This window comes from Pseudomonas sp. GW531-T4 (assembly GCF_017349615.1).
Lineage (GTDB): Bacteria > Pseudomonadota > Gammaproteobacteria > Pseudomonadales > Pseudomonadaceae > Aquipseudomonas > Aquipseudomonas chlororaphis_I.
This window is the reverse complement of the sequence record NZ_JACMZT010000003.1, coordinates 168,978-262,338: the sequence shown is the minus strand read 5'-3', so window position 1 is coordinate 262,338 and position 93,361 is coordinate 168,978. Positions and strand designations below refer to the sequence as shown.

Below are 93,361 nucleotides of genomic sequence, written 5' to 3'. Positions count from 1 at the left end.
GCGACAAAAAATGCCTCATCCCCCGCAACACTCATGTTGGTCCTCTCAGCTGTCACCGCTGCGCGACAGTGCTAAGGTTCGGCCCTAGCTTTTGCATTTTCCAAGGAAGCCCTTATGCCGGACGCCACGTCCCTCAGCGCTGGTTTTATGGTGGTTCACGGTAACCGCCTGGACGAGTTGCGCAGCCTGGTGGTCAGCTGGATGCGGCGTTATCCCTTGGCGCCGCTGGAGAATGAGATCGCCCTGGTCCAGAGCAACGGCATTGCCCAATGGCTGAAGCTGGCATTGGCTGAGGATCCCGAGGAAGACGACATGGGCGGCTGCGGCATCGCCGCCGCCATCGACGTGCAACTTCCCGGCAGTTTCATGTGGCAGCTCTATCGCATGGTGCTGGGACGCGATGAAATCCCGCCCAAATCCCTGCTGGATAAAGCCCCGCTGACCTGGCGCCTGATGCGACTCTTGCCCGAGCTGATCGATCAGCCGCACTTCGAACCGCTACGACGTTTCCTTACTCACGACACGGATCTGCGCAAGCGCTATCAGTTGGCCGAGCGCCTGGCTGACCTGTTCGACCAATATCAGGTTTATCGCGCCGACTGGCTGGAAGACTGGGCAGCAGGACGTCACCAACTACGCAGTGCTCGAGGCGAGCCCAAGGCCCTGACCCCCGCCAATTGCTGGCAGGCCGAACTGTGGCGTGCGTTGTTGCTGGATGTGGGGGAAGAGGGTATGGCGCAGAGTCGCGCCGGCGTTCACCAACGTTTCATCGAACGTATTCTCAACCTGGAAAAGGCGCCACAAGGGTTGCCCTCGCGAGTGATCGTTTTCGGGATTTCCTCCCTGCCGGCACAAGCCCTTGAAGCCCTGGCTGGATTGGCCCGCTTCAGTCAGGTTTTGTTGTGTGTGCACAACCCCTGTCGTCACCATTGGGCAGATATCGTCGCCGACAAGGACCTGTTGCGCCATCAATACAAACGTCAGGCGCGCAAGGCGGGAATGCCCGCGGTGCTAGACCCACAGACCCTGCATCAGCATGCCCATCCGCTGCTCGCCGCCTGGGGTAAACAGGGTCGTGACTACATCAACCTGCTCGACAGCTACGACGATCCCAACAGCTATCGCTCAGCCTTTCGCGACGGTCGTATCGACCTGTTCAGCGAGAGCCAGCCGCAGACCCTGCTGAACCAGCTGCAGGACGATATTCTCGAATTACGCCCGTTGGAGGAGACTCGCCAATTATGGCCGGCGATCGATCTGCAACAGGACAAGTCGATCCGTTTTCACATTGCCCACAGTGCCCAGCGCGAAGTGGAAATTCTCCACGACCAACTGCTCGCGCGCTTCAGTGAGGACCCCGAATTACGTCCGCGAGATGTGATCGTGATGGTCCCGGACATCGACAGTTACGCGCCGCATATTCGCGCGGTCTTCGGTCAGCTGGAGCGTGACGATCGGCGTTTCATTCCATTCACCCTGACAGACCAGGGCCAGCGTGGCCGCGACCCATTGCTGATTGCCGTGGAGCATCTGCTCAAGCTGCCGGACAGCCGTTTCCCCGTCAGCGAAATCCTCGACCTGCTGGATGTCCCGGCATTACGCGCACGCTTTGCTGTGGATGAGGCCGATCTGCCGACCTTGCATCGCTGGATCGAAGGTGCCGGCATCCGCTGGGGCATGAACGCCGAACAACGGGCCGACCTGGGACTGCCGGAAGAACTGGAGCAGAACAGCTGGCGTTTCGGCCTGCGCCGCATGTTGCTGGGCTACGCCGTGGGACGCTCCGATGCCTGTGAGGGAATCGAGCCTTACGATGAAATCGGTGGCCTGGACGCGGCACTGATCGGGCCGCTGGTGGCCTTGCTCGATGCACTGGAGACGGCGTATCAGAACCTCACCTTGCCGGCTTCGCCGCCGCAGTGGGGCGAGCGCCTGCAAGCCCTCACACAGCAGTTCTTCCTGGCCAGTACCGAGCATGACGACTACCTGCTGAGCCAACTCGAAGACTTGCGCGAAACCTGGCTGGAAACCTGCGAGTCGGTCGGCCTGTGCGATGAGCTGCCGCTGACCGTGGTCCGCGAGGCCTGGCTGGCCGGCCTGGACCAGGGGCGTTTGTCCCAGCGCTTCCTGGCCGGTGCGGTGAACTTCTGCACGCTGATGCCGATGCGCGCGATTCCATTCAAGCTGGTATGCCTGCTGGGGATGAACGACGGCGACTACCCACGGGCACAACCGCCGCTGGACTTCGACCTGATGGGCAGCGACTACCGCCCCGGCGACCGTTCGCGGCGTGAAGACGACCGTTACCTGTTGCTGGAGGCGCTGCTTTCGGCGCGGGATCAGCTGTATGTCAGTTGGGTCGGTCGCAGCATTCGCGACAACAGCGAACGCCCGGCTTCGGTGCTGATCGGCCAGTTGCGCGATCACCTGGCCAGTGGCTGGAAGCTGGCGAATGACCAGGACGACCTGCTCCACGCCATGACCCAGGAGCATCCGTTGCAACCTTTCAGTGCCCGCTATTTCCATGAGGGCGATGGACTGTTCAGTTATGCCCGTGAGTGGCAGCTGTTGCACCAGACCCAAGCGTCTCCTCAAGCGCTCGAGCCTCTGGCGCCCTATGTCCAGGAAGAGCCTTTAAGCCTGGGGCAATTGCAGGACTTCCTGCGCAACCCGGTGCGGCACTTCTTCAGCCAGCGCCTCAAGGTGTTCTTCGAGGCGGCCGACGCGCCCTTGGCCGACGAAGAGCCTTTTGTGCTCGACGCGTTGCAACGCTACAGCCTGAGCGACAGCCTGCTGGAGGCGGCGTTGAACAGTGCCGATGATCCGGACCAGGCCTTGCAGGCCCAGGCGCAGCGGCTACAGGCCAGTGGCTTGCTGCCCATGGCCGGTTTTGGCGAGAGCCTGCAAAGAGAACTGATCGAGCCCTTGCCGGATCTGCTGATGCGCTATCGGCAATTGCTGGAGCTATGGCCAACCCCCGTCACCAGCGCCTTGCCGATTACCCTGGAACTCAATGAGGTGAAACTCGAAGGCTGGTTGAGCGGCCTGCACCAACGCAGCGATGGTGGGTTGCTGTCGGTCACCACCATCCCCAACAGCATTGGCTCACTCAAGACCCGCAAGTGGCACCGCTTGACTCGTCCCTGGGTCAATCACCTGGTGGCCTGTGCCAGTGGTTATGTCTTGACCACCGCGCTGGTGGCCAGCGACGACACCTTATTGCTGTCACCTCTGGACCGCGAATCGGCGCTGCAAAGCTTGGGCGATCTGTTGCTGGCCTGGCAGGCGGGCATGTGCCAGCCGCTGCCGGTAGCCGTGAAAACCGCTTTTGCCTGGCTGGGCCAGAGCGACCCGGGCAAGGCCGAAGCCGCGGCGCGCAAAGCTTATGAAGGCGACGGCCAGACCAGCGATGGCGAGCGTCGGGAAAGCCCGGCCCTGGCGCGCCAGTACCCGGACTACAACGCGTTGATCGCCGATGAAACCTTCAGCGGCTGGGTTGAGGCGCTGTACCGCCCACTGTTGCAGGCGCCCTGGCGCTCCGCGGCCAATGGGGAGGCAGACGCATGACCCGGCAAGCACCTTTGGCCCTGGCGTTCCCGCTACGGGGCAGCCAACTGATCGAAGCCAGCGCCGGTACTGGCAAGACTTTTACCATCTCGGCGCTCTACCTGCGCCTGGTGCTGGGACACGGCGGCGAACTGGCCGGGTTCGGTCGTGAGTTGCTGCCACCGCAGATTCTGGTGGTGACCTTCACCGACGCGGCGACCAAGGAGCTGCGTGAACGGATTCGCACCCGCCTGGCTGAAGCTGCGCGCTTCTTCCGCGAGGAAACCACCGCGCCCGACGCGCTGATTGCCGAGTTGCGCGATCAGTTCGCCGCCGAGCAATGGCCGGGTTGCGCCAGCCGCCTGGATATCGCCGCGCAATGGATGGACGAGGCGGCGGTCTCGACCATCCACAGTTGGTGCCAGCGCATGTTGCGCGAGCACGCGTTCGACAGCGGCAGCCTGTTTACCCAGACCCTGGAAACCGACCACGGCGATCTTCTGGGTGAAGTGCTGCGCGATTACTGGCGCCTGTTTTGCTACCCGATGCAGGGCGATGCACTGAACTGGGTACGGGCCAACTGGGGTGGACCCGCGGCCTTGCTGCCAAGGGTGCGTGCGCTGTTTGGCAGCGAGCGTGAAGTGGATCAGGAGCAGACTCCGGCTCAACTGATCGAAGCTTGTCTTTTGGAACGACGCGCCGCCCTGGTGCAGCTCAAGGCACCCTGGCTGCAATGGGCCGCGCAGCTGCGGGAGATCTGCTTGCAGGGCGTCGCCAGCAAGGCGGTCGATGGCCGCAAGATGCAGGCGCGTTACTTCGAGCCCTGGTTCGAAAAGATCACCGCCTGGGCCGAAGACGAGGCCATAGAGCAACTGGATATCGGCACCGGCTTCAGCCGTCTGACCCCCGAAGGCATGGCCGAGGCCTGGAAGGGCGATGCGCCGGATCATCCCGCACTGGAGGCCATGGTCGGGCTCAAGGCCGCGCTCGATGCCTTGCCGAGCCCCGACGCCGCGGTGTTGCAACACGCCGCGCGCTGGGTCGGTGCGCGTTTCGAAGAGGAAAAACGCCGGCGGGCCGAGATGGGCTTCGACGACATGCTGCTGCGCCTCGACGCCGCGTTGCAGGCCGAGGGTGGCGAGCGGCTGGCGACGCTGATTCGCGAGCAGTTCCCGGTAGCCCTGATCGACGAATTCCAGGACACCGACCCGGTGCAGTACCGGATCTTCGAAAGCATCTACCGCATCGAGGACAACAATCCCGAGACCGGTCTGTTCCTGATCGGCGACCCCAAGCAGGCGATCTACGCCTTCCGCGGCGCGGACATTTACACCTACCTGCGCGCTCGCCAGGCCACCAGCGGCCGCTTGCATACCCTGGGCACCAACTTCCGTTCCAGCCATGCCATGGTCAAGGCGGTGAACCACGTATTCGAGCGTGCCGAATCCCGTGAGCAAGGGCGCGGCGCGTTCCTGTTCCGGGAGAAAAACGGAGAGAACCCGGTGCCGTTCCTGTCGGTGGCATCCCAGGGGCGCAAAGAGCAGTTACAGAGAGAAGGGCAGGTGGTGCCGGCGCTGAATATCTGGCACCTGCCCACGGAGCAAGCCATTTCCGGTGCGCTGTACCGGCAGCAACTGGCGGCGGCCTGTGCCAGCGAAATTGTCGCCTTGCTCAACGGCGGACAGCAGGCCAGCGCCGGCTTCGTCCGCGACGGCCAGCCCTTCACGGGACTGCTGCCGGCGGACATTGCCATTCTGGTCCGCGATGGCAAGGAGGCTCAGGCCGTGCGTGGTGAGCTGGCTGCGCGCGGAGTGCGCAGCGTGTACCTGTCGGACAAGGACTCGGTATTCGCCGCCCAGGAAGCCCACGACCTGCTGGCCTGGCTCAAGGCCTGTGCCGAGCCGGATATCGAGCGCCCGCTGCGCGCCGCACTGGCCTCCATCACCCTGAACCTGCCGCTGGTGGAGCTGGAGCGCCTGAACCAGGACGAATTGGCCTGGGAAAGCCGGGTCATGCAGTTCCGCGGTTATCGCCTGATCTGGCGCACCCAGGGCGTGCTGCCGATGCTGCGACGCCTGCTGCATGACTTCCAGTTGCCCCAGGCGTTGATCGCCCGTAGCGATGGCGAACGGGTGCTGACCAACCTGCTGCACTTGTCCGAACTGTTGCAGCAGGCGGCTGCCGAACTGGATGGCGAACAAGCGCTGATCCGCCATCTGGCCGAGCACCTGGCCCTGTCCGGGCAGGCTGGCGAAGAACAGATCCTGCGTCTGGAAAGCGACGAACAGCTGGTCAAGGTGGTGACCATCCACAAGTCCAAGGGCCTGGAGTACCCGCTGGTGTTCCTGCCATTTATCTGTTCGGCCAAGCCGGTGGATGGCAGTCGCCTGCCGCTGCATTACCACGACGAATCGGGCAAGGCCCAGGTGACTCTGCGACCGACCCCGGAGCTGATCGCCCAGGCCGACGACGAGCGTCTGGCCGAGGACCTGCGCCTGCTCTACGTGGCTCTGACCCGTGCCCAGCATGCCTGCTGGCTGGGTGTCGCCGACCTCAAGCGCGGCAACCACAACAGCTCGGTATTGCACCTTTCTGCCTTGGGTTACCTGTTGGGCGGCGGTGCGCTGTTGAACGAGTCCAGTGGCCTGGCGCGCTGGCTGCAAGACCTGCAGCAAGGCTGCGAGGCCATGAGTGTCGGGGAAATGCCCAGCGCCACCGACAGCCGTTTCCATCCGCCACGCAACGACGCCACCCTGTTGGCGCCCCTGGCTCCCAAGCGGCGCGCCGCGGAAAACTGGTGGATCGCTTCCTATAGTGCCCTGCGCATCAGTGACAGCCTGGGCGCCGGCAATACCGAGGCGCCGGAAAGCCCGCAGGCGCAGAAACTCTTCGACGACGAACGCCTCGACCCCGATGCCCCACGTGAAGTCGTGGCCAGCGGCGCGGATATCCATCGTTTCCCCCGTGGACCGAACCCCGGGACCTTCCTCCATGGCCTGCTGGAGTGGGCCGGTGACGAGGGGTTTGTCGCCGACCCCGTTGCCATCGAGGATGCCATCGGCCGGCGCTGTAATCGCCGCGGTTGGGAAGGCTGGATTCGGACCCTGGGCGATTGGTTGCGGCACCTGTTGCAACTGCCTTTGCCTGCCGGGGCGGGGCGGCCACCGGTGGTGCTCGCGCAGTTGAGCCAATACCGGGTCGAGATGGAATTCTGGTTCGCCAGCCACAAGGTCGACGTGCTCAAGCTCGACGAACTGGTGCGCCAGTACACCCATCAAGGCGTGCCGCGGGTGACCGCCGAACCGGTCCTGCTCAACGGCATGTTCAAGGGCTTTATCGACCTGACCTTCGAGCATGAAGGGCGCTATTACGTGGCCGACTACAAATCCAACTGGCTGGGCGTGGATGACGCCGCCTATACCGAGCAGGCCATGGAACAATCGATTCTCGACAACCGTTACGACCTGCAATACGTCCTGTACCTGCTGGCCCTGCATCGCCAGTTGCGCGCACGTCTGGCGGACTACGATTACGACCGGCACATGGGCGGCGCCCTGTATCTGTTCTTGCGCGGCACGGGCTCGGCCAGCCGCGGCGTGTTTTTCACCCGGCCACCCCGTGAGCTGATCGAGCGCCTGGACCGCTTGTTCCAGGGCAAACCTGAGCAGCCCAGGGCCGAGCCGGCGTGGGAACAGGGAGTATTGCTGTGATCGAGGATCTGCTGACGCCGCTGGAACCCCAGCCCCAGTCCGACCTGGCGCCCCTGGTTCGGTCTGCCGATCTGCTGCTGTTGCTCGACCGTTGGGTCGAGCGCGGCTGGCTGCGCGCCCTGGACAAGGCTTTTGTAGGCTTCCTGCATGAACTGGAGCCGCAAGGCGATCCGCTGGTGCTGATGGCCGCTGCCTTGACCAGCCATCAACTGGGCCACGGTCATGTCTGCCTGGATCTGTTCGAAACCCTCAAAGAGCCGGATTTCGCCCTGTCCCTGCCGCCGGAAGGCGATCTGCAAAGCACCGCGGCGGTGCTGCCGTCGCAGGTGCTGGCGACGCTGGACGGGGCGCATTGGTGCAAGGCCCTGGCGGCCAGTCGCCTGGTGGCGCTGGCGGCCGACCAGAGCGAGCAGGCCCGCCAGCGGCCTTTGGTGTTGTCGGGCAAACGCCTGTATCTGCGTCGCTACTGGGCCTATGAGCGGCGCATCGACAATGCCTTGCGCCAGCGCCTGGCGGTGCAGGAGGAAACCCCCGAGGACCTGGCCGAGCGCTTGGGCGGCCTGTTCGGGGCGGCCAGGGCGACGGGGCCGGTCGACTGGCAGAAACTCGCCTGTGCGCTGGCCACCCGTGGCGCTTTCAGCATCATTACCGGCGGGCCGGGAACCGGTAAAACCACGACCGTGGTGCGCCTGCTGGCCTTGCTCCAGGCGCCGGCTGTCGAAGCCGGCAAGCCTTTGCGTATCCGCCTTGCGGCGCCCACCGGCAAGGCGGCGACGCGTCTGACCGAATCCATCAGCCTGCAAGTGCGTTCCCTGTCGGTGGATGACAGCGTGCGCGAGAAGATCCCCAGCGACGTGACCACGGTGCACCGGCTGCTGGGCAATCGTCCGGGCACCCGGCACTTCCGCCATCACGCCGGCAACCGCTTGCCGCTGGATGTGCTGGTGGTCGACGAAGCCTCGATGATCGACCTGGAGATGATGGCCAATCTGCTCGATGCGTTGCCGGTGCACGCGCGCCTGGTGTTGCTCGGCGACAAGGATCAATTGGCCTCGGTGGAAGCCGGTGCGGTGCTTGGCGATCTGTGCCGCGATGCCGAGGCCGGCTGGTACAGCCCGCAGACCCGCAACTGGCTAGAGGCCGTCAGCGGCGAACAATTGGCGGACAGCGGTCTGCAGGAAGATAACGCCGGTACTCACCCGCTGGCCCAACAGGTGGTGATGCTGCGTCACTCCCGGCGTTTCGGCGAAGGCAGCGGTATCGGCCAGTTGGCACGCTGGGTCAACCAGCAGCAGGCCGAGGAAGCGCGCCGCCTGTTGGCCGCCCGCAGCCACGCCGACCTGTATGGCTTGAGCCTCAAGGGCGAACAGGATCGCGCCCTGGAGCGCTTGCTGCTGGAGGGCCACGGTGACGGGCCGCAGGGTTACCGGCATTACCTGAGCCTGCTGCGCGGCCAGCGCCCGCCTGCCGATACCGCGCTGGAAGATCCGCGCTGGACCGCCTGGGCCCGCGATGTGCTGCAGGCCTTCGACCAGTTCCAGTTGCTCTGCGCGGTGCGCAAGGGGCCTTGGGGTGTCGAGGGCTTGAACCAGCGGATCACCGCCGCCCTGTTCAAGGCGCGGCTGATCGAGAGCGATCAGCAGTGGTACGAAGGTCGTCCGGTGCTGATGACCCGCAACGATTACGGCCTGGGCCTGATGAACGGCGATATCGGCATTGCCTTGAAGCTGCCCGAGCACGAAGGCGCGCAGGACGGGCGGCGGGTGCTGCGGGTGGCCTTCCCGCGCAATGACGGCCAGGGAGGCGTGCGTTTCGTGCTGCCGAGCCGGCTCAACGATGTGGAAACCGTGTACGCCATGACCGTGCACAAATCCCAGGGCTCGGAATTCGCCCACACCGCGCTGATCCTGCCCGAGGCGCTGAACCCGGTGCTGACCAAGGAGCTGATCTACACCGGCATCACCCGGGCCAAGGACTGGTTCAGCCTGATCGAGCCGCGGGCCGGGGTGTTCGAGGAGGCGGTGCGGCGCAAGGTCAAGCGCCTGAGCGGGTTGATGCTCGATCTGGGTTGAGCGCCGAGTCGCTGGCGCTCAGCACACGATCAGAGCGCCGCGGCCAGCGTCGTTGCGCTGGGCTGCTCGAGCCCCATGAAGCGCCTGACCCGCTCTCCGGCTTCTTCTTCGCGGATCGCCCGCGGGCTGGCGTCCAGCTGGATATTGCCGCCCTCCATAAAGATCACTCGATCGGAAATCGACAGGGCGAAGTCCATCTCGTGGGTGACGATCAACATGGTCATGCCTTCTCTGGCCAGGTCGCGAATCACATTCAACACATCGCCCACCAGCTCCGGGTCGAGGGCCGAAGTCGGCTCGTCGAAGAGCATGATCTGCGGCTCCATCGCCAGGGCCCGGGCAATCGCCACGCGCTGCTGCTGGCCGCCGGACAGCTGGTGCGGGTACTTGTGGGCGTGGGCCAGCAGGCCGACCTTGTCCAGCAAGGCGTAGGCCTGCTGTTCGCTCAAGGCCTTGCTGCTGCCGTGGTAACGCGGCGCCAGGCAGATGTTGTCGAGGATGCAGCGATGGGGGAACAGATTGAAGTTCTGGAAGACCATGCCAATGTGTCGCACGCCCTCGCGCACCTGTGGGCTGTTGAGGTTGTCGCCGGCGCTGATGAAGCTGTTGCCGAACAGCACGATCTCGCCCTGGTCGATGCGCTCCAGGCCGTTGATGGTACGGATCAGCGAGGTCTTGCCCGAGCCGGACGGACCGATGATGGAAATCACCTGGCCGCTGGCGACGTTCAGGTCGACGCCCTTGAGCACCTGATGATCGCCGTAGCGCTTGTGGATGTTTTGCAGCTGCAGGGCCGGGGCGCTGCCGGCCACCGCTGTTGGACGCGGGCGGGCGTGCAGCGGTTGCGCCTGCTGCCGGAGCCGCTGGGTGCCGGCGTCGTCCAGGGTTTGCGGCGTGCGCAGGTTCAGGTCCAGGTGGCGTTCCAGGCGCTGCAGCAGCCAGGCGAACAGGGTGACGATCAGCACGTAGTACACCGCCACCGCGGCCAGGGTCTCCATCACCAGGAAGTTCTGCGCATACAGGCGCTGGCCGACGGTGAGCAGTTCGGTCAGGGAGATCACCGAGATCAGCGAGGTCAGCTTGACCACGGTGATGTACTCGTTGATCAGGGTCGGCAAGGAAATGCGGAAGGCCTGGGGGATGACGATCAGCCGTTGCAGGCCGACCAGGCCGATCCCCAACGCACGACCGGCTTCCTTCTGCCCCTTGGCCACCGAGATCAGCCCGCCGCGGTGGATTTCCGCCATGTACGCCGCTTCGGTCACCACCAGGGCGAACAGCCCCGAGTAGAAGGGGTTGGACAGCACCGAGCCGGTGGCCGGAAACAGCTGGGGCAGGTTGTAGACGAAGACCACCAGCACCAGCAGCGGGATGCTGCGAAAGAACCAGATGTACAGCGCTGCCGGGGTTCTGAGCCAGGCGGCGCTGGAGAGTTTGGCCGACGCCAGGAGAAAGCCCAGCAGCATGCCGATGAACCAGGCCAGGGCGCTGAGCTGGACCACGGTGACGCAGGCGTGCCAGAAGCTGGGCAGGGAAAACAGGGAGAAGAAGTAGGACCAGTCGAATTGCATAAACACCTCAGGCGGCTTCGGATCGCAGGCATCAGGACGGGCGTCGTGCGCTCGATCAGGGGCCGGTCACGGGCGCATCCATGCGCCGCAGTGGCTTGTCAGTCAGTCACGGGTTCGAGGTTGTATTTGCCGAGGATTGCGGCATATTCGCCGTTCCTGCGGCTCTCGGCGAAGGCTTCCTGCAGCGCCTTGTAGGTGGCGTCGTTGCCTTTCTTGACGAAGATGCCGAGGGTCTGCTGATAGATCAGGTGCTGGCTGGTGACGACCACCCGGCCCTTGGTGCGTTCGGCGATCATCTTCGCCGCCCCGGCGATTTCCACCTGGGCCTGGATGTTCTTCGACAGCAGGGCCTGGGTCACTTCAGGTGCCGAGGGGTATTCGCTGACGCTGATCGCGCCCTTGTTGTTCGGCACGCAGTAGTCGCTGGAGAGCTTCTGCAACTGGCCGACCCAGGTGGTGCCCTGTTCCAGGCCGACTTTCAGGCCGCACAGGTCTTCAGGGGTTTGCGGATTCAGGCCGCTGTCCTTGGACGCCATGATCGCCGCGCCGGTTTTCGCATAGGCGATGGTCATGGCCTGGGTCTGCCGCTCCGGGGTGATGTACATGCCGGAAATGATCGCGTCGTAGCGACCGGCATTGAGGCCAAGAATCAGGCTGGGGAACTTGGTGTCGACGAACTCGGCCTTGGCGTTCAGATGCCTGGCCAGGGCGTGGGCCAGTTCCGGGTCGGAGCCGACCACGTTCTTCTCGCTGTCATAGGACTCGAACGGCGGGTAGGTGATTTCCATGCCGATCTTCAACTGGCCGGGTGTCGCGGTCGAGGCCAGGCCGGCAGTGGCGCACAACAGGCCGGCGGTGAGCAGGGTCAGGCGAGCAACGTTGTTTTTGTTAAGCATCGTGGGTCTCTCCAGGGGATGGAAGCACAGGGCGAAAGGGGTGTCAGGACGCTTGCGACTGATGTTTCAGGTGGCCGAAGCTCGAAGGCTTGCGGGCTTTTTCCGGCAAGCGGATCTCGCCGTTCTCCACGCGTTTGCGCAGGTACTGATAGGTCTGCAGGGCCTGGCCATACATGTGTTCGCCGATGGCGATCTGCTCATAGTCGTCCGAGGCCTTGGCGAACTGCGGCAAAGGCTTGATCAGGGTGTGGAAGTCGCAGGCGTAGAACAGCGGGAACGAGTAGCGCTCCTCGCTGACCGTGCGCACCCGGTGGGCGGTGGCGACAAAGGCGCCGGCGGTCATCACTTCCAGCATGTCGCCGATGTTCACCACGAAGGCGTCGGCAATGGGCGGGGCGTCGATCCACTGGCCCAGGTTGTTCATCACCTCCAGGCCCGGCTTGTCGGCCAGCAGGATGGTGAAGCACTCGTAGTCGGTGTGGGCGCCGATGCCGGGGGCATCCTGGGCCGCGTCATCGAAGGGGTAGTGGATCAGGCGCAGCTTGGAAGGCGGGCGGGTGACCAGGGCGTCGAAGTAGTTTTCTTCCAGGCCCAGGGCCAGGGCAAACCCGCTGAACAGGCGCCTGCCGAGGGCGAAGATGGCCGCGTAATAGGCCTGTACCGCCTCCTTGAAACCGGGCAGCGCCGGCCATTCGTTCGGCCCCAGCAGCGGCGTGTTGGCCAGGACCAGGGGATCGTCGGCCGGTACTTCGAAGCCGATGTCGAAGGCCTCCTTGTGATCCGGCTTGCCCTTGGAATACACCTCCTCGCCTTCGGGGACGAAACCCTTGTGGCTTTTCGAGGTGCCGATGTAGTGCTGCATCTTGGTGTCCAGGGGCTGGGCGAAATAGTCCCTGGCGGCTTGACGCAAATCGGCGATCAACTGCGGGTCGATGCCATGGCTGGTGATATAGAGAAAGCCCACTTCGCTGGCGGCTGCTCCCAGCTGCTCGGCGACGGCCAGCCGGTGTTCCAGCTCGATGCTGAACAGGCCGGCGATGTCCACCACCGGGATGTGCTTGAAGTTGGCCTTGGCCGGGGTGTTGTCGATCTTCTCGGGCATGACGCAAGAACCTCACGGACGGGTTGAGTGGGTGAAGCGGTCGAAGTGTTCGCGCTCGGTCCTGGCCATCCACTGGTTCAGCGACCAGAGGTCGGCCACCGGCACGTTGGTGAAGGGCAGGTGATGCAGGTAGCCGTCGGCGCCGAACTCCGGGGTCAGGGTGCTGACCTGGTAGCCACGGGCCTTTTGCGAATGCCAGACGGCCTCCCAGTGTTGCTGGTGGAACGCCAGTTCACGGGCATATTCCGGGGCGGCGGGGTGCGGGACTTGCGGCCCCTGGTCATAACCGACCCGGGCCTGGATGTGGTGAACGCGCTCGACGAAGGGGGCCAGGTCATCGAAAGGATCGTCCAGCAGGCGTTCGCAGGTGACGACCCAATGGCTGATATCGCTGGTGAAGCGCAGATCGGGCAATTGCCGGATCAGATCCAGGGTGACCCAGGGGTTGAACAGCGAGCGGGCCCGGTGAGTCTCGAGGCTGCAGAACTGGCCATGCTTGCGCGCCAGTTCCATGGCCTGGCCGAAGAACTCGACTTGTTGCGCCAGGGGCCAGCGATCGTTGCCGGCCAGGACATTGACGAAGCGCGGTGCCAGCTCGGCGGCCCAGGCGAGTTTGCGGTCCAGGTCCAGCAGGTGTTCCTGGAACGTGGCCGACTGTTTGGGCAGGACGTCGTAGGCGGTAAAAACGGTGCAGATATAGCCGAGGCGATTGTCCCGCAGGAAAGTGCCGAATTCGCCGCGTTCACGAGCTTGCAAAGGCAGGCGGGCTTCCATACCGTCGAAGCCGGCGGCCAGCAGTTCGTCGAGTGCCTGGGCCTTGCTGGCGGTATAGCCCCAGAGTGTGCGGAATATTTCCAGTTGCATCGGCTAACCTCAAAGATGTCTTGGGCTACTCATGGCACCGCAGCGGCGTGTGGCCGAGGCGGCGATACTGGGCAGTAGCAAAAGACATTCCTTGAGCCGGATCTCTGCGGATCCGATCTCACCGAGGGGGCCTGGATGGCTCACTCTCTGGCGCCGATCTTAAGCAGGCGATGCAGGCATGAAGAATAGGAAGGCTCAAATCGTTACTTCATTTTTTTCTAAACCAATAGCCTGCTACCCATGCCTGGGAGCCTCGCGGGGGGTTCCCCTGCTGTGCTATCGTTGCGGCATCATTGTATGACGATCAAAGAGAATCCCTGCATGAACGTGGCTGTCTCGGCGACAGAGCGCTTTTTGGGCTGGAGGCAGGTATTGCTGTCCACCCTGGTCTGTCTGCTGAGCACTTTTGCCGTCGCGCAACCCGAGCCTGCGGCTGTCAGCCTGGCAGACCAGCGCGCCAAGGCAGTAACTCAGGTGGTGCTGGGCATTCTCAGCTATGCGCGCTGGCCGGTGGAGCCGGCACAGCTGCGCCTGTGCGTGGTGGGGCCGACCGAATACACCGACGATCTGGTCAAGGGCACGACCCAGGCCACCGGCCGCCCGGTCCTGGTGCGGCGCTTGCTGGCCGACAACCCAGCCATCGTCAGCGAGTGCGACTCGGTGTACATCGGTAAGCTGACCGATGACCAGCGTGCCCGCCTGTTCACTTCCCTGGCCGGTCATCCGGTGCTGAGCATCAGCGAAGGCGGCGACCAGTGCACGGTGGGCAGTCTGTTCTGCCTGCGTGTCAGAGACAACCAGGTGTCATTCGAGGTCAACCTGGATTCAGTGGCCCGCAGTGGTGTGCGGATTCATCCGAGCGTGCTGCAACTCTCCCGTCGTCGACCGGCGGCGCCATGAGTCTCTTCAAATCGCCTGTTCGCCCTACCTTGCGTTCGGTCATTGGCCGCGGGCATCTGATTGTCGCCCTGCTGGCCATTTCCATGGCCAGCCTGTCCCTGACCCTGCTCGGGGTGTTGGCATTGCGGGTGTATGCCGATCACAACCTGCACCTGATCGCGCGTTCGATCAACTACACGGTCGAAGCGGCGGTGGTGTTCAACGACAGCGCCGCGGCGACCGAAGCCCTGGCCCTGATCGCCTCCACCGAAGAAGTGGCCGAGGCCCAGGTGCTCGATGCCCGGGGCCGCGTGCTGGCCCACTGGGAGCGTCCGGAAACCGGTTTGCTGAGCGACCTGCAAATGCAGATCGCCCGCGCCTTTCTCGAGAAGCCCATCACGGTGCCGATCATGTATCAGGGCCAGGAGATCGGCAGTGTTGCCTTGACCGGGCACGGCGGCAGCCTGTTGCGTTTTCTGCTCAGTGGGTTGGTGGGGATTGTCCTGTGTATCGCGGTGAGCGCCTGGGTGGCACTGTACCTGGCGCGCCGTCAGTTGCGCGGCATTACCGGGCCGCTGCGCAGCCTGGCCGATGTGGCGCATGCCGCGCGCCGCGAGCGGGCCTTCGACGTGCGGGTACCGCCGGCAAAGATTGCCGAGCTGGATAACCTGGGCAACGACTTCAATGCCTTGCTCGATGAGCTGGAGGCCTGGCAAACCCATTTGCAGAGTGAAAACGAAACCCTGGCCCACCAGGCCAGCCACGACAGCCTGACCGGGTTGCCGAACCGGGCGTTTTTCGAGGGCCGGCTGATCCGCGCGCTGCGCAGCGCCAGCAAGCTCAATGAACGGGTTGCGGTGCTGTTTCTCGACAGCGACCGCTTCAAGGGCATCAACGACAACTTCGGTCACGCCGCCGGCGACGCGGTGCTGATGGCGGTGGCATCGCGGGTGCGGGCGCAGTTGCGCGAGGAAGACCTGGTGGCGCGCCTGGGGGGCGACGAGTTCGCCATTCTGCTGACCCCGCTGCACCGCATCGAGGACGCCGAGCGTATCGCCGAAAAAATCATCGCCAGCATGGAGCTGCCGATCGCCTTGCCAGGCAGTACTTCGGTGCTGACGTCGCTCAGTATCGGGATTGCCGTCTACCCTGATCATGGCACCACCCCGGGTGCTCTGCTCAACGCCGCTGATGCGGCGATGTATCAGGCCAAGCGTGTCTCTCGAGGCGGGCAACACACCGCGGGGTCGGAGCCCCCCGTCGTTCACGTTCAATCCAGGAGCTAATTCTTTGTTTTCATTGACTCGACCTTTCATGCGACTTTTCACCGCCGGCCTGTTGCTGGCGCTGCTTTCATTGACCGGCTGCCAGAGCGTGCCGCCCAAGGGGCTGACCCCGCAACAAGTGGCGGTGCTCAAGCAGGAGGGCTTTGAGCTGACGGATGAAGGTTGGGCCTTCGGCCTGTCCGGCAAGGTGCTGTTCGGCAGTGATATCGAGACTCTGAATGCCACCAGTACCGAGATCGTCGAGCGCATCGGCAAGGCCCTGGTCAGCGTGCACATCGACAAGGTCCGGGTCGATGGCCACACCGATGCCTCCGGCAGGGAAACCTATAACCAGCAACTGTCCCTGCGTCGGGCGAAAAGCGTGAGCAAGGTGCTGGTGGCCACGGGCATGCGTGAAGAAAACATCCAGCTGCGCGGCCTCGGCAGCAGCGAACCGGTAGCCTCCAATAGCACGGTGGCCGGGCGTACCGAAAACCGTCGCGTCTCGATCGTGGTCATCGCCGACTAATAGGCGAACACCATCCTCCGGGTCTGCCCTTTCAGCAGGTTCTGATTTTGTTTGGTCACGTTGCTGATGTAGTCCCACAGTAGGGGACGCTTGAGTTTGCGCAGCTCTTCGCAGCGTTGTTGGCAGCTTAGGGCCGGAAAGGGTCAGACTCGCCCGGACACTTCTTCAACCGAGCAATAACGTCAGGAGCTGTTCTTTCAATATCGACCCTACCGGTCCTATCGAGGTAGATGTCTATCGTTGCCCAGCGCTTAGGTGTGATGTCGATGCATTTCCGTAAACCTCTGTCGGTCCACCAAAAGAACACCATGAAGAAGTTCTCATCAGGGAACACATGACCAAGCTCAGATGTAGCTTCCCCTGGTAGCATCCGCTGCCGCGTAATCTGGTCGTGCGTGTCCCAAATTAAGCGCAGTTCGTCCGTGGCCTCTTTAGGGTAATGGACAATTACGCCGGGAATAGCGAAGTACCAAGCCACCAGCGGAGCTATTAATAGGAAAAGGAACAAGTAACGAGCCTTAAATTTTCTTGCATTTGTGCTCAATGACACCTGCTCCCCATTCCTGTGGCGTAACTGCAAGAACCTCATCCATAACCATTTTTGCTGTTATCCCACCATTGGGATGTTGGTTAAAGAGTTTAATGCCGATACTAATAGATATACGGTCTGGGTCGTCGTCCCAGGCACGGAGTCCGTCAACATTTTCAGCCCGGTGAGGTCCTCGGTGTTTCCGTCTTTCTGGTGGTTTCGTTATATCCGTGACCTTCCCCCAGGAGTCTGAAACTATCTGCTCGGCTCCTGCCCCATCCGCAAGTACGCTCTCGGAAAATCCCGCAACGCGGCCCACATAGCCATAGTGGATGTTCGACCAGATATCATAAAAATAGTCGTACTTTCCTTGTTTATGCCAAAGCCCACCAAATGCCGCACGAATTTTCGGCTTGTGGTCCCAAGGTCGATCCTGGCCCACTCGCTCAGTCCAGATAGCAAAAGCCTTGGCTTTCTTTCCCAGAGCCAAGTTGTAGAAGTCTGGGCCAGGGCCAAGCCTCATGTAGAACGGAAGCTCAGCGTACTTACGTGTTTCCGCTGCCGGATCAAAGCAATTCAAGTCCTGCATCTGTCGCACAGACGGGCTGTTGATATTGCGGTTCATCTCGTCGGCAATGTAGCTCGCCAGTTCTTCCATGCGGTCGGGGTCAGTACAAACCTTCTCCTCTGGCTTCTCCTCAGGTGCCTTAGAGGCCGCATTGGGATCGACCAAAGCATTTGCAGCGGTAGCCTTCTCCATCAGCCTCGGGTCGGCCAGCAAGGTCGTCATCTTTTCATCGTCCACCGAGCCATCCGGGCGAAACACGCCGAGTGCTGCGAAGTTGATGATGGCAGCCCCTGGAGCGGGCCCCATGACAAAACCACCGAAAGTATCACCCGACCCCGTAATGATTGTCCCACCGTGACTGGTGGGGCTCCCTAAGTGGGCCATGGGACGACCATTCAGGATGATCGAGGGAAACCCCGTGGTGATGACCGCGCCACAACCGCAAGTGTCACCGACTCGGGCTGCTCCCATGAAGTTGATGTTGATGTCAGCAGAAGCGCAAGCAATAGGAGTAGTGCCGTGACCGGGAAGAGGACAGACGTGTTTGTCGCCCAGGCGAGCAGAAGAGAGCATTTATCGTCCTTGCATTAGCTGATCCGCGAGGCTCTTTGTCGAGCTTCGCGAACCTAGCAAGTGGCGATGGCTAAGGCTTTAGGACGATTCTGAACTTGGTTGGAGAGTCTGTCGGGCTCCGGCAATTACGATCAAGCCTTGTCACAAAACATTGGCAGGGCCTGCTGATCTTTTTGGAGGACTATGAGTCGGCAAACACCATCGCCCGGCTCTGCCCCATCAGCAGGTCCTGATTCTGCTCGGTCACGTTGCGGATGTAGTCCCACAGCAGGGTGATCCGCTTGAGCTTGCGCAGGTCTTCGCGGCAGTACATCCAGAACTGCCGGGTGATGTCTATTTCCTCCGGCAGCACTGGCAGCAGGCGTGGGTCCTGGGCGGCCAGGAAGCACGGCAGGATCGCCAGCGAGCGCCCTTGCTGCGCCGCCACGTACTGGGCGATCACGCTGGTGCTGCGCAGGTTGGCGCTGGCGCCGGGCAGCACATTGGCCAGGTACAAGAGCTCCGAGCTGAACGCCAGGTCGTCCACGTAGCTGATGAATTGATGCTCGCTCAAGTCCGCCGGGCGGCGGATCGATGGGTGCTGGTCGAGGTATTCCTGGGTCGCATAGAGCTGCAGGCGGTAGTCGCAGAGCTTGCAGCAGACATAGGGGCCGTGCTCCGGGCGCTCCAGGGCGATGACGATGTCGGCTTCGCGCTTGGACAGGCTGATGAAGTGCGGCAGCGGCAGGATGTCCACCGAGATCGCCGGGTAGGCGTCGACGAAATGGCTCAGCTGCGGGGTGATGAAAAAGCTGCCGAAACCCTCGGTGCAGCCCATGCGCACATGGCCGGACAGGGCCACGCCCGAGCCCGAGACCTGTTCGCAGGCCATGTGCAGGGTGCTTTCGATCGACTCGGCATAACCCAGCAGGCGCTGGCCCTCGGCGGTCAGGACAAAGCCGTTGGTCCGGGACTTTTCGAACAGCAGGGTGCCCAGCGCGACTTCCAGCGAGCCGATGCGCCGCGACACCGTGGTGTAGTCCACCGCCAGGCGCTTGGCCGCGCTGCTGGCCTTGCGGGTGCGGGCCACTTCGAGGAAAAACTTCAGGTCGTCCCAGTTCAGCGAGCCGAGGGATGTGATGTTTTTTTGCATGATGGACCGGCTTTTATGTGCGTTCTTATTAGAAGTTTGCACATCTATACTCCAAAAACAGTCCGACAACCAACTCGCGACGCACGCCTCATTTCAAGGCGGTCCCACGCCTTGGCTCCCTGCATAAGAACCTCAAGAAGTCAGGAGACCCGTATGAACGCATCCCTCAAGTCCGACGGCACCACCTTGCAGCAGGTCAAGCTGCTGATCGACGGCCAGTGGGTCGAGTCCAAGACCCGCGAATGGCACGACATCACCAACCCGGCCACCCAGCAGGTGCTGGCCAAGGTGCCTTTTGCCACGGCGGATGAAGTCGACGCCGCCATCGAAGCCGCGCAGCGCGCCTTCCAGACCTGGAAGCTGACCCCGATCGGCGCGCGGATGCGCATCATGCTCAAGCTGCAGGCGCTGATCCGCGAACACTCCAAACGCATTGCCCAGGTGCTCAGCGCCGAACAGGGCAAGACCATCGCCGATGCCGAAGGCGACATCTTCCGTGGCCTGGAAGTGGTCGAGCATGCCTGCTCGATCGGCAGCCTGCAGATGGGCGAGTTCGCCGAGAACGTCGCCGGCGGCGTCGATACCTACACCCTGCGCCAGCCGATCGGCGTTTGCGCCGGGATCACCCCGTTCAACTTCCCGGCGATGATTCCGCTGTGGATGTTCCCGATGGCCATCGCCTGCGGTAACACCTTCGTCCTCAAGCCTTCGGAGCAGGACCCGCTGTCGACCATGCTGCTGGTGGAACTGGCGCTGGAAGCCGGGATTCCGCCGGGCGTGCTCAACGTGGTGCATGGCGGCAAGGACGTGGTGGACAAGCTGTGCACCCACCCGCACATCAAGGCGGTGTCGTTCGTCGGCTCCACTGCGGTGGGCACTCACGTCTACGACCTGGCGGGCAAGCACGGCAAGCGCGTGCAGTCGATGATGGGCGCGAAGAATCACGCCGTAGTGCTGCCTGACGCCAATCGCGAACAGGCGCTCAATGCCCTGGTCGGTGCCGGGTTCGGCGCGGCCGGCCAGCGTTGCATGGCCACCTCGGTGGTGGTCCTGGTGGGCGCGGCGAAACAATGGCTGCCGGACCTCAAGGCGCTGGCGCAGAAGCTCAAGGTGAATGCCGGCAGCGAGCCGGGCACCGATGTCGGGCCGCTGATTTCCAAGCGGGCCAAGGAGCGTGTGCTGAGCCTGATCGAAAGTGGCATCAAGGAAGGCGCCAAGCTGGAGCTGGACGGTCGCGACGTCAAGGTGCCGGGTTTCGAGCAGGGCAACTTCGTCGGCCCGACCCTGTTCTCCGGGGTGACCACCGACATGCAGATCTACACCCAGGAAATCTTCGGCCCGGTGCTGGTGGTGCTGGAAGTGGACACCCTCGACCAGGCCATCGCCCTGGTCAACAGCAACCCCTTCGGCAACGGCACCGGCCTGTTCACCCAGAGCGGCGCGGCGGCCCGCAAGTTCCAGAGCGAAATCGATGTCGGCCAGGTCGGGATCAACATCCCGATCCCGGTGCCGGTACCGTTCTTCAGCTTCACCGGTTCCCGTGGTTCCAAACTGGGCGATCTGGGGCCCTATGGCAAACAAGTGGTGCAGTTCTATACCCAGACCAAGACCGTCACCAGTCGCTGGTTCGACGATGACAGCGTCAACGATGGCGTGAACACCACCATCCATTTGCGTTGAGGAGTCGGCTCATGAAAATCGCATTCATCGGTCTGGGCAACATGGGCGCACCCATGGCGCGCAACCTGCTCAAGGCCGGGCATCAGTTGAACCTGTTCGACCTGAACCAGGCCGTGCTCAACGAACTGGCCGAACTGGGTGGCAGTATCAGCACCTCGCCGCGCGCTGCCGCCGAAGACAGCGAGCTGGTGATCACCATGCTGCCGGCCGCGGCCCATGTGCGCAGCGTCTGGCTGGGCGACGACGGGGTGCTGGCGGGTATCGCCCATGGCACACCGGCGGTGGATTGCAGCACCATCGATCCGCAGACCGCCCGCGACGTGGCCGCTGCCGCCGCCAAGCAAGGCGTGGCCATGGCCGACGCGCCGGTGTCAGGTGGCACCGGTGGCGCGGCGGCGGGCACCCTGACTTTCATGGTCGGCGCCAGTGCCGAACTGTTCGCCACCCTGCAGCCGGTGCTGGCGCAGATGGGCCGCAATATCGTGCACTGCGGTGAAGTGGGGACCGGGCAGATCGCCAAGATCTGCAACAACCTGCTGCTGGGCATTTCGATGATCGGCGTCAGCGAGGCCATGGCCCTGGGCGATGCCCTGGGCATCGACACCAAGGTGCTGGCGGGCATCATCAACAGCTCCACCGGGCGCTGCTGGAGTTCCGACACCTACAACCCCTGGCCCGGTGTGATCGAAACCGCACCGGCCGCTCGCGGCTACACCGGCGGCTTCGGCGCCGAACTGATGCTCAAGGACCTGGGCCTGGCCACCGAGGCCGCCCGCCAGGCGCATCAGCCGGTGGTGCTGGGCGCCGTGGCGCAGCAGCTGTACCAGGCCATGAGCCAGCGCGGGGAAGGGGGCATGGACTTCTCGGCTATCGTCAACAGCTATCGCAAGCCCCAATAGGGGTTTTTCCGGGAGCCCGCGTCGGGCGGGCTCCCGGTTTTTTACCATCTCTCTTACTTCAATGGACCTCGCTCCCCTGTAGCCCGCTGGCACAGGCCGGGATCGAGTGCGCCGTCCTCGGCAATTGCGCTTGTTCAGAAAAATCAATTCATCGGTTCATGACAGTCTTACAGCCGAATATCGTCCGTAATATCTGCACAGTAGGCGATGAAGTATTCGCAAGTGGCTTTATCGCGACAATGTATAAGACATGCCCTGGCAGTATCGGGATTGATAGCTAAGGTGATTTGTGTCGACAGCATCTCTGTCGAATGACGACATGTCATGGATATGGCATGTATATAAGGTTATATCAGGGAGATAGACCATGGCAGATGTTCTGAGATACGGAGACAAAGTTCATATCAAGAATGGTTACAGTAATTGGGATGGCGGTTATCTCGATACTTGTAATCATGCGACCGCCCCGAACAGCCTTTACGGCGTAGTCACCGCAACCACTCCTCATCGCGGCCCGGGTACTGGCACCTGGGTCATCGAGTCCGCGACAGGCAAGGCAGTAGGAACCGAGGTTGAAAGTTGCGATGTGATTCTGCTGTGGAACCTCTACAAGAACGAGGGTGGCTATCTGGACACCAATGGCCACGCGACAAAACCGTCGATCTACAACGTGGTCACAGCCCTCAAGGAGTCGCGGCCGGCGGATACCCTGCACTGGCGAATCTTCGCCGATACCTCAGATCCCAAGGATTTCAAGGTGAGGGAGGGGGATGTCGTGCACTTCCTGAATGGCTACAACGACGTGCGCGGCGGGTTCCTGGATACCTGTGGGCATGCCAGTGGCGAGGGCGTCAAATATGCGGTATCGACGACCCCCTATCTGAATCGGGACGGCAATACCGGCTCATGGAAAATCTCGAAAGCCAAAGACTAAGTGCCCGATACACCACCAGGCACCGGGATGTGCAAAAGGGGACGTTGAGACGTCCCCTTTTTAGTCGTTGGATTAATAGAGTTTCTAAAGTTTTAAGTGTGGGTCGTCTGCTTGGTTTTTTTGTTTAAGCAAGCTTGTTGGAAGTTTAAGTGGGCTGTCTGTATTCGCTGGGCATGAGATGAGTGAACTTCTGGTTGGCCAATATCATTAAGCCGGGAAGTGCATGGCGGGCGTGCGCCTTATTACTGTGTTTTTATAAAAAAGAGGCGCTCTTCAATGATATGAGCGCCTCTTGAAGTTTTGTGGAAAGTCCTTCGCCGGGCCGATCAGTCAGTTTGCAAAACTGCGGCCCGCATTTTCGGGCGTCAGGCGAAAACGAAATACTTGCGCACGGTCTCCACCACTTCCCAGGTGCCTTTCATCCCCGGCTCGACCACGAAGATATCGCCGGCGCGCAAGTGGATCGGGTCCATGCCGTCCGGGGTGATCACGCAGTAACCTTCCTGGAAATGGCAGTACTCCCATTTCACGTAGTCCACGCGCCATTTGCCGGGCGTGCAGATCCAGGTGCCCATGATCTTGCTGCCGTCTTCGCTGGTGTAGGCGTTGAGGTTGACGGTGTGCGGGTCGCCTTCGAGTTTTTCCCATTTGCAGGCATCGAGCACCGGCAGCGGGTGAGTGTCGCGCAGAACGGTGATGGGGGCAGTCGCGGTCATGAGGACTCCGGGGTCTTGGCTGAGAACTGAAGTCGCACCCTATAGCGCCCGGCGCCCCATCAGTTGTCTGTACTCGACATCGGGGTGCCCAGAAACGCAGTAGCCGCCCGCGAAGTGTTGCCGCGGTTTGCATTGAAATTTCCGAGCGTGAATCAGTGATTTCCTTGCAGTTCTTGCGAAAGATTCCGCGGTCGCCGGAGCATTTCGCAAGAATCTTCACGGGCATCGCTCGTATGATTCAGGTCGAAGTGGCCGAGAGCAGCGCTATGAACACAACCCCAAGCTGGTGGGACATCAGCCCGCCCCTGAGTACCGCGACCCCGACCTGGCCTGGCGACACGCCGTTCCAGGAAGAGCGGGTCTGGCAGTACGGACCCGAGTGCCCGGTGAATGTCGGGCGTATCACCCTGTCGCCGCACACCGGGGCTCATGTCGACGCGCCGCTGCATTACAGCGCCGATGGCGCGCCGATCGGCGAGGTGCCGCTGGATGTCTACCTCGGCCCGTGCCGGGTCGTGCATTGCCTGGGCTGCGGCCCGCTGGTATTGCCCCGACACCTGGAAGGTCACCTCGACAACCTGCCCGAGCGGGTGCTGCTGCGCACCTATCGCCAGGCGCCGTTGAGCACCTGGGATCCGGACTTCAGCGCCGTGGCCAAGGAAACCGTCGAGCTGCTGGCCAGCCACGGCGTGCGCCTGATCGGCATCGACACCCCGTCCCTCGATCCGCAGCAATCGAAAACCATGGACGCCCATAACGCCGTGGCCCGCCATGGGCTGGCGATTCTCGAGGGCATAGTGCTCGACGAAGTGGCCGAAGGCGACTACGAACTGATCGCGCTGCCCCTGCGTTTCGCTCATCTGGATGCGAGCCCGGTGCGCGCCATCCTGCGGCCTTTGCCGCGATAATTCCTACAATAGTATTTACAACAACAAAGCTTCGACCCCACGCGCCCTCGATCAAGACTGGCGCCGGGTGATCGATCAGCCGCGACCTGACATGAGGAGCCCACGCGATGAGTCAATGTCCCTATTCGAGCAACCCGCCGCCCGATGGCTGGCATAACGCCGAGCTGAATTTTTCCAATTCCATGAGCTACGGCGACTACCTGGACCTGGGGCGCATCCTCAATGCCCAGCACCCCTTGTCGCCGGATCACAACGAAATGCTCTTCATCATCCAGCACCAGACCTCGGAGTTGTGGATGAAACTGATGCTGCACGAGCTCAAGGCGGCTCGCGAGCACGTGCATCAGGGCCAGTTGCCGCCGGCGTTCAAGATGCTGGCGCGGGTGTCGCGGATCTTCGACCAACTGGTGCACGCCTGGGCGGTGCTGGCGACCATGACCCCGTCCGAGTACAAGTCGATCCGCCCGTACCTGGGGCACTCGTCGGGCTTCCAGTCGTTCCAGTACCGCGAGATCGAGTTCATCCTCGGCAACAAGAGCGCGACCTTGCTGCGCCCCCATGCCCATCGTCCGGAACTGCTCGAGGAACTGGAGCTGGCGATCGCCACGCCATCGCTGTACGACGAAGCCATCGGCCTGATGGCCAAGGCCGGGCTGGCCATCGACCCCGAGCGCCTGGCCCTGAACAGCCAGGTGCCGACCCAGCATGATGCGTCGGTGGAAGCCGCCTGGCGCGAGGTCTACACCGACCCGTCGCGCTACTGGGACCTGTACCAGCTGGCGGAGAAATTCATCGACCTGGAGGATTCCTTCCGCCAGTGGCGCTTCCGCCATGTGACCACGGTGGAGCGCATCATCGGCTTCCAGCCCGGCACCGGCGGCACCGAAGGCGTCGGCTACCTGCGCAAGATGCTCGACACCGTCTTGTTCCCCGAGCTGTGGCGCGTGCGTTCGACGCTGTAAGCGGCAGGCCAGCAAAAAGGCCCGGCATTCATCGAATGCCGGGCCTTTTTGTTGGCTGAATCAGTGGCGTTGTAATCAGGGCCACCGTGTCATCGTTCATCGCGGGCAAGCCTCGCTCCTACGGTAACGATGTTCATCGCGAGCAAGCTCCGTTTCTGTAGGAGCGAGGCTTGCCCGCGATGGGCGCGCCGCCGTTGTCAGGCCACCGCCCGAGTACCAGCCCTGGCCACCCGCAGGCGGTAGAACACCCAGATCAGCGCGACCCACACCGGGATCGCGTAGACCGAAACCCGGATCCCGGGAATCATCAGCATCACGCTGACGATCATCAGCATGAAGGCCAGGCACAGGTAGTTGCTGAACGGGAACCAGAAGGTCTTGAACGACGGCACTATGCCTTGCTGGCCCATGGACTTGCGGAACTTCAGGTGAGTCAGGCTGATCAGCGCCCAGTTGATCATCAGGGAGGCAACGACCAGGGCCATCAGCAGTTCCAGCGCTTCCTGCGGCGCCAGGTAGTTGACCACCACGCAGAGCAGGGTGATCAGCGCCGAGACGCCCAGGGCCAGCAATGGCACCCCCTGTTTGTTCAGCTTCATCATCGCCTTGGGCGCGTCGCCCTGTTCGGCCAGGCCGTAGAGCATGCGGCTGTTGCAGTACACGCCGCTGTTGTAGACCGACAGCGCCGCGGTCAGGACCACGAAGTTAAGGATATGCGCCGCGGTGTCGCTGCCGATCAGGGCAAAGATCTGCACGAACGGGCTGCCGCTATAGGAGTCGCCGGAAGCGTTGAGGGTCTGCAGCAACTGGTCCCAGGGGTACAGCGACAGCAGCACGGTGAGGGCGCCGACGTAGAAGATCAGCACCCGGTACACCACCTGGTTGATCGCCTTGGGGATCACCTTGCGTGGCTCGCTGGCCTCGGCGGCGGTGATGCCCACCAGTTCCAGGCCGCCGAAGGAAAACATGATGAAGGCCATGGCCATCAGCAGGCCGGTGCCGCCATTGGGGAAGAACCCGCCATGGCTCCACAGGTTGCTCACCGCGGCCTGCGGGCCGCCGCTGCCGCTGGCCAGCATGTAGCAGCCCAGGGCGATCATGCCGATGATGGCCACCACCTTGATGATGGCGAACCAGAACTCGGCTTCGCCGAAGAACTTCACGTTCATCATGTTGATCAGGTTGACCAGCACGAAGAACACCGCCGCGCTGACCCAGGAGGGGATTTCCGGCCACCAGAACTGCACGTACTTGCCCACGGCCGTGAGCTCGGCCATGCCCACCAGCACGTAGAGCACCCAGTAGTTCCAGCCGGCGAGAAAGCCGAAGTAACCGCCCCAGTACTTGTGCGCGAAGTGGCTGAAGGACCCGGCCACCGGCTCCTCGACGATCATTTCGCCAAGCTGGCGCATGATCAGGAAGGCGATGAACCCGGCAATCGCATAACCGAGGATCATCGAAGGGCCGGCGGACTTGAGCACGCCAGCGGAGCCAAGGAACAGTCCGGTGCCGATCGCCCCGCCCAGGGCAATCAGCTGGATATGGCGGTTCTTCAAGCCACGCTTGAGTTCGCCGGGTTTCAGGATTTCATCCACTAATCACGCTCTCTTCTCATTGTTATCGGATCTGTCCGTGTTCGCGGCCAGATCGCGCTGACGGCGGACGGATCAGATATTACTCTCGGTGAACTTCTCGTAATACAGCTGAACGCTCTCAAGTTGCTGATCTTGCAGCCAGTTCTTGATCGACTCGACCATCGGTGGCGGTCCGCAGACGTACATGTCCACCGGGCTATCGCGCAGTTCGCTGCAATCGAAATGCTCGGCGATGTAACCGCGCTTGCCCGGCCAGTCCGCCGTCGGCTTGCTGATCACCGCAGTGTAGCGAAAGCCCGGCAGTTGGTCGGCATAAGCCTCGATACGCGCGGTTTCGCACAGGTCGGCGACGTTGCGCACCCCGTAGTACAGGTGCACCGGCTGGGTGCAGCCGTCGGCGACCAGCTGTTCGAGCATCGCCAGCAGCGCCGACAACCCGGTGCCGCCGGCCACCAGCACCAGCGGCCGGACGATATGGCGCAGGTAGAAGGCGCCCAGCGGCGCCTCCAGCTCGATACGGTCGCCGACCTGGCAACGTTCGCGGATGTAGTTGCTCATGGCTCCGTCGGGTAGCAGGCGCACGAGGAATTGCAGCTGCTGGCTGCCCGAGCGGTTGGCGAACGAGTAGGAGCGCTTGCTCGACGTGCCGGGGACCGACAGCCGGGCGTATTGCCCCGGCAGGAAGTCCAGCGCTGTCTGGTCGAGCTGCAGTTGCAGGATCGCCGTGCTGTCGGAGACCTGGCGCACTTCGCTGACTGTAGCGCCCAGCTGTGCGGGGCCTGCGGCGCTGCACAGGCTGGAATCGAAGTCGAAGTAGAAGGTGGCATCGGACTGCACCCGGGTCTGGCAACTGAGCATCTTGCGCTGCTCCAGGTCCGTGCTGGAGAGGGCTTCCTCGTCCACGTAGTCCTGGCTGTAGGTGCCGGATTCGCAGCGGCCCTGGCAGGTGCCGCAGACGCCTTCGCGGCAGTCGAGGGGGATCTTGATGCCGTTGCGCAGGGCGGCGTCGAGCAGTATTTCGTTGGCGTGTACAGGGAAGAACAGCGTCTTGCCATCGGCAAAGCTGAACGCGACCTTGTGGTTCATGCCCGGTCTCCGTCAGAGGTGGTAGAAATCGAGCACCGAGTTGATGGTGTCGTTGAGCAGCAGCACATGCTTGCGGGTGATCAGCCAGCTGTCGCCGTGGGGCTTGAGGTTGTAGGTGGCATGGCCGAAGAACTGCTCGGCGGTGGCCAGGCGATAGAACAGCGTGTGCCAGTTCAGCCGCACTTGCAGGTTGCCATCGGCCTGCTCGGCGATCCGCACGTTGCTGATGTTGTGCAGGGTGCGCGGCATCGGAATGGTCGAGGCGGCCTTGCCGGTGCGGATACGGAACACCCGGTCTTCCAGGCCCGAGCGGTTGGCGTAGTAGATCAGCGACATGCCGCGTTTCGGGTCGGTGGTGTAGACATGCTCGGAATCCCACTGCGGCAGGTGGAACTCACTCTGCGGGTCGAAGAGCTCAAGGTAGGCGTCCCAGTCCTGGGCGTCGCACAGCTCGGACTTGCGGTAGAAAAACTGCTCGATACGGTATTGCAGTTGCGCACTCATGTTCACACCTCACGCAGTTTCAGGGATTGTCTGGCCAGCCCGTCGAGGAGGAATTTCTGCCAGTTGCGGTGCTGGTTGACGTACAGCCCTTCGTGGGTGAATTCGGTGCCGGTCATGGCCGGCTGGATGCCGATGGCCTCGCTGTTGCGGGTCGGCCCGGTTGCCCAGCGGTGGCTGCCGCGGGAGATGTCGCTCCAGCGTTCCAGGCGGCCCTGGAAACCGCGCTGGGCTTCGCGGAATTCCACCAGGTCGTCGGGGGTGCCCATGCCCGAGACGTTGAAGAAGTCCTCGAACTGGCGGATGCGGTTTTCCCGGTCGGCGTCGGACTCGCCCTTGACCCCGATGCACTGGCTGATGATCTCGGTCTTGTTCCAGGCCAGCGGGCGGATGATCCGCAGCTGCGAGCTGATCTGGTCGAGGAAGAACAGGCTCGGGTAGACGTTGAGGTTGCGCAGGCGGTGCATCATCCATTCGGCCTTTTCCTGGCCGTACTCTTCCACCAGCCGCGGCATGATGGTGGCGTAGCCGGAGCGCACCGACGGGTTGGGCATGTCGCTGAACAGCACGCTGTGGCCGTTGTTGAAGGCGAACCAGCCGTCGTCGGTGTTGGCGTCGCCGGCGCCGAGCTTGCTGTAGTCGAGGGTGGCGCTGGCGCCGCCGTTTTCGCTGTTGACCTGCTGGCGGTGCTGCACCGTGGCCACGTAGTTGTAGTGCACGGTGCTCACGTGATAACCGTCGAGGCCGTTCTCGTTCTGCAGTTTCCAGTTGCCGTCGTAGGTGTAGGCGGACTTGCCGGGCAGCACTTCCAGTTCACCGGTGGGCGACTGGGCGACCATCATGTCGAAGAACACCTTGGCGTCGCCGAGGAAGTCCTCCAGGGAGTTGTCGGCGTGGACGTCGAGGCTGATGAAGACAAAGCCCTTGTAGCTGTCGATGCGGGCCTTCTTCAGGCCGCGGGTGGCCTTGTCGAAACCCTCGGGGTATTCCCCCGGCGCCTTGACCTTCACCAGGCGCCCGTCGCTCTTGTAGCACCAGGCGTGGAACGGGCAGGTGAAGGTGGACTGGTTGCCCTTGCCGACCCGGGTCAGGGTGGTGCCGCGGTGCTGGCAGGCGTTGATCAGCGCGTTGAGCCGGCCTTCGCCGTCGCGGGTGATGATCATCGGCTGGCGCCCGGCGCGCAGGGTCACGAAGTCGTGGTTGTTGGCCAGCTCGCTTTCGTGGCAGGCGTAGATCCAGTTCTTCTCGAAGATCAGTTCCATCTCCAGGTCGAACAGCTCGGGCTCGGTGAACATGTCCCGGGCAATGCGGAATACGCCGTCGTCCGGACGAAAGTCCAGGCAGCCATCGATGAAGCTTTTCCATTGTTCTGTGTTTCTTGCACCACTCATGAGTGAGTACCTTTTTTATAGAGGCGGTTTTATTCAGGCCAATCAGTGGGTGCATTAGAGGGAGTGCGGGGCAGGGGTGGCTATCCGCTTAGTCGGCCAAGGCCATCCATAAAATTGAATGGCGCTGAGGGCTTCTGTAGGAGCGAAGCTTGCTCGCGATAAACGATCACGCGGTGCATCTGCCAAAACGCGCCGTACCCATCGCGGGCAAGCCTCGCTCCTACAGGGCGCGGGGGTAACACCTGGGGGCTGAATACCCACGGCCGGCGCCCCAGGTGATCAACGGCTGCACCGCGATGTCGCGATGAGCTACTGTTTGGCGCAGTCTTGCGTGGGTTTTGCGCACCAGGTGGATGGGCTCTATCCACTTAGTTGGCGATTGCTATCCAGCCGGTTGGCAGTGCCGGGCGGTGGCGCAAAACTTGCTCTTGCAGGTCAGTACTTCAAATCAGACGCGCCGTCAGAGCGCGCAAAAAAATATTGCCGTGGGTGCGCCGTGATGAATAGCAAGGCTGATTCGCAGTTTCGCGATATTCGTATCGATCGCTACGACCTCGAGGGGGCGAGAAGCTGGATGTCTGGCATTTGCGGGCCGCACCGGCTCGAAACCAGTACCCCCGAGCGCATCCGCTTTCACCACAGCGCCAACGTGTTCAAGTCGCGGGCCACGACCCTGGGCACCATCGAATACGGCACCGACGTCACCATCGATATCGAAGACGCCGAGCGCTTCAGCAGCTACAGCCTGAGCCTGCCGCTGAGCGGCGATCAGGAGTTGAGCAAGGATGGCCGGCTGCTGCGTTCCAACCGTGACCAGGGGGTGATCATCGCGCCCAACGAAAGCCAGATGCTGGCGATCTCTGGCGACTGCCGCAAAGTCCAGGTGGTGATTACCCGGGCGGCCATGAGCGAAGCGCTGGAGGCCTTGCTGCAACGGCCGCCGGATGCGCCGCTGCGTTTCGAGTCGGTCATGGATGCGGTGGAAGGGGCGTCGGCGTCCTGGTGGCGCATGGCGCGCTATTTCATCGCCGAACTGGAGCGCAGCAGCGAGCTGTACGAACAACTGGCCTTCACCCGCGACCTGGAAAGCTCCTTGATCAAGGGCCTGATCCTGGCCCAGCCGAACAACTACTCGGCGGAGCTGCGCGAGGTGCTGGAGGTCAAGTTGCCCCACTACCTGGTCCGCGCCCGCCAGTACATTCACGCCAACGCCCGAGAGCCGCTGTGCCTGGAGGACCTGGAAGCCGCCGCCGGGGTCTCGCGCTTCAAACTGTTCGAGGCCTTCAAGAAGTATTTCGCCCTGTCGCCGATGGTCTACCTGAAGAAGTACCGGCTCAACGCTGTGCGCCAGGAGATCCTCGAACACGGCTCGGCGCGGACCATTTCCGAAATCGCCCTGGGCTGGGGCTTCAGCCATCTGGGGCGGTTCTCCGCCGAGTACCGCAAGCTGTTCGGCGAGTCGCCCAGCGTCACCCTGCAGCGCCACGATGCGCGGCGCCTGGGCGGTTTCTAGGGCCTGTACCCCACAGGCCAGCCGTTTTACTTGCGCAGCACCAGGTCGAGCAGGCCGTCCTGTTCCTTGATTTTCTGCAGGACGATTTCCGAGCGGATGTCAGTGACCCCGGACGTGCGGTTCAGGTGATTGACGATGAAATCCGAGAAGTGCTTGAGGTTGCGCGCCTGGACCCGCAGCACATAGTTGCTGGCGCCGGTGATCACATAGGCGGTCACTACTTCCGGCCACTGCTGGACCTTCTTGATAAAGGTCTCGTGCCAGTCCGCCACGTCCTGGCGCAGCGACACATGGACGATGGCCTCCAGCTCGATCCCCAGGCGCTCGGCGTTGAGTACCGCGCGATAGCCGCTGATGATGCCTTCGCCCTCCAGCAGGCGCAGGCGCCGCAGGCAGGCCGAGGGCGAGAGGGCGACTTTCTCCGCCAGCTCCTGGTTGCTGATACGGCCGTCCTGTTGCAGGAAGTGCAGGATTCGCAGGTCTGTCGAGTCGAGAATCATGGTTGGCATTTATCCGCGTTTTTTTAAGTTGTAGTCGAATAATCTTCGAGGCTGTGCCGCTCTCATAGCGCATTTTGCACGAAAATTCTCCAGGGCTTCGTTCATTATTTCTTCACCGTGCAGCCGCCGATACCTCCCTCGGCATCGCGTGCGTTGCCGCATGCCATAGTGAAAACAGGACCTCCCATGACAACAAGAAACCACTGCCTGGCCCTCGACGCACAGGACCCGCTGGCGCCGCTGCGCCACCAGTTCGCGCTGCCCGACGGGGTGATCTATCTCGACGGCAACTCCCTCGGCGCGCGCCCGGTGGCGGCCCTGCAACGGGCGCAACAGGTGATTGCCGAGGAATGGGGCAATGGCCTGATCCGCAGCTGGAACACCGCCGGCTGGCGCGATCTGTCGCAGCGCCTCGGCGACCGCCTGGCCCGGTTGATCGGCGCCGATGCCAACGAAGTGGTGATCACCGATACCACCTCGATCAACCTGTTCAAGGTGCTCAGCGCCGCCTTACGCGTGCAGGCGCTCAAGGCGCCGCAGCGGCGGGTGATCGTCAGCGAGAGCAGCAACTTTCCCACTGACCTGTACATCGCCGAAGGCCTGACCGAGATGCTGCAGCAGGGCTTTTCCCTGCGCCTGGTGGACAGCCCCGAGGAGCTGCCCCAGGCCATTGGCGAAGACACCGCGGTGGTCATGCTCACCCACGTCAACTACAAGACCGGCTACATGCACGACATGCAGGCGGTGACCGCGCTGACCCACGAATGCGGTGCGCTGAGCCTGTGGGACCTGGCCCACTCCGCCGGCGCGGTGCCGGTGGACCTGAAGCAGGCCGGCGCCGACTACGCCATCGGCTGCACCTACAAGTACCTCAACGGCGGCCCGGGTTCCCAGGCCTTCGCCTGGGTCTCGCCGGTGCTCTGCGACCTGGTCAAGCAGCCGCTGTCCGGCTGGTTCGGCCATGCGCGGCAGTTCGACATGGAAGCGCAATACCGGCCGAGCAGCGGCATCGCCCGCTACCTGTGCGGCACCCAGCCGATCACCTCGCTGGCCATGGTCGAGTGCGGCCTGGAGATCTTCGAGCAGACCGACATGGCCAGCCTGCGCCGCAAGTCCCTGGCCCTGACCGACCTGTTCATCGAACTGGTGGAGCAACGCTGCGCGGCCCACGGCCTGAAGCTGGTCACCCCGCGCGAACACGACAAGCGCGGCAGCCATGTCAGCTTCGAACACCCCGAAGGTTATGCGGTGATCCAGGCCCTGATCGCCCGGGGCGTGATCGGCGACTACCGCGAACCGCGGATCATGCGCTTCGGTTTCACGCCGCTGTACACCCGCTTCAGCGAAGTCTGGGACGCGGTGCAGATCCTCGGTGAAATCCTCGACGAAAAAACCTGGGCCCAGCCGCAGTTCCAGATTCGCCACAGCGTGACCTGAAGCCCGCTACCTGTAGCCGCTGCCGCAGGCTGCGATCGAGGCCGCAGGACTCGCATTTCCAGGCGCCGCGGTCTGTCAGGCAGACCGTGGACTCCGGGGTTGCGACGGCTGCGCCGCCGAGCGCAGCCTGCGGCAGCGGCTACAGGGCGATACCAGAACCGGCCAGGGACGGCTCGCGACACCGATCAACGCGTGCACACAATAATAAGAGGCTGATGAACGTGACCACGACCAACAAGGGTTTTGCAGCGATTTCCAACCGTGAACAGGGCTTGCGCCGCCAGCTCACGGCCGGGCAGATGAGCATGATCGCCATCGGCGGGGCAATCGGCACCGGGCTGTTCATGGGCAGTGCCTACGCCATCGGTTACGCCGGCCCCAGCGTGCTGCTCAGCTACGCCATCGGCGCGCTGATCACCCTGCTGCTGATGGGCTGCCTGGCGGAAATGACCGTGGCCCATTCCACCTCCGGCTCCTTCGGCGCCTACGCCGAGTTCTACATCAGCCCGCTGGCCGGGTTCCTGGTGCGCTACGCCTACTGGGCGGCCATCGTCCTGGCGGTCGGCGCCGAGGTCACGGCCATCGCCATGTACATGAAGTACTGGTTCGCCCACGTGCCGGAATGGGTGTGGATCGTCTCGTTCTCCAGCGTGCTGATCCTGCTCAACGCCATCAGCGTGAAAACCTTCGGCAACTTCGAGTACTGGTTCTCCACCATCAAGATCGCCGCCATCGTCGGCTTCATCATTCTTGCGGTGTACGTGGTGTTCGGCTCCGGCAATGCCGACTACGGCCTGCACAACTACAGCGCCCACGGCGGCTTTTTCCCCAATGGCGTGCAGGGCATGTGGATCGCGGTGATCGTCTCGATCTTCAGCTACCTGAGCGTGGAGATGATCGCGGTGGCCGCTGGCGAGGCCGAGGACCCGCAGCGGGCGGTGAAAAAGGCCTTCCGCGCGACCATGGTACGGCTGGTGGTGTTCTACCTGCTGACCCTGGCGCTGATGCTGGCCATCGTGCCCTGGGTCCAGGCCGGCAAGGCGCAGAGCCCGTTCGTCACGGTGATGCAGACCATCGGCATTCCCGGCGCCACCGGGGTGATGAACTTCGTGATCCTGATCGCCGCGTTGTCGGCGATGAACAGCCAGCTGTACATCACCACGCGCATGATGTTCAGCCTGTCCCGCGGCGGTTATGCACCGAAGTCCATGGGCGCCCTGAGCAAGTCCGGCATCCCGCTGAACGCCTTGCTGCTGTCCAGTTCCGGCATCGGCCTGGCGACCCTGATCAACGTGCTGTACCCGGAAAGCTCGTTCACCCTGATGATGGCGATCTCGATGTTCGGCGCGATCTTCACTTGGTTCATGATCTTTCTCACCCACTACTGCTTCCGCCGTTACCACCAGCGCCATGGCGAGCAGCCGCTGTCGTTCCGCATGCGCCTGTTCCCCTGGAGCACACTGCTGGGCCTGGTGCTGATGGGCGCGGTGATGATCACCACCTACTTCACCGAGGCCTTCAAGATGACCCTGGTGTTCGGCGTGCCCTTCCTGGCGATCCTGACCCTGGCCTACTGGCTGTTCTTCAGGAAATCCCGGGCGCCGGCAGGGGCGCTGTCCAAGGTCTGACCCAAAACCTGTAGGAGCGAAGCTTGCTCGCGATCCGCGCAGCGGCCATTCACCGCAGTGTCGCGACGAACACTATCGCGAGCAATCGAGCGTCGACCGGCTGCTCCTACAGTTGGCCCAGGGTTTCCAGGAGAGCCTTGGCGTAGGCGGGCAGGGCGTTGAAGTCGCGGGCACAGAGCAGCAACTTGCGTTGCGCCCAGGCCTCCATCAGTGGCAGCACTGTGAGCGAGGCATCCGGCCCCCGGCGTTCGACGGCGGCCCGGGGCACCACCGCCAGCCCGGCGCCCCGGGCGACCATGCGCATCACCCCATCGAAGCCGTCGGCGCGGATGCGGATCGGCATCCGCAGCCCCAGGTGCAGGGCCTGTTCTTCCAGGTACACGGCCAGGGCGCTGTGGGCGGCGAGGCCGACATAGTCGTGGTGCAGGCTGTCGCTGAAACTCACCGCCCGCCCGTCTGCCAGCGGGTGGTGGGCGGGCAGGACCAGCACCAGCGGGTCGTCGCGAAAGGCCAGGGTCTGCAGGCCCTGGGTGTCCACCGCGTCGGACACTATCCCCAGGTCCGCCGCGCCCTGGCGCAGGGCGTGGGTGATGCGCAGGCTGGGCAGTTCCTGCAGGTCGATATCGAGGTTGGGGTGGGCGCAGAGAAAGTCCGCCAGCGGCTCCGGCAGGTATTCGGTGATCGCCGTGGTGTTGCACAACAGGCGTACCTGGCCTTTGACGCCCCGGGCGTATTCGGCCAGGTCCTGGCGCAGGTGTTCGGCCTGTTGCAGCAGGCCGCGCGCATGCTGGGCCAGGGCCTTGCCGGCGGGTGTCGGGCTGACGCCACGGCGGCCGCGCTGGAGAAACTCGGTGCCCAGGGAGGCCTCCATGGCGCGGATCCGCGCACTGGCGGCGGCCAGGGACAAATGGCTGCGGCTGGCGCCGGCGGTGATATTGCCGGCGTCGAGGATGTTCAGGTACAGGCGCAGGTCGGTCAGGTCGAAGTGCATGGGGCGGGTCCCTTGAAAGCGCCGCTGCGCGGCTATCGCGGGCAAGCCTCGCTCCTACAAGGACAGTGCAATACCTGTAGGAGCGAGGCTTGCCCGCGATAGGGCCATCACAGCCACTGAAAATCTCCAGCCTCTCGCCAAGCAAGAGGCTGCCTCAGTATATGGCAGATTTTCAGCCCACCACCGTCGGCGCAGGATAGCGCCATGAACACTTCCCTCGCGTTTTACCAGAACCTCGGTTTGCTCCTGTCCCTGCTGGTGATCGGCACCTTTGTCCTGGCCGGCATGATCAAGGGCGTGATCGGCCTCGGCCTGCCGACCATTGCCATGGGCCTGCTCGGCCTGGCTATGGCGCCGACGCAGGCTGCGGCCTTACTGATCATTCCGGCGACCCTGACCAATGTCTGGCAACTGGCGTTTGGCGGGCATTTGCGAGGCTTGCTCAAGCGCTTGTGGCCGATGCTGCTGGCGATCTTTATCGGCACCGGCCTGGGCAGCCTGTGGTTGGGCATCGACGGCGGGCGCTGGGTAGTACGGGCGCTGGGGGCGGCGTTATTGCTCTATGCCCTGAGCGGACTGCTGCTGCCAACCCTGCGGCTGCGGCCGCGAATGGAAGCCTGGCTGGGCCCGGCCTGTGGCCTGGTGACGGGCGTCATCACCTCGGCCACCGGGGTGTTCGTGATTCCGGCGGTGCCTTATCTGCAGGTGCTGGGGCTGCACAAGGATGAACTGGTGCAGGCCCTGGGGCTGTCGTTCACCGTTTCGACCCTGGCCCTGGCGGCCGGCCTGTACTGGCGCGGTGCCCTGGGTGGCGGCGAGCTCAGCGCCTCGCTGTTGGCGCTGATCCCGGCCCTGCTCGGCATGTGGCTGGGCCAGGCGTTGCGCCAGCGCATCAGCGCCGTGCTGTTCAAACGGGTGTTTTTCAGCGGCCTGGGCCTGCTTGGTACTCACCTGCTGATCAGCGGCTAGCGGACGACGGGCTGAGCATGTCGATACGGCGGATATCGAAGTCGCGTTCCAGGTAATCCATGCGCTTGTCGAAGAACGCCTTCATGTGCGGCAGGTTGGAGTGCACGTCCAGGTGCGCCTGGGATTCCCAGATCTCGTAGAAGATGAACAGGCTCGGGTCCTGCTGGTCGCGCAGCATGTGGTACTCGATGCAGCCGGGCTCGGCGCGGCTTGGCTCGACATAGGCGCGAAACAGCGCTTCGAAGGCCTCGGACATTTCCGGGCGGGTCTTGGCGTGGAGGATAAAGCCGTGCTGTTCGGACATGGGGCGGTTCCTGGGTAAGGGAGTTTTAAAAATTCTACGACACGAATCCGCCGCCTATTCGTGCGTATTGGTCAAATGTTTTTTGCCTGGATCGCGCTTATTCATATCGTCTTTCAACGATATTCTCCGCCCCATCGTTTTTAATCTTCTCGACCCGGCCCTGCAGCGCAGCGCCAAAGGGTTGTCCCTGATGAGGCTGGATCATGAAAAAAGTACTGTTGCTCAATGGTGGCAAGAAGTTCGCCCACTCCGACGGCCGCTACAACGCGACCCTGCATGAAGCCGCGGTGTCGGTGCTGGACCGTGGCGGCGTGGACGTCAAAGTCACCCACATCGACGAGGGCTACGACATCAAGGAAGAAGTGGCCAAGTTCCTCTGGGCCGACGTGATCGTCTACCAGATGCCGGGCTGGTGGATGGGCGCGCCGTGGATCGTGAAAAAGTACATCGACGAAGTCTTCACCGAAGGCCACGGCAGCCTCTACGCCAGCGACGGCCGCACCCGCTCCGACGCCTCGCAGAAATACGGCAGCGGCGGCCTGATCCACGACAAGCAGTACATGCTGTCGCTGACCTGGAACGCGCCGCAGCAAGCCTTCGACGACCCGACCGACTTCTTCGAAGCCAAGGGCGTGGACGCGGTGTACTTCCCGTTCCACAAGGCCAACCAGTTCCTCGGCATGCGCGGCCTGCCGACCTTCCTTTGCGTCGACGTGATGAAGCGGCCGAACATCGAAGCCGATGTGCAGCGCTACGAAGAACACCTCAAGGCGGTGTTCAACCTCCCCGCGTAAATCCGGCTACTATCGGTGGCGTGCCGCGAGCCCGATGTGGGACCTGTAGCCGCTGCCGCAGGCTGCGATCGCCACCGAAGGGGGCGCAAGGTCGTGAGATCGCTGAAGGCCTTCGGCCTTATCGCAGCCTGCGGCAGCGGCTACAGGGCGCCCAACCGAGATAGAGGACTTACGTGAAAGCCAGATCCGACGAACTCCAGATCTTCGTCTGCGTCATCGAATGCGGTTCGATTTCCGCGGCGGCCGAGCAGGTCGGGCAGACGCCGTCGGCGGTCAGCCGCACCCTGTCGCGCCTGGAAGCCAAGCTCGATACCACGCTGATCAACCGCACCACGCGGCGCATGGACCTGACCGAAGAGGGCAAGTACTTCTTCGAGCAGGCCAAGCTGATCCTCGACCAGATGGACGAACTCGAAGAACGCCTGTCGTCCCGCCAGCAGACCCCATCCGGGCGCCTGCGGATCAACGCCGCCTCGCCGTTCATGCTGCACGCCATCGTGCCCTACATCGCCGAGTTCCGTAGCCTGTACCCGGACATCCAGCTGGAGCTCAACAGCAACGACCTGATCATCGACCTGCTGGAACAGAGCACCGATATCGCGATCCGTATCGGCACCCTGGCGGACTCGACCCTGCATGCGCGCTCGCTCGGTTGCAGCCCGCTGCATATCCTTGCCAGCCCCGCCTACCTGAAGCAGCACGGCACACCCGCCACCGTGGCCGAGCTGAGCGAACATACCCTGCTGGGCTTCACCCAGACCGAAACCCTCAACCACTGGCCACTGCGCCATGTGCACGGCGACCGCTGGCCGATCCAGCCGGGCATCAGCGCCTCCAGCGGTGAGACGGTGCGCCACCTGGCGCTGGAAGGGCAGGGCATTGCCTGCCTGTCGCACTTCATGACCATCGACGACATCCGCGCCGGGCGCCTCACGCCGATCCTCTCGGAGTTCAACAGCGGCTATCGCCAGCCGATCAACGCCGTGTACTACCGCAACTCGCAGCTGGCCCTGCGCATCCAGTGCTTCCTCGACTTTATCCAGGGCAAGCTGGCCGATTACGCCAACCCGCTGTTCGAAGGCTGAGGCCTTTCTGCTGTAGGAGGAGCCGGTTTGCCTTGCACCGCCCGGGCAGATGCCATCGCTGGCAAGCCAGCTCCTGCAGCGATCAATTCCCGTGGGAAGGCTGATCCCTGATTCGTGATCCCTGCGCAAGAGTGATTTGGGCCAGCCTGCCTGTTTCGGCAGGAGTCTCCCGCCGATACTGGCGCCATCACTGACCCACCCAGGGAGTTTCTCCATGAATGTATTCGTTACCGGCGCCGCGGGTTTTATCGGCGGCTCCATCGCCACCGGCCTGGTCCAGGCCGGCCATCAAGTCACCGGCCTGGTGCGCAGCGCCGAACAGGCCGCCGAACTCACTGCCCTGGGCATCAAGCCGGTGCTCGGCAGCCTGGACGACAGCGCCGTGCTGACCGAACAGGCCCGCGCCGCCGATGCGGTGATCAACGCCGCCAGCAGCGACCATCGTGGCGCGGTGGAAGTCCTGATCGCGGCCCTCAAGGGCTCCAATAAAGTCTTCCTGCACACCAGCGGTTCGAGCATTGTCGGCGACGCTTCGGGCGGCAAGGTCAGCGAAGTCGTCTATCAGGAAAACAACCTGCCAGAGCCCACCGTCGACAAGGCCGCGCGCGTGGCCATCGACAACCTGGTGCTGGCCGCGGCCAGGGACGGGGTCAACTCGGCGGTGCTCTGCAACACCCTGATCTACGGCCACAGCCTCGGTGTGAAACGCGACAGCGTGCAGCTGCCGCGGCTGCTCAAGCAGGCGCGCAACAGCGGCGTGGTGCGGCATGTCGGTCCGGGGCAGAACATCTGGTCCAACGTGCATATCGAAGACGTGGTGGCGCTGTACCTGCTGGCGCTGACCCGCAACATCCCGGGCACCTTCTACTTCGTCGAAAGCGGTGAGGCCTCGTTCATCGACATGACCACCGCCATGGCCCAGGCCCTGCACCTCGGCGCGCCGCAGGACTGGCCGCTGGCCGACGCCGAAGCCGAGTGGGGCTATGAAATGGCCAACTACGGCCTGGGCTCCAACAGCCGCGTGCGCGGCAAGAACGCCCGCGAACTGTTGGGCTGGGTACCGCGGCGCACCTCGGTGCTGGAGTGGATTCGCCACGAGATGGTCTGACCCGCTATCCCTGTAGCCGCTGTCGAGCGCCAGCGAGGCTGCGCTCGGCGGCGTAGCCGTCGTAAACCGGCTGGCGCTTTTTTCCAGGCAGTTCGCGGATTCAGGTTTTGCGGCAACGGCGTTGCCGATCGCAGCCTCGCAGGCTCGGCAGCGGCTACACGGGCAGCGTGATCCTGTAGCCGCTGCTGCAGGCTCGGGCCACGATCGACCGGTACGGTCGTGACGACCTCAAGCGCGGCACCGTCGCCACCGTCACTCCTCCCCTCGCCAGACGGCCGCTTCAAGCGGCCGTTTTTATTTGCCGATTGCTCCGCCCCCGATCTTGCCCCTATCGTTCGACCTGCCAAAAAACAATAAAAGGACGGACCTTATGCGCATTGTTCTGTTTAAGACCCTGGCTCTGACAGCGGCCATCGCCGCCAGCTCGCCGGCCTTCGCCGCGTTGCTGGAAGGTGGCGCGGTCGCCGCGCCGAACCAGTATGGCGCCGACGTCGCGGCGCAGATTCTCAAGAAGGGCGGCAACGCGGTGGATGCCGCGGTCGCCACCGCCTTCACCCTGGCGGTGACCTACCCCGAGGCCGGCAACATTGGCGGCGGCGGTTTCATGACCCTGTTCATCGACGGCAAACCCTACTTCCTCGACTACCGCGAAACCGCGCCCAAGGCCGCGACCCGCGACATGTACCTGAACGAAAAAGGCGAGGTCATCGAGAACCTCAGCCTGGTCGGCGCGCGCGCCGCGGGGGTGCCGGGCACGGTGATGGGCCTGTGGGAAGCGCACAAGAAGTTCGGCAAGCTGCCCTGGAGCGAGCTGATCACCCCGGCGGTGGGCTATGCGAAGAACGGCTTCAAGGTCGCCGACAAGCAGTACCAGTACCGCGAGGACGCGCTGAAGCTGTTCAAGGACAGCACCAATTTCGGCGACTATTTCGGCAGCATGAAATCGGGCGAAACCTTCCGCCAGCCAGAGCTGGCCGCGACCCTGGAGCGCATCGCCGACCAGGGCGTCAAGGAATTCTACGAAGGCAAGACCGCCGACCTGCTGGTGGCGCAGATGCAGGCCGACAAAGGCCTGATCACCAAGCAGGACCTGCAGGACTACAAGGTCGCCTGGCGTGAGCCGCTGCAGGTCAACTGGCGCGGCAACACCCTGTACACCGCGCCGCCGCCGAGCTCCGGCGGCGTGGCCTTGGCGCAGCTGATGACCATCAAGGAAGAGCGCACGGCGGACTTCAAGGGCGTCGAGCTGAACTCGGCCAAGTACATCCACCTGCTGGCGGAAATCGAAAAGCGCGTGTTCGCCGACCGCGCCGATTACCTCGGCGACCCGGCGTTCTCCGAGGTGCCGGTCAAGCAACTGACCGACCCTGCCTACCTGAAAAAACGCGCCGCCGAGATCAACCCGACAGCCATCTCGCCCACCGAAAAAGTCCGCCCGGGCCTGGAACGGCACCAGACCACCCACTTCTCCATCGTCGACGCCGACGGCAACGCGGTGAGCAATACCTACACCCTCAACTGGGACTACGGCAGCGGTGTGGTGGTCAAGGGCGCGGGGTTCCTGCTCAACGACGAAATGGACGACTTCAGCGCCAAGCCCGGGGTGGCCAACGCCTTTGGCGTGGTCGGCGGCGATGCCAACGCCATCGCGCCGGGCAAGCGCATGCTGTCCTCCATGAGCCCGAGCCTGGTGACCCGCGATGGCAAGGTCACCCTGGTGCTGGGCACGCCGGGCGGGTCGCGGATCTTCACCTCGATCTTCCAGGTGCTGAACAACCTCTACGACTTCAACCTGCCGCTGGAAAAAGCCGTGGCCGCGCAGCGCGTGCATCACCAGCTGCTGCCCAAGGACACCCTCTACTACGACGCCTACGCACCACTTACCGGCAAGGTTGCCGACGAGCTGAAAGCCATGGGCTACACCCTGGAAGATCAGGGCTGGGAGATGGGCGATATCCAGGCGATCCGGGTCACCGGCAGCCAGCTGGAAACGGCCTCCGACCCACGTGGGCGCGGTGTGGGCAAAGTCGTCAAATAACCTGCCTTTGTAGGAGCGAAGCTTGCTCGCGATTGGGCCACCGCGGTGAGTCAGGGACGACGCTATCGCGGGCAAGCCTCGCTCCTACAATGGGTCAGCCGTATCACCCCCGGGACGAGCAAGCTTCTGTAGGAGCGAAGCTTGCTCGCGATTGGGGCCACGCGGTGGGTCAGATACGACGCCATCGCGGGCAAGCCTCGCTCCTACAGAACCGCACTCAACCTTCACCTGTCCCCCAGAAGCTCTATCTCTTCCGCTACAGCGGATGAAAATACCCCTCGCCGATTTTCATTATTCGCGACACGGCATATCTGTCCGCGACAAAGCTTGTCTCTGTACGAAAGTTACTTTCATGCGGTTTGAAAACTCGGTCACGAAATGATTTATGAGTTTCACAAGCATTCGACGTGACCCTTTTTCGAGGAGTACCGCATGACACCTGCATTGGGCTACTGGCTGCTGGGCTATGCCGCCATCGCCATCATCGCGTTGATCGTCCTGATCGCGCGTTACCGGATCAATCCGTTCATTGTCATCACCCTGGTCTCGGTGGGCCTGGCGCTGATGGCCGGGATGCCGCCGTCCGGGGTGATCGGCGCCTACGAGGCGGGTGTCGGCAAGACCCTGGGGCACATCGCCCTGGTGGTGGCCCTGGGCACCATGCTCGGCAAGATGATGGCCGAGTCCGGCGGCGCGGAGCAGGTGGCGCGGACCCTGATCGACCGTTTCGGCGAGCGCAACGCGCACTGGGCGATGGTCTGCATCGCCTTCCTGGTGGGCCTGCCGCTGTTCTTCGAGGTCGGTTTCGTGTTGCTGGTGCCAATCGCCTTCACCGTGGCGAAGCGTGTCGGCGTGTCGATCCTGATGGTCGGCCTGCCGATGGTCGCCGGCCTGTCGGTGGTGCATGCCCTGGTGCCGCCGCACCCGGCAGCGATGCTGGCGGTGCAGGCCTATCAGGCGTCGGTGGGGCAGACCCTGCTGTACGCGATCCTGATCGGCATTCCCACGGCGATCATCGCCGGCCCCGTGTACGCCAAATTCATCGTGCCGCGCATCCAGCTGCCGGCGGAAAACCCGCTGGCGCGTCAGTTCCTCGACCGGGAGCCGCGCACCCGCCTGCCCAGTTTTGCGATCACCATGGCCACCATCCTGTTGCCGGTGGTGCTGATGCTGATCGGCGGCTGGGCCAACCTGATCTCCACCCCGGGCAGCGGCCTCAACCAGTTCCTGCTGTTTATCGGCAACTCGGTGATCGCCCTGTTGCTGGCGACCCTGCTGAGCTTCTGGACCCTCGGCCTGGCCCAGGGTTTCAACCGCGAATCGATCCTCAGGTTCACCAACGAATGCCTGGCGCCGACCGCCAGCATCACCTTGCTGGTGGGCGCCGGTGGCGGCCTCAACCGGATCCTGGTGGACGCCGGGGTCACCGACCAGATCGTCGGCCTGGCCCATGAATTCCAGCTGTCGCCGCTGCTGATGGGCTGGCTGTTCGCCGCGCTGATGCGCATCGCCACCGGCTCGGCCACCGTGGCCATGACCACCGCCTCGGGTGTGGTGGCGCCGGTGGCCATCGGCCTGGGTTACCCCCATCCGGAACTGCTGGTGCTGGCCACCGGCGCCGGCTCGGTGATCTTCTCCCACGTCAACGACGGCGGCTTTTGGCTGATCAAGGAATACTTCAATATGACCGTGACCCAGACCTTCAAGACCTGGACGGTGCTGGAGACCCTGATCTCGGTGGTCGCCTTCGCCCTGACCGTCGGTCTTGCCCAACTGCTTTGAGCCCAGGTGCCGCCCATGGACATCCTCTACCAGATCCGTTCCCGCCAGGATTCCTTCAGCGCCGGCGAAGGCCGCATCGCCCGCTTGATGCTGGATGACGTCGGTTTCGCCGCCTCGGCCAGCCTGGAAGAGCTGGCGCAGCAGGCGGAAGTCAGCGCCGCCACCCTGTCGCGTTTTGCCCGCAGCGTGGGCTGTCGCGACCTGCGCGACCTGCGCCTGCAACTGGCTCAGGCCAGCGGGGTCGGCAGCCGTTTTCTCGACCCGGCGGACGCGCCGGAGCAGTCGGGTTTCTATCGGCAGATCGTCGGTGATATCGAGTCGACCCTGCACCAGCACCTGGCGGGGTTCGACGAGTCGCGCTTTCGCGACGCGGTGCGCTTGCTGGGCAAGGCGCAGATGATTCACGCCTTCGGCATGGGCGGCTGTTCCACCCTGTGCAGCGACGAATTGCAGGTGCGCCTGGTGCGCCTCGGCTACCCCATCGCCGCCTGCCACGACCCGGTGATGATGCGGGTGACCGCTGCGGCGTTGGGCCCGCAACACGCGCTGATCGCCTGCTCCCTGACCGGCATCACCCCCGAATTGCTGGAGACCGTCGAACTGGCCCGCAGCTACGGCGCCAGTGTGCTCGCCATCACCCTGGCCGACTCGCCGCTGGCGCAGCTGGCGGACGTGCTGCTGCCGCTGCAAAGCGCCGAGACCTCCTTTATCTACAAACCCACGGCCGCGCGCTACGGCATGCTGCTGGCCATCGATGTACTGGCCACCGAGCTGGCGCTGGCCCTGCCCGAAGACAACCAGGAACGCCTGCGCCGGATCAAACTGGCCCTGGACGATTACCGTGGCGGCGACGATTGCCTGCCGCTGGGAGACTGACATGCTTTACGACACCCTGATCCGCAACGCCCTGGTGATCGACGGCAGCGACCGCCCGGCTTATCCCGCCGATGTCGCCCTGCTCGATGGTCGCATCGCCCGCATCGGCGACCTGCAAGGCGCCCGCGCCACTGAAGAAATCGACGCCGCCGGGCAGGTGCTGGCCCCCGGTTTTATCGACGTGCACACCCACGACGACACCGTGGTGATCCGCCAGCCGCAGATGCTGCCCAAGCTCAGCCAGGGCGTGACCACGGTGATCGTCGGCAACTGCGGCATCAGCGCCTCGCCGGTGAGTTTGCGCGCCGATCCACCCGACCCGATGAACCTGCTGGGCAGCCAGGCGGCCTTCGTCTACCCGCGATTTCGCGACTACCGCGACGCGGTGGATGCCGCGCAGCCGGCGGTCAATGTGGCGGCGCTGATCGGCCACACGGCGCTGCGCAGCAATCATCTGGACGACCTGTATCGCACCGCCACGGCGGAGGAAATCGCCGCCATGCGCGAGCAACTGCGGGCCAGCCTGGAAGACGGTGCCCTGGGCTTATCCACCGGCCTGGCCTACGCCAGCGCCTTCTCGGCCGAGACCGACGAGGTGCTGCAACTGGCCGAGGAACTGAGCGCCTTCGGCGCGGTGTACACCACCCACCTGCGCAGTGAATTCGAGCCGGTGCTGGAGGCCATGGACGAGGCGTTCCTGATTGGCCGCCACGCCAAGGCACCGGTGATCATTTCCCACCTCAAATGCGCGGGGGCGGGTAACTGGGGGCGCAGTCCGCAGTTGCTGGCGTCCCTGGAACAGGCGGCGAAAGACTATCCAGTGGGCTGCGATTGCTATCCCTACGCGGCCAGTTCCTCGACCCTAGACCTCAAGCAGGTCACCGATGCTTTTCGCATCACCATCACCTGGTCCACCCCGCACCCGGAACTGGGCGGCCGCGACCTGATGGACATCGCCGCCGAGTGGGGCACGACCCTGCTGGACGCCGCACGGCGCCTGCAACCGGCCGGCGCGGTGTACTACGGCATGGATGAGGCCGATGTGCGGCGCATCCTTTCCCATCCGCTGTCGATGATCGGTTCCGACGGCCTGCCGGAAGACCCGTTCCCCCATCCACGGTTGTGGGGCGCCTTCCCGCGGGTGCTCGGGCACTTCAGCCGCGACCTTGGCCTGTTCCCGTTGCACACTGCGGTGCACAAGATGACCGGCCTGTCGGCGGCGCGTTTCGGCCTCAAGCAGCGCGGCGAAATCCGCGAAGGGTATTGGGCCGACCTGGTGCTGTTCGACCCGGCGCGGGTCCGCGATGTCGCCGACTTCAAAAGCCCGCAACAGGCCGCCGAGGGTATCGAGAGCGTGTGGGTCAACGGCGTGCGCAGCTATGCCGAAGGCCAGGCCAATGGCCGCAGGCAAGGGCGCTTCCTGGCGCGGGAAGGGGATTTGCGTGAAGGGTTCAACGGCTGAAGGTGCGCGGCGCCGAATAGGTGAACGCCGTCACAGTGATGGCCTGATGATATTAAAGAAAGCCTTGGCCTAGCCGAAGTGCTGACATCCACCTGCTATACCGTGGACATCTTTCATCAGGGAGTCGCGCAATGAGCTTTGGCAAAACCACCCCCATCCTGCGGATCTTCGACGAGGCCAAGGCGCGGGAGTTTTATATCGACTTCCTGGGCTTCACGCTCGACTGGCAGCACCGCTTCGAAGACAACTTCCCGCTGTATATGCAGGTGTCGCGCGGGGAGTGCGTGCTGCACCTGTCGGAGCACCATGGCGACAGCACGCCGGGTTCTGCGTTGCGCATCGAGACCGACGAACTGGAAGCCTTCCAGCAGCAGTTGCTGGCCAAGGATTACCGCTTCGCCCACCCGCAGATCCAGGCCATGCCCTGGGGCAGCCAGGACATGACGGTGCTCGATCCGTTCGGCAATCGGCTGGTGTTCACCAACGCCATCTGCGTCTGAACCTGCACCCTGCACCCTGTAGCCGCTGCCGAGCGCAGCGAGGCTGCGATCGACCCCGCAGGGGGCGCAGGGATCCTGGAATCGCTGGAGGACCTTCGGTCCTGTCGCAGCCTCGCTGCGCTCGGCAGCGGCTACACGGATGGGCGTGTTCGCTGGGTCTGCCGAAACTCCCCCGGCGTCATCCCGGTCCGCCCCTTGAACGTGCGGTGAAACGAGCGTGGTTCGGTAAAACCCAGGTAATAGGAAATGTCCTGGATCGGCAGGTCGCTGTGCAGCAGGTAGTGCTCGGCCAGCTCCTGGCGCAGGTCATCGAGGATCTGCTGGTAGGAGGTGCCGGCCTGTTGCAGTTGGCGCTGCATGGTGCGCGGCGACATCGCCAGCAGATCGGCCACCTGTTCCTTGCGCGGCAAACCTTCCTTGAGCAACTGGCGCAGGGCGTTCTTCACCTGCAGCGCCAACGGTGCTTCCGCCAGCGACGCCATCAGGCTCATGGCGTGTTCTTCCAGGGTTCGCAGCAGTTGGGCATCGGCCTGGCGCAACGGCAGTTGCAGGTAGCTCAGCGGCGCCAGCAAGGCCGAGCAGCTCTGTTCGAACAGCACCGGGCAAGCAAAAAACGCTTCGTATTGTTCCAGCGTGGTGCCGGCCGGCAGCGGGTGTTCGAACCACACGGCGCTCGGTGAGAGCTGGGTGTCGGCGATCCAGCGGGCGTAGAGCAGCCAGGAGGCGAGCACGTTTTCCACCAGCTGGCGGCGGGTGTCGGAGGTCGGCAGGCGGCAGTTCCAGATCAGGCGGACCTGGTCCTCGATCATCTCGATGCGACTCACCCCCATGTCGCCCACCAGTTTTTCGAACGGCATGATCCGGCTCATGGCTTCGCCCAGGGTCGCGCAGTTCATGGTGATGTAGCCGAGCACGCTCCAGGAATTGGGCAGCACATAGCGGGCGGCGTTGAGGCCGAACAGCGGGTCGCCGGAGTGTTGGCAGAAATACCCCAGCAGGCGTTCGTGGGCCTCGACGGGCAGGCGCAGGCTGTTGTCGTTCAGTTGTTCGGCGGCAAGGCCCGCGGCGTGCAGCGCGGGGGCGGTGGGCAGGCCGAGGTGTTCAGCGTGGCGCAGGTATTTGAGCAGCGGTGGGACCGAGGTGTAACCAAGGGGCTGCATGGTGGGGTTCCTGGCGGTGGGCGCGCTTTTTGAGGGTAAAGGTAAATGCCTGTGATCCCGGGTGCAACGCTGGTCTTGTAGGAGCGAGGCTTGCCCGCGATGACGGTGGTAGCCTCGCAGGGAATATTGGGCGGTGTACACGGTAACTCAAGACTGTGGGGTGCCGGCCGATCTGCGAGAGGTAGGAAAATTTACGGGGGGCCTGAAAAGTGCTCCCCAACAACCCCAGGAACGGAATCCAAAGATGAATACGACACCTGTATGGCCGGAGGTTTTTCTCGGGGCTTTCTATGCGATCCGCGAGCGCCTGGGGCAAGTCCTGCAACTGAGCGATTGCCGGGAGCACTGGATTCAGGCGGAGCTCAGCCTGTATGCCTGGCAGCATGGTTATCCGGATATCTGGACCAGCGGTAAGGCCGGGGGACGTACGAAAGTCGACCTGTACACGGAAGATCTCGACATGGCGGCCGAGGTGAAATGCCTGGGGGATGTGTCTTTTGCCAAGTGCCTGATGGGCAAGGGGATGGGCGAGACCCGATCCGTTCTTCGAGAGGATGGGGATGGGCGACTCTGGTTTCCGCAGGTTGATTCGGGTGAGTCTGTGGTCTGGTCGGTGTTTGCGGATCTGCGCCGTTTGCAACGGATGGTGGGGGTTCGGAACAAGTTTCTTGTTTTGGTGATTGCCAAGGACTACGTGGCTGAGACGGAGATGGGGGAGGTGCTGCGGCGGCTTCGTTTGTCGGAAGAGGAGTGGTCCTTGGAGTTGAAGAGCGCCACGGTGCGGATCTGGCGGATCGAGTAGCGCGGGCTTCTGTAGGAGCGAGGCTTGCCCGCGATTGCGGTTCTGGCCTCGCCGGGGATGTTGGACGGTGTACATATCCGTTTCTGCGGTAACGGCTGCTTATGGTTCCGCCCTTACGGCGGGTCACTTTTTTTCAAACGCCAAAAAAAGTAACCAAAAAACGCTTGCCCCTGCGTCCGGCCTTCGCTGCGCTCAGGTTCCCTCGCTCCGGTGTCCATCAGGGGGCATCGACTCCGGTCGGCTTCGCTTCGACCTCCATACGATGTCCTCGACTGCGTCGAGGGGCGCTGCGCGCCATCCCCCTGATGAACACCTCCGCTCGGCCTCCCGATGGGGCGGGTGGATCAAAAGCCAGAGCAAGATCAAAAGCCAAAGCCAAAGCCAAAGCCAAAGCCAAAGCCAAAGCCGGGCGCGACCTGCCGGTCGACGCTGAACCCTGTAGCCGCTGCCGAGCTTGCGAGGCTGCGATCGACCGCGAAGCGGGCGCAGGATCTTGAGACCGCAGGAGGACCTACGGTCCTATCGCAGCCTCGCAGCCTCGCAGGCTCGGCAGCGGCTACAGAGATCCGGCTATATCGGCGCCTTTTGTAGGAGCGAGCTTGCTCGCGATCAGGCCCTGCGGATGACAGGTTTTGTCGTGTAGGACGCTGTCTGAAAGTGAGGCTCTTCGCTTTATTTTGTAAGGCTTTTCCGAGAAACTCCGGGGCGCTTGCGTCTGGGAAGGGCGCTGTCTAGCCTCGGGTTTGTCACCGGTTTTTCGGTGATCGGGTTTAGCAGCTCGCTTCCAAGTCACGCAGGTATCGCTGTCAGCTCAACCAGCTTTTTTCGGTTGCTGTCATGGCGGCTGTGCGTGGGGCGCCTTCGGGTGCGCCGGATTCTTGGACCGGTCTGCTAACCCGCGTACAGCTGCCACCCTCATTCGTTTAGCAGCGGTAGGTGGTGGCTCCATTCCAAGAGGATCCACCATGAAAAAGCTCGTCCCCGATCCGCCCATGCTTTCGCCCAGTCGCGAACGGATCGTTCAGTTGGAAGTCCCCAATCAAACCCTTCGTCAGGCGTTGGACAGTCGTGTCGAGGGGGAGCCTTTGCATTGTGCTTTGCAGGAAACCGGCAGTGCTTCTTTCGGTTGTCGCGACGGTAACGGTCGGCCGTTGTTCGCGGTGCGCGCCGGGGTCAGTGCCGAGGAGGCGTTGTTGCATGTGTCGTTGTTGCTCAAGTGTGCCGAGGAGACGGCGGATGAGATCACCAGTGCCAGCGGCATCGAGCGTGGCTTGATCTGGTCGATGATCCATTCGGTGGAGATGGCGCGGGCGGTGGTGGATGCGTTGCTGGATGGGACGGGCCGGCAGGGGGTGTTGCGGGAGGGGTGATTGTGCGGTGGCGATGGGGGCCCACTTCCTTGTGGGCGCCTCGTTGTTCCCGGGGCGAAGGCGAGGGTCAGACGCGGAAGTGGCTGACCATCATTTGCAGCTGGTTGCCCAGGCGGGCCAGTTCGACGCTGGAGGCGGCGGTTTCATCGCTGGCGGCGGCGGTCTGTTCCGAGACGTCGCGCACGTTGATGATGCTGCGGCTGATTTCCTCGGCCACGGCGCTCTGCTGTTCGGCAGCGGCGGCGATCTGCTGGTTCATCGACTGGATGTTCGACACCGTGCGGGTGATGTTCTCCAGGGAGGCACCGGCCTTGCGGGTCAGGTCGACGCTGCTGTCGGTCAGGCTGCGGCTGTTGTTCATCACGTTGGCCACTTGCTGGGTGCCGTTCTGCAGGCCGGCCACCAGGCCTTCGATTTCCTCGGTGGATTTCTGCGTGCGTTGCGCCAGGGCGCGGACTTCGTCGGCGACCACGGCGAAACCACGACCGGCTTCACCGGCGCGGGCGGCTTCGATGGCGGCGTTCAGGGCCAGCAGGTTGGTCTGTTCGGCCACGGCCTTGATCACGTCCATGACGCTGCCGATCTTCTGGCTTTCCTGTTGCAGCACGCTCATGGCGTCGGTGGAGCGCACCACTTCGCTGGCCAGGCGTTCGATCTGGGCGATGGCTTCGGCCACCACTTTGTCGCCTTCGCGGGCTTCGCCGTCGGCGGCGGCTGCGGCTTGCGAGGCTTCTTCGGCGTTGCGCGCGACTTCCTGTACGGTGGCGGTCATCTCGTGCATGGCGGTGGCCACCTGGTCGGTCTCGACCTTCTGGCTGTTGACCCCGGCGCTGGTTTCTTCGGTGACGGCCGACAGTTCTTCGGCGGCGCTGGCGATCTGGGTCACGCCGTCGCGGATGCCGCCGATCAGTTCGCGCAGGGTCACGCCCATGCGGCCGATGCCTTGTTGCAGCACGCCGAGTTCGTCGCGGCGGGTAACGCGCACGTCCTGGGTCAGGTCGCCGGACGCGATGCGCTCGACCACGGTCATGGTTTCACGCAGCGGACGGGTGATCTGGCGGGTGATGATCACCGCGGCCAGGATGCCCACCAGCAGCGCCAGCAGGGTACTGATCATTTGCAGGCTGCGGGCCTGGACGCTTTCTTCGTCGCGGCGGTCGAGCTGGAACTGGTACAGCTCTTCGCTCTGGCTGACGATCAGGGCGCCTTGTTCGGTCATTTCCTTGCGCGCCTGGCCGGCTTCGCCGACGGCGGCCTTGAAGGTCAGCAGGGAGTTGCGGTAGTCGCTCAGGGCGGCTTTCAACTGGCGCAGGGCATCGCCCTGGGTGCTGCTGAAATGGCTGTCCAGAGGGCCCAGTGCGGCAATCGCTGCGTTCATCTGGGCGGCGGCGTCGCGCTCGGCGTCCGCGGTGCTGTTGTAGATGTATTCACGGACGGCGAAGCGCGCGAGCTGGAATTCGTCATTGGCCTTGGTGATGGCCTGGAACTGTTCGAAGCGCTGGTCGCTCAGGGGCATTTGCTCAACGCGTGTGGTGATGGCCGCGATCAGGTTGCGCGCCGTTTCCGAATTGCCATTCATCACCACGCGAGCGGCATTGGCGTTGCGGTAGGCGTTGCGCATCTTGTTCAGGGACGCCTGGTAGGCGCTGATGGTGGCGCCCTGTTCCTTGAGCAGCTTGACGTTGGCCGGGTTCTTGAAGCTGTTCTGCAGCTTCTGCTGCTGGGCCGAGAAGTCGTCCAGGGTGGCCTGCACATTCTGCGCGGCGGTTTCGTCGCCGTTGGTCAGCATGTATTGCAGGCGGGTCACGCGCAGCTTGGTCAGCCCGGCGTTCAATTGGGTGATGTCGCTCATCCAGTTGCTGCGGTCGATCAGACCGCCCAGGCTGGTCCAGCCCGTGATGGCGAGGATGGTAGTCAGGGCCAGGACCAGGCCGAAGCCCAGGCCTAACTTGAGATTGACGCTGATGTTGCCGAACCAGCTATTCATGCAATTCCTCCAGGAACGTTGTGCTGCTTGATCGTGTATCGCTGGAAGATTGTTGTTATTGGTGGCCAGCAAGGATTTGTTCGCAGGTGTGTATCGGCGGCAAGGGCAATAGCTGAAACGATTTCGTCGGATTAGTTTTGTGCACCATTTTGGGGCTTTGCAAGGGCCTGATTTCACGATGGAAACCGCCTGGCCGATTGAGCTTTTTTTCACATCCGTTTCACCCCTGGCCCACGTCAGGCTCCCTAGAGTCCGCCCATCGATCGGGTGCCTCGCGCTCGATTGTCATGGGCAGCGATTAGCGTGGGCGGCGCTGCTCGATTTTATGTCTGGTGGTCATAGGGGCGGCTCGAACGTGACGTCAGGACTCAGTCTTCCGGTGGCAAAACCCGCGCTTGTCGCGAGCCGTTTTGCCCGTTATCGCAATGCCCTGGTGATAGGCCTGGTGGCCTTGCTGGTGCTGCCGCTGGTGTTCTTTCTGCTCAAGCCCGCGGCGGTGCCGGACCTGGCCCACGGCAACCTGGCCGGAGCCAAGGCGCTGAGCGCCGGCTGGGCCAAGGGCCAGATGATTGTGCTGATTCGTCATGTGGAGCGTTGCGACCACTCCAGGGCCGCCTGCCTGAACCTGCCCGATGGCATCACCGACCGTGCCCGCGAGGTGGCGGTGGGCGTCGGCGCGCAGTTCGAGCACCTGGGGCTGGACAAGGCCGACATCTACCACAGCCCGCTGACCCGCGCGGTGCAGACCTCGGGCTACATGTTCAACCAGGCCGGCAGCGGCGAAGGCTGGCTGATCGACTGCAAGCACAGCCTGTTGCGCGATGCCCTGGCGCACAAGGTGGCCGGGCGCAATCTGGTGCTGGTGACTCACAGCGAATGCATGGCCGCGCTGGAGAAGCAGCTGAAGCTGCCGTCTTCGACCCTGGGCTATGGCGCCTCGTTGTTCGTCTCCACCGATACCCCAGGCGGGCGTCCGCAGATGCTCGGCTTCATCGAAGCCAGCGACTGGCGCTCCGTTGCCTTCAACCGTCCCTGACCGTCCCTTGCCCGAGACCCTGACTATGCAGGCGCTTTCCCGTTCCCGCGCTGATGCGTGGCGTTTTTATGGATGGAACCTTGGCCTCCCGCTGCTGTGCGCGGCGCTGGTGTTCCTGATGTTCGACATGACCCGGATCGACATCGCCTTCAGCGACCTGTTCTTCGATCCGGTGAGCCAGACCTTCCCGCTGGATCACTCCCACCTGTTCGAGAAGATCACCCACAAGTGGGCGCGGATCATCCCCAATTGGACGGGCGAGCTGGCGTTGATCGGGCTGCTGCTGTCATTCGTCTGGCCGCTGTTCAAGGGCGCAAGGTTCGGTCGCGGCAAGGCCTTCCTGGAGAGGATCCGCGTGGCGCCGCTGCTGCGCTTTACCGCGCGCCATCGCCGGGACTTTTTGTTCGTGGTGGTGGCCTTCGCCCTGTGCACCGGGGCGATTCACTACCTCAAGGGCCACACCAGCGTGTACTGCCCGGTGGAAACCATCCAGTACGCCGGCAAGATCGAGCACAAGGAATGGTATGAGAACTTCGAGCTGTTGAAGACCGCGGGTGACGGCCGCTGCTGGCCGGGCGGCCATGCCTCGGGCGGTTTCACCCTGCTCGCGCTGTACTTCGTGGCCCGGCGTTATCGCTGGCGCCATTCCAAGGCGCTGCTGCACGGTTCGCTGCTGCTGGGCTTCGTCTATGGCACCACTCGGGTGCTGCAGGGCTGGCACTACATGTCCCACACCTTCTGGGCGGGGATCGTGGTGTGGCTGACCTGCCTGCTGGTGGCGCTGCTGTTTTATGGCCGCGCCCGTCTGGAACAACCGGTGCTGGCGCACACCGAACCGAGGCCCGACCCGTCCGCGGCGCTGATCGCAGCGGCGGACCGCTAACGGTGCTGCAGTAGCTGACCCAATCGTCGGTGCCTGGCGCCTGGCGGGAGAGGGGCCCGACGCAATTTTTGGTGCTTGCCGATGTTTTTTCGGTGACCAGAACTGTTAGGGTGCGCGCCCCCGGAGAAAAGAGTTCCCGGGTTCCTGGTTTATGGAGTCATGCATGAAACACTTGAGCAAAATCGCCGCCTCTGCGCTGGTTGTCCTGGCCCTGGCTGGCTGCACCGGCACCGCGATGAAAACTCAGCAACTTGATAGTAGCCAGTACACCGTGGTCGGTCACAGCGAAGCAACGGCTACCGGCATCATGCTGTTCGGGGTCATTCCAATCCGGCAGAACAACCGCTTCGTCCGCGCCCAGACCGCCGCCATCCAGGCCAAGGGCGGTGACGCGATGATCAACACCCAGATCCAGGAAAACTGGTTCTGGGCCTGGGTACTGAGCGGTTACACCACCAAGGTCTCCGGCGATGTGGTCAAGCTGAAAACCGTTCAGTGAGCCATGCCGGCGCCGGCGCGCAAGCCTGGCGACGAAAATGAGGGTTAATGCCGATCAGTTAAGCGAAGGTGATCCACTGTAGGAGCGAAGCTTGCTCGCGATGGTCGTTAACGATACCGAGTATTTACTGGGTAAACCTGGTGCTCTCAAGTTCATCGCGGGCAAGCCTCGCTCCTACAATTTTCTTGGCTGACTGGCACCCATGAGGGTGCCTTTTTTATGTGCGCTCACTGTGCCGGTCAGTGGCTGACAAAGTAGTAGGCCTGGCGACTGACCGTGATCTTCTTCAGTACCTTGAGCGGTGGCTTGGGGTCTTCCTGCAGGGCCATGACCGCCACGTTGTTCGGCGAGGTGCCGAGAAACGCATTCAGCTGGGCTTCGGTCTGCACATCCTTGAGCAGGCTCTGGGTGTAGAACACGCTGGCGCCGCCTGCGCGTTCGTTGGCCTGATACAGCGCCACCTGCTGGCCGCTGGCTTGCAGCGCCTGGATCTCAGTGATCAGCGGCACGAAGGACAGCTGGCGATCGGCGCGTGGCGCGGCCCATTGCGCGGCCACCAGGTAACTGCACACCACCAGCGTCAGCACGCCAATGGCCAGGCCCCGCCGCTGGCGCCCCACGGCACTCCAGAAACCCTCACCGGCGGCGCGCAGGCGCAGGCGTTCGTACAGCACTGTCGCGTATTCGGCGGCCAGCACCGCCGCGGCCGGGGTCAGCGACATCAGGTACACGGTGCGCTTGCTCGACGCCAGGCACAGCAGGGTGAACTGGGCCAGCAGCCACAGGCTGAAAAACAGCAGGTAGCGGTTTTTCACCAGGCTTTTGCGAAAGTGCCACAGGCCCAGGTAGACCAGGATGTTCCACGGCAGGAAGGCTTGCGGCAGTTTGGCCAGGTAGTAATAGAACGGCTCGTAGTGCCCGGCCTCGACAAAGGAGCCATCGAAGCGCCCGACGCTGTTGGTCCACAGCACTTCGCCCAGGGCCTGCAGGCCACCGCGCTGGTACAGCAGGGAGAGCCAGATCAGCAGCGGCACCAGGCCGAGGACGGTGAGCAGGCCAGGCTTGAGCCAGTGGCTGAGGGCGAAGCGCTTTTCGATCAGGCTGTCGGCCAGCAGGTAAGCGAAGATCACCACGCCCGGCATCGCCAGGCCCAGCACGCCCTTGCTCAGGGTGGCGATGGCGATGCCGAGGGCGAACAGCAGCCAGCCCAGGGTGGCCGGCTGGCCTTCGGCCTGGCGCCGTTGCGTCTGGAAAAACGCCAGCAGCGCCAGGGTCACGCCGAGGCTGAGCAGGGCGTCTTCACCGACCCCGCGCACATTGCCCCAGTAACTGGCCATGGTCGCCAGCATGGCGCCGGCCACCCAGGCCACCGCTGTCGGGCGGCCGAAGCGGCGCAGCATGGCGTACAGCAGCATGACGCTGAACAGCCCGGCGAAGGCCGACGCCAGGCGCACCGCCCACGGCGTGCCACCGAACACGCGGATGGCGCTGGCGTCGAGCCACAGGCTCAGCGGCGGTTTTTCCAGGAAGGGCTGGCCGAACAGGCGGGGTGTCACCCAGTCATCGTCCAGGTGCATCTGCATGGCGATCCCGGCCACCCGGGCTTCGGTGGAGCCTTGCAACTGGTGGTTGCCCAGGGCGAAGAAGAACAGCAGGGCGGCAAGCAGAAGCAACAGCGGTGCGGGTCGCGACATGGGGGAACTGCCGAAGAGGTTGCGCCGGGGGAGGATCAGGCGCTCCGAGTATACGGAGGCGATTCTTAACAAATCGTGAACGAGCGAGGGATCGGGTGATGGCGCTGGCGGCTGTCGGTTTATCCGGGGCGATGGCGAAGCACCGTGCCCCGGGCGCCAGGCCAATCTCTGGTCCTGGCGCCCGAACGCGCCCTCAGGACCCTATTTGAGACTGCCGCAGAGGAACTGCTTCAAGCGCTCGCTGCTGGGGGATTCCAGTACCCGAGCGGGCGGGCCTTGTTCTTCCACCCGGCCCTGATGCAGGAACATGACGTGGTTGGAGACTTCGCGGGCGAAGGCCATTTCATGGGTGACCACCACCATGGTCCGGCCTTCCTCGGCCAGTTGCTGCATGACCCGCAGCACCTCCGATACCAGCTCCGGGTCGAGGGCCGAGGTCGGCTCGTCGAACAGCATCACCTGCGGTTCCATGGCTAGCGCCCGAGCGATGGCCACGCGCTGTTGCTGGCCGCCGGACAGGTAGGACGGGTACTGGGCCTCGACCTTGGCTGGCAGGCCGACCTTGTCCAGGTACTTGCGGGCTCGTTCGATGGCCTCGTCCCGGGCGATGCCCAACACATTGATCGGGCATTCGATGATGTTTTCCAGCACCGTCATGTGGCTCCACAGGTTGAAGTGCTGGAACACCATCGCCAGTTTGCTGCGCATTGCCTGTAGTTGTTTCGGGTCGGCCGCGCACAGCTCGCCCAGGCGGTTCCTGCGGGTGCGCAGCTCCTCGGCGTTGACCACGATGCGTCCGCCGGACGGTTGTTCGAGGTAGTTGATGCAGCGCAGAAAGGTGCTTTTGCCGGAGCCGGAGGAGCCGATGATGCTGATCACATCGCCGGCCCTGGCCTTGAGCGATACGCCCTTGAGCACCTCGTGGCTACCGTAGTTCTTGTGCAGGTCTTCGACGATCAATGGGTACATGCGAGCCTCTCCGTTGGAGATCAATGTGTCTGTGGCTTGAGGTAGGCCAGCCAGCGCAGTTCGGCGCGGCGGAACAGCCAGATCAGGACAAAGGCGCTGCAGGCGTAGAGCACGCCGGCAATGCCGAAGGCGCTGAAGGAAGCGTAGGTGGCCGAGTTGACGTCGCGGGCGACCTTCAGCAGGTCCGGCACCGTGGCGGTAAAGGCCACCGAGGTGGAGTGCAGCATCAGGATCACTTCATTGCTGAAGGACGGCAGCGCCCGGCGTAGCGCCGACGGCAGGAGGATGCGCCGGTAGAAGGTGAATCGGCTCATGCCATAGGCCTTGGCCGCTTCCACCTCGCCATGGGCGATGGAGCGGATCGAGCCGGCGAAAATCTCCGTCATGTAGGCGCAGGTGTTGAGCCCGAACGCCAGCACCGTGCAGTTGAAGCCGTCGCGAAAGAACGCGTCGAGAAAGTCCTGGGCGCGCACCACGCTCAGGCTGTAGACCCCGGCGTAGAAGAACAGCAACTGGATATACAACGGCGTGCCACGAAACACGTAGGTGTAAAGCCACACCGGAATGCGCAGCAGCGGGTTGCGGCTGACCCGCGCCAGGGACAAGGGCACAGCCAGGGTGAAGCCGATCAGCACCGACAGCACCAGCAGCCACAGGGTCATGGCCAGCCCGGACAGCTGCGCGGCATCGCTCCACAGGTAGGCCTGCCAGTATTCTTCGAGAATGCCGGTCATAGCGAAGCCCTCTTCACACCCACCGAGTAACGCTGGCTCAGCCAGATCAGCACCAGGTTGGAAAGGCTGGTGATGGCCAGGTAGATCAGGCCGCCGACCAGGGTGAAATAAAAGAACTGCATCGAGCCTTTGCCGGCGTCCTGGGTGGCCTTGACCACATCGCTCAGGCCGATGATCGACACCAGCGCCGTGGACTTGATCAGCACCAGCCAGTTGTTGCCGATGCCAGGCAGGGCATGGCGCAACATCTGTGGAAACAGCACTTTGCGAAAGCTCTGGGCGCGGCTCATGCCATAGGCCCTGGCCGCTTCCTGCTGGCCGCGGGGCACCGCCTGGAACGCGCCGCGAAAGGTCTCGGTGAAGTAGGCGCCGTAGATGAAGGCCAGGGTCAGCACTCCGGCCAGGAACGGGTCGATGTCGATCTGCGCCATCTCCAGCCAGTCGGTGAGCTGGTTGAGCAGCATCTGCAGGCTGAAGAACAACAGCAGCATGATCACCAGGTCCGGCATGCTGCGGATCAGCGTGGTATAGCCGCCGGCAACCGCCTGCAAGGCACGGTTGCCGGAGGCCTTGGCGCTGGCGCCGAGCAGCCCCAGCAGCACCGCCAGCAGCAGTGACGACAGGGCCAGTTTGAGGGTGGTCAGGGTGCCCTGCAGAATCTGCGGGCCAAAACCTTCCAGAAGCATTTCACGCCCCTTGTTGTTATTAGAGTGAGCTGAAAAAGCGGCGACGCGGCCGTGGTCTCGGCGGGCGTCGCGCCTGGGGTTGCGGAGTCGGGGTCAGGGCCCGCCGTAGATATCGAAGTCGAAGTATTTGCGGTTGATCCTGGCGTAGGTGCCGTTGGCCAGGATGGTCGCCAGCGCCTTGTTCAGGTCTTCGCGCAATTCCACATCGTCCTTGCGCAGGCCGATGCCGTCGCCAACGCCGAAAAAGCCCGGGTCGCTGAGGGTGTCGCCGGCGAACTCGAAATCCTTGCCGATGGGTTTGGACAGGAAGCCATAGCTGGCCTGGATCGACGATTGCAACGAGGCGTCGAGACGGCCGACGAGCAGGTCGGCATACACCTGGTCCTGGCTCTGATAGGACAGGATCTGCACCCCTTGGGCACCCCACTTGGCCTTGGCGTAGGCCTCCTGGGCCGAGCCCTGTTCGACGCCGACCCGCTTGCCCTTGAGCGACTCGAGGGTCGGCACCAGGCCCGAGCCGCGCTTGGCGATCAGCCGCGCGGGGGCGTTGGAGATCTTGTCGGTGAAGGCTATGCGGGTCATGCGTTTGGGGGTGACGGTCATCGACGAGGCGATGGCGTCGAACTTGCGCGCCAGCAGGGCGGGAATCATCCCGTCCCAGCTGCTTTCGACCCACACGCAGCGGGCCTTCAGCTCGGCGCACAGGGCTTCGGCGATGTCGATGCCAAACCCGCTCAGCTTGCCGTCGGGGTCTTTGTATTCCAGGGGCGGGTAGGTCGGGTCCACGCCCAGCTTCAGCACCTTGCCCGACCAGTCGGCCGCGCCGGCGCTGGCCGACACCGACAACAGCACCCATGAAACCGCAGCGATCATTTTTCTCATTGTTTTTTCCTCGGTTAATCGCCGGCTACGTCAGTGATGACACTGCTACAGCCTTTTGTCGCTACCTGCCCTCTGGGCCGAGAAAACGCTCGGCCAGCTTGACCCAGTAGGTCGCGCCGATGGGCAGGCAGTGGTCGTTGAAGTCGTAACCCGGGTTGTGCAGCAGACAGCTGCCTTCGCCCTGGCCATTGCCGATCACCAGGTAGCTGCCGGGGCAGCGTTCGAGCATGAAGGCGAAATCCTCGCTGGCGGTGAACGGCTTGAGATCGTGGATCAACTGCTCTTCGCCCAGCCACTCGCGGGCCACCTCCCGGGCCAGGGCGGTTTCCTCGGGGTGGTTGATCAGCACCGGATGGCAGTGCTGATAGTCGATCTGCGCCTGGGCGCCAAAACTCGCGGCCTGACCATGCACCAGCTCGGTGATGCGCCGTTCGAGCAACTGGCGGACCTCGGGCGTCAGGGCGCGCACGCTGATGCTCATGTCGGCCGAGGCCGGGATCACGTTGGAGACGGTTCCGGAATGGATCGCGCCGACGCTGACGATGGCCGTGTCCTGGGGGTTGATATTGCGCGCGACGATGCTTTGCAGGGCGACCACGATCGAGGCGCACACCAGCACCGGATCGACCGCCTTGTGCGGCACCGCGCCGTGCCCGCCGTGGCCGATGATCTTGACGCTCACGGTGTCGGCCGAGGCCATGAACGGGCCGCTGTAGAAGCCCAGGTGCCCGGTGGGATGGCCCGGCACGTTGTGCATCGCGAACACCGCGTCGCAGGGGAAACGCTCGAACAGGCCGTCATCGAGCATCGCCCGGGCGCCGCCCAGGCCCTCTTCGGCGGGCTGGAAAATCAGTTGCAGGGTGCCCTTGAAGTTGCGCGAGCGCGCCAGGTAGCGCGCTGCCGCCAGCAGGGTGGCGGTATGCCCGTCGTGACCGCAGGCATGCATCACCCCGTCAATCCGGCTGGCGTGGGGCACGCCGCTGGTTTCCTGGATCGGCAGGGCGTCCATGTCGGCCCGCAGGCCGAGCGCGGGGCCTTCGCCGTTTTTCAGGGTGGCCACCACGCCGGTGCGGCCGACGCCGGTACTGACCTCATAACCCCATTCGCGCAGTTGCCCGGCCACCAGTGCGCTGGTGGCGAACTCCTCGAACCCCAGTTCGGGGTGGGCGTGGATCTGGCGGCGCAGGGCGATCATTGCGTTCTGCTGTTCGGCTATCTCGGGTAGCACGTAACGGGCATTCATGGTGGGGTTCCTCGGCTAAGGTCGCTCGCCAGCTCGGACCCGTCGGGCGAATCGTCGAGGCGCTGTTGGGCTGATCTTAGGCATCGGGCGGCCTGTCGGGGAGGCTCAGTTTGGTTATGATGACAACCCAAAGTTGTCACCTGGGCACGCTGATGAAATTGCATCAACTCCAAGCCTTGATCGCCAGCGCCGAGACCGGCAGCATCCGCGGCGCCGCGCGTTCGCTGAACCTGTCCCAGGCGGCCGTGACCAAGGCGTTGCGCGAGCTGGAAACCGCCCAGCAGTTGCCGCTGTTCGTCCGCACGCCCAGCGGCCTGAACTTCACCGAGTACGGCAAGGTGCTGCTGACCCACGCCCGGCTGGTGCTCAAGCAACTGGAGCATGCCCAGGCCGAGCTGGATCAGTTGCGCGGGAAAAACAGCGGCCGGCTGTGTGTCGGGGTCACGCCGTGGATCGCTCTGACCCTGCTGCCGGAAGTGGTGCTGGAGTTTCGCCAGCGTATGCCAGAGGTGCGCCTGGAGCTGTTCGAAAGCCTGATGGCGGTGGCCCAGCCGCTGCTGCGCGACGGCAGCATGGATTTCGCCATTGGCCAGTTGCACCCGTCCCAGGCGCCGCAGGACTTTTCCTGCGAGACCCTGCTGGACTACCAGACCTCGGTGCTGGTGCGCCAGGGCCATGCCCGGCAGGATGCCCGCTCGATCCATGAACTGCTGGATCAGCAATGGACCCTGAACTACGCCCCGGACGGCCACGACGCGCTGATGCGGGACCTGTTCTGGCGCCACGGCGCGCAGATCGACGAGCGCCGCATCGTCCGCGCCCATTCCCTGGCGATCCTGCAAATGCTGGTCGAGCACGCCGACATGTGTACCTGGGGCCCGACCATCATGAGCACCGCGCCGCCGTTCCTCGGGCGGCTGGTGTCGTTGCAACTGGAGGAGCAGTTCGAGCCCCGGCACCTGAGCATCGTCACCCGTTGCAACGTCGCCCTCAGCAACCCGGCCCTGTGTTTCACCGATTGCCTGCTGCAGGTGATCCGCCGGCACGCGCGCTCGGCGCGCAAAGAGGACCGGGCGCTGTTCGAGACCGTGCGCCTGCGGGTCTGAGGCGAGCCACGGATCGCAAGCAGGTTGTGGCAATCGTCACTACGCTGGAAGGTGCGCCCGGCGGGCCTTCAGGCTCCTGAAACGCTCCGGGCGCCTTTCTACCCTGCGGCTGAACCGGTGCCTTGAATATGCGCAAACTATGGCAAAAGTATTTGGAACTGCTGGACGGCGACCTGAATACGCGGGTCTTCGACAACTTCAAGAACCTGCTGGTCTGCGCCTTGCTGTTCGCCGCCGGGACCAACGCGCTGCACGGTGACCATCAGCTGTTCATGGGCCTGCTCGGCTCCAACCTGACCGGCTGGGGGTTGATCACGGTGTCGGCGCTGCTGATGCTGCTCAATGTCAGCGACGGCCTGCGCCGGCTGGCCAAGCTGCGTTATCACACGGCCCTGCAGATCGGCCTGTTCCTGGTGTACCTGATCCTCGCCCTGCGCGTGGTGGAGATCGTCTGGAACTTCCGGGCCGACTAGCTTCTTGCAACACAAATGCCCTACAAAAAACGCGTATCGGTCGCCGCGCCAATACCCTATACAGAGAACGGCCGCCATCGCTCATGGCGATACTGACACCCGTAACCCACCACTCAGGAGATGGACATGTTCAGGTTCCTCACGGTCACTGAATTAGAGCAAACCCCTCGGCATGGTCATGGCGGCTCCGTCAGCGGAGCCATTGCTGCCTGGGAGCTGAAAAATCTGGCTCTCAATACCAAGGGGTTTGTCATATGTCCAAAGAATTACTCGGAGTTTCTGCTGTAGGGCTGATGGTGCTGGGCGAGTTCTGCGCGATCTACAGCGAAGTGGTCGCCGCCCGCCTGGCGCATACGGGCAACACATCATGGCCGGACCTGGCGTTGCCCGTACTGATCATGTGTTTCGCCGGTATCTGCCTGATTGGCGCCTATTGGCTGGGGTACCTGGCGGTCGGCGATATCTGGATGATCACGGTGGTGTCGGTGACCTCGCTGTTGCTGCTCGAACCGCTGGTGATCTGGTCGGTGTTCCGTGAGTTGCCGGGACGCGGCACCCTGATCGGCTGTTGCCTGGGCGCGCTGGGCATGCTCTCGGCGGTCTTTCTGTAACTCGCGCAACGACTCGAATGCGGCCTGGCGGTGATCCCGCCGGGCCGTTTTTTTATCCGCGGTTGGCGGTTCGCTGAGGGCTATTTGGACGCTTCGGTTTGTGCATCGAAGGCCGCCATGGCCATGGGAATCATCGCCAGCAGGCGCGACTTGCCGATGCCGTCCCGGGCCTGCACCGACAGCCCATGCAGCACCGTGGCATAGCAGTCCCCGAGGGACATCACGTCGGTGCGCTTGGGCAACTCGCCAGTGCGCACGGCCTGCTCCAGGCGCTCGATGATGGAGCGGGTCCTGTCGCGGCGGTGCTCGGCCAGCCATTCTCTGATGCCGTCGTTGTCCGCCGAGCAGTTGGTGGCGGAGGACACCACCATGCAGCCCTGTGGCCGGTCGGGCTGGGTGTAGAGCTCGACGGCTTCCCTGAGCATGCGCTCGATGGCATCGCGGGCGCTGATGTCGTCGCCCAGGGCGGCGTCGGCAAAGGCGCCGTCGCCCGATTCGTAGACTTCGATGGCTTCGCGAAACAGCGCTTCCTTGGAGCCGAAGGCCGCATAGATACGCGCCGAGGCAATGCCCAGCGCGTCCACCAGGTCGGACATGGACGTGGCCTCGAAGCCGCGCTGCCAGAACACATCACGCGCCTTGTACAGGGCCTGCTTTCGGTCGAATTCGCGGGGTCTGCCAGCCATGTCCAGTTCTCGATGCAAAGGGAGTGCTGCCAATTATTGGTCGATCGACAAAAAAATCAAGCCGTCGTATTGACGGCGCGTTAAGGGTCGCCCTATTGTTTGTCGACCGACAAACAATAGGGCGTAAACAATGAAAACCCTCAAGGGACCGAGCCTGCACCTGGCTCAATTCAGTGACGCGGCAGCGCCATTCAACACCTTGCCCGCGATTGCCGCGTGGGCGGCGGGGCTGGGGTTCAAGGCGCTGCAAGTACCGGCCTGGGATGAGCGCCTGTTCGATGTGCGTCTGGCGGCCAGCAGCCAGGATTATTGCGATGAGGTCAGCGGCACCCTGGCCGAACATGGCCTGGTGATCAGCGAACTGACCACCCACCTGTTCGGCCAGTTGGTGGCCGTGCATCCCGCCTACGATTCCCTGTGCGACGGCTTCGCCCCTCCGGCCCTGCGAGGCGACAGTGGCGCCAAGACCCAGTGGGCCCTCGAACAGCTGAAGCTGTCCGCCAAGGCGTCTCGCCGGCTGGGCCTCAGCGATATGGGAACCTTTTCCGGCTCGTTCGCCTGGCCCTATTTCTTTCCCTTTCCACAGCGCCCGGAAGGCCTGGTCGACTCGGCGTTCAATGAGCTGGCCAAGCGCTGGCGGCCGATTCTCGACGCCTGCGACGAGCAGGGGGTGAACCTGTGCTACGAGATCCACCCGGGCGAGGACCTGCATGACGGCGTGACCTTCGAGATGTTCCTGGAACGGGTCGGCAACCATCCGCGCTGCAAGATGCTCTTCGACCCCAGCCATTTCGTCCTGCAGCAGCTCAATTACCTGGACTACCTGGATATCTACCACGAGTTCATTCGCATGTTTCATGTGAAGGACGCCGAGTTCAATCCCACCGGCCGCCAGGGCCTTTACGGCGGTTATCAGCCCTGGGCCGACCGGGCCGGGCGGTTCCGTTCGCTGGGCGACGGGCAGGTGGATTTCAAGGGGATCTTTTCCAAGCTGGCGCTGTATGACTATGCCGGCTGGGCGACCCTGGAATGGGAGTGCTGCCTGAAGGACCAGGAGCAGGGCGCGCGCGAAGGCGTGGCCTTTATCAACCAGCACATCATCCAGGTGACGGACAAAGTCTTCGACGACTTCGCCGGCGCGCCGGTGGACCAGGCGCAGATCAACCGACTGCTGGGCATTGCCCAGCCCTCTCACCAAGGACGCTGAGCATGGATCTTTTCGAACAGCAGGCTTTTGCCGGGCGTGACTACCACCATGGCTACGTACAGGTGGACGGCGGGCGTATTCACTATGTCAGCGAGGGCCAGGGCCGGCCTGTGCTGTTGATCCCCGGGTGGCCGCAGACCTGGTTCACCTGGCGCCACGTCATGCAGGCGCTGGCCGGGCAGGGGTACCGGGCGATCGCGGTCGACCTGCCTGGCATGGGCCTGTCCGATCGCCCCGAGCAGGGCTACGACATCGGCAGCACGGCGTCTCGCCTGCATGCCCTGATGCTGGCGCTGGGGTACGGACAGTACTCGGTGGTGGGGCATGACGTCGGCATGTGGGTGGCCTACGCCCTGGCCAGCGACTACCCGCAGGCTGTGGAGAAACTGGCCCTGACGGAAGCGGTGATTCCCGGCCTGGCCGAGGCGCCGGCGATCTTCGCGCCGCCCGGGCAGAACATCTTTCTCTGGCACTTCATGTTCAACCAGTTGCAGGACCTGCCGGAGATGCTGATCGCCGGGCGAGAGGCGCAATACCTGGCCTACATGTTCGAAAAGTGGTCGGTGCACCAGGAGCGGGTCGCGGTCGAGACCTATGTCAAAGCCTATTCGGTACCCGGCGGGCTGCGGGGTGGGTTCGCCTATTACCGGGCCATCCCCGAGAGCATCCGGCAGAACCGCGAGCGTGCCAGCCGTGCCTTGGAAATGCCGGTCCTGGCGATTGGCGCCGAACATGCCACCCACGATGCACCGCTGCTGACGATGCAGGGCAACGCGCTGAATCTTCAGGGGGCGATAGTGCCGGGGTGTGGTCACTTCATTACCGAGGAGGCGCCCGAGGCCTTTATTGCTCATCTGCTGCCGTTTCTTCGGCAGGAGGGCTGAGCGCGCCAGGCTGTCTTCTTGAGTGGCTGCTGATGGACGGGCCAGGATTTTTTTGCGGCCTGTTCAGGGAGGGTTCAGGGCCTGCGGCTGCAACATGGCAGCCGGCATGCCCAAGCCTTCGGGCACGCACCCTCTGACGGATCATCCATGGACCACCACCGCATTCGCATCGAGATGTTGGGCGTCTTTCTGCTCGCTTTGTTCCTGTTCACGTTCGGCATCTGGGACCAGCCAGCGCAAGGCTTCGACGGGCGCTGGTGGTTGTTTTTGCAGGAGATGTTCCGCCACGGCGCCAGCCTGTTTCCCACCACCTACGGCGAGCCGTACCCGGACTATCCGGGTACCGCCACCTGGTTCAGCTATGGCTTTGCCCAGCTGTTCGGCGCGCCTAACCAATTGGCCAATATCCTGCCCACGGCGCTGGCCTCGGCCGGGGTGCTGGTGTTGCTGTACCGCCTGCTGGCGCCGTTCGATCGCACCTGGGCATTGCTGGCCGTACTGCTCACAGCGCTGACCACCCAGTGGCTGGAGAAGTCGCGTTCGGTGTGCCTGGACCAGATGGTCTCGCTGCTGTGCCTGGGCTGTTTTTACCTGCTGCACAGCGGCGAGCAGATGGGCTCTAAATGGCGGCAGTACGCGATTTTTCCGTTGTTCGTTATTGCCTTCGCCATTCGTGGCCCCCTGGGGCTGATCGAGGTCTGCGGCGTGGCCTGCACCTATTGGGCGTTGGGGCGTTACCGTTCCAGGGACGACGCCTGGCGGCTGGCGAGAAAGGTGATCGTCCACGGGGTGATCGGCCTGATCCTGCTGGCCGCCTGCTGGTGGTTGCTGATGCAACTGGCGCACTTCAGTGGCGGCGAAGCCTTCGCCCGGCAGGTCTACCAGATGCAGGTGGGCGGGCGCCTCGATGAAAGCGGCGAGCCGTTCTACTTCTATTTCCAGCTCAGCCTCTATCGTTACTTCCCCGTGGTGCCGCTGGCGCTGGCGACCTTGTTCGTCCTGCGCCGGCAATGGTCCACGCGGCATACGGACGATCAGATGCAGTTGCTAGTGCGCCTGGGCGCCTGCGGATTGATGATCCTGCTGGGCTTGTCAGTGCCGCACTTCAAGCGCGCCTATTACATCCTGCCCATGGTGCCGATGTTCGCGGCGGTCGCGGCTTACGGCCTGCTCAAGCCGCAGCGCTGGCTGGTCAGGGTGCGCTGGTTCTATCTCGGTCTGGTCGCCCTGTTGCCGGGGCTGTGTGTCGTGGTGCTGTGGGTCTGCCGGCACAGCTGGCAGAAGCACGGTTATTGGCCGGCGCTGTCATTGCCGCTGATGATCGCGGTCTTTCTCGGTTTGCAGGGGCTGGCGCTGTACTGCTGGCGAACCACTCGCGACTCGCCCGGGCGGCGCCTGGTGCTGCTGAGCCTGTTGGCCCTGGCGGCGCAGTGGTGGCTGCTGGTGAAGGTGATCGAGCCGGCCAAGGACCTGCAATTCGATACCCGGGGTTTTGTCGGGCAGGTCGAGCAACTGCGTGGGGAGGACCGTGGAACCCTGGTGTTTCTCAACCTGGGCAAGGACACCTGGGCGGTGCGCTACATGATGAACCTGGACCACGACGAGCAGCCGCGGTTTATCGGCAAGGACGATCTGGCGCCGCTGGCCTCGTTGCCGCGTCCGTCCTGGGTGATCCTGGCGCGCAAGGATCGGGCGTTATTGGCGGGGACTGCGCTGGAGCAGGCGACCCCGGTGTTCGAAGGGCGCTTGAACGGCAATCCCTGCCTGCTGTTCGAGCTGAAGTGAAGACCAGGCAGCCCCAGGGCGGGGCTGCCCGAGGGGGCGGATTATTTATCCGACTTGATGCTGGTCCAGACCCGGGTCCGCACGCGCTCCAGCTTTTGCGGCAGCGGCTGCACCACATAGAGTTTCTTCAAGGCTTCGGGGGTTGGCGTCAGGTCGGTATTGCCGGTGATCTCCTTGTTGATCAACGGAATTGAGTCCTTGTTGGCATTGGGGTAACCGAGGAAATCGCTGATGGGCGCGATGACTTTCGGGTCCAGCAGGGTGTTGAGGAATTCATGGGCCTCGGCGACATTCTTCGCGCTCTTGGGAATGGCGAAGGTGTCGAACCAGATCGGCGCGCCTTCCTTGGGCAGGCGCCAGTCCACCACCACGCCGTTGCCGGCCTCTTTGGCGCGATTGCCGAACTGGTAGAAGCTGCCGGAGTAACCGATGGCCACGCAGATGTCGCCGTTGGCGATATCGGTCATGTATTTGGCCGAGTTGAAGTAGGTGACGTAGGGGCGGATTTTCAGCATCAGCTCCTTGGCTTTTTCATAGTCCTGCGGGTTCTGGCTGTTGGGGTCCAGCCCCAGGTAATGCAGGGCCAGCGGCAGGATTTCCGTGGGCGAGTCGAGCATGGCCACGCCGCAGGATTTGAGCTTCTCCATGTTCTCCGGCTTGAACACCAGGTCCCAGCTGTCCACCGGTGCATTGTCGCCCAGCGCTGCCTTGACCTTGGCCGGGTTGAAACCGATCAGCACCGTGCCGTACATGTAGGGCACGCCGTACTGGTTGCCCGGGTCGTTGCTGTCCAGCAGCTTGAGCAGCACGGGGTCCTGGTGCTGCCAGTTGGGCAGCTTGGATTTGTCGAGCTTCTGGAACACCCCGGCCTTGATCTGGGTGTCGAGGAACTGGTTCGACGGCACCACCAGGTCGTAGCCGGAGTTGCCGGTCAGCAGCTTGGCTTCGAGGGATTCGTTGGTATCGAAGGTGTCCCAGGTGACCTTGATGCCGCTGTTCTTGGCGAAGTCCTTGGGCACCGATGGCAGGATGTAGTCGGCCCAGTTGTACACCCGCAGCTCACGCTGCTCGGCCTGCGCCGCGCCGGCCAGCAGCGACAGCCCACAAACGGTGGCACTCAGTATGGTTTTCATCGTGGCCATGAATTTTTTCCCCAGCGTGGCGAATGGTTTTTATGTTCTGTACGCGGCAGGCGGTCCTTTAAAAGGGCAAAGGACAAAGAGGGTCAAGGTTCACAAGGGCGGTTCTGGTGACAGCCTGGGTCACTGAGTCAGCGGTCCGGGTTCGATTCTTGCCGACGGCCCCTGGGATTCACAGCACGGGGTTGGCCAAAAGGGGATCGTAATGGCCATTGATCGTGTCCGGGGCAGGTATCGATGTTTATCGGGTCAGGCAATGAAGCCGGGTAGCTGCGGTACCCGTTCGGCCAGGTATTCCATGAGCAAGCGCACGCGCAGGGGCCGGTAGCGGCGCTCGGGGTAGATCAGGAACGCCTCGTTCGCTGGCCCGCTCCAGTCGGGCAGGACCCGCACCAGTTGCCCGCTGTCCAGCAGGTCGCTGACCAGCCAGGCCGGGGTGATGCACAGCCCAGCACCCTGCAGCACGCCATCGCGAATGGCCAATGAGCTGTTGCTCCGGTAGCGCCCTTGCGTGGTGACGCTGACCTTCTCACTGCTCGGGCCGCTCAGCTCCAGGCGGTCGCCCGAACTCAACCAGGCGAAGCGCAGAAAGTTGTGTGCGCCCAGGTCGGCCGGGCTGTTCAAGGGCGCATGCTGGCGCAGGTATTCCGGCGCCGCCACCAGGTAGCGCGGCGACGTCGCGATGCGTCGGGCGATGGCGTTTGGCGGCAAGTCACCGCCCAGGCGCAGGGCCAAGTCGACGTTCTCCTCGGTGAGGTCGACGAAGCGATCGTTGAGGATCAGCTCCACCTCGATGTCCGGGTATTGCGCCATGAACGCCAGCAGCAACGCATTCAGGTGCAGCACCCCCAGGCTCACCGGCACGTTGACCCGCAGCACGCCTTCGGGGCGCTCGGTCAGGCCGCGTACCTCGGCCACAGCCTCACCGTATTCCTCCAGCACGGCTTTCGCCCGTTCGTAGAAACGCTTGCCCTGTTCGGTGGGCGTCAGCCCGCTGGTGCCCCGGGTGAGCAGGCGGGTACCCAACTGCTGTTCCAGGGCCGCCACCAGCTTGCTGACAGTGGGTTGCGTGCTGCCCAGCTCGCGGGCGGCCGATGACAGGCTGCCCAGCTCGACGGCGCGGACGAAGCAGTGCATCGCTTTGAGGCTGTCCATGGGTATTCGATATCGGAATGGGCTATATGAAGTTATGCCTTCTATCACGGTTATTTCGAATGGAGCAATCTGGCTCGCCTCAGCCTTACTGCCTCAAGGAGCTACCCGGATGAAAGCCCTGCACGCGCGATTTTCCCTGCCGCTGATCGTCACGGCCCTGCTGGCCGCAGGTCCTGCCCTGGCCCAGGACAACTGGCTCACCACCTGGATGGCCAGTCCGCAACCGACTTGGGGCAACGAGTTGCCGCTGCCCACGCGGATTCCCGAGGCCCTGGCCGACAGCACCCTTCACCAGAAGCTACGCGTCAGCGTCGGCGGCAGCCAGGTACGGGTGGTGGTGTCCAACGAGTATGGCAAGCAGCCTCTGCTGATTGGCGCGGCGCGGGTCGCTGCCCCGGAGGGCGCCAGTCAGGTCCTGAAGTTCGGCGGCGAAGAACAGGTCAGCATCGCGCCGGGCGAAACCCGGACCAGCGACCCGGTAGCGTTGGCGGTGCCGGCCCTCGGCGATCTGCTGGTTTCGTTGTATCTGCCACAGCGCACGCCGCTGACCACCTTCCATTGGGACGGCAAGCAAACCGCGTTTATCAGCCCGGGCAACCAGGTCAATGCGCAGCGGCTGGCAGGCAAGGAACAGGTGGAGGCGCGGCTGTTCCTCAGCGACATCCTGGTGGACGCCCCCCTCGACAGCCGTGCCCTGGTGGTACTCGGCGACTCCATCACCGACGGCAACGGCTCGACCCTGGACAGCAACCGACGCTGGCCCGACTTCCTCGCCCAGCGCCTAGCCAGCGAGAACGTCGCGGTGCTCAACGGCGGCATATCCGGCGCGCGCCTGCTCGAAGATGGCATGGGCGCCAGCGCGTTGGCGCGGTTCGAGCGCGACGTGCTGAGCAAACCCGGAGTGAAAAGCGTGGTGCTGATGTTGGGGATCAACGACATCAGCTGGCCCGGCACCGCCTTTGCGCCGAACGCGCCCCTGCCTTCGTTGGAAAGGCTGATCGCCGGCTATCGACAACTGATCGATCAGGCCCATAGCCACAACCTCCGCATCATCGGCACCTCCCTGCTGCCCTTCGAAGACGCCCTGCAGGGCAGCATCATCGAGCACTACCACAGCGCCCCGAAGGAACAACTGCGCCAGGCACTTAACCAGTGGATACGCACCAGCCAGGCATTCGATGCGGTGATCGATTTCGACCAGATGACTCGCGATCCGCGGCATCCGACTCGGTTGTTGCCGCTTATGGATTCGGGCGATCACCTGCATCCGGGGGATGCGGGGAACAGGGCGATGGCGGAGGGGGTGGATTTGCAGGTGCTTTTTTGAGGGCGATAGGTGTTTGGGGGGAGAAAATGGGGGCTGTCTTGATGAACGCGGGCGGCTCGGAAGCCGCCCTATTTACTCACGCCGAGAGAACCTCGGCTTGTAAACGTCGCCCGATGATATCCAGCAAGTCACAACCGTCACGCAGGGGGATCACTAACAGCTGTGCCAGTTCGCTCACGGTGACGGCATTGCTTTGCAGATTGTTGTCTGTCGCCAGTTGCTCTAGCAGTTGGGTGGCGCAACGGATGCGATAGGCCGCGTTTTCATGTAACACGTCCAGAGGAGCTTCCGTGTCGATAAGCAAGGCTGGGATCGTGCAGTCCAGGCCGGTGATGGGCATGTAGCGGACCATGGCGTCTTCTCCATTCAGGCTGCATGAGCAGGTGTTGAATGAGACGGGGCAACCTGTTCGAGAGCCCTGTTTATCAACAACTCGCTCAGCATGACGAACTGTTGGATTGCCAGAGCTTTGCTGCGCTGCTGGCCTCCGAGTCCGGCGATCAGGTCGTCGCTCAGCGCATTGAGCGAGGCAAGGTTCTCGCGGGTATGCACCAACAGCGTTTCCGTATCGATGTTGGGTGTCAGGACAAAGAGTGAATGCGAGTCTCCGTCCTGCGCTGCTGACTCAACATCGAGCATTGGCTGGCTGATGGCATCCAGTTTTGAAGGTTCTGAAAACACGAGGCTCGCGAAAAAATCGGAGGCGCTGGGGCAGGGCGGATTGGGCGTGATCTTCTTCATGGTCAAGCTCCTACACTGTCGAAAGAAGCGGCCACTCCCTGCTGTCAAACAGGATTGGGTGGCAGCTGTACGCGGGTTGACAGACCGGAAGTGTAGGAACCCGGCGCATCCAAGGATGCCCCACGCACAGCCGCCATAGAGAACTGCGCGTGCGAAAGCATGCCGTCTTTTGGAGCGGTGCGGAAGGTTACACTTTTTTGGCCTGTCAAAGCCGATCGCTGGTATTCGCGACTCTTGGAGGTTATCTCAGCGTTTTTAGTTGTGGCAGTTCATTGAGGGCTTAAAGGCTGTAAGGAATGTCTGCTTTGTGTGTACGAAAGATTCTGGGTAAGTTGTTTTTTAAAGCTGTAAAGGCCCCCATGAAAGAACATCATTCGCTCTGTGTTCTGTTCATATTTTGGTCGTATTCTGTCGCCAGGATCCAGTTAAGCTAATTTATTCTTACTTGATAAAGCTTTGGAGGGGAGGGCTAAATTCAGAATCTCTCTTAACCTGGGCTCCAGTAATTCGGGGCGCTTGGTTTCGCATTCCCAAATGATTTCAACACGCCAACCCAACGCTCTGAGTGACTCTTCCTTCTCCTTATCTCTCTCCACATTCCGATGCAGCTTCGGCAGCCAGAAGTCCTGTTTGGTCTTCGGTGTATAGGCGTACTTGCATCCCGGATGGCGATGCCAGAAACATCCGTGCACGAACAGGCATAGTCGATATTTGGGAAAGACTAGATCAGGGGAACCCGGTAAATCCCTCCGGTGCAGTCGAAAGCGACTCCCCAAGGCGTGACAAAGGGAGCGTACGATCAGTTCTGGCTTGGTGTTTCGCCCCTTGATCTTCCCCATCATCAGGGAGCGTTCTTCGGGAGTTAGGATGTCGGCGCACATGGGTCATGTCTTACTGAGTGAAAAGGTTGACTCAAGCCATTTGCTCAAAGCGTCTAGTGTGTTGAGTCCAGCTGCCTTGAGCAGTTCGATAATGTCCTTGCCTGTGAGAAGCATCACCGGATGACCATCTTCGACGATCTCTGAATAGGCTTGCTCATGTACCCAGGACGTAGTTATAAGAACTCCGAACTGACGGTGCCTCAGCCGGGAAATCAAACGTGACACCTCGCGCACGCCAACCGAGTTTCCAGGACCGTAGCATTTCGCCTCGATTGCGAAGTCCACCAGAATCGACGACTCTGGTCGGCCGATTCGTAGTTTGCCGATTCCATCCCGCCCCCCATCCCGGTAGCGTCTGGTCATATCCAGCTCCACTGTGTTGGGTAGGCACAGCCTGACCACGTGAGCTGCGCAAAATTCGAACGCATATGGATCGTTTTGGAAGTACTTGTGCAGCGCTGCCAGTAGCGCTGCGTCGTGCTTGGAGGAGGGGAGCTGTTCCTTTTTGGAGCGAATAGGCTGTGAGCGCTTGGTGATCAGGGGAGTGTATTGTCCGGATTTGATCCATTTCAGCCACCTCTCTGGGGCATGCTTACTGTCGCATCCGGCCACCCCGTCATGGATTATGTCGCGCAGCCAGGCGCGGGGGACGCATGGTAGATCAAGCACCGTGAAGGTCGCCCGATAGTTTTGAAATCGTTGTCCTTTTGTAGTGTGCCAGACGGCCACTAGGTCATCATTGTGTGTGCTTCCAATGGTCCCAGGAACGGCAAGCCCGCGGAAAATCAAGTCGCGGTAGATACCAGCTTTTGTGAAGACCAGAATCGGGGGGACCTTCTCTCGCTCTCCCGCATTTAAGCGACTGAAAATCAGCTCAAGTAGGTTGTTGCCATAGCGGTGTGTTTCATCCAGTCTTCGGCCTGGCTGCTTGTTGTCCCCGTAATAGGTGAATACCCCTGTAGAAAGGTCTAGTTCATCGGGCCAGTCTGGGTCTTCCATGCTTGAGATCAGAGTGATCAGTTTCGGATCCTTGCGGGTCCCACGGATTCGGAAGCCTCCCTGGTTGCTCAGACTCAGCAGCTTGGTCAACGGATCATCGCTTGCGTTGCCGTTGCGGCTGCCTGCGTAGCGGGCATCGATCAGTAGATCAGAATTTTCCAACTCATCCAGGGAGCACACCAAGTTGTTGTCGCTCATTGACTGTCCTTGATCATAAAATTGGTTGAATGGTGTCGGGAACCTGGTAGCCTGGCCAGACTGATTAAATGGAAGATTTCCCCAATGGAAGAAATTCGTGCGTTTGACATGTTCTGCGGTGCTGGTGGTGCCAGCTTGGGGGCTCGGGACGCGGGGGCCAAAATCGTTGGTGGGGTCGACTTGTGGGGCGCGGCTGTAGAGTCCTTCAAACTCAACTTCAAGGATGCTCATGTCTTCGAACAAGATCTTCGTATCCTCACGCCTGAGCAGGTATTGTCCAAGACAGGCCCCATTAATTTGCTCATCTCATCGCCTGAGTGCACCCACCATACCTGTGCCCGTGGTGCTAAACCACGCTCGGAAGAAAGCAGGGACACCGCCTTCCAGGTTATCCGCTACGCCGAAGTCTTGAAGCCGCGTTGGATCACTCTGGAAAACGTCGTCCATATGAAGCCTTGGGCCCGTTATGACGAACTTAAGGCCGAGCTTCATCGCCTTGGCTATAAGGTGCATGAACAGATTATCGACGCCTCTCAGTTCGGTGTCGGCCAGCGCCGCCGCCGTCTATTCTTGATCGCGGATCTGCTTGAGCAGCCGCAGCCGATTCAGCCGCTGAGGCCTTGTTACCAGACGGTGTGGGACATCCTTGCACCTGAGGAGACCTACAAGATGACCCCGCTCAGAATTGAGCGCCGGGCTAAAGATACGCTCGCACGTGCAGATCGAGCTATTGCTGAGCTCGGTCCGGACAAGGCCTTTCTGATCGTCTACTACGGCACCGATGGTGCTGGTGGCTGGCAGCGAATGAGCGAACCACTCCGAACTATTACTACAGTAGATCGCTTCGCCTATGTGAAGCCCACTCCGGAAGGCCACATGATGCGTATGCTCCAGCCCGAAGAGCTTCGTAAAGCGATGGGATTCCCCGAGAGCTATTGTTTTCCTCAAGTCAGTCGAAGGGATAAGGTCAAGCTCATGGGGAATGCGGTATGTTCTCCTGTAATGGAAGCGATTGTTGCGTCGCTGAAGGCCAGTTCGGATACTGTACAAACTGAAAAGGCAGCCTGATACCTTAATCTCTACATGGACTGTAGCGGATGACAAGCACCACCTTTCACGATTATATAAAGCCTCCCAGTGAGGCTTTTTCTGCTTCTAGCATTAGGTGATTCGAGTGAGCAGCTATCAAGAAGAATTTAAACAGCCATTTCGTCCTCGAGCTAGAATACTTCAGTTGCTTGGGGATGAGTTAATTGGAAGTCATAAGTTAGCAGTTTTTGAGCTTGTAAAGAATGCATATGACGCTGGTGCTAACGAGGTCTCTGTAGTATTAGATCTCTCAGATTTGGATAATCCAGAAATTATCGTCAAAGATGACGGTGATGGAATGTCGCTCCAGACGATTCAAGATGTATGGCTTGTGCCAGGCAATGATCATAGAAAGGCTCAGCGGGAGGGGTTGATCAGAAGAGGTAAGTACAACCGACTTCCACTGGGTGAAAAAGGGCTTGGTAGGTTCGCTGTTCATAAGTTGGGGAACTTGATCCGATTGACTACTAGGGCGGCAGGGTTGCCTGAGTACGTTGTTGAAATTAATTGGGAAAACATTATTGATCAGCCTTTCTTGGATGAGGCGCCAATAACAATAAAACAGCGATCCCCTGAGATATTTGTTGGTGATGATACCGGTACTTTAATTGAAATAAGTGATTTGCGTAATAAAAGTTGGAAGCGTGGGGAGGTGCGAAGCCTTTATAAGCAAATAACATCTATCTGCTCGCCATTTGAAGGGCCAGAGTCCTTTGTGGCAACTATGGATGTTCCCGGACATGAGGAGTGGTTGAGGGGGCTTCTGGATACAGATGCTATTCTGAGTCGGGCGCCATGGAGATTTAACTTCGATATTTCCGCATTGGGTGAAATCACATGGAGCTATGAGTTCAGGCCTATTCCAGGGATCAATCTGGAAGGAAGAAAGGTTAGTAAAACTAATGCTGGTCTCCTTCTGCCTAAAGGTAGCAGCAAACAGAGGCTTCTTGCTGATAAGGACTATTTGCTCGGCGTAGGACCTATTAAGGGTGAGTTTTACGTATATGATCGTGAGCGTGAAGTTCTGAAGCTCATGTCTGACGTTCAGATGCTTACGGATTATCTTGATGAAAATGGCGGAGTTAGAATTTACCGAGATGGAATTCGTGTTTACAATTATGGTGAGCCGGGTGTTGATTGGTTGGGGTTGGATCTTAGACGTGTAAATAGGCCAACTCGTAAAATTAGTAATAATCTTATTATTGGGGTTATACATATCTCTCTGAGAGATTCAAATGCATTGCTTGAGAAAACTAATCGTGAAGGATTTGTTGAGAATGATGCAATGCAACATCTTGAAAATCTGATTTTATCCAGTCTGGCTGTGTTTGAGACAGAACGGGATATTGATAAGGAACGAGTCAGGAAAGTAATTAGTAAAAGCTCTGATCCTGTTGCTGTTAATGTTGAACGGCCTATTGAGGAGTTGAGAGGGGCCATGCGAAAACATGGCGTATTAGAAACTTTTGAGCCCTATATAAATAAACTTGAAGAAGACTATCATTCCATGCAGGAAACGCTGCTGGCTGCTGGTATGTCTGGTCTTAATTTGGCAGTGGTGTTCCATGAAGTTGAGCGCGGGGTGAGGACATTGCACCGCGCCATCGAAGATGGAGCAGATATTCAAGGTGCAGCACGTCAGGCCAAGGATCTTACCAAGTTGTTAGATGGTTTCTCTGGTTTATTACGTCGCGACGATCAAAAAGCGCATGATGCGAGAAAACTGATTTTACGTGCTCGTGACCTGAATCTGTCCCGTATGCGCTTTCATAAAGTTCAACTGGAATGTCCATTCCTTGAGACTGAGGAAAAAGGTTTCAATTCGATATTTCCTTTTGGGTTGGTTCTCAACGCAGTTGTTAATCTTATTGACAACGCTTTGTACTGGCTTCAGGTCAGATGGCCAGAGTCGGAGGCCTCCAACAGAAAGCTATACATTGGCATATCTAATGATTTTGAGTTGGGGCCCGCGATTATTATTGCAGATAATGGTCCTGGCTTTCAGGATGATGCTGAAAATATGGTGCGCCCTTTCTTCACCCGTAAGGCCGCAGGGATGGGGCTTGGGCTCTATTATGCCAACTTGGCTATGGGGCTCAGTGGTGGATTGCTCGCTTTTCCTGATAAGGAAGAAGTTGAATTGCCAGCAGATTTTGATGGTGCTGTAATAGCTTTGATATTCAAGGAAGCCAAATAATGTTGCCAGCTCCAAGGATAGTTGCAGTCGATGATAAGCAAGATGAGCTGGATGCGTTGACGAACGCTCTTTCACAGACTGGAGTTGCCTGTCTCGGTATTCTATTTGATGCAGAAAAGGGAGGGCTAGAGGCCTGTCCAGATGCAAGGGTTATATTTTTTGATCTCCATTTGCTTGGGGACGCGGTTGGTACTCCGGAAAAGCACTTCAGCACTATTGTGAGTTGCTTGGAGCAGATGGGGCCTCAGGGGCCATACGCGATTATAGTTTGGAGTCAACACCCAGACGAGGCTAGTGAAAGTGATGCTGGAGTTGGGTTGTACTCATACATTTGCGAGCGCCTGGATAAAACAATACCAAGACCATATGTCGTTATGCCTCTACCAAAGGTTGAGCATTTATCCAAGTCTGATAGGGGGTTTTTAGTTTCCAATCCTAGAGGGCTCAGAGTTAAGGTGGATGAGCTGTTAGCGAGCCATCCACAAGCTAGTGCTTTGCTTTTTTGGGAGAAGTATGTTTTGTCCGCTGCGGCTAACACTGTTGCTCAGCTAATTGAATTGTCAGAAGGAAGGGCTGAACAAATTAAGGGTGTGATGGCTTCCCTTGCCATAGCTGCGGTAGGGGCGAAGAATGTTGATCAGGATAGATTTTACGCGTTGAATGAGGTTTTATTACCGATTCTATCCGATAGGTTAGGTTTTTTTGCTAGTGCTCCCGAAGATTTAAGAATTTGGGAAAGTGCGTTCTCTGCCCAGGATCGTGAAGTTATTTCGGCTGAAAAAATTGGCAGAATCAATAAATTTATTAATGTGTCAACTTCGACTGAGAGGTTGAGTGCGATAGATAGAGGGGTCGTAGTCCCCTATAGTTCTATCCTAGAGGGGGAACTAAAAGAAAGCATCGAAGGCTACTTTGGCTTAAAGTTGGGCGAGGTAGTAACACGGTGCTTTGGTATTAAAAACTTAAAGGTTCTTGATGGGGCGAAATGGGTTCTACTGCAAAGCCAAGCTGCATGTGATTATGCTCAAAAAAAACCACAGATGCTTAGCTATTTTTTGGGTTTAGAGATCGCGTGCTCAGCAGTTCGTGATCCTCGTTCTGGTGATGCGCCTTTGCCAGAGTCTTTATGGGTTTCACCCATATTCTCAATAGATGATGAGGACAGGGTCTTGCTATTTAATGCAGGTTCGCTTCTGGTATTTCCAGTTAGTGTCATTTCTGACGCTAGGCCAATCTATAGACTGCGGGAGCAAATTCTAAATGATCTGCTGTTCAAATTGAGGAATCATCAGTCTCGTCCAGGAATTATCTCCTTGTTTTCATAAAGAAGATTGATTTTATGAAGGGCAAGACTGTCAGTCTATGATCGTCGATGCCATGTCGCTAGTTGCTGTCCGCCAAAACAGTCGCTGAAAGAGGGCTGCGCCCAAATGACCGCTTTCGGCGCAGTTGCTTGGGAGACTGATTCTGGCTGGTATCGGCGTATACATTTTGTCCTTGTCCGCATGAGCAAGCTATGTTTGTTGAGAGAAGTGCTGGTCATTGAACATATGCTGTGGCTGACTAGGCTCCCTTCGAAGTCGTGTGCTTTAGCGCCAGATTGGCGATCTGGCTTTTGCAGTGAGTGTCAGGGGCCCGATCTACGGCGGACATGCACTTTCGGTGCCCGCTGTTTTACTGGATTTCAGACACAAAAAAAGACGTCCGAAGACGTCTTTTTTTTGTTTGGTGGAGCCGGGGGGATTTGAACCCCCGTCCGCCAGTACTCCGCTGTCGGTACTACATGCGTAGCCGTGTCTATTGAGTTAACCCTCAGCGACCCGACGGGCAGGGTGCTTTGGGCGAGTTGTGTAAGTTTTAGCCGCTTCGTCCACAACGTACTGCACGGCGATTCTGTTCTGTATGACAATCATTTCGGGTTTACAGACATCCCCTGATGATTGCTGGACCCGAAGGTACCAGAAGGAAGGCTAGCGCCGCTTACGCAGCGAGAGCGTATTCCCCGTAGGTTTCGTCATTGGCAACTATAGGAAGTTGCAACAGTGGATTTACGAGTTCTGTTACCAACTCGGCATGCACCTAAAGTTTCGCAACCGGCGTCGAATCCTAAACGGCCCCGAACCTGCTGTGCATTACCAGCAGGTTTGTACAGTCTACGCCAAAATGGCCCGCAAGGCCATCCCGAAGGCGGGGCCGGTTAGCCGCCGCCTTCACCCTTGGCGCTGTTCTGGATGGTCTGGATCGCGCGGGTGGTCAGGGCGATGCATTCCTTGGTGCCTTCCTCGGTGTTTTTCGCCTGGGCCGCCTGGGCTTGTTGCACGGTGGCGTCGATGTTGGCCTGCAGGTCCGCGGCCTGGATGCTGGTCCGGGCGTCGCGGATGGTTTGCAGGTTCATCTGGCACAGGTCTTCCTGGTTCCCGGCGAAGCTGGGGGAGGCCAGGATCGAAGCGGTGACGAACAGGCCTGACAGTACAGAACGTTTCATATGCGTCTCCTTGAACTGAAGGGCCAGGCGCTGCTGGCGATCAGCACGGACTGCCGAGTTCTCGGGAAATTCCCGTTTTGGGAAGCTCGATCTGTGGACTGCGGTGGTGGGGCAGGGTTCTATTTTTCTGACCGGCGTCACGACCACTGAACATGCGGGCAACACCTAATGCCTGTGTAGGAGCGAAGCTTGCTCGCGATGGTCGTTAACGGTAGCGCGTATTTACTGGGTAAATGCAGCGCTCTCACGCCCATCGCGAGCAAGCTCGCTCCTACAGTTGGTATATGCCGATCAAGCCGTTCTAGCCCGGGTCACCCGATCCACCAGGTACACCAGCCCGTGGTAGTCGATCCCGCCATGCTGGCTCAGGCCGATTTCACAGGTGCGGCTGGTGGAGAGGCCTTCGCTGCAGTGCTGCACCGCGTCCTTGAGGGTGCGCAGGGCGTGGGCGTTGAGCTGCGGGGTGGTGAAGCCCTTGTCGCCGGCGAAACCACAGCAATGGATGCCTTCCGGAATCACCACGTTGTTGCTGCAACGCCGCGCCAGATCGATCAGCGCCTGGCTCTCGCCCAGGTGCTGGGTGCTGCAGGTGACGTGCACCGCGACCGGCGCTTCCTGAGGGGTGAACTCGAGCTTGTCCATCAGGTGGGTGCGGATGAAGCGCACCGGGTCGTATAGGTCCAGGCGCACGTCGCCCAGGTCCTGCACCAGGCGCAGGGTGCAGGGGCTGGTGTCGCAGTAGATCGGGTCGAGGCCGCCGCGGCTGGCGTGGAGCAGGGCGCCGATCAGTTCCTGGCGCTTGTGCTCGGCCTGTTCCGCGTAGCCCTTGGAGGCGAACGACTGGCCGCAGCACAGGCTGTCGACATTGTCCGGGATCACCACCTGGTAACCGGCTTTTTCCAGCAGGCCGCGGGTTTTGTCGTAGAGCGAGCTTTGCTCCTTGTCCCCGGCCGCCGGGCCCATCACCCGCGACACACAGGCCGCCAGATAGACCACCCGTGGCCGCTGGTCGCTGATCGCCGGGCTGAACCGAATGGCGCGTTCCGGCTGGGGCATGGCGCTGGTCCATTGCGGCACCTGGCCCTTGGACAGCCTGGTCAGCGCCGCCGAAACCCTGGCCAGGCGTGGCGCCCCCAGCAGTATCCGCGCACCGTTGGCCACATGCAGGGTGAACCGCGCGCCCTGCAAGGTGGTGGCGAAGTGCGAGCCGAGCCAATCGGCCGCCTTGGCATGGGTGGCGTGCTGGCCGCGCAGCTTTTTCACCAGCTCGCCGGTGTTGATGCCCACCGGGCAGCGTTGGGCGCACAGGCCGGTGGCGGCGCAGGTGTCGAGGCCCTGGTATTGATAGGCCGCTTCCAGTTCCCTGGTGTCGATGCCGGCGCGTTTGCGGGCCTGGATATCGCGCCAGATCACGATGCGCTGGCGCGGGCTCAGGGTCAGCCCCTTGGACGGGCACACCGGTTCGCAGAAACCGCACTCGATGCACTTATCCACAATCTCGTCGGCCGCCGGCAGCGGCTTGAGGTGCTTGAGGTGGATCTGCGGGTCTTCGCTGAGCACCACGTCCGGGTTGAGGATGCCGTTGGGGTCGAGCAGGCGCTTGAGTTGCCACATCAACTGGTAGGCATCGCTGCCCCATTCCAGCTCGACGAAGGGCGCCATATTGCGCCCGGTGCCGTGCTCGGCCTTCAGCGAGCCGCCGAACTCCACCGCCACCAGCTGCGCCACGTCATCCATGAAGGCCTGGTAGCGCGCCACTTCCTCGGCGCTGTTGAAGCCCTGGGTGAAGACGAAATGCAGGTTGCCCTCCAGCGCATGGCCGAACAGGATCGCCTCGTCGTAGTGGTGTTTGTCGAACAGCGCGATCAGGCGATTGACGCCGATGGCCAGCTGTTCCACCGGGAAGGTCACGTCTTCGATGATCACCGTGGTGCCGGTCTTGCGCACCGCGCCGACGGCGGGGAAGGTGTCCTTGCGGATCGCCCAGAGCTTGGCGTTCTCCTTCGGGTCTTCGGTGAAATCGACCTGCTTCTCCACCGGGAAAGCGGCGAGGGACGCCATGATCTGCGCCAGCTGTTCCTGCAGCAGCGCGGAGGATGCAGCGCGGGATTCGATCAACAGCGCACAGGCATTGGCGGACAGCTGTTGGACGAAGGCCGGCATTCCAGGTTTGTCCTGCACCGAGCGCAGGCTGCGGCGGTCGAGCAGTTCCACGGCGGACACCGGCTGGCTTTTCAGCACGGTCACCGCGTTGCAGCAGGTTTCCACATCCGGGAAGACGATCAGCGCCGAGGCCTTGTGCGGGTGGTCGACCACCGTGTCGTAGGTCACCGCGCTGATAAAGCCGAGGGTGCCCTCGGAGCCCACCAGCAGGTGGCTGAGGATATCCAGCGGCTCATCGAAATCCACCAGGGCGTTGAGGGACAGGCCGGTGGTGTTTTTCAGGCGATATTTGTGGCGGATCTTCGCCGCCAGCTCGCTGTTGGCGCGGGTCTCGCGGCCCAGGGTGGCCAGGCGCTCCAGCAGCTCGCCATGGCTGCTGCGAAAGGCCGCGACGCTGGCGGCATCTTCGGTGTCCAGGCGGGTGCCGTCGGCCAGCACCAGGCGCAGGCCGGCCAGGGTGTGGTAGGTGTTTTGCGCGGTGCCGCAGCACATGCCGCTGGCATTGTTAGCGACGATGCCGCCGATCTTGCAGGCGTTGATCGAGGCTGGGTCGGGGCCGATCTTGCGCCCGAACGGCGCCAGCCAGGCGTTGGCCTGGGCGCCGATCACCCCCGGCTGCAGGCGGATCTGCTGGCCCTGGTCGCGGATCTCGCGGGCGTTCCAGTTATCGCCGAGTACCAGCAGCACCGAGTCGCTGATGGCCTGTCCCGACAGGCTGGTGCCGGCGGCGCGGAAAGTCACCGGAACCCGGTCGCGCTGGGCCAGCTTGAGCAGGGCCACCACTTCGTCTTCGGACTCGACGCGGATCACCAGTTGCGGAATCAGTCGATAAAAACTCGCATCGGTGCCGAAGGCCAGGGTGGAGAGCGGATCGTCGAAACGCCGCTCCTGGGGAATCAGTTGTTGCGCATCACGCAGAAAAGCCGCCGGTAGACTCATTGGTCCTCCAGGATCAGCACCACCAGGTCTTTCGGGCCGTGGGCGCCGTACGCCAGCACCTGCTCGATATCGGCGGTCTTCGACGGGCCGGACACCAGCAGCGCGTTGGTCGGCATGCCCTGGGCCCAGGCGTATTCCTGCTGGACCTGATAGAAGTTGTCGCGGATCTCGCTGGCCTTGAGCAGGGCGAAATGCACCGGCGGCACCAGGCTCATCAGCCGCGGCTCTTCGCGGGTCGGCCAGAGGATCAGGCTACCGGTGGCGGCGATGGCGCCGAGGGTGGTGGTGAGGCTGGCCGGGGTGTCGTTGAACAGCTCGGCTTTCCATTGCTCGACCGGCCGATCGTAGGCCTTCAACGTCGGCAGCCCGGGATGCTCGGCCCAGTATTGGCTGACGCGCTGGCCGTGGGGCGTGGTCGGGGCGATCAGCAGGCTCGGCAACTGGCGCTCGCCCAGCAGGCGGGCGAGCAGCGCCGGCCAGTCCTGTCCGGTGGTCTGGTGGATTTCGGTGTGCACCGCTTCCATCTGCTTACGCAACTGCGGGATGCGCTGTTCCGGGCTGTAGGTATAAGGCTCGGTGACCAGCGCCTCATCGAAGTTATCCACAATCGGCGTGGTACCGGTCAGGCTGCTGCGCAGCTTGCCGAGGATGTTCTGTTTGGCGCTCATCGACGTTCTCCCTGTTTGGCCAGATGCTCGCGGGCCAGGTCGTGCAAGGACCGGGCGGCGGGTTTCGGTGCGCTGTGGTTTTGCGTCCAGGGGCCGACGTTGCTCGGGGTCAGCGCGCGCAGGCGGGTGGCCGCCAGGCTGAACAGGCGATACAGGGTCGGCGAACTGTTGAGCCGGGCCCAGGCGTTCCAGATGAAACGTTCCTTGCGCGAGTATTTGCTGCCCTGGCCGCGCATCACCTGGTGGGGGCTGTCCGGAGCCTTGACGTTCTCTTCGCGCAGGCGGCGCAGCAGGCTCGGGATCGGGATCTTCACCGGGCACACTTCGCCGCAGGCGCCGCACAGCGAAGACGCGCTCGGATGGTCCGGCACCTTGGCCAGGCCGACCATGTGCGGGGTAATGATCTTGCCGATGGGGCCGGGGTAGACCTCGCCGTAGGCGTGGCCGCCGATACGGGTGTAGACCGGGCAATGGTTCATGCAGGCGCCGCAGCGGATGCAGTTCAGGGTCTGGCGCAATTCGCTGTCGGCGAAGGCCTGGCTGCGGCCGTTGTCGAGCAGCACCAGGTGCACTTGCTGCGGGCCGTCGAGTTCATGCTCCTGGCGCGGGCCGGAGATCATGTTGACGTAGGTGGTGATCGGCTGGCCCAGCGCCGAGCGGGTCAGCAGCGACAGCAGCGGCACCACGTCGCGCAGGTTCTCGACGACTTTCTCGATGCCGGTGACGGCGATGTGCACGGGCGGCACCGTGGTGGACATGCGGCCGTTGCCTTCGTTTTCCACCAGCAGCAGGGTGCCGGTTTCGGCCACGGCGAAGTTGACGCCGGAGACGCCGATGTCCGCTTCGAAGAATTTCTGCCGCAGGACCCTGCGACCGATCTGAATGAGTTGGTCAACGTCCTTGGTGTACTCCACGCCAAGTTTGTCGTGGAACAAGGACGCGACCTGACCGGCGTTCTTGTGGATCGCCGGCATGATTATGTGTGAAGGCTTCTCAAAGTCGAGCTGGACGATGAACTCGCCCATGTCCGACTCAAGGCATTCAATGCCTTGTTCAGCGAGGACATGGTTCATCTCCATCTCTTCGCTGACCATCGATTTGCCCTTGATCACTTGCCGCGCCTCGTGAGCCCGGATGATCGAGAGGACGATGCCATTGGCCTCGTCCACCGTTTCCGCCCAGTGCACTGTCACACCGTTGCGGGTCAGGTTCTGTTCAAGTTGCTCGAGCAGGTCGGGCAGCTTGGATAACGCACGGGCCTTGATCGCATTGCCCAGGGCCCGCAGGTGTTCGCGTTCGTGGGCATCGCTGAACGACGCCGCACGTTTGGCCATGAGGGAATCCATGGCGCTGCGAAAATTGTTTCGCAGTTGTTGGTCACCGAGGGCCTGGTGGGCCCGGGTGCGAAAATCGTCCGACACGTTGGTCGTCGGAATCAGCTCCGGGGCGCTCATGCGGCACCTCCGGTACGCTGCCAGAGGAAGCTGGCCAGGTGTTGGCCGCGCAGCGCTTCCCGTTGTTTCTCCAGCGAACCGTTGATGTTCATCAAGCAGCCGCAGTCGGCGCTCAGCACCTGGTGGGCGCCGGATTCCTTCAGCGCACGGGTCTTGTCCGCGACCATCGCGCCGGAGATGTCCGGCATTCGGACGCTGAAAGTCCCGCCAAAGCCACAGCATTCGCTTTCGTGGTCGTGCTCTACCCGCTCCACGTTGCCCAGTTGTGCCAGCAGCTCACGACCGTGCAGGTGGGTATTCATCTCACGCCGTGCCGAGCAGGAGGTGTGCAGTGCCACCTTGATCGGCTCGCCACTGTCCTTGAGCTGCACCTTGCACACGTGCAACAGGAACTCCGCCAGCTCGTAGGTGCGCTCGGCCAGGGCCTGCACCTGCTTCAAGGTCTGCGGCTCATCCTTGAACAAGTCCGCATAGTGCTCGCGAATCATCCCCGCACAGGAACCCGACGGCACCACCACCGGATAGTCGCCGGCGAACAGCGCCAGTTGCGAGCGGGCCACGGTGCGCGCCTGTTCGGTGTAACCCGAGGTGTAGGCCGGTTGTCCGCAGCAGCTTTGCCCTTGCGGGTACTCCACGCGAATGCCTTCGCGCTCGAGCAGGTGAATCGCATCCATCCCCGCTTCGGGGTAGAACAGGTCGACCACACAGGTGCCGAACAGGTAGACCCGCGACGGCTTCTCGCTGGGGTACTGGCGCGGTTCGGCCAAGGGCGGTGCGACACGGGTCGCGTTAGGCACGGCGTTGTAAAAAAGCTCGCTCATCAGGCGTGTCTCCGGGTGGTCCCGGTTATCCGTCTGCCGCGGCTGCTGAATATAGAGAGCCAAGCTTTCAGCAGCCTTGCAGACCGGGTTGTGAGTTGCAGACGCCGCACGTGTGGGCCGGCGTCGGTTCTTTCGGTGTCGCGATCAGTGCACCAGCATGCCGGTGAACCAGTAGGCCTGGGCCAGGGTGATCAGGCCGACGATGGTGGCAAAGAATAGGCTGTGCTTGAGGGTAAAGCGGAACAGGTCCGATTCCTTGCCCACCAGGCCGGTGGCGGCGCAGGCCACGGCGATCGATTGTGGCGAGATCATCTTGCCGGTCACGCCGCCGCTGGTGTTGGCCGCCACCAGCAGGGTGTCGTTGACGCCGATCTGGTGCGCGGTGGTGGCTTGTAGCGAGCTGAACAGGGCGTTGGACGAAGTGTCCGAACCGGTCAGGAACACCCCCAGCCAGCCGAGGAATGGCGAGAAGAACGGGAACGCCGCGCCGGTACCGGCCAGCACCAGGGCCATGGTCGAGGACATGCCGGAGTAGTTGGTGACAAAGGCGAAGGCCAGCACCATGCCGATGGAGAGGATCGGCCAGCGCAGTTCGTAGAAGGTCTCTTTCAAAGTGGTCAGACCAGTTTTTAAATTGATCTTCAGCACCAGCATCGAGATCAGCGCGGAGAAGAAAATCGCCGTGCCGGTCGCGGAAATCGGGTCGAGCTTGAACACCGCTGGAATCGCCGTTGGGGTGGCGACGATCGGCGCGCTCTTGATCACCAGTTGATCCAGGTGCGGAATCGCGAAGTTGAATACCCAGCTGTACATCGAGCCGCCGGCAGCGAACATCGCCTTGAACGGCTTGAGGGTCCAGATAGTGACCAGCACGGTGAGGATCAGGAACGGCGACCAGGCCTTGAAGATTTCACCGAAGCTGTACGGCGAAGGCTGGGTAGTGCGCGGCTGGCCGAAACCGCCGTTGCGCACGGCGGCGGCACCGACGCTGGCGGTGGCCGCGGCGAACGAACGCTTGGGTTGCCAGACCTTGAGGAACAGGGTCAGGGCAATCAGGCTGGCCAGGGCCGAGGTGATATCCGGCAGCTCCGGGCCGATGAAGTTCGAGGTGAAGTACTGGGTCACGGCAAAGCTCAGGCCGGCCACCAGCGCCGCGGGCCAGGTCTCTTTGACACCGCGCAGGCCATCCATCATGAACACCAGCCAGAACGGCACGAACAACGACAGCAGCGGCAGCTGGCGACCGGTCATGGCGCCGATCTTGAACGCGTCGATGCCGGTCACCTGGCCCGCCACGATGATCGGAATACCCAGGGCGCCAAAGGCCACCGGGGCGGTGTTGGCGATCAGGCACAGGCCGGCGGCGTACAGTGGGTTGAACCCCAGGCCCACCAGCAGCGCGGCGGTAATGGCCACCGGCGCGCCGAAACCGGCGGCGCCTTCGAGGAAGGCCCCGAAGCAGAAACCGATCAGCAGCACCTGCAGGCGCTGGTCGTCGGTGATCGACAGCACCGAGCTGCGGATGACCTCGAACTGGCCGCTCTTGACCGTCAGTTTGTAGAGGAAGACGGCGGCGACGATGATCCAGGCGATGGGCCACAGACCGTAGGCAAATCCATAGCCAGCGGCGGCGAGGGCCATATCGGCAGGCATCTGGAAGGCGAAGATCGCCACCAGAATCGACAGTGCCAGGGTAATGCTGCCGGCGACGTGTCCTTTGAGACGGAACACGGCCAGAGCCAGGAAGAAGAAGACGATCGGGATGACGGCGGCGAGGGCGGACAGGCCGAGGCTGCCGAGCGGGCTGTAGAGCTGTTGCCAGGTTTGCATATGGGGTGGCCCCTAATTGTTGTTGGTCAGGCACTGGTCAGCGTATTTGGTTAATTGGTAAGACCAATTTACAATCGCTGTTGGCTAGGGTAAAAGCCTTGTGAGCGGTGTGTCAATTTGCCGCCCTAAAACTTTTGTCGAAGGTGCGGTGCAGATGACTTCTGATCCGCTCGCCGATATGCGTTCTGATAGGTGCTGGCGCAGCCCCGATAGGCCAGAATAGAGAGCCCGGCGCGCGGTCGGGATCGTGGAGAGTGAGTTATGGGGTTTGATCAGATTCGTCAGCGCCGTTTGTCTGACGACATTGTCGAGCGGCTCGAGGGGATGATCCTCGAGGGCACGCTGAAGTCCGGTGAGCGCCTGCCGGCAGAGCGTGCGTTGGCGGAGCAGTTCGGTGTCTCGCGGCCTTCGTTGCGCGAGGCGATCCAGAAGCTCACGGCCAAGGGCTTGCTGGTCAGTCGCCAGGGCGGCGGCAACTATGTGGTGGAGTCGCTGGGCTCGACCTTCAGCGATCCGCTGCTGCAGTTGCTGGAAAGCAACCCTGAAGCCCAGCGTGACTTGCTGGAGTTTCGCCACACCCTGGAAGCTTCATGCGCCTATTACGCCGCGTTGCGTGCCACCGACGTGGATCGTGAACGCCTTACGGCGGCCTTCGAGGAATTGCAGGACTGCTATTCCCGGGCAGGTGATGCGAGCCGGGCGGAGGAGGGCGCGGCGGACGCGCAATTTCACCTGGCAATTGCCGAGGCCAGCCACAACGCCGTATTGCTGCACACCATTCGGGGGCTGTTCGATCTGCTCAAGCGCAACGTGGTGACCAACATTGGCGGCATGTACAAGCAGCGCACCGAAACCCGCGACATGCTGATCAGCCAGCACCGCGATCTGTACCAGGCGATTATCGAAGGGCGTGCCGAGCAGGCGCGCGAAGTCTCCAGCCGGCACATTCTGTATGTGCAGGAAGTATTGGAGGAGGTGCGTCAGGAAGTACAGCGCGTGGCCCGGGCCGAGCGGCGCAAGGGGATTTAGTCTGGAAGGATTCATCGCCGGCCAGCTCGCTCCTGATAGGAACGAGCCGGCTCGCGATCATGGCGTCAAGGCAGAAGCGCGTTACTCTTCCTTGCCCTTGTTGCGCACCGCGCGATGCAACTCACGATCGGAGTCGCGCTCGCGTTCGGTGTGACGCTTGTCGTATTCCTTCTTGCCCTTGCCGAGTGCGATCTCGCACTTGACCATGTGCTTGCTCCAGTAGAGCGACAGGCACACGCAGGCATAACCCTTCTGCTGCACGGCAGCGAACAGCTTCTCCAGCTCGCGCTTGTTGAGCAGCAGTTTGCGCGAGCGCACGGGGTCGGCGATCACATGGGTGCTGGCGGTGGTCAGCGGCGTGAAGTGGCTGCCCAGCAGCCAGGCTTCGCCGTCCTTGAGCAGCACATAACTGTCGACCAGTTGTGCCTTGCCTGCACGCAGACTCTTTACTTCCCAGCCGGCCAGGACCATGCCAGCCTCGAACCGATGCTCGATGAAGTAATCGTGACGCGCCTTTTTATTTTGCGCGATGGTCCCTGTTGGGTGTTTCTTCTGTTTAGCCATAGGGGCGGCATTATAGGCAGTTGCACGCGTGTCGGCTACGGTGAAGCTGCGTGCTTGAGCAGGTTGAGTGAATCCCGGACAATGCGCGCTCTTTTTTCTCGGTTGGGCGCGTTTTTGATGTCGACGGACAAGGTTTCTGTCCACGGCGGCTGGGCCAGTCGCTGGGTTTTCATACTCGCTGCGACTGGTTCTGCCGTGGGCCTGGGCAGTATCTGGAAATTCCCTTACATGGTCGGCGTCTACGGTGGTGGCGCCTTTGTCCTGGTATTTCTGGCCTGCATCGCACTGATCGGCGTGCCGGTGATGCTGGCGGAAACCCTGATCGGCCGTCGCGCCCGGCAAAGCCCGGCCAATGCCTTGAAGGCGCTGGCCCTGGAAGCCGGGCATTCGGCCAAGTGGTCCTGGGGCGCGTTCGCCGGAATGATCACTGCCTTGTTGATTCTTTCCTTTTACAGCGTGGTCGGTGGTTGGTCGCTGGACTACATCATCGATATGGGTCGTGGCGATTTCCAGGGTGTGACGGCGGATCAGGTCGGCGCCTATTTCGGCAAGGTGATTGCCGATCCCTGGCGGCTGACGCTGTGGCACACGCTGTTCATGCTGTTGTCGGCGGCCGTCATCGCCAAGGGTGTGGTGGCCGGGCTTGAGCGCAGCCTGCGGATCATGATGCCGCTGCTGTTCGTGATGCTGGTGATCCTGCTGGGTTACAGCATGACCACCGGGCATTTCATGGAAGGCGTGCATTTCATGTTCGACTTCAGCACCGACAAGCTGCTCGACGGCCTGTTGCCGGCCATGGGGCATGCGTTCTTTTCCCTGAGCGTCGGTGTCGGTTCCATCATGATCTACGGCGCTTACATGCCGAAGCATTCATCCATTTCCGGCACTATTGTCGGCGTGGCGCTGCTGGATACCTTCGTTTCACTGCTGGCGGGGCTGGCGCTGTTCCCGATCGTGTTTGCCGCCGGGCTGAACCCGAGTGAAGGTCCGGGGCTGATGTTTGTCAGTTTGCCTTTTGCCTTTGGTAATGTGGCGTTCGGCCAGTTGATGGGCGTGGTGTTTTTTGTCCTGGTGGCCATTGCCGCCTGGAGCTCGGCGATTTCGCTGTTGGAGCCGATGGTGGCTTACCTGGTGGAGCGGACCCGAATCCGCCGCGGCTGGGTGACATTCTGGCTGGCGTTTACCTGCTGGTTCGTCGGATTGGGAACGGTGTTTTCCTTCAATATCTGGCAGCAGGCCAAGTTTTTCGTGAACGAAGGCGGGGCTTTCCACCTCTACCAATGGGGGGCGGCGGGTGGTCTGGATTTCTTTGGGGTGATCGATTTCTTCACCTCGCGGATCATGTTGCCCTTGGGTGGCCTCTGCTTTGTGGTGTTTGCGGGTTGGGTGATGGGGCGCGAGGCGGTTCGTGATGAGCTGTCGATTCGCAGCCCGCTGCTTTTTGCCCTGACCCTGTTTTTGATGCGCTATGTGGCGCCCATCGGCATTCTTATAGTGTTTGCCGCCCAGTTGTGGAAATGACGCTGACATGACGACACATATTCAACGCTCGGCCCTGTTGCCTTATCCGGCGCAGTTTTTGTACGACCTGGTCAATGACGTGGCGCGCTACCCGGAGTTTCTACCCTGGTGCTCGTCGGCCGAGGTGCTGGAGAGCAGCGAGGTGCAGATGCGCGCCAGCTTGGCGGTTGCCAAGGGTGGGCTCAGCCAGCATTTCGTGACACGCAATACGCTGGTGCCGGGCCAGTCGATCGAGATGAACCTGGAAGAAGGGCCGTTCAACCAGTTGCACGGCGTGTGGGTTTTCAAGCCGTTGGGTGACAAGGCCTGCAAGATCAGCCTGGATTTGTCGTTCGACTACGCCGGTCCACTGGTTCGCGCGACCTTGGGACCGCTGTTCAACCAGGCGGCCAATACCCTGGTCGATGCGTTTTGTCAGCGGGCCAAGCAGTTGCATGCTTGAGCCAATGATCGAGGTCGAGGTGGTGTATGCCGCGGTCGACCGGCAGGTATTGCTCAGTGTTGCCGTGCCGACGGGGACTACTGTCCGTGCGGCAGTGAAAAGCTCCGGGATAGGTGCGCAATTTCCAGAGCTGGACCTGGACAGTTGTCCGCTGGGGATCTTTGGCAAAGCGGTTGCGGACCCTGGAGCTCAGCCGGTTCGGGCGGACGATCGCATCGAAATCTACCGTCCGTTGCTGGCCGATCCTAAAGAAGTTCGACGTCTGCGCGCGGCAAAGGCGGCGCAGGCCCGGGCTCGTACTTCAGAGTCCTGAACGAATCGACAGGCAACAAAAAGCCCGGACTCGCCGGGCTTTTTTATTCCACCACAAATTATTGCGGCGAGGTGTCCAGAGGTTCTGGTGTCGGCACCGGAACGGTCTCGACGTTGTCGACGTCCTTCTGGATCTGATCGAGCAGAGAGCCAGGCTTGGCCGGTTTTTCCGGTTTTGGCTGCTCGGCGTTTTCGCCCGGGGCGGTCACGGTGGTGCCGCTGTCCTTGCCCAGGATGGCTTCGTCACGGCTTACGCCAGGCATGAAGTCACCGGAAAGGCTGACCAGTTGGTCGTTACCGTTGAAGATGACGCTGACGCGCTCCTGCTGGCGTTCACCACCACCTGGTTGCAGGCTGTACAGATAATCCCAGCGATCGGCGTGGAACGTGTCGGTCAACAGAGGGTTGCCCATGATAAACCGTACTTGCCGGCGGGTCATTCCCGGGCGTAACTGGTCTATCATGTCCTGCGTGACGACATTGCCCTGCTGGATGTCGATTTTGTAAACCCCGGGGAATGAACAACCGGCGAGTGCGAGCAGTCCCACGAAGGTGAAACTGGTTAGCAAGAGCTTGGTGTTTTGCATCGGTGGGCGACTTCCACTATCTTGGCTGGGACAACGTAAACCCCGATCATACCCGCATTAAGAGGAGCTGCGAAGCAGCATCCGCGAGAAAGCTGACCATGGTTGAAAATAGCGAACTACGTAAAGCCGGCCTTAAAGTGACTCTGCCACGGGTCAAAATTCTACAAATGCTCGATTCCGCCGAGCAGCGACACATGAGTGCCGAGGATGTTTACAAGGCGCTGATGGAAGCTGGCGAGGATGTCGGTCTGGCCACGGTTTACCGTGTTCTGACCCAGTTTGAAGCAGCAGGCCTTGTGGTACGCCACAATTTTGATGGTGGTCATGCTGTGTTCGAACTGGCTGACGGCGGTCACCACGACCACATGGTCAACGTGGATTCCGGTGAAGTAATCGAATTCTTCGACGAAGAAATCGAGAAGCTTCAGAAGGCGATTGTCGAGAAGCATGGCTTCGAGTTGGTGGATCACAACTTGGTGCTGTACGTACGCACGAAGAAATAAGCATGTCGCGCGGATGTAGTCCGCGAAACGATCGAAGGCGACCCAAGGGTCGCCTTCGTGCTTTCTGCTCTTTATTAAAGTGGCAGTGACTCAGGCCTTGGCGGTCACCACCATTTTTTTCGCGTGGGCCAGCGACTCCTTGGTCAGGTCGATGCCACCCAGCATGCGTGCTACCTCTTCGATCCGCTCGGTCTTGCCCAGTTTGGACACCGCGGTATGAGTCGCATCGCTGCCGCGCACCTTGTGCACAAAAAGATGCTGATGGCCCTGAGCAGCCACCTGCGGCAAGTGGGTGACCGTCAAGACCTGGCCGCGCTCGCCGAGGCGGCGTAGCAGCTGACCGACGATTTCCGCGGTCGGGCCGCCGATGCCGACGTCCACCTCGTCAAATACCAGGGTCGGGACGCGAGAGGTCTGCGCGGTAATCACCTGGATCGCCAGGCTGATCCGCGACAGCTCGCCCCCGGATGCCACTTTGGCCAGGGCCTTGAGCGGCTGGCCGGGGTTGGCGCTGACCAGCAGCTCGACCTGTTCGAGGCCATTGGGCTGCAATTCGTCGCTGCTGTTGGCGTGCAGTTCGATGGTGAATCGGCCCCCGGGCATGCCCAGGCGCTGGATTTCCTGTTCGACGGCGCTGGCCAGGCTGGTTGCCGCCTGCTGGCGCAGCTCGCTCAGCTCCCTGGCCTTTTCGTGATAATGCCGGGCAAAGGATTTCAGCTCGTCGC

The 93,361-nt window shown here is 62.1% G+C and carries 82 protein-coding genes, 1 other RNA gene and 1 pseudogene (1 of these 84 running past the window's edge); 43 read left to right on the top strand and 41 right to left on the bottom strand.

From position 1 onward, the window contains the following. The first annotated feature begins 114 nt into the window (after positions 1-114). Genes recC through recD form a run of 3 tightly spaced genes read left to right on the top strand, consistent with a single transcriptional unit; the run spans position 115 to position 9,328 of the window. Entirely contained in the window at positions 115-3,567 is a 3,453-nt protein-coding gene (recC, locus tag J4D28_RS04050; protein ID WP_103330633.1) for an exodeoxyribonuclease V subunit gamma, read from the top strand. Beyond that, positions 3,564-7,256 carry an exodeoxyribonuclease V subunit beta gene (gene recB / locus J4D28_RS04045; protein WP_041990000.1) on the top strand — a complete coding sequence of 1,231 codons (3,693 nt, stop codon included), beginning with the start codon at positions 3,564-3,566 and terminating at the stop codon, positions 7,254-7,256. Before recC ends, recB begins: the two co-directional genes overlap by 4 nt. Continuing rightward, complete coding sequence (recD, locus tag J4D28_RS04040) at positions 7,253-9,328, top strand: exodeoxyribonuclease V subunit alpha (RefSeq protein ID WP_103330632.1); 2,076 nt, start codon at positions 7,253-7,255, stop codon at positions 9,326-9,328. Before recB ends, recD begins: the two co-directional genes overlap by 4 nt. A 29-nt stretch (positions 9,329-9,357) precedes the next feature. Here recD and J4D28_RS04035 read toward each other — a convergent pair whose 3' ends face one another. The 4 genes from J4D28_RS04035 to J4D28_RS04020 form a co-directional block, all read right to left on the bottom strand. Next, the gene (locus J4D28_RS04035) at positions 9,358-10,899 is read right to left on the bottom strand and encodes an amino acid ABC transporter permease/ATP-binding protein (protein ID WP_103330631.1); all 1,542 of its coding nucleotides are present in this window, start codon (positions 10,897-10,899) and stop codon (positions 9,358-9,360) included. Positions 10,900-10,997: 98 nt separating this feature from the next. Continuing rightward, the gene (locus J4D28_RS04030) at positions 10,998-11,795 is read right to left on the bottom strand and encodes an ABC transporter substrate-binding protein (protein WP_016704199.1); all 798 of its coding nucleotides are present in this window, start codon (positions 11,793-11,795) and stop codon (positions 10,998-11,000) included. Between the two features lie 43 nt (positions 11,796-11,838). Beyond that, positions 11,839-12,897 carry an isopenicillin N synthase family oxygenase gene (locus tag J4D28_RS04025; protein WP_016704198.1) on the bottom strand — a complete coding sequence of 353 codons (1,059 nt, stop codon included), beginning with the start codon at positions 12,895-12,897 and terminating at the stop codon, positions 11,839-11,841. A 12-nt stretch (positions 12,898-12,909) separates the two neighbouring features. After that, entirely contained in the window at positions 12,910-13,761 is an 852-nt protein-coding gene (locus tag J4D28_RS04020; protein WP_028681598.1) for a sugar phosphate isomerase/epimerase, read from the bottom strand. A gap of 321 nt (positions 13,762-14,082) precedes the next feature. Here J4D28_RS04020 and J4D28_RS04015 point away from each other — a divergent pair, with 321 nt between their 5' ends. From J4D28_RS04015 to J4D28_RS04005, 3 genes are read left to right on the top strand one after another with little or no spacing between them, the layout of a single operon-like run. Further along, positions 14,083-14,661 (top strand): YfiR family protein, encoded by a 579-nt coding sequence (locus J4D28_RS04015; RefSeq protein WP_028681599.1) that lies wholly within the window; start codon positions 14,083-14,085, stop codon positions 14,659-14,661. Further along, the gene (locus J4D28_RS04010; RefSeq protein ID WP_009046849.1) at positions 14,658-15,926 is read left to right on the top strand and encodes a diguanylate cyclase domain-containing protein; all 1,269 of its coding nucleotides are present in this window, start codon (positions 14,658-14,660) and stop codon (positions 15,924-15,926) included. The genes J4D28_RS04015 and J4D28_RS04010 overlap by 4 nt, the downstream gene beginning before the upstream one ends. 28 nt (positions 15,927-15,954) lie before the next feature. Beyond that, complete coding sequence (locus J4D28_RS04005) at positions 15,955-16,434, top strand: OmpA family protein (RefSeq protein ID WP_177477856.1); 480 nt, start codon at positions 15,955-15,957, stop codon at positions 16,432-16,434. 127 nt (positions 16,435-16,561) lie between these two features. Here the strand turns inward: J4D28_RS04005 and J4D28_RS30385 are convergent, their stop codons facing one another. From J4D28_RS30385 to J4D28_RS03990, 3 genes are all read right to left on the bottom strand, one after another. After that, complete coding sequence (locus J4D28_RS30385; protein ID WP_052107431.1) at positions 16,562-17,023, bottom strand: hypothetical protein; 462 nt, start codon at positions 17,021-17,023, stop codon at positions 16,562-16,564. Continuing rightward, positions 16,953-18,104, bottom strand: a complete 1,152-nt coding sequence (locus J4D28_RS03995; protein WP_103330629.1) for a polymorphic toxin type 44 domain-containing protein — start codon at positions 18,102-18,104, stop codon at positions 16,953-16,955. The genes J4D28_RS30385 and J4D28_RS03995 overlap by 71 nt, the downstream gene beginning before the upstream one ends. Positions 18,105-18,285: 181 nt before the next feature. Continuing rightward, complete coding sequence (locus J4D28_RS03990) at positions 18,286-19,236, bottom strand: LysR family transcriptional regulator (protein ID WP_103330628.1); 951 nt, start codon at positions 19,234-19,236, stop codon at positions 18,286-18,288. 153 nt (positions 19,237-19,389) lie between these two features. On the opposite strand from J4D28_RS03990, the gene J4D28_RS03985 reads away from it, so the two are divergent. The 3 genes from J4D28_RS03985 to J4D28_RS30380 all read left to right on the top strand — a co-directional run bounded on the left by J4D28_RS03985 (position 19,390) and on the right by J4D28_RS30380 (position 22,749). Continuing rightward, entirely contained in the window at positions 19,390-20,916 is a 1,527-nt protein-coding gene (locus tag J4D28_RS03985) for a CoA-acylating methylmalonate-semialdehyde dehydrogenase (protein WP_103330627.1), read from the top strand. Between the two features lie 11 nt (positions 20,917-20,927). After that, positions 20,928-21,815: a 3-hydroxyisobutyrate dehydrogenase gene (mmsB, locus tag J4D28_RS03980; protein ID WP_009046854.1), complete on the top strand. Its 888-nt coding sequence runs from the start codon at positions 20,928-20,930 to the stop codon at positions 21,813-21,815. Between the two features lie 367 nt (positions 21,816-22,182). Then, entirely contained in the window at positions 22,183-22,749 is a 567-nt protein-coding gene (locus tag J4D28_RS30380) for a hypothetical protein (RefSeq protein WP_028681603.1), read from the top strand. Between the two features lie 365 nt (positions 22,750-23,114). Here the strand turns inward: J4D28_RS30380 and J4D28_RS03970 are convergent, their stop codons facing one another. Further along, positions 23,115-23,465: a cupin domain-containing protein gene (locus tag J4D28_RS03970; RefSeq protein ID WP_007922165.1), complete on the bottom strand. Its 351-nt coding sequence runs from the start codon at positions 23,463-23,465 to the stop codon at positions 23,115-23,117. A 266-nt stretch (positions 23,466-23,731) separates the two neighbouring features. Here J4D28_RS03970 and kynB point away from each other — a divergent pair, with 266 nt between their 5' ends. Together kynB and kynA are read left to right on the top strand one after the other, a co-directional pair. Next, a complete protein-coding gene (kynB, locus tag J4D28_RS03965) occupies positions 23,732-24,373 on the top strand; it encodes an arylformamidase (protein WP_009046856.1) in 642 nt (213 codons plus the stop codon). Positions 24,374-24,480: 107 nt separating this feature from the next. Continuing rightward, on the top strand, positions 24,481-25,335 hold the full coding sequence (gene kynA / locus J4D28_RS03960; protein ID WP_016704190.1) for a tryptophan 2,3-dioxygenase: 855 nt from the start codon (positions 24,481-24,483) through the stop codon (positions 25,333-25,335). A gap of 197 nt (positions 25,336-25,532) precedes the next feature. Here kynA and J4D28_RS03955 read toward each other — a convergent pair whose 3' ends face one another. The 4 genes from J4D28_RS03955 to antA form a co-directional block, all read right to left on the bottom strand. Then, the gene (locus J4D28_RS03955) at positions 25,533-26,930 is read right to left on the bottom strand and encodes an amino acid permease (RefSeq protein ID WP_009046858.1); all 1,398 of its coding nucleotides are present in this window, start codon (positions 26,928-26,930) and stop codon (positions 25,533-25,535) included. A gap of 72 nt (positions 26,931-27,002) precedes the next feature. Further along, positions 27,003-28,016 (bottom strand): anthranilate 1,2-dioxygenase electron transfer component AntC, encoded by a 1,014-nt coding sequence (gene antC, locus J4D28_RS03950; protein WP_103330626.1) that lies wholly within the window; start codon positions 28,014-28,016, stop codon positions 27,003-27,005. A gap of 12 nt (positions 28,017-28,028) precedes the next feature. Next, on the bottom strand, positions 28,029-28,520 hold the full coding sequence (antB, locus tag J4D28_RS03945) for an anthranilate 1,2-dioxygenase small subunit (protein ID WP_009046860.1): 492 nt from the start codon (positions 28,518-28,520) through the stop codon (positions 28,029-28,031). A 2-nt stretch (positions 28,521-28,522) separates the two neighbouring features. Beyond that, entirely contained in the window at positions 28,523-29,908 is a 1,386-nt protein-coding gene (gene antA, locus J4D28_RS03940; protein ID WP_103330625.1) for an anthranilate 1,2-dioxygenase large subunit, read from the bottom strand. 499 nt (positions 29,909-30,407) lie between these two features. On the opposite strand from antA, the gene J4D28_RS03935 reads away from it, so the two are divergent. Further along, the gene (locus J4D28_RS03935) at positions 30,408-31,421 is read left to right on the top strand and encodes a helix-turn-helix domain-containing protein (protein WP_028681607.1); all 1,014 of its coding nucleotides are present in this window, start codon (positions 30,408-30,410) and stop codon (positions 31,419-31,421) included. Between the two features lie 26 nt (positions 31,422-31,447). Here J4D28_RS03935 and J4D28_RS03930 read toward each other — a convergent pair whose 3' ends face one another. After that, complete coding sequence (locus J4D28_RS03930; protein ID WP_009046863.1) at positions 31,448-31,921, bottom strand: Lrp/AsnC family transcriptional regulator; 474 nt, start codon at positions 31,919-31,921, stop codon at positions 31,448-31,450. A 186-nt stretch (positions 31,922-32,107) separates the two neighbouring features. Here J4D28_RS03930 and kynU point away from each other — a divergent pair, with 186 nt between their 5' ends. Next, on the top strand, positions 32,108-33,358 hold the full coding sequence (kynU, locus tag J4D28_RS03925) for a kynureninase (protein WP_103330624.1): 1,251 nt from the start codon (positions 32,108-32,110) through the stop codon (positions 33,356-33,358). 215 nt (positions 33,359-33,573) lie between these two features. Further along, positions 33,574-34,986 (top strand): amino acid permease, encoded by a 1,413-nt coding sequence (locus J4D28_RS03920; protein ID WP_016704184.1) that lies wholly within the window; start codon positions 33,574-33,576, stop codon positions 34,984-34,986. Positions 34,987-35,092: 106 nt separating this feature from the next. Here the strand turns inward: J4D28_RS03920 and J4D28_RS03915 are convergent, their stop codons facing one another. Continuing rightward, positions 35,093-35,977: a LysR substrate-binding domain-containing protein gene (locus J4D28_RS03915; protein ID WP_103330623.1), complete on the bottom strand. Its 885-nt coding sequence runs from the start codon at positions 35,975-35,977 to the stop codon at positions 35,093-35,095. A 204-nt stretch (positions 35,978-36,181) separates the two neighbouring features. Between J4D28_RS03915 and J4D28_RS03910 the strand changes: the two genes are divergently transcribed. Continuing rightward, entirely contained in the window at positions 36,182-36,946 is a 765-nt protein-coding gene (locus J4D28_RS03910) for a sulfite exporter TauE/SafE family protein (protein WP_103330622.1), read from the top strand. Here J4D28_RS03910 and J4D28_RS03905 read toward each other — a convergent pair. Beyond that, positions 36,936-37,250: a putative quinol monooxygenase gene (locus J4D28_RS03905; protein WP_016704181.1), complete on the bottom strand. Its 315-nt coding sequence runs from the start codon at positions 37,248-37,250 to the stop codon at positions 36,936-36,938. The genes J4D28_RS03910 and J4D28_RS03905 overlap by 11 nt on opposite strands. Positions 37,251-37,453: 203 nt before the next feature. Here J4D28_RS03905 and J4D28_RS03900 point away from each other — a divergent pair, with 203 nt between their 5' ends. The 8 genes from J4D28_RS03900 (at position 37,454) to J4D28_RS03865 (ending at position 46,895) form a co-directional block, all read left to right on the top strand. Beyond that, a complete protein-coding gene (locus J4D28_RS03900; RefSeq protein ID WP_009046869.1) occupies positions 37,454-38,044 on the top strand; it encodes an NAD(P)H-dependent oxidoreductase in 591 nt (196 codons plus the stop codon). 173 nt (positions 38,045-38,217) lie between these two features. Further along, positions 38,218-39,129, top strand: coding sequence for a LysR family transcriptional regulator (locus tag J4D28_RS03895; protein ID WP_103330621.1), 912 nt, complete (start codon positions 38,218-38,220; stop codon positions 39,127-39,129). 214 nt (positions 39,130-39,343) lie between these two features. After that, positions 39,344-40,237: an NAD-dependent epimerase/dehydratase family protein gene (locus tag J4D28_RS03890; protein WP_103330620.1), complete on the top strand. Its 894-nt coding sequence runs from the start codon at positions 39,344-39,346 to the stop codon at positions 40,235-40,237. A 370-nt stretch (positions 40,238-40,607) separates the two neighbouring features. Next, on the top strand, positions 40,608-42,275 hold the full coding sequence (gene ggt / locus J4D28_RS03885) for a gamma-glutamyltransferase (RefSeq protein ID WP_038630553.1): 1,668 nt from the start codon (positions 40,608-40,610) through the stop codon (positions 42,273-42,275). Positions 42,276-42,707: 432 nt separating this feature from the next. Further along, positions 42,708-44,057, top strand: a complete 1,350-nt coding sequence (locus J4D28_RS03880) for a gluconate:H+ symporter (protein WP_103330619.1) — start codon at positions 42,708-42,710, stop codon at positions 44,055-44,057. Positions 44,058-44,072: 15 nt separating this feature from the next. After that, the gene (locus J4D28_RS03875; RefSeq protein ID WP_016704176.1) at positions 44,073-44,933 is read left to right on the top strand and encodes a MurR/RpiR family transcriptional regulator; all 861 of its coding nucleotides are present in this window, start codon (positions 44,073-44,075) and stop codon (positions 44,931-44,933) included. A gap of 1 nt (position 44,934) precedes the next feature. Beyond that, positions 44,935-46,395: an amidohydrolase family protein gene (locus J4D28_RS03870; RefSeq protein ID WP_103330618.1), complete on the top strand. Its 1,461-nt coding sequence runs from the start codon at positions 44,935-44,937 to the stop codon at positions 46,393-46,395. A gap of 131 nt (positions 46,396-46,526) precedes the next feature. Next, positions 46,527-46,895, top strand: a complete 369-nt coding sequence (locus tag J4D28_RS03865) for a glyoxalase superfamily protein (RefSeq protein WP_009046877.1) — start codon at positions 46,527-46,529, stop codon at positions 46,893-46,895. Positions 46,896-47,026: 131 nt separating this feature from the next. Here the strand turns inward: J4D28_RS03865 and J4D28_RS03860 are convergent, their stop codons facing one another. Continuing rightward, positions 47,027-48,055, bottom strand: coding sequence for an AraC family transcriptional regulator (locus J4D28_RS03860; RefSeq protein ID WP_103330617.1), 1,029 nt, complete (start codon positions 48,053-48,055; stop codon positions 47,027-47,029). Between the two features lie 244 nt (positions 48,056-48,299). Between J4D28_RS03860 and J4D28_RS03855 the strand changes: the two genes are divergently transcribed. Next, positions 48,300-48,857: a hypothetical protein gene (locus J4D28_RS03855; RefSeq protein ID WP_103330616.1), complete on the top strand. Its 558-nt coding sequence runs from the start codon at positions 48,300-48,302 to the stop codon at positions 48,855-48,857. Between the two features lie 965 nt (positions 48,858-49,822). Continuing rightward, the gene (locus J4D28_RS03850) at positions 49,823-50,227 is read left to right on the top strand and encodes a DUF3077 domain-containing protein (RefSeq protein WP_101281779.1); all 405 of its coding nucleotides are present in this window, start codon (positions 49,823-49,825) and stop codon (positions 50,225-50,227) included. Between the two features lie 67 nt (positions 50,228-50,294). On the opposite strand, the gene J4D28_RS30625 is transcribed toward J4D28_RS03850, so the two are convergent. Together J4D28_RS30625 and J4D28_RS30620 are read right to left on the bottom strand one after the other, a co-directional pair. Beyond that, positions 50,295-50,999, bottom strand: coding sequence for a methyl-accepting chemotaxis protein (locus tag J4D28_RS30625; RefSeq protein ID WP_371920907.1), 705 nt, complete (start codon positions 50,997-50,999; stop codon positions 50,295-50,297). Between the two features lie 201 nt (positions 51,000-51,200). Beyond that, positions 51,201-52,079: pseudogene (locus J4D28_RS30620) on the bottom strand (methyl-accepting chemotaxis protein); the annotation flags it as partial. A gap of 460 nt (positions 52,080-52,539) precedes the next feature. Between J4D28_RS30620 and J4D28_RS03840 the strand changes: the two are divergent. The 3 genes from J4D28_RS03840 (at position 52,540) to J4D28_RS03830 (ending at position 54,632) form a co-directional block, all read left to right on the top strand. Further along, on the top strand, positions 52,540-53,250 hold the full coding sequence (locus tag J4D28_RS03840) for a histidine phosphatase family protein (RefSeq protein ID WP_050899115.1): 711 nt from the start codon (positions 52,540-52,542) through the stop codon (positions 53,248-53,250). A gap of 25 nt (positions 53,251-53,275) precedes the next feature. Continuing rightward, complete coding sequence (locus J4D28_RS03835) at positions 53,276-54,133, top strand: phosphatase PAP2 family protein (protein WP_103330614.1); 858 nt, start codon at positions 53,276-53,278, stop codon at positions 54,131-54,133. A gap of 163 nt (positions 54,134-54,296) precedes the next feature. Further along, positions 54,297-54,632 carry a hypothetical protein gene (locus J4D28_RS03830; RefSeq protein WP_028681622.1) on the top strand — a complete coding sequence of 112 codons (336 nt, stop codon included), beginning with the start codon at positions 54,297-54,299 and terminating at the stop codon, positions 54,630-54,632. A 239-nt stretch (positions 54,633-54,871) separates the two neighbouring features. Here J4D28_RS03830 and J4D28_RS03825 read toward each other — a convergent pair whose 3' ends face one another. From J4D28_RS03825 to J4D28_RS03800, 6 genes are all read right to left on the bottom strand, one after another. Beyond that, a complete protein-coding gene (locus tag J4D28_RS03825; protein ID WP_103330613.1) occupies positions 54,872-56,326 on the bottom strand; it encodes a glycosyltransferase family 39 protein in 1,455 nt (484 codons plus the stop codon). Positions 56,327-56,527: 201 nt separating this feature from the next. Beyond that, positions 56,528-57,295 (bottom strand): ABC transporter ATP-binding protein, encoded by a 768-nt coding sequence (locus tag J4D28_RS03820; protein WP_103330612.1) that lies wholly within the window; start codon positions 57,293-57,295, stop codon positions 56,528-56,530. Between the two features lie 20 nt (positions 57,296-57,315). After that, positions 57,316-58,029, bottom strand: a complete 714-nt coding sequence (locus tag J4D28_RS03815; protein ID WP_009046887.1) for an ABC transporter permease — start codon at positions 58,027-58,029, stop codon at positions 57,316-57,318. After that, complete coding sequence (locus J4D28_RS03810; protein WP_009046888.1) at positions 58,026-58,715, bottom strand: ABC transporter permease; 690 nt, start codon at positions 58,713-58,715, stop codon at positions 58,026-58,028. Before J4D28_RS03810 ends, J4D28_RS03815 begins: the two co-directional genes overlap by 4 nt. A gap of 93 nt (positions 58,716-58,808) precedes the next feature. Continuing rightward, a complete protein-coding gene (locus J4D28_RS03805; RefSeq protein ID WP_371920906.1) occupies positions 58,809-59,588 on the bottom strand; it encodes an ABC transporter substrate-binding protein in 780 nt (259 codons plus the stop codon). 70 nt (positions 59,589-59,658) lie between these two features. Then, complete coding sequence (locus tag J4D28_RS03800) at positions 59,659-60,840, bottom strand: M20 aminoacylase family protein (protein WP_101281782.1); 1,182 nt, start codon at positions 60,838-60,840, stop codon at positions 59,659-59,661. Positions 60,841-60,956: 116 nt separating this feature from the next. Here J4D28_RS03800 and J4D28_RS03795 point away from each other — a divergent pair, with 116 nt between their 5' ends. The 3 genes from J4D28_RS03795 (at position 60,957) to J4D28_RS03785 (ending at position 63,030) form a co-directional block, all read left to right on the top strand. Next, positions 60,957-61,946, top strand: a complete 990-nt coding sequence (locus tag J4D28_RS03795; protein WP_009046891.1) for a LysR substrate-binding domain-containing protein — start codon at positions 60,957-60,959, stop codon at positions 61,944-61,946. 128 nt (positions 61,947-62,074) lie between these two features. Next, positions 62,075-62,419, top strand: a complete 345-nt coding sequence (locus J4D28_RS03790) for a hypothetical protein (RefSeq protein WP_016701637.1) — start codon at positions 62,075-62,077, stop codon at positions 62,417-62,419. 293 nt (positions 62,420-62,712) lie between these two features. Further along, on the top strand, positions 62,713-63,030 hold the full coding sequence (locus J4D28_RS03785) for a hypothetical protein (protein ID WP_009046893.1): 318 nt from the start codon (positions 62,713-62,715) through the stop codon (positions 63,028-63,030). An 80-nt stretch (positions 63,031-63,110) separates the two neighbouring features. Here the strand turns inward: J4D28_RS03785 and J4D28_RS03780 are convergent, their stop codons facing one another. After that, positions 63,111-63,716 carry a TetR/AcrR family transcriptional regulator gene (locus tag J4D28_RS03780; RefSeq protein ID WP_038582204.1) on the bottom strand — a complete coding sequence of 202 codons (606 nt, stop codon included), beginning with the start codon at positions 63,714-63,716 and terminating at the stop codon, positions 63,111-63,113. A gap of 130 nt (positions 63,717-63,846) precedes the next feature. Between J4D28_RS03780 and J4D28_RS03775 the strand changes: the two genes are divergently transcribed. The 3 genes from J4D28_RS03775 (at position 63,847) to J4D28_RS03765 (ending at position 67,592) form a co-directional block, all read left to right on the top strand. Further along, on the top strand, positions 63,847-64,923 hold the full coding sequence (locus J4D28_RS03775; RefSeq protein ID WP_103330610.1) for a sugar phosphate isomerase/epimerase: 1,077 nt from the start codon (positions 63,847-63,849) through the stop codon (positions 64,921-64,923). 2 nt (positions 64,924-64,925) lie between these two features. After that, positions 64,926-65,807: an alpha/beta fold hydrolase gene (locus J4D28_RS03770; RefSeq protein WP_103330609.1), complete on the top strand. Its 882-nt coding sequence runs from the start codon at positions 64,926-64,928 to the stop codon at positions 65,805-65,807. Positions 65,808-65,954: 147 nt separating this feature from the next. Then, positions 65,955-67,592 (top strand): glycosyltransferase family 39 protein, encoded by a 1,638-nt coding sequence (locus J4D28_RS03765; protein ID WP_103330608.1) that lies wholly within the window; start codon positions 65,955-65,957, stop codon positions 67,590-67,592. Positions 67,593-67,633: 41 nt separating this feature from the next. Here the strand turns inward: J4D28_RS03765 and J4D28_RS03760 are convergent, their stop codons facing one another. Beyond that, positions 67,634-68,734: a polyamine ABC transporter substrate-binding protein gene (locus tag J4D28_RS03760; RefSeq protein ID WP_103330607.1), complete on the bottom strand. Its 1,101-nt coding sequence runs from the start codon at positions 68,732-68,734 to the stop codon at positions 67,634-67,636. Between the two features lie 246 nt (positions 68,735-68,980). Further along, on the bottom strand, positions 68,981-69,886 hold the full coding sequence (locus J4D28_RS03755) for a LysR family transcriptional regulator (protein WP_103330606.1): 906 nt from the start codon (positions 69,884-69,886) through the stop codon (positions 68,981-68,983). Positions 69,887-69,995: 109 nt separating this feature from the next. Here J4D28_RS03755 and J4D28_RS03750 point away from each other — a divergent pair, with 109 nt between their 5' ends. Next, positions 69,996-71,213 (top strand): SGNH/GDSL hydrolase family protein, encoded by a 1,218-nt coding sequence (locus J4D28_RS03750; protein WP_103330605.1) that lies wholly within the window; start codon positions 69,996-69,998, stop codon positions 71,211-71,213. Positions 71,214-71,289: 76 nt separating this feature from the next. Here J4D28_RS03750 and J4D28_RS03745 read toward each other — a convergent pair whose 3' ends face one another. The 4 genes from J4D28_RS03745 to J4D28_RS03730 form a co-directional block, all read right to left on the bottom strand. Next, positions 71,290-71,565, bottom strand: coding sequence for a hypothetical protein (locus tag J4D28_RS03745; RefSeq protein WP_103330604.1), 276 nt, complete (start codon positions 71,563-71,565; stop codon positions 71,290-71,292). Positions 71,566-71,579: 14 nt separating this feature from the next. Then, on the bottom strand, positions 71,580-71,954 hold the full coding sequence (locus tag J4D28_RS03740) for a DUF6124 family protein (RefSeq protein ID WP_103330603.1): 375 nt from the start codon (positions 71,952-71,954) through the stop codon (positions 71,580-71,582). A gap of 425 nt (positions 71,955-72,379) precedes the next feature. Further along, the gene (locus J4D28_RS03735) at positions 72,380-72,835 is read right to left on the bottom strand and encodes a very short patch repair endonuclease (RefSeq protein ID WP_103330602.1); all 456 of its coding nucleotides are present in this window, start codon (positions 72,833-72,835) and stop codon (positions 72,380-72,382) included. A 3-nt stretch (positions 72,836-72,838) separates the two neighbouring features. Then, positions 72,839-74,032 carry a restriction endonuclease gene (locus tag J4D28_RS03730; RefSeq protein ID WP_207246393.1) on the bottom strand — a complete coding sequence of 398 codons (1,194 nt, stop codon included), beginning with the start codon at positions 74,030-74,032 and terminating at the stop codon, positions 72,839-72,841. A gap of 84 nt (positions 74,033-74,116) precedes the next feature. Here J4D28_RS03730 and J4D28_RS03725 point away from each other — a divergent pair, with 84 nt between their 5' ends. The 3 genes from J4D28_RS03725 (at position 74,117) to J4D28_RS03715 (ending at position 78,643) form a co-directional block, all read left to right on the top strand. After that, on the top strand, positions 74,117-75,100 hold the full coding sequence (locus J4D28_RS03725; RefSeq protein WP_103330600.1) for a DNA cytosine methyltransferase: 984 nt from the start codon (positions 74,117-74,119) through the stop codon (positions 75,098-75,100). 106 nt (positions 75,101-75,206) lie between these two features. Further along, complete coding sequence (locus J4D28_RS03720; protein ID WP_256587544.1) at positions 75,207-77,318, top strand: ATP-binding protein; 2,112 nt, start codon at positions 75,207-75,209, stop codon at positions 77,316-77,318. Continuing rightward, positions 77,318-78,643 carry a hypothetical protein gene (locus J4D28_RS03715; RefSeq protein ID WP_146043821.1) on the top strand — a complete coding sequence of 442 codons (1,326 nt, stop codon included), beginning with the start codon at positions 77,318-77,320 and terminating at the stop codon, positions 78,641-78,643. The genes J4D28_RS03720 and J4D28_RS03715 overlap by 1 nt, the downstream gene beginning before the upstream one ends. 401 nt (positions 78,644-79,044) lie before the next feature. Here J4D28_RS03715 and ssrA read toward each other — a convergent pair. The 7 genes from ssrA to J4D28_RS03680 form a co-directional block, all read right to left on the bottom strand. Beyond that, positions 79,045-79,436: a transfer-messenger RNA gene (gene ssrA / locus J4D28_RS03710) on the bottom strand. Between the two features lie 79 nt (positions 79,437-79,515). After that, positions 79,516-79,803 (bottom strand): hypothetical protein, encoded by a 288-nt coding sequence (locus tag J4D28_RS03705; protein WP_103330598.1) that lies wholly within the window; start codon positions 79,801-79,803, stop codon positions 79,516-79,518. A gap of 291 nt (positions 79,804-80,094) precedes the next feature. Beyond that, positions 80,095-82,905 carry an FAD-binding and (Fe-S)-binding domain-containing protein gene (locus J4D28_RS03700; RefSeq protein WP_103330597.1) on the bottom strand — a complete coding sequence of 937 codons (2,811 nt, stop codon included), beginning with the start codon at positions 82,903-82,905 and terminating at the stop codon, positions 80,095-80,097. After that, positions 82,902-83,573, bottom strand: a complete 672-nt coding sequence (locus J4D28_RS03695) for a lactate utilization protein (protein WP_016701655.1) — start codon at positions 83,571-83,573, stop codon at positions 82,902-82,904. Before J4D28_RS03695 ends, J4D28_RS03700 begins: the two co-directional genes overlap by 4 nt. After that, positions 83,570-85,027, bottom strand: a complete 1,458-nt coding sequence (locus J4D28_RS03690) for a LutB/LldF family L-lactate oxidation iron-sulfur protein (RefSeq protein WP_103330596.1) — start codon at positions 85,025-85,027, stop codon at positions 83,570-83,572. The genes J4D28_RS03695 and J4D28_RS03690 overlap by 4 nt, the downstream gene beginning before the upstream one ends. After that, positions 85,024-85,848 carry a (Fe-S)-binding protein gene (locus J4D28_RS03685; protein ID WP_009046915.1) on the bottom strand — a complete coding sequence of 275 codons (825 nt, stop codon included), beginning with the start codon at positions 85,846-85,848 and terminating at the stop codon, positions 85,024-85,026. The genes J4D28_RS03690 and J4D28_RS03685 overlap by 4 nt, the downstream gene beginning before the upstream one ends. A gap of 144 nt (positions 85,849-85,992) precedes the next feature. Next, complete coding sequence (locus J4D28_RS03680) at positions 85,993-87,678, bottom strand: lactate permease LctP family transporter (protein ID WP_103330594.1); 1,686 nt, start codon at positions 87,676-87,678, stop codon at positions 85,993-85,995. A 261-nt stretch (positions 87,679-87,939) separates the two neighbouring features. Between J4D28_RS03680 and J4D28_RS03675 the strand changes: the two genes are divergently transcribed. Continuing rightward, positions 87,940-88,707 (top strand): FCD domain-containing protein, encoded by a 768-nt coding sequence (locus tag J4D28_RS03675; RefSeq protein WP_009046918.1) that lies wholly within the window; start codon positions 87,940-87,942, stop codon positions 88,705-88,707. Positions 88,708-88,788: 81 nt separating this feature from the next. On the opposite strand, the gene smpB is transcribed toward J4D28_RS03675, so the two are convergent. After that, the gene (smpB, locus tag J4D28_RS03670; RefSeq protein ID WP_009042112.1) at positions 88,789-89,271 is read right to left on the bottom strand and encodes an SsrA-binding protein SmpB; all 483 of its coding nucleotides are present in this window, start codon (positions 89,269-89,271) and stop codon (positions 88,789-88,791) included. Positions 89,272-89,388: 117 nt separating this feature from the next. Here smpB and J4D28_RS03665 point away from each other — a divergent pair, with 117 nt between their 5' ends. Genes J4D28_RS03665 through J4D28_RS03655 form a run of 3 tightly spaced genes read left to right on the top strand, consistent with a single transcriptional unit; the run spans position 89,389 to position 91,547 of the window. Continuing rightward, entirely contained in the window at positions 89,389-90,792 is a 1,404-nt protein-coding gene (locus J4D28_RS03665; protein WP_025810026.1) for a sodium-dependent transporter, read from the top strand. 7 nt (positions 90,793-90,799) lie between these two features. Then, entirely contained in the window at positions 90,800-91,234 is a 435-nt protein-coding gene (locus tag J4D28_RS03660; protein ID WP_009046921.1) for a type II toxin-antitoxin system RatA family toxin, read from the top strand. Then, positions 91,227-91,547 (top strand): RnfH family protein, encoded by a 321-nt coding sequence (locus J4D28_RS03655; RefSeq protein ID WP_177477855.1) that lies wholly within the window; start codon positions 91,227-91,229, stop codon positions 91,545-91,547. Before J4D28_RS03660 ends, J4D28_RS03655 begins: the two co-directional genes overlap by 8 nt. Positions 91,548-91,605: 58 nt before the next feature. Here the strand turns inward: J4D28_RS03655 and J4D28_RS03650 are convergent, their stop codons facing one another. Next, positions 91,606-92,133 (bottom strand): outer membrane protein assembly factor BamE, encoded by a 528-nt coding sequence (locus J4D28_RS03650; protein ID WP_009046923.1) that lies wholly within the window; start codon positions 92,131-92,133, stop codon positions 91,606-91,608. A 98-nt stretch (positions 92,134-92,231) separates the two neighbouring features. On the opposite strand from J4D28_RS03650, the gene fur reads away from it, so the two are divergent. Continuing rightward, complete coding sequence (gene fur, locus J4D28_RS03645) at positions 92,232-92,636, top strand: ferric iron uptake transcriptional regulator (protein ID WP_007920840.1); 405 nt, start codon at positions 92,232-92,234, stop codon at positions 92,634-92,636. Positions 92,637-92,726: 90 nt separating this feature from the next. On the opposite strand, the gene recN is transcribed toward fur, so the two are convergent. Beyond that, positions 92,727-93,361: the 3' end of a DNA repair protein RecN gene (recN, locus tag J4D28_RS03640; protein WP_038582156.1), read on the bottom strand. 1,039 nt of this gene lie beyond the right edge of the window; only the last 635 of its 1,674 coding nucleotides appear in the window; its start codon lies beyond the right edge, outside the window; its stop codon occupies positions 92,727-92,729.

Bases quoted from the DNA above. Each gene is read 5' to 3' on its own strand.
- J4D28_RS03985 (WP_103330627.1), top strand. From the start codon at position 19,390: ATGAACGCATCCCTCAAGTCCGACGGCACCACCTTGCAGCAGGTCAAG.
- J4D28_RS03745 (WP_103330604.1), bottom strand. From the start codon at position 71,565: ATGGTCCGCTACATGCCCATCACCGGCCTGGACTGCACGATCCCAGCC.
- J4D28_RS03930 (WP_009046863.1), bottom strand. From the start codon at position 31,921: ATGATTCTCGACTCGACAGACCTGCGAATCCTGCACTTCCTGCAACAG.
- J4D28_RS30380 (WP_028681603.1), top strand. From the start codon at position 22,183: ATGGCAGATGTTCTGAGATACGGAGACAAAGTTCATATCAAGAATGGT.
- J4D28_RS03920 (WP_016704184.1), top strand. From the start codon at position 33,574: ATGAACGTGACCACGACCAACAAGGGTTTTGCAGCGATTTCCAACCGT.
- smpB (WP_009042112.1), bottom strand. From the start codon at position 89,271: ATGGCTAAACAGAAGAAACACCCAACAGGGACCATCGCGCAAAATAAA.
- J4D28_RS03675 (WP_009046918.1), top strand. From the start codon at position 87,940: ATGGGGTTTGATCAGATTCGTCAGCGCCGTTTGTCTGACGACATTGTC.
- J4D28_RS03830 (WP_028681622.1), top strand. From the start codon at position 54,297: ATGAAACACTTGAGCAAAATCGCCGCCTCTGCGCTGGTTGTCCTGGCC.
- J4D28_RS03910 (WP_103330622.1), top strand. From the start codon at position 36,182: ATGAACACTTCCCTCGCGTTTTACCAGAACCTCGGTTTGCTCCTGTCC.
- recC (WP_103330633.1), top strand. From the start codon at position 115: ATGCCGGACGCCACGTCCCTCAGCGCTGGTTTTATGGTGGTTCACGGT.
- J4D28_RS03655 (WP_177477855.1), top strand. From the start codon at position 91,227: ATGCTTGAGCCAATGATCGAGGTCGAGGTGGTGTATGCCGCGGTCGAC.
- J4D28_RS03935 (WP_028681607.1), top strand. From the start codon at position 30,408: ATGAATAGCAAGGCTGATTCGCAGTTTCGCGATATTCGTATCGATCGC.
- J4D28_RS03880 (WP_103330619.1), top strand. From the start codon at position 42,708: ATGACACCTGCATTGGGCTACTGGCTGCTGGGCTATGCCGCCATCGCC.
- J4D28_RS03865 (WP_009046877.1), top strand. From the start codon at position 46,527: ATGAGCTTTGGCAAAACCACCCCCATCCTGCGGATCTTCGACGAGGCC.
- J4D28_RS03855 (WP_103330616.1), top strand. From the start codon at position 48,300: ATGAATACGACACCTGTATGGCCGGAGGTTTTTCTCGGGGCTTTCTAT.
- J4D28_RS03805 (WP_371920906.1), bottom strand. From the start codon at position 59,588: ATGATCGCTGCGGTTTCATGGGTGCTGTTGTCGGTGTCGGCCAGCGCC.
- J4D28_RS03660 (WP_009046921.1), top strand. From the start codon at position 90,800: ATGACGACACATATTCAACGCTCGGCCCTGTTGCCTTATCCGGCGCAG.
- J4D28_RS03735 (WP_103330602.1), bottom strand. From the start codon at position 72,835: ATGTGCGCCGACATCCTAACTCCCGAAGAACGCTCCCTGATGATGGGG.
- J4D28_RS03685 (WP_009046915.1), bottom strand. From the start codon at position 85,848: ATGAGCGAGCTTTTTTACAACGCCGTGCCTAACGCGACCCGTGTCGCA.
- J4D28_RS03820 (WP_103330612.1), bottom strand. From the start codon at position 57,295: ATGTACCCATTGATCGTCGAAGACCTGCACAAGAACTACGGTAGCCAC.
- J4D28_RS03970 (WP_007922165.1), bottom strand. From the start codon at position 23,465: ATGACCGCGACTGCCCCCATCACCGTTCTGCGCGACACTCACCCGCTG.
- J4D28_RS03730 (WP_207246393.1), bottom strand. From the start codon at position 74,032: ATGAGCGACAACAACTTGGTGTGCTCCCTGGATGAGTTGGAAAATTCT.
- mmsB (WP_009046854.1), top strand. From the start codon at position 20,928: ATGAAAATCGCATTCATCGGTCTGGGCAACATGGGCGCACCCATGGCG.
- J4D28_RS03990 (WP_103330628.1), bottom strand. From the start codon at position 19,236: ATGCAAAAAAACATCACATCCCTCGGCTCGCTGAACTGGGACGACCTG.
- J4D28_RS03785 (WP_009046893.1), top strand. From the start codon at position 62,713: ATGGTGCTGGGCGAGTTCTGCGCGATCTACAGCGAAGTGGTCGCCGCC.
- J4D28_RS03770 (WP_103330609.1), top strand. From the start codon at position 64,926: ATGGATCTTTTCGAACAGCAGGCTTTTGCCGGGCGTGACTACCACCAT.
- J4D28_RS03825 (WP_103330613.1), bottom strand. From the start codon at position 56,326: ATGTCGCGACCCGCACCGCTGTTGCTTCTGCTTGCCGCCCTGCTGTTC.
- J4D28_RS04015 (WP_028681599.1), top strand. From the start codon at position 14,083: ATGAACGTGGCTGTCTCGGCGACAGAGCGCTTTTTGGGCTGGAGGCAG.
- J4D28_RS03870 (WP_103330618.1), top strand. From the start codon at position 44,935: ATGCTTTACGACACCCTGATCCGCAACGCCCTGGTGATCGACGGCAGC.
- J4D28_RS03665 (WP_025810026.1), top strand. From the start codon at position 89,389: ATGTCGACGGACAAGGTTTCTGTCCACGGCGGCTGGGCCAGTCGCTGG.
- J4D28_RS03760 (WP_103330607.1), bottom strand. From the start codon at position 68,734: ATGGCCACGATGAAAACCATACTGAGTGCCACCGTTTGTGGGCTGTCG.
- J4D28_RS03850 (WP_101281779.1), top strand. From the start codon at position 49,823: ATGAAAAAGCTCGTCCCCGATCCGCCCATGCTTTCGCCCAGTCGCGAA.
- J4D28_RS03790 (WP_016701637.1), top strand. From the start codon at position 62,075: ATGCGCAAACTATGGCAAAAGTATTTGGAACTGCTGGACGGCGACCTG.
- kynA (WP_016704190.1), top strand. From the start codon at position 24,481: ATGAGTCAATGTCCCTATTCGAGCAACCCGCCGCCCGATGGCTGGCAT.
- J4D28_RS03905 (WP_016704181.1), bottom strand. From the start codon at position 37,250: ATGTCCGAACAGCACGGCTTTATCCTCCACGCCAAGACCCGCCCGGAA.
- J4D28_RS03690 (WP_103330596.1), bottom strand. From the start codon at position 85,027: ATGAGCGCCCCGGAGCTGATTCCGACGACCAACGTGTCGGACGATTTT.
- J4D28_RS04005 (WP_177477856.1), top strand. From the start codon at position 15,955: ATGCGACTTTTCACCGCCGGCCTGTTGCTGGCGCTGCTTTCATTGACC.
- J4D28_RS03815 (WP_009046887.1), bottom strand. From the start codon at position 58,029: ATGACCGGCATTCTCGAAGAATACTGGCAGGCCTACCTGTGGAGCGAT.
- J4D28_RS03835 (WP_103330614.1), top strand. From the start codon at position 53,276: ATGCAGGCGCTTTCCCGTTCCCGCGCTGATGCGTGGCGTTTTTATGGA.
- antB (WP_009046860.1), bottom strand. From the start codon at position 28,520: ATGAGTGCGCAACTGCAATACCGTATCGAGCAGTTTTTCTACCGCAAG.
- J4D28_RS03775 (WP_103330610.1), top strand. From the start codon at position 63,847: ATGAAAACCCTCAAGGGACCGAGCCTGCACCTGGCTCAATTCAGTGAC.
- J4D28_RS04035 (WP_103330631.1), bottom strand. From the start codon at position 10,899: ATGCAATTCGACTGGTCCTACTTCTTCTCCCTGTTTTCCCTGCCCAGC.
- J4D28_RS03680 (WP_103330594.1), bottom strand. From the start codon at position 87,678: ATGCAAACCTGGCAACAGCTCTACAGCCCGCTCGGCAGCCTCGGCCTG.
- J4D28_RS03780 (WP_038582204.1), bottom strand. From the start codon at position 63,716: ATGGCTGGCAGACCCCGCGAATTCGACCGAAAGCAGGCCCTGTACAAG.
- J4D28_RS03755 (WP_103330606.1), bottom strand. From the start codon at position 69,886: ATGGACAGCCTCAAAGCGATGCACTGCTTCGTCCGCGCCGTCGAGCTG.
- J4D28_RS04025 (WP_016704198.1), bottom strand. From the start codon at position 12,897: ATGCCCGAGAAGATCGACAACACCCCGGCCAAGGCCAACTTCAAGCAC.
- kynB (WP_009046856.1), top strand. From the start codon at position 23,732: ATGAACACAACCCCAAGCTGGTGGGACATCAGCCCGCCCCTGAGTACC.
- J4D28_RS03995 (WP_103330629.1), bottom strand. From the start codon at position 18,104: ATGCTCTCTTCTGCTCGCCTGGGCGACAAACACGTCTGTCCTCTTCCC.
- J4D28_RS03860 (WP_103330617.1), bottom strand. From the start codon at position 48,055: ATGCAGCCCCTTGGTTACACCTCGGTCCCACCGCTGCTCAAATACCTG.
- J4D28_RS04010 (WP_009046849.1), top strand. From the start codon at position 14,658: ATGAGTCTCTTCAAATCGCCTGTTCGCCCTACCTTGCGTTCGGTCATT.
- J4D28_RS03800 (WP_101281782.1), bottom strand. From the start codon at position 60,840: ATGAATGCCCGTTACGTGCTACCCGAGATAGCCGAACAGCAGAACGCA.
- J4D28_RS03900 (WP_009046869.1), top strand. From the start codon at position 37,454: ATGAAAAAAGTACTGTTGCTCAATGGTGGCAAGAAGTTCGCCCACTCC.
- J4D28_RS03715 (WP_146043821.1), top strand. From the start codon at position 77,318: ATGTTGCCAGCTCCAAGGATAGTTGCAGTCGATGATAAGCAAGATGAG.
- J4D28_RS30385 (WP_052107431.1), bottom strand. From the start codon at position 17,023: ATGAGGTTCTTGCAGTTACGCCACAGGAATGGGGAGCAGGTGTCATTG.
- J4D28_RS03840 (WP_050899115.1), top strand. From the start codon at position 52,540: ATGTCTGGTGGTCATAGGGGCGGCTCGAACGTGACGTCAGGACTCAGT.
- J4D28_RS03705 (WP_103330598.1), bottom strand. From the start codon at position 79,803: ATGAAACGTTCTGTACTGTCAGGCCTGTTCGTCACCGCTTCGATCCTG.
- recB (WP_041990000.1), top strand. From the start codon at position 3,564: ATGACCCGGCAAGCACCTTTGGCCCTGGCGTTCCCGCTACGGGGCAGC.
- J4D28_RS03795 (WP_009046891.1), top strand. From the start codon at position 60,957: ATGATGACAACCCAAAGTTGTCACCTGGGCACGCTGATGAAATTGCAT.
- J4D28_RS03890 (WP_103330620.1), top strand. From the start codon at position 39,344: ATGAATGTATTCGTTACCGGCGCCGCGGGTTTTATCGGCGGCTCCATC.
- J4D28_RS03765 (WP_103330608.1), top strand. From the start codon at position 65,955: ATGGACCACCACCGCATTCGCATCGAGATGTTGGGCGTCTTTCTGCTC.
- kynU (WP_103330624.1), top strand. From the start codon at position 32,108: ATGACAACAAGAAACCACTGCCTGGCCCTCGACGCACAGGACCCGCTG.
- J4D28_RS04030 (WP_016704199.1), bottom strand. From the start codon at position 11,795: ATGCTTAACAAAAACAACGTTGCTCGCCTGACCCTGCTCACCGCCGGC.
- antA (WP_103330625.1), bottom strand. From the start codon at position 29,908: ATGAGTGGTGCAAGAAACACAGAACAATGGAAAAGCTTCATCGATGGC.
- J4D28_RS03725 (WP_103330600.1), top strand. From the start codon at position 74,117: ATGGAAGAAATTCGTGCGTTTGACATGTTCTGCGGTGCTGGTGGTGCC.
- antC (WP_103330626.1), bottom strand. From the start codon at position 28,016: ATGAACCACAAGGTCGCGTTCAGCTTTGCCGATGGCAAGACGCTGTTC.
- J4D28_RS03740 (WP_103330603.1), bottom strand. From the start codon at position 71,954: ATGAAGAAGATCACGCCCAATCCGCCCTGCCCCAGCGCCTCCGATTTT.
- J4D28_RS03810 (WP_009046888.1), bottom strand. From the start codon at position 58,715: ATGCTTCTGGAAGGTTTTGGCCCGCAGATTCTGCAGGGCACCCTGACC.
- fur (WP_007920840.1), top strand. From the start codon at position 92,232: ATGGTTGAAAATAGCGAACTACGTAAAGCCGGCCTTAAAGTGACTCTG.
- J4D28_RS03700 (WP_103330597.1), bottom strand. From the start codon at position 82,905: ATGAGTCTACCGGCGGCTTTTCTGCGTGATGCGCAACAACTGATTCCC.
- J4D28_RS30625 (WP_371920907.1), bottom strand. From the start codon at position 50,999: ATGACCGCCACCGTACAGGAAGTCGCGCGCAACGCCGAAGAAGCCTCG.
- J4D28_RS03650 (WP_009046923.1), bottom strand. From the start codon at position 92,133: ATGCAAAACACCAAGCTCTTGCTAACCAGTTTCACCTTCGTGGGACTG.
- J4D28_RS04020 (WP_028681598.1), bottom strand. From the start codon at position 13,761: ATGCAACTGGAAATATTCCGCACACTCTGGGGCTATACCGCCAGCAAG.
- J4D28_RS03915 (WP_103330623.1), bottom strand. From the start codon at position 35,977: ATGCACTTCGACCTGACCGACCTGCGCCTGTACCTGAACATCCTCGAC.
- J4D28_RS03695 (WP_016701655.1), bottom strand. From the start codon at position 83,573: ATGAGCGCCAAACAGAACATCCTCGGCAAGCTGCGCAGCAGCCTGACC.
- J4D28_RS03750 (WP_103330605.1), top strand. From the start codon at position 69,996: ATGAAAGCCCTGCACGCGCGATTTTCCCTGCCGCTGATCGTCACGGCC.
- J4D28_RS03875 (WP_016704176.1), top strand. From the start codon at position 44,073: ATGGACATCCTCTACCAGATCCGTTCCCGCCAGGATTCCTTCAGCGCC.
- ggt (WP_038630553.1), top strand. From the start codon at position 40,608: ATGCGCATTGTTCTGTTTAAGACCCTGGCTCTGACAGCGGCCATCGCC.